This window comes from Paenibacillus aceris (assembly GCF_017874035.1).
GTDB classification, from domain to species: domain Bacteria; phylum Bacillota; class Bacilli; order Paenibacillales; family NBRC-103111; genus Paenibacillus_E; species Paenibacillus_E aceris.
The window spans coordinates 1-95817 of the sequence record NZ_JAGGKV010000026.1; the positions used below are offsets into that span (position 1 = coordinate 1).

Here is a 95817-nt window from a genome sequence, read left to right on the forward strand (position 1 = left end):
CGCGACAGACACCCTTGCCCTTGGCTACGGTAGGCGCTCGCCAGCCCCCGTTCGGGACTCACACCCTAGAGATGATGCCCATGCTGGGCGTACAATGCAAGAAACCAGCAAACTCAAGGTTTGCTGGTTTTTTCGATCCGTTACATGCGTATGCACCAAATTACTGGAACTCCCCTGGATGCCTGCGCTTAGGTTATTACGATCACTCGTATTTCTTCCGTATAATTCCCTTATCCACATAATTCAAAGGAAGGCAGCCTTTTCGTTGTGACTGTCGTGATGCGGCCTGTTATTCCCTCAGGCAGCCGGATATCAAGTTCGACGTCCTCAGGTGCAGAAACGCGAAGTAACATTTCGTTCTCTTCTAATTGCCATTCCACCTCGATTGCACCGCCGTCTGGCAATGGTACCGCTCCGCGAGCCCATCTCAAACCACATGGCACCGGTTCGATGCGCACTTTCTTCCAACCAAATGCATCCCGTTTAACCCCTAGAACGCTTCTACCCAAGAAATAGGCTGGTCCTGCCGACCATGCATGGCAATGACTGCGTGTAAGCAGGAGCGGATCTGCCTTATTTTCATGGGTGTTCGGGTACAGTTCCCAACAGGTGGTTGCTCCTTGCTGGATCATGCCTCCGAAGTTCCGTCGAATGTCCTCTAACATGAATGACTCGCGTCCTGTCGCCTCTAGTGCTTCATAGTAGAAGAAAGCCATGAACGGGCTGCCGATTTGGACGAAAGAGGCAGGAGGATCGACTAAATATCTCTCAAGTTGCTCCTTTTGGTCACTTTGCGCAACATCACACAGCAGAGCAACGACCTGTGTCTGCATACTGTAGATATTAGAACGACGGCCATCCTCGTGAATACAGTCGATATATGCCTTTCGATCTTCGTCCCACAACTTGTCTTGAATTGCCTTAGCGAGCAACGATGCAACTTGCTCAAACTCCACGATATCCCGGGAGGGGATTCCGGCCACCATGGCCAGTTCCCCTGCTTGACGAAGTGCTTTAACAAGAAACAAATTCTGATGAGTTACAACACCGTTGTCCGGTTGATCAATAGGTGCCCAATCAAGCAGGTTCCAACCTCGTATCTCCAACAGTCCGTCTTTATTGATATGCTGAAGATAATGCTCCAGAGTGTAGCGAATGCTCGGCCACATTTCTGTAGCAAACGCGCGATCTCCAGTATGCTCAACGTATTCCAAGCAGGCGATCATCCAGAAAAACGTCCAGTTCGGAATCACACTCGTCCAGCCACTTGGAACTTGATCAAGATAAAGAGGAGACAAGTCTTTCGAACCTGGTACAAGCCTCAGGCAACGTTTCACAATATCAAGTGCTCCAAAAATGTAATAATTTATGAGCGCTTCGTTACGACTGTCACCAACCCAGAAAGTCTGTTCATACGCTGGGCAATCGACAAACGTATCCTCCATGCAAAGTCGCGTCGTATGCCGGCTAATTTCCCAGATGTCGTTCAGAAGCGGATCGGAGCATTGGAATGAGCCCGCATCTACGACAGGATACGTACTTTGTATAACATACGTTTCGAACAATTTGACAGGACCAGTGGCCCCCCGTACGGTCAGTACCGCGTACCGTAAACCGCGGCGAACCGGTGATTCGTAGCTCTGCCGCCCTCCTCGGCTTATGTAGCGGAACGTGTTATCGAGGGCATACGTATGCTGCCGAAAGCCAGCCTTCATATACTCGATTCCATAAAAATCGATGATAGTTCCTTCTGGTGCTTCAATCTCAAAACCATGAAACCCAGATCGCTGTTTACCGAAATCGATGACAATCTCCGTATCACAGTCCGTGAATCGCGGTATTTCAGCGTACTCCGGCGTTGCCAGCAGACAGCGCTCTAGTTGTTGCGGAATCGAGTAAAGCTCTGCAACGGGACGCCAGACATTCGCGCCAAATACATCGTGCTCGGTGTAAAATGAGGCGGAAAGCGGTCGAATCTGATCCTGGATCCACTCTAGCTCCAGCATTGACTTTGCACCGGCGGAACGAATAAAATCCCGATCATTAACATTTACACCGCGCGTTACCTGAGTATCGATCTCAACGGTTTCATCAAACGGACCCATGAGGATGAAAGGAGTCTCCCTGTCTCCCATAGGGCAACGGAAAGAAAAAGGTATCTTGGCATCGGCTGCGATGTGGAACGGGTGGCCGTGATCCCTCCACGAGATGTCCATCTGAATGAAATGCTCCCCTGCGTCCAAATGAACGTCAAAAAAACGTTCCCGAGAGGCCCCGTACCAATCTTGGACAAGCTGCCCGTCAATCCATAACTGTTCATTACGTGCCCCGTTAGGAAAGCCTAAAGTAACCTTCCCAGCCTCCGGCATAACGAGTACCGTCGCAAGGTACCCGATGTAGTTTACTTTATTTGCATGATCGGCCGAACTCGGGCACATCGCATAGCGGAGATCGATCGTGGCTGTCCAGGCAGGCGGAATTACACGCTGTAGCGACTCTATGCGAGACGGATACAACTTCTCCTCCGTAAGGAAAGGGATGTCTCGTGGCACTAAAGCTTTCCACGGGCCGGATCCAACTGGCCCCAATTCGCGAGCTAATGACCATGTTGAATCGTCGAATTCCAACTCTCTCCAACCTTCGTCCCATCTTCTTGCATCGTAAACTTCAGAGAAAGCCTGCTGACCCGAAAGGCGCGGCGAAGACGTTAACTGTGCAGCTACCTTCTCTGTCCGCCATGAATCGTCTGTTGCGGCAAGCGTTTTATCATCCACAGTTACCTCAGCGAGCAGCCCCCCCAAGCCTCGAACATAATAAAAATTTGACACACCGAAATGCATTACAAGCACCGCAATCGTGTTAAGACCTCCAGGCTTCAACAGATGCCCGATCCGATGTGTATCGTAAAACTGCTCGGCTGGCCAGGATCGGACAGGGCCACGCCCGACTCGCACGCCATTCACATATGCCACATAACGGGAATCCGCACTTATTCGAAGCTCCGCCTCCGTGACAGTGGCGTTTGCCGTCATGTCGAATGTCTTGCGGAAACATCTCCATTCGTTGCGTGGACTTTCCTCAATTCCACCCCAAACCCATTTGGCCGTCCAAGGTATCTCGAACATAGATGTAAATTCCTTCCTATGTGTAATCATCAACTTATAGCATTTTATTAATTCCCTCACAGCGAACTGTCCAAGTCCCATCCTGTGGGAATCCGGGAGCAGCTGTATCGGGGCATTCTAACCAACCGCCTGCCATCATGGCAACGGCCGTCAATAGGCCTCCATTGCCTGGCAGATAGATCGGCAACCTCGGAGTCTGGAAGTTATGGCCGTTCGGTAAATATGTATTCTTAGTCCGATCAATCAAGAGCAGGTCAACGGCAAGATGCCCCTCACCCAGCCTGGCAGCTGTCATTGCCATCATCGGATAGTCCCAGCCCCATGTGTCCCTCCACTCCCACACACGCATGATTTCGTGAAGCGTTCGTCGCATCGTTTCCGAATCTGTCTTTAAGCCGGGCAAGATACCTAACGGTGCTAGCATCGTCGGATGGTCATCAATGCCAGTGCGACCGCTGAATGTATCGAGTACCGTTTCGGCGGCCACATACAGACCGTCCGTAACAGGCAGTGGAGACAAGTGTTCTAGGACATGATCCCACTTTTCAACGCGTGCCAACCCCAGACGTTCTCTCCATTGGATCGCCACAGATAAGCCGAATGCCCAGTAAGCAAGCTCGAAGGTTGGATTCATCGTAACGGCATGGTCAAAAAGTTCCTGTGCTGGAGCAAGCGGTGGCCCCAAAACATAACGTTTACCGATCTTATCCCACTCTGCAAAGGAAGCCATGAACTCCGCACTTTGGAAGACGATGTCGCTATACCGTTCAAGCGTTTTACGATCCTTACCTACCGAGTAAAGCAGTTCAGCGAAGTAGATCGGGTGCGGCTGCTGCCAAATGAGGAACGGCTCGATAAAACAGGGTGCATTAACGCCCTCCTCCGTGACGCACTTTGGCCAGCGAGCGCCCTCATATCCCTGAGAAAGTGCTAGCTCCTGCGCTTTGGGGAGAATCTCTCGATACCAGCCCAAGCTATTCTCTAATAGCTCAGGACGGTTCCATAGCGCAAAATGCACCGAATGCCACCAATGCATCTCGAGATGGAACTTGCCGGCCCAACTATTCATCGTTAGGCCCGTTTCCTGAGGTGGGAGGAATCCGGACGATTGAACGGCAGTCAAATATTGTGAAAGCACGATCCGCCGTTCCAGCTCATGGGCACGAGCATCTTGGCTTCCAGCGAGTTCCACGGCAGCACCTCTGGCCCAAAAACGGGGCCAATGATTCTTTGAAAGTGATAAGACATCCTCGAAATCAGGAAGTGTAGCGGTCAGTGCCTCTTTAGAGTAACGAATCACAAACTCAACTTCATCTATCTCTGAACGTAGTGAAAATAGATGAGGGTCAGACGCATCGCTTTCGAGTGCCCCCTGCGACCATCCCGCCGTGACCGTATAGCTATCTTGATCCAATGTTCGTCTGAATCGTACAGAGCGTTCCGTTGACTCCATGATTTCAGTACGGTGTGCTTCAAAACGATCCCACACCGCACCTGACCCGCCAAAGGCTGCTGAGCCGTATGGAAACCGCAAAGCCAATTTAAGCTGACCTGACATAAGGAGATTGGATTTCACCCGGATCGCAAGAATGTCTTCTTCCGGATGACAGCAGGTCAGAACCGTGGCCGTTTCGCCGGATAGAGAAAAGCTACTGGAGATCACGCCTGTCCACAGGTCCAGCGTTTGTTCGATCTCCTGTAAATTCTCTGGGATTGCCGGTTCACCAGAAGGAAGAGTCAGGAGCAATTTGACTGCCCCCAAATGAAGGCGGTGAGGGTTCATTCGCAGCCATTTGTATTCCTCGCTGGTTTCTTCACGCGGCATATAGGGAAATCCGATCGATCTCCCATTAAACGTGTTATAGTAGGTTTTTTGAAATTCTTTTACCTCGTAACCCATAGGATTTGGAGAGGTATGCCAGCCCCAATTCGCCAGGTGACCAAGCGCAACGCCGCCATTTTCGTATATCTCGGGAAACGTCTGCAAACCCGTTGCGTCAACGGTGAAGGCATAATTGCCGTTTCCGACCGTTAGTGAGGAAAATTTATCAAACCCCCGAACGACTGGGTTGTGTCGACGTACCAGCGCTTCACGATCAATCTTTTGCATGTTTTCTCCACTCCTTCCCTCTATTTGTTAAATACCTTATCCAGCCAGATCGTAGCCAGACTCGGCTATTCACTCCCCACAGTTAGATTTCAATTACGTACACCTCGAAAGGCTTCATCGTGACTATGCCGTGAAGGACAGTGTCTGTGAGCAGATCTCGTTTCCGAGAAAAGAAGGTAACTCCTCGCTCTTCGTGTGCATAGTTCATCAGAATCGCAAAACACTTTTGCATACCATCATGTGAGCGTATCGCAAGCTCTACATCTTCAGGCAGCTCAGCCCAGTTCGCAGCCGGGGACACTAAGCCGTTCTCGGCAATGAGTGCACCTGCTGCCTCTTCGGTAAAGGCGCTGCCGTAGTAATAAGCGGTCCCTTTACCGCGTGTACTCCGTACAAGTGCGGGTTTGCCCGCATAATAATCGGAAGCATACGAGGCCAAGACCTCAGCGTTGTCCGACGTGACACGCAGAATGTCTACGAAGGCATCCCCTTGAAGGAGATTGCCGCCTTCCCACTGGATATCGGGCGCCTGCTGCAGCGGCCCGATCAGCGTAAAGTCCTCCACCTCGATACCGCATAAGTCGGCAAGCGGTCCTGGGAACGGCTGCATATAGCACTGACCCGTCGTATCCTTATAACCGCTCCTGCAACCGAGAATGAGCGTCCCTCCGTTTTCGACGTAGCTTTTCAGCAGCTCAGCCGTTGATTCCGGCATAATCGCCGGATGCGGATAAACGAGCAATTGGTACTTGGTTAAATCCTCCAAGGTCGTTGAGGAACGGAGGTACTTCGTGTCCGCTGGGATATGGTGGCGCTGTAGTGCCTTGAACCATCCACTGATGCTTTTACCAGTCAGCGGCCCGTGCCAAACATCCAACTCCCCGTCCCATTCATTGTCGTAGTCCTTCAGTATCGCGACCTCGGCTTGATACGTGGTGCCCAGCAACTGCCCGCCGATCCGCTTCAGCTCGCCGCCAATGCGGCCGGCCTCCTCGATGCGGCGATTCGGCCGATTATGGTAATCGTTTAGGCCATGCCAATAAATTTCCGTTCCCATGGTCGCCGTCCTCCAGCGAAAATAAAGCACCATATCAGCGCCGTGCGCGATAGACTGATATGTCCATAGCCGCATCTGGCCCGGCTTCGGCGAAGGCATTTCGATCCGATTTACCCAACCACCCGGCCCAGCCTGCTGTTCCATGACGATGAAATTCGGAGAAACATCGCGGGCTGCGCTGAGATTCAGGCTCCACTTGCGGTCCAGCAGCGGCCGATCACCTTTATCAGGTAAGATAGTGCTGAAGTTCGGATAGGAGTCGTAAGCGAACACATCCAACGTATCGTCCATCATTTGATGGCTGTCTAAGTGGCCGAACATGCCGTTTGTCGTGACCCATTGGTTAGCCGCTTTCTCCCTCAGAATTTCCGATTGAAACTTCGCGTAGGAGATGGCACTATCCGAGAAAAATCGCTTCTCATCGAGCGCTTGGTGCGGGTTCGGCGAATTGGTAGGCGTAGGCCTTGTCAAATGAACCTGTGACCAATCGGAATAGGTCTGATTCCAAAAGACAGCGCCCCATGCTTGATTCAAGGCTTGCAAGCTTCCGTATTTATCCTGCAGCCAGACTCGGAATGCAGCGTGATCAGCCTTTGAGTAAAAGGTATTGACCTCACAGTTCAGTTCATTGTCGATCTGCCAACCGACCACGCCCGGATGGTCTTTGTAATGCTCCGCCAACTGCGTCACGATCCGCGCACACAGCTCAAGATAGATCGGCGAATTATAGTTGAAATGACGGCGTTGACCATGCTGGTATACGGTTCCGTCCTGTTTGGCGTTCAATACCTCCGGGTATTTGGCTGTCAGCCAGGCTGGCGGGGTTGTAGTCGGCGTGCTCATGATGACAAGCATGCCGCATTGGTGTGCGAGATCGATCGCCCTATCGAACAAGTCAAACTCGAAGCGCCCCTCCTCTGGTTCGAAAATCGACCATGCGAACTCGGCCACACGGACGACCGAGAACCCAAGCTCCTTCATGCGGCAAAAATCGTCTTTCCACAAGTGGTCCGGCCATTGTTCCGGGTAGTAGCATACACCAAGTCGAAATTGCTCTGTTCTCCAGTCCTTCCCCTTATGCGTCACCATCTTCATCCTCCCTTACAATGACGTCCACCTCATACGGATCCAATTTCAGAGTGGTCGTATACGTGCGTCCCGATATCTTGCTTTCTCTAGGTGCGGAGAGGGAGATATGCTGTCCGAAGATGTCGTATTTACATATAGGACACTGTCTCCGATCTGCCGAGCGGTTACGCCTGGCGGTGTTTCCGGTCCTTTTTTAATATCAAGTTGTGTGTAAAAATGGTTCAATAACGCTTGCATAAGGTCAATTTGGGCAGGCACGGCGACATAAACCGCTTTCCCTTTTCCGTAGGCATTCACACTAACCGCGGGAAGCTCACTCTCCAGGTTCGTGAATGTTGCCAAAACTTCCGCAGTAGAAGGCTCCACGATTTCGTAATAATCAATCGGAAAGTCTAAAATACGATCATGTATCTTAATTTTCGGTGTTTCACGCCGAATATTCATTTTCTGCTTTTGAAGTCCACCTTCATTCGCATCCGAATAATGATAGACTGGACGCTCGAACGCGTTAGCGCGAATACCGAACACATCGCTAAGTCTGCCAGGCATCGTCGTGCCAAATACTGTATTGTGCTCATCCACTTTCGCTGAATAAGCTGTCATGATGACAGTTCCGCCTTCCTGAACGAACTGCCTGATCGTCTGAGCAGAGGTCTCATCCATGATACAGTGACCAGGAACTAGCAGCAGCTTGTAGTCCTTCTCAATCTGACGAAGGTTTACCACATTACAGTCGACATTATCCTCGCCAAGCGCTAGAAACGTCTGCATCATTTGCTCGAGATACGTCGTTTTGTAGTATCCTTTTTGATTCTCGGACACTTTAAACGATTCGAAGGAATAGGCAAGCGCAATCTCCGGCTTAGGAAGATATGGCAGCCCGATCGCTTTCAGCTTCTCCATCTCCTGTGCGAATTGACGGAATTCGTCCAATTTTCTTCCAGGCAGACCGTCATGATCCAGCAGCCCGAATAGGTACTGTTCTTCTCCGCCAAGCATCGATCTCCACGTCCAGGCGCAGATGGCTTCCGAGCGGAATAACAAGGATAAATACGCATACATGCGAAGGACACCTCTTGGAGGGGCATAAGCACCAAAGGAGCCTGTCTGGAATTCCAGACACCAAATGGGCTCATCCTTCTCGCTAATTCGGTGATTCATCGTAAGGCAAGCCCCGAACAACGCATTTCGGTCTTCCGGATTGACGCCTGGATAAAACCCAATGCCTGGCAAATCGAAAATTTGATTATAGCCTTTCAAATAGTCGAAGCCGAGCACAGGATTTTCTCCCCAATGATTCGTCGTTTCACGTGCCTGTGGAGCATTCTTCCGTACGACTTCGCTTAAACCGCGAAGATAGGAAAGCTGCTCATCCGAAAAGAACCTCCGCATGTCCAACATTCTTTCTGGTGCTCCGTTTATATCCCCAGCAACCGGAAACTCCGCATCCTCGAAGCTGTTAAGCTTACGTGACCATCTTTGTGCAGCCCAGGCAATATTCAATTCCTCCACGCTGCCGTACTTGTCTCTCAGCCACTGAACGTACCGATTGCGTGCTTCATCCGAGAATGTCGGCATCCCGCTTCCTACCTCATTACACAAACCAAACGCATACAATGCTGGATGCCCGGCATATCGTTTGGTCAGCGTCTCTGCGAACCGGTAAGCGTATTCCTGGAATACCGGATTACCTACATCCTCCATATAACGATGCACCGCCAGGAGCGGATTCCGATTCCGGTCGGCGAGCTGGATAGCCGGGTATTTCTTGTGAAGCCAAGTCGGGGCTGGGCGGGTTGCAATGTCGAGAACGACTTGGAACCCTGCCTCCGCAAATAGGTCCATGACCTCATCGAACCATCCGAAGTAGTAATTGCCCTCTGATGGCTCAAAGCTGTCCCAGCACAGATGGCCAAGTCGCACCAGATTGAATCCCGACTCCTTCATCATCCGGATATCCTCCGGCCATCGTTCGCGTGGCCAATCGTGGGGGTGGTAATTTGTTCCTACATAAATCATGTTTATTCACCTCTATCAAATTGATAAATCTCTAGTTGCATAAGAAAAGGGGGCTGCTTGGTAAACCAGCCGCCCCCTTCCTTTCCACTGTAAGTACCGACTAATTACTTCTTCACCTTCGCATACCAATCTCTGGCACGCTTCGTGACTTCTTCACCGCCTGATTTGTTCCACTTGTCTACGAACTCATCGAATTTGCTGATCGGATACTGTCCAAGGATAATCTTGGTTGCATATTCCACGTATAGCGTACGATTATTGATATCAGCGAAGCCATCATAGACACTAGCCGGCATACCGTCACCCGCAATGACTTTAACGTATTTCTGGGCTTCCTGAATATTCCGGATACCTTGATCCACGGCCCATTTTCTATCTTCCGACGTCGTGCTTTTGTATAGTTCAGCTGAGAAGTCTGCGGTAGCTACATAAAGATACGGGTTAATAGCCAGATTCTCTTGTGTACTTTTATCTTCCGGAAGCTTAGTCGCTTTGCCGTCCTTCATCGTATAATGCATGCCCTCTACGCCAAGGAAAAGCGTATTCCAATTCTTTTTGTCATACATGTTATTCAGCAATTTCAGCGACGCCATGAGCTTCGTCTGATCCTTGGTGTTCTTCACAACCCAGGCAGGTGGCTGCATTTTCTTCAACGTATAGAAGCCCTTGTAGCCTGAAAGCTCTGGGATCGGGAGGACGGAGTAGTCGCCTTTCACGCCTTTATTTTTATTAATATTCTCTAAACGTTCGAAGACCGACTCTTCCCAGTGGAAGTAATTCCCGACAAGATTAGAGTCATTCTTGCCTTCCCATTTCGCTTTATTGTTCAAGAGCGACTCTTTATCCATTAAACCTTCTTTATACAGCTTGGCAGCGAACTCTAGTGCAGCTTTCATATTTGGCGTCACGGCGGAATACGTCAGCTTACCGTCGTACACGTCCCAATCCGGCTTGCCTTCGAACATCGCTACACCGTACATCGCGAATAAATGATCCATCCAAGCCGCTTGCTCCCGGCCACCGGTTGGGAGTTCATCCTTTACTCCATTTCCATTCGGATCCTTATCCCGGAAAGCCTCAAGCACCTTCACGTAATCATCTTGCGTCTTCGGCATTTGCAGCCCCAGCTTGTCAAGCCAATCTTTACGAATCAAGCCGGTTTCTCTGCCATAGTCCAATATACCCGGGATATAATAAATTCTTCCTTGTCCGGTAGGATCATTGGCTTTGACCACGTCCCACACTTCCTTTGGAATAACTTGCATGACATTCGGTGCGTACTTCGGCAGAAGATCTGTTAAATCAGCGATGGCGCCGTTTTTAGCCAAGCTGTCTTCGATGCCCTGCACAGGCTGGAACATATCCGGCATTTCGTTCGCAGCAATCTTCAGATTCAATTGATTCAAGTAGTTAGTGCCGCCGTTCCATTCCACATACGGTTGAATAACGCCAACGCCTAGCTTTTCTTTATAAAATTCATATAGCTTACTTCCTTTGGTAATGGGTTTAAAGCCATTATTTCCATCCCATACTTCAAGATCGACGATTTCCTCTGCCTTTGGCGCAGCGCTTTGTCCTGCAACAGGTGATGAAGAAGCCGTGGAAGTGTCCTTATTACTGCTGCAACCGGTAATGACGGAAGCGGCAAGGGCCCCTGTTAGTGCGAGCAGGCCAAGTTTTTTAATAGCCATTTCTAGTTCCCCCTTGAAATCGACATGATATGTTTTAGGCTCATTATGCCTTAAAACCTAGGTGAATTATCCTTTGACGGAGCCGATCATGGCCCCTTTAACGAAATACCTTTGCAAGAACGGATAAACCGCAATGATCGGAATGATTGCGAAGATTACTGTCGCTGATCTTAACGTTCTTTCGTTAAAATTAAAGTCAACCATGGAAGCGGCACCCGGAATAATAATGTTATCATCCGTGATAAACTGACGGATCTTCATCTGTAATGGGAACCAGTCTGTATTCTGGAGAAATAACAAAGGTGTCTGGAACTGGTTCCAAATGACCACCGCGTAGAATAAGGCTAGTGTAGCGAGTACGGCCTTGGACAAAGGAAGGACGAATTGGAATAACATTCGAAAGTAACCACAGCCCTCCATGAATGCCGCTTCCTCGAGCTCCTTAGGAAACTCCTTGAAGAAGCTCCTCATGATGATCAGATTAAAAGGGTTCAGGATATGAGGAACGACCAGAATTAACGGATTATTATACAATCCTATCCCGCGTACAGTAAGGAAATAAGGAATGATCGGTGCCTTGAAAATCATCGCGATAACCACGCCGACCATGATGACGGAACCCCACTTGAATTCTGACTTCGAAAGCGGATAAGCAAGCAAAGCTGTAATTAACAGCGCCAAACCCGTACCAATCACCGTTGAGCCTAATGTGAGGAAGAAGGACTTCCATAAATCAGGACGGTCAATGATATAGCTCCAGGAATCGAATGTGAATTGCTTCGGCCATATCGTCACCAAATTTTGCACCACAGCACTTTTCGAACTAAATGAAATAGAAAGGACAGACAGCAGCGGCACGATCGCAATGAACGATAACAGCAGAAGAAGGGTCGTGATGCCTGCTGCGAAAGCTTTTTCTCCCCTGGATTCAAACATAACTACCACAATCCCCCATCCGAAACTTTTTTCGACAACCGATTGAAGAGAAACACTAGAATAAATCCAATAACCGACTGGAACAAACCAACCGCTGTTGCGAAACTGTACTGCGCTTGCTGAATACCCGTCCGGAACACGTACGTATCAAGAATATCTCCTACACTATAAGTCATCGGCGTCAAGAGATTGAACACTTGATCAAAGCCCAGGTCCAGGAAGTTTCCGATTTCCAAAAGGAATAGAACCAGCACCGTAGGCAGAAGCAGCGGAAACGTAATATGACGAATCTGTCTGAATCTGGATGCCCCATCCATCATCGCCGATTCATATAATTGCGGATCGATGGCGCTGATTGCGGCCATATACACGACGGTTCCCCATCCCGCATCTCGCCAAATGGAAGTCAGCACATAGACCGGTCGGAAATAAGCACTGTCTTGCATGGCCAAAATCGGATCTTGTCCGAACCATCCCAAGACCACATTGAACAACCCGCTTAATGAAAAGATGTCAAACACAATGCCTGACACGATGACCCACGATAAAAAATGAGGGATGTAAAGTGCAGTCTGAATCCCTTTCTTCAGCGCAGACTTTCGAATTTCATTAATCATGAGCGCCAGCAGAATCGGAATCGGAAAGACCAACACGATTTTCAAAAAGCCCAGTACCAATGTGTTTCCAAACACACGGATGAAATCCGGATAATCAAAAAGTTTTTGGAAGTGTTTCATGCCTACCCAAGGACTATCGATAAACCCTTTGAACACCGAATAATCCTTAAAGGCGATCACAGAGCCTACTAACGGAATGTACTTGAAAATGATGAGAAACAGGATGCCTGGAATGGCCATCACATAGAGCGGCCAAAAAACCTTCATTCCTTGAAAATTGATTCTTCCCAATTTAACTCCCCCCGCGTCTAGTTGTTGTATTCGCTTACACAACTATACCCCGAGGGTTACATTCCCTCAATTAGGCGTTTTTAAGTTTCTACAAGGGCATTTTTAAGTTAAAATATTATGTTTAGCTTTTGATCTACGCCTCCTCTGGCGGATATACAGCACACAAAAAACCACTCCGTCTTGGAGTGGAAGTTTTCCGATTATGCACGTGGGAGGTACTTGCGGTATTCGCTAGGCTTAAAGCCAGTCAGTTTCTCGAACAGACGTGCAAAATGCTGCGTATCCGAGTATCCAACCTTCCGGCAGATTTCATACACCTTTAAATCCGTTCTTTCCAACAGTTCCTTCGCTTTACCGATTCGGCATTGCGCCAAAAAGTTTATATAGGTATCCCCCGTCTTTTGCTTGAACAACTGACTTAAATAATAAGGACTAATGAAAAAACGGGAGGCTAAATCAGCAAGGCTAATCGGCTCATCGTAATGCTTCGATACATAGTCCTTTATCTCAGCAATGATATCCTTCTTCTTCGGAATATTATGCTCCAGTTTGAATGTAATAATTTCCCGGATAATTTGAACCATCCATTCTTCCAGACGCTCTAGCGTTCGAAATCGTGAGATACCCTCCAGAGATAGGATATTGCGGCCGAGGAAGTCATTCTGCTCCAACTGCTGAAAGGACATCTTCCTCACACTAGATAAAAGAATATTTAGGCACTGCAACTGGAGATCCGCTGGACTCATCCTGCTTTCTGGCTCCATCCACCGGAAGATCTCGCGGATGGTAAACACACATCCCTCCTCATCCATGTTGTCGATGCCTGCTTCCAGCTTGGCAATCATCTCTTCTGGAACCGGATGGCGATGTTTCGTTAGACTTATGATCTCAGGAAAGGGAATCACAGCGTCCACCCCCTTGATGACCTTATAGCTTAATGCATATCGAGCTTCCTCAAAAGACTTGCAGATCCCCGCAGCTCGCTCCTGCACCGTACCAATTCCGACCGTCATAGACAGCTTCAGTTCCCGGAACACCGCTTCTTTTAGACGATGTACGGCAAGTACCAGTTCCCCATACTCAATGTCCTCACCATGGGCAACCACAACAGCGACCTGCGATCCGGAATATCGGAATCGATACACGGCCCCGTACCTTCCCAGAGCCCGTTCAACTTGTCGAAATACTGGATCAAGACCGAATTCCTTCAAGGGGCCGAGGTGGTTGTCGAATTCTAGTTGGGCACATACGAAACAATAGCCCTCTGTCGGAATTCCAGCGCCTCGAAGCAGCTCTTCCACTTGAACCGTATTATCGTTACCGACATCAAGGATATCCCACAGAGCACTCTCCTGTATACGGCTGTGAGCTTCCATCTTCAAATCATCGACTTCTTGAAGCTTGGCTTTCTCCGCACGAATCGCCTCCATGAGCTGGCAAACGCAGTCGCGCAATTCCAATTCCTCAACCGGCTTGTTGATGTAGAATTGCACCCCCAGCTGCATGCCTCTACGAGCGTATTCAAAATCAGCATATCCACTTAAGAGAATAAATTTAGTCTGACAGCCCGCCTCCTTCAGCATTTTGATCATTTCCAGACCGTCTGCCTGCGGCATTCGAATATCGGTAATGACAATATCCGGCTGTCGTTTTTGAATTAATTTGAACCCTTCCAAGCCATTATAGGCAACGCCGATTACCTCGCACTCTGGAATATAGCGGCTTATCATTTTTTGAAGACCGTCCGCAATTACTCTCTCATCGTCCACCAAAATCAGCTTCATCCCAAGCACCTATCCTCTCTTTTCGCACCAACCTATCTTCTCAGGTCTTGGGAATTAAAATCTCAACCGTTGTTCCGTTCTCGAATCCAGGAAGAATCGTCAGATAGTACTGATCTCCATAATGGAGCTTGATGCGTTCTGCAATATTTTTCAAGCCTAATCCTTTACCCACCTGTTCATCCATCTTTTCAAGTTTGTATTTATCCGACTCCACCATCTCCAAGAGAGCACGAAGCTCCTCATATTTATCCAAAGACATCCCGGCCCCGCCGTCCCTAATTCGGATCAGAATTTCCCCCTCGTCCGTCCAAACACCTACAATCTCGATATTCATGGTCTGGCTATAATCTTGGAACCCATGGTTGATGCTGTTCTCTACAATAGGTTGGAATACTAGAGGAATGATGCTACAACTCAGCATCTCCTCGGGAATCCTAATATCCAACCTGAACATATTATTAAACCGGATATTTTGAAGCTGCAAAAAATTAGCAGTATACTCCAATTCGTGCTTCACTGAATGATGTCTGCCTTCCTTACCTAAGACTAGCCTAAACATCCGTGCCAAAATCTTAATCATACTGGCGGTTTCCTCGTCATCTTTCATAAGCGCCTTCATACGAATGGATTCCAAGGTATTGTATAACATGTGAGGGTTGATCTGGTTCTGCAGCGCAAGGAATTTGGCTTTTCGATGTTTGATCTCTGCGATGTACACGTCCTCAATCAAGGTTCGAATCGTAACAATCATCTTGTTGTAACTGTGAACCAGACTCCCGATCTCGTCGTTTGCCTGTTCTTTCTCAATAGGCAAATATTGCCCTGTTTCTGCCTGCTTCATGCTCCTGCGTAGAGCTTTGATAGGTTTGGTTATTGTATAACTTAAACCTAGTGAGATGAGAGTGATGATTAGACAGCTCGTCAGGATTACGATTACCGTCACGCCCTTGATCTTATTGATCTCCAGCAATAATCTATCACGTGGAATCTCCGTTTTGATAAACAGTTTACCCGATTGGGTGTTCCCCAATAAAGTAATCCGGTCATTACTGGTATCACCTTTCAAGTATTCCGCACCTGATTCCAGCACCTGCGTCCAAGACAGACGGCCGCTGGCTGCATCGGAATGGTAGACGATTTCCCCTTGGCGATTGCTCAAAATGACACGCATGCCATACTTGTCCCTGGCTAAGACGAAGGCATTATCGAGCTGAAGCAAAGTGAATGGGTCCAGGTCGATGAGAAGCATCCCCGAATAAGCCCCGTCAGAGCTGAACAGCACTCTTCCGACCGTCACAATCGCTCCTTTCCCTTTATCATCATAATAGGAACGATCATGTAACCCGGTAATAAAAAATGTATCGTCTGTGCTGCGGATCCGCTTATACCACTGTTGAGACAATAGCGCGTTCTCGTCCACCGTATTGGTCGCAGTCGTATACTGATATACGCTGTTATCACGACTGATCAGCATCACAGTGTTAATTTCCGGTTTCAGCAGGGTAACCCTCATTAGTAACCTCTGGATAGCAACCTTCTGAGAAACCAATTCATCCATGGACCGCTTCCGATCATCCCCGATCTTATAAATCAACTCGTTTTCGACAAGCACCGACTTCGTGACGGTGTCATATTCCTTCACAAATTCATTCAAAGAAGTCCTTATCTGTGATGTGTAAAGATTAGCAAAATCTTCAGATGAATTCTCCAGCCCTGCTGTTGATCGTTGAAAAATGACCACGCTTACAATCAGAAGTGGAATAATACAGGCAAGAAGGTATCCAGCCATTAATTTGTTTTGCAACTTCATATTTCTTATCATTTGAAATACCCTTCTTTGCTTCATACCCGGCTCTTCCTCGTTTCAACGTCTTTTCTATCCATTGTACATGCCGTATTGCATCGACGCTACCGAAGTCATTTAGGAATAAGTTGGGTTTGGGTACCTACGTACAATGAAAATCATTTTAGTATTGGATCCGCTTTCAATCACTATACGTTAAGTACATTATTAACAAAAAGGGTCATTTTTAAGATTATACTAGGGTATTTTTAAGTAGTTTAATAAAATCAACAAAAAACCAGCAGGATGGTCACTTAGAGTGCCTATCCTGCTGGTTACTATTCAAACACACGGAAAATACTTTTATAATTATTCGTTTATGAACTTGACTGCGTTCAGGAATCGTTTCAAAATTGTAGCCGTTTGAGCACGAGTTGCTTGTCCATCAGCGCCGAGCATTTCATCGTTTATACCGTTAATCAACTTAGCATGAATTGCCGCTGCGATTTCCTTTTGTGCCCAAACGATCTTGCTGGAATCCTTAAATTGAATTAGCAGATTAGCTTCTTCTGCAGATGCAACATTGGGGTTGACACCTGCGAAGCTCATTGCACGAACGACCATAGCGGCTAATTCTTCACGATTAATAGGAGCATCCGGACGGAACATGTTGTTCTCGTAGCCGTTGATTATGCCAGCGGCAGAGGCAGTGGAAACGGCGTCCGCATACCAGGCATCATCCTTTACATCTAGGAACGAAGAAGCGGACTTAGCGGAACTTAGCCCAAGAGAGCGAACAATGAGTGCAGCAAACTCTGCTCTGCTAATGTTGCGGTCCGCATCAAATTTCTTCTCGGATACCCCATTAACCACCAGTTTGTTAGCTAGTAGCTCAATATCCGCTTGAGCCCAGTGGTTGGAGATATCGTCGAAGCTCTTATCCAATTCAACAACTGTATAAATACTGTTCCCGTTACGCTGCAGGGTAGCCACAGTATGGCCATCCTTCGTTTCGAAAGTGGAAGGTACGAAGGTTAATTCCTTCGTGGACTCATTGTAAAGTGCGCCTGTCGCTTTGTTCGGGTCTACCGGTTTCTTAACGTCTATAGAACGAGAAATGTAAGTGGAACCGAATTTTATTTCAATGGACTTACCGTCATTATTTTGGGCTGTCACACTGAAATCAACAGCCTCGCTAAGAACAGTTGCACCCATACTGGATGCCTTCTCAGCTATCGATTTAGCGTAATCGGCGGATACATTTTTAATCGTTACCTTGATGAACAGGTCGCTTATGTTTACTCCCAGCGTTTCGGCTAATTCATCGAGTTTCAAGACTGACAATGGCATCACGTAAGAACCATTCGCCGAAGTAACCGTAACGGAAGTGCCATCCTGCTGTGAAGCCTCGACAAGACCTGATGCCGGCAAGTTCACGTTGTCGCCATTCGTCTTTACGTTGACATTCTTCAAAGAAGAAAGAGCAGACTTAAGCGAGTTAGCGTCTACCTTACCATCCGTGCCAGCAATTAAACCTGTGCCGGAATTTGATCCATTAACTGGTACAGTGCCACCACCAGAACTGCTACCAGAACTGCTGCCGGATGATGTCGTGGATACAGTAAGCGAAGGACCGTTCGTGCTCATATTTCCAAAAGTATCAACCGCTTGAACACTAAAAGTATAATTCATACCGGAACTAAGGCCACTTATGGTAGTGTAAGTAGCACCTACGACAGTGCTAGCTAATGTGGATCCATTATACACATTATAAGACACGGTCGTATTGTCTGCCCCGCTCCACGACAGGCTGATGGAGTTTTGGCTACGCCCCGTATAGGTTAGTGATTTGTTACTCGGCCATGCCGGCGGAGTCTTATCATATACGGCTACATCATCGATATATAATGCGTTCTTATTGGCTTCCCCCGTTCGGAAACTAATCGTATTCAAGCTCGTTACCGAAGTTGAAAATGGAAGGCCAGATGCCTTTAAAGCATCATTAACGTATATGTCATACTTTTGCGTAGATGGATCGGCTACCTGTTTTACCGTATACCAAGTACTTAGGCTTACATTCTGAATAACAGTACCATTCGCCACCAAACTACCGGAATCGTTAACGTATACATCTGTCGCCACGGTAGTTCCATCCCTTAGCTGGAACCTATCGTTCTTTAAGTCCGTTTCCCCTTTAAAGCGCCATTCGGCATTTAGCGATGAGGAATAACTTGCAAACGCTTTAGAGATCTCAGCGTAGTCAGATGTTGAGTTATCGTACAAATAAACACTTCTATTGACCGTATTCGGTACATTGGCAATTGAAACAGCTGTATTCAGTGGCTCATTTACCGTCCAACTAGGATTTGCTCCTGTAACCTCCTCATCAAACGAATTGCTTAAAAATACATTTTTAAAGACTGGCTCCAACACAATTAGCTGCAAACTGTTCGGTTCAAGGGATACGGACGTGTTATATGCCCCATTATGAGGAACAGTCTTATCATCAACCATTTGCAGATTGCTGTTCTCTAGACTTGAGTAATAATTGCTTGTTGTCGCGTTAATTTTATACGTTTTTACCCTTACATTTTTACCGTTGAAAATAGAAGGCAGGTTGGATGCATGAATTACGGTTTGATAATCCGTGGTGCCTACCCCCTGATAGTTCCAAACCATAATAGAAGCGCCCGAATTATCTTTGGATGCCAGCGCATATACACCTTTACCATTGGTAATTGCGTCAGAGGTCGCCAATACCCTAGTTTTCTTCATCATCGACTTCATCTTGACCATATTTCCATACGGTGTGAATTTATCAGTATATGGCATACTTTGACCACTTGCATTTCGAGAAACTAATTGATCTTTCCGTCCATTCGTCTGGTGGCGCACTACCCAGTTAAACGGAATGTTATTGGCACTGTTCAAAAACCAATACTGCAGAGACGCCACACCTGCCGCTTGCCTTAATTGATCAGTTTGAATGCTGGTAAAGTCGTCTGCTAGAGGTCCAGGGTACAAACCAGATTCTGTTATATATGACGGTATACTGGTGTCGAGGCCCCTTTCACTTAATAGTGCTTCTATCTGAGACCGTTGGTTAGCCACTACACTCGGATTATCCTTATACAATACAAAACCAGTGCTGGTTGGACCTAGATAGGCATGATAGGAGATGAAATCAAGTCTCTTTCCTGGAGAAGGATCATTCTTATATCCGTCCAGGAAAGCCCCTAGCCAGTTTGTATCGAGATAATACAAGGCAGGGCCTCCTATGAGAAGTGGAGTTGCCGGATTCAATTCCGCATTGATCTCATTTATGGCCTCATTGTATACCTTATAATAGCTGTAATTATTATTTTTATTAACGCCATTAGCATTCCATGTAGGGTCATTAGGCTCGTTTAGAACCTCTATGTACTTTATTTTCGGATACATTTGTTTTAGGTCTTTAATCATTCGCTTAATAACAGGCTTAACTTGGTCAGGCGAATATCCCCATCCCGTTCTCCCCGTTATCGGTACACCTAAATTGTGTGTCATTACCTCTCCCGGGATATTAAGCATCAGAGAATCTGAAATATTGCTCAAATCCGACAAGTAATCCGTATATTTACTGTAATCAAATGTACCGGTATCTTTATCGTAAACATCATATTCATGGACCCACGCTCTGAATACTTTTGCATGAAGACCCTGTTCATTGTAGAACTGTACATCTTCCTTCCTTTGATCCGGATAGATAGAATAGTCGGATATATTGTTATACTGTTCAGTTCTAACGAGTTCACCTTGTGAAGCGCCTAAATCCACGGATACCGTTGCGTTTGAAGCTGCATGGGCCTCTTGCGGATTTATTGGATAGATACCTAGTAAAGAGAAACAGAGAATAAAGCTAAGCGCCTTAACTATTAAACCTCTTTTTTTTGTAAACACCTGTTGTTTACCTCCTTCTTTTATATCTGGAATGACTACTTCGTTCAATCTCTCCCCCTGCGTATCCGCAGCAAGTTTGTTGCTGACCGTATTGCCGATGATGTACATCCCCCCAAATCGACGGCACTCCCATTTGTAATCGTTTTCAATTTTTGATTATATCTCTTGCCATAAATTACTTATAGAGGGGGATTTTAAGTTTTAGCAAGGTCATTTTTAAGATTTAACAACGAAACACGATACAACCGTTTCACCTAGCTTCGAATTCTGGTTACGGGTATCCCATAGCGGAAGACCTTTTTATCCACCTTAAAAATGACCCTGACGAAACTTAAATTAGACCCATTGAGCAATAATTTTTAACGTTATATATTTTTCCAGAGAATACAAACTTAGATATTCACAACATCTCAAACCTATTAAGTAGAGCATAGGTGGTGATATTTAATAAGTTAAGTTTGAAAACGTTAACGTATTCCACTGTATTTAGAAAGCGGTTACAAAATGGTTCTGACATTATGATGAATAAGGGAGGTTTGGTGAGTATGAGGAATAAAAGAATAATTTCAGTCCTAATTATGGTAAGCCTATTCTTGTCAATAGTAACGCCGACATTAGCTGCTAACGTATCTTCAGGCAAGAACAGCGACAAGCACGGTGATGGAATTGGGAGAGTAAGCGTAAGTACCGTTCCATTGCCAGAATACGTCATCTTACAAGATGCTACCTACACCTACGGCGGTAAAGTATTTGTTTCGTATAAAACAGCGGAGGATCTTAATACGACCGATTTTTTTAATTTCGCAATGCTCAATGATGATGGAACGGATTTCAAAGTCATCTTCTCTGGTGTAATTCCGTTAAAAGAAAATACAGGCGGCATCCGGTATATGCCTTTTCAGGACAACAAACGCATCTTGCTGGGGGATTATGTGCTTGAGTGCATGCCCAATCTGGATAAATGCAATAGCACAAACTTAGTTCCAATCGTATATCCTAAAAGCCTAGATCAAGATCCAGGTATCTCCCGTGTATGGTCAGAAATCATTATTGCACCTGACAATAAGCATATGGCTTGGACAATACTCCTCTCCAATTACACGGCAGGTCAAGCGATCGGTGTGTTGTCACGCAAAACAGATAGCTATGAACTCGAGAATGTACAGCTTCTTAGTACTCCAGAACCTTTTGTCAATGATCCAAATAAGCCGGGCTTTATTATTCCGCCGACCTCGTCTCGTGGAGGAGAAGTGAAGCAGTTTATTAAAGGAGGAAACGCCCTCTCCGTCGTTGGAGTCAAGGATAACGTTACCGCCGATTCTGTTGTACAGGATTTGACTTCTGACAAGGTTACCCAAATCACGCGTACACCCGGATACGATGAAACAACCATCTTTTCTCCGGATGAGCGCCTAGGAATGGTCATGAGCACAAGGTTTTCCAAACAAACAGATCCGGCCATATTCGGAATCTTGCCTAGGCCTGCATATGCCGGTTCAGGGATTAATGGCATTTTGTATTTTTATTCTGTAGCTGGCGTACGCACTTTCCGAAGCGGTGACATCGGGCCGGCATTAGTGGACATTGATCGTTCTATGAACGAACCCGGATATCAAGGCATACAACTTTCGACAGATGAAAATTGGGTTTTCCACTCACCGATGTCCTGGCATCCTGATGGAAAAAGTGCCATGTGGATTGAGGGACGCAGAGGCTTAGATGATGATTTACATAAGCGGCTTCAGAAAGTAAACCTACTTGATTATAAGCCACATAAAACGATCCCTATTAAACCGACTACGGATAATATCCCGTATGCGACAAATGATTTAACAAAGTTAACTTCCAGTTCTAATGGAAATGTTCAGGGGAAGATTGCCGGAAAAAAATCGGGCTACATCGATTATGTCAATACAACATCCCCTTATCTATCGGGCAAATCGGAAGCGCAATACGTCAACTTTAGTGATGACGGTGTAAATGTCTATAATGGCTATGAGAAGTATAATTACAATTATCTCGGTGAATCCGTTTATGAAGCGAACCTTCAATTAACCGGTAAGCAGCCGGGTGAAATGAATTTAAGAGCAACCTTCTCATCCATTCTAGGGGACACTCCTGCTAGGCTGTTGTTCGACACAGCTGCAGACGGTAAACCTAAGAGCTACGGATATGCGACATTTAAAGGAACCACGCTGCATATCGAAGACCTTTTGGAGTAAGCGTTAGTTTGGGATTACGCATATGTAACAAAACGCCAGGTTACGGGCTCTTCCGTAAACTGGCGTTTGTTTTGAATTTATTGATATTAAGGTATCAAATTAAACACCCTATAAATAATTACAGCAGCCTTAACTCACCATAATTTAGGTGACATGGGTATGGTGCTTGCAGTGTCCTTCATAGAAAATAGGGAGCAGATGTCGCATAATCTGCTCCCTTGTTTTTCCACTATTGTTCTGCGTATGTTCAATAAGCTCTTACACGATACAACTCATCGAAACCCTCAAAGAGTTCTGGCACTTGAAGTTCTTCACAACACTTTTAAGTCCAATTTCTGGGACTTTATCTTTTCCTGTACGAACATCATTTCTCTTCGCAGATACAGCATAGTCTGGTTCAAAAAAGTACCCTATAACCTCAAAATTATGTTCTTGGTTTCGTGGCATATTGCTGCCGCCAAAGAAAATAATTCATTACCTCATCATGTGGTAATACCCACTCTCTTGAGTCGAAGGTTGCTCTCCATCGGAAATGGGATAAGGTTCTTGTCACCTATAATTATTTATTGAGCTCTCGGGATATACTAACAATACTTCCCACATTAGCTATCGAGTGGAATAAATATTTTATTTTGACAATTAAGGAGTTGTTACCATTGGTCGGTTCTCATGTTATTGGACTGTCTTCAACGGAAATATCCGCATTGTGGTCATCTTACATTAGTGACAGTTTAGCGATATGTATCTCCAAGTATTTACTAAAAATAACTGAAGACGACGAAGTAAAGCCACTTGTTGAATTATCGTTGACCTTAGCGCAATCACACATAGAAACCATTCAGCATCTTTTTGACAAGGAAAAATTCCCTATCCCCATTGGATTTACTGATACAGATGTCAATATTACAGCCCCCCCGCTATTTTTCGATACATTCCCTCTGAGTTATGTGTATTCTGTGGGCCGAATTGGCCTGACGAAGTATGCCTTGTTTTTATCTAACACAGCTCGAGAGGATGTAAGAAACTATTTTACTCAGTGTCTACAGTCCACAACTGATTTGTACAACAGATCCATCACACTTATGTTAAGCAAAGGAGTCTACGATCGACCTCCAATGATCCCTTATCCGGAGCATGCTACCTTTATTAAAAAGAAAGAAAACTTTCTGTCCAAATGGTTTTGGCCGCAGAGAACGCTGAATGTAATGGAAATATCCGAAATGTTCTTCAACATAGAACGGAATTATTTCGGACTAATCCTTCTTACAGCTTTTATGCAAGTAGTTAAGGACGAACATATTAAGCGTTTACTGGCAAGGGGAAAACAACTGTCTATGGATCAAATCAAATTCATCAATGATAAGTTGGTTCAAGATGATTTGCTCGGGACAATCATGGTCAATACAGAAGTCACTACATCAACGGTATCCCCTTTTTCTGATAAATTGATCCTAAATCTACTTAACATACTTAATTCATCAGCTCTCACTTATCTTGGAAATGCGCTATCCGTGACGACGCGACTTGATTTGGCTGGTGAGTATTCCAAGCTTATGGTTGAAGTAATGAGTTTCGGTAAAGATGTAACTGATCTGCTGATTGAAAGGGAATGGCTAGAAGAGCCTCCGTTTACCCCTGACCGGAAGAAACTTGCAGGCGTCTAAATTAGTCGATTGTTTAAACTTCATACTAAGAGTGCCTCCTTGATGGTGTTGGGTAATTACCCGTCGACAAACCCATCATACCGGGGCGCTCCTTCCACAAGGTAGGCGCAAACTGTGGCAGCAAATCATCCAAGGCAAGTAAAGCACCTTGCTTTAGCAACGTATCTTCGCCCCCGTGAGGTAAGATCAGATCAGGCAGTTCATTAGCAGCAATTTTAACATTTAAGCCCATTGTAAAGTCAGTGCCACCATTCCAAGGGAGCGTTGATGTTTTAACTGCGATACCTGTTTGCTCCGTAACATATTTCATCTGCTTATCGTCTGGCCCGGGCATACTTCCCCGAATTCCGTTGCGCCGTTGGCAGCAAAATCTTGTCTCACCATCCCCTCCACCTGATCTTGAATCAGATTGAAAGGTTGCCTTGAAGATTCCTTTTCTTCAGTTAACTTGAGTTACATTACATTCCTGGATAACGTCCACCGAAAGCTTTTGGGCTAACGGCATCAATGTGTGCCAGATCCTCGGAGGTAAGTTCAATATCGGCTGCTGCAATATTTTCTTCAAGATACTTGCGGTGTTTTGTTCCCGGAATCGGCAACGCGTCTTTTACTATTGTCCAAGCTATCGCCAGTTGAACAATGGAGCAGTTCTTTTCTTTGGCGATTTCGTTTAGTTTGTCGACGATGTCAACGTTTTTCTGAAAGTTCTCCCCATGGAAACGCGGCAGATTTCTGCGAATGTTATCAGCTTTCAAATCCTCGAATTTACGAAGTTCATCGGTAATAAAGCCTCTGCTTAGAGAACGCGGCTGCCGATCCATGTCGGCAGCCGCGTCTAAGTTGCTTATTAAGCTAAAGTTTACTGATCGAGTAATGTGTTGCCACGCACCAGCTAAATAAGATTACCTTCCCAATCAACAAAAATCAGTTGGTCTTTGGAAGTAGGCACCATTCGATAATTGTCCTAACAAGCCCATGTGTGATAATACGATCATCCCAAATTGGAGTTTGTACTCTAATCCAACCCTTGATGATAATGATTTTCTAAGCCCCCAAACTCCTTACCCTGTATTACAATATGTGGTGTTTTATCATGGTCTGACTGCGCTACATGATATGAAACAATTAATATCTTATACGCTCCGAGATTCCTCAATCTTTCTTTTTAAGTATTTTAGCAATCCCTACATCAGTTATTCCTATATTTACATCGATCTCCCCTAAAGACTCCGGCGTTAAAGGCAAAGCCCCATTTTTCTCAAGTCGGTGCCATTCCTTCGGATTGGATCGGTAGAGTGAATTAGAAAGGCCTAGAAGGTCTGCATCTGATTTAAGGCCGACCAAATAGGTTTTTTGAATCTGCTTCCTTATTTCCTTTTCAGCGAGCTCTTTCAGATCACTCTCCCTAGCTGGCTTTTCTTGCTCCGTTACCGAGCCTTGCATTTTGACTTTAATGTGAAATGTTAGCTTGCCGTTCGATAGCTTGGGTTCGATGGAGGGTTTAATCTTTGTAACAACCATCATCGCAATTGGTTTGTTGTCAATCTGAAGCATCAAAGGGGTGCGTACAGTTTCTTTCTCCATCCATCGTAGACCCATAGTATCGTCAAGCTTAAAGCACCCTAGCAATTGTTTATTTTGTATGGCGCATACCCCATCTTGTTGAAGCTGTGGCGACGGCTTTTTGTTCTCTACCCAGTTAGTTTCATTGACGGTTAATTCGGGAAGCAACAGGATTTGACTATTTTCATCCCATTTCCAAATAAATTTGTACAAATATAATGGAGCAACAAGTGAACTTTGGGAATAACGGTCACGCGGGTTATTTAATTGTGAATAAAGCGTTGACATGTTTTGGGTAGGGCTTGTGTTAAATATATCCTCTATCGAGCCATGAGTTGCCATAGTCCAAATGGTATACCGAAACTCATAATACCTGTCCATTTGGTCCAAAACTCCATGAACGACATCCTCCCTCAACGCCGCTTCCGTAAATGCTAAAGTTTTCACATGACTCCAGGACAATCTTTGCTGTGACGTCTTGTAAAGATCAAAAATAGCTTCATCCACGGTTCTACCTTCACCCTTGCCAATGGAAACCACCTCCTTGCTCATCCCGGCTCCTGCTTCTTTCTTGGCAATATTATTTAAACTGATCATCTGGGTATAGAACACCACTTTGCCTTTTACATAATCAATACCAATCGAATTGACATAGGCTAGATGCTCAATCTCCCTTAACCCCCAGCAACCGGTAAGCAGTAGAGGGAGAATTCCAATCACCAATAAAAGTGGTATTAACCTCACGTTTGATCATCTCCGGATTTTCTTATGAAGCCAGGTACACCTTCCTTCTTCCCCCAAGGCATTCGGAATAAAATTTTCAATAGATCGCGGAAATTAATTGGTGCCACCGGACTTAGATATTTGATTCCAAACGATTGCAGATTAACCATATAGATAGCAATAGCTAACATACAAATTAATAATCCAAACAAACCAAGTACACCGCTAACAATCAGTATGATTAATCTTATCAGACTCACGAAGCCAACCATATTTTGATTCACCATGGTAAACGAAGCTAATACGGAGATGGCTACGACAACCAGAATCCCCGGTGCCGTCATACCTGCGCTGATGGCCGCCTGTCCGACAATTAATCCGCCAACAACAGAGATGGTCTGTCCGAATGAAGATGGCAAGCGCATTCCCGCTTCACGAAATAATTCAAATAGAAGAATCATCACAACGGCTTCGAGAGGAGCCGGCAGCGGAACACCTTGTCTGGAAATGAGAAGAGTACCCAGCAAAGTAAACGGGAGCTGATCCTGATGATAAGTAAGCAATGCGATCCAAAATCCAGGAAGAAACACGGAAAAAAATATTCCACACAACCTTAACAATCGGGTAAACATGACAAACCAATTAAGTGTATAAGCATCTTCCGAAGTATTGAGCAAAAAGGTAAAGTTAACAGGCCCAATGATCGCTGTTGGGGAACCATCGACCACAATGACAAACCTGCCGTGCATGAGGGAGTTCACCGCAAAATCCGGCCTCCCGGTATAGACAAACTTCGAAAAATACTTATTACTTTCTAGTCCCTCCTCCAGTTGAGAACTGCTGATCATCCCTTTGAGTTTCAAGCTGGCCAATCGGGATGTGACCTCCTCAACAATGGTTGGATTAATCGCATCTTTCAGATAAAGAAGTAATGTCTTGGTTTGCGTCTGCGTTCCGAGCGTATATTCTTCTACGGCTAGAGCATTTGTTTTTAATCTTTTTCTTATTAACGCGACATTGACCCTCGCATCTTCAATAAAGCCGTCACGAGGTCCTCTTACCGAAATCTCGGCACTCGATTCCTCCGTTTTTCTCTGCGGGGCATTGGCTATATCCCATGTGTACATGGTGGCAGTTTCATGGAAATATGCCAGCAGCTCCCCATTAAAAATCTTATTTATGATGTATTCGTCATCCCAATCTTGCGGGACCGGGTTCAGCTGAAAGGGTAGGTGCTGCTGTAGTTCGCTGTCGTTCGATATGGTATGTTCTTTAAACATTTCAATCAGGTGAGGAATAAAAAATTGATGAATTCGGTGTATATCGCACAGCCCATCGCAATAAACAAACAGCAACAAAAATGAGGATCCATCTTGTTGGGTGACATTCAGTTTGTTAATATGCACATCGCTGCAGTCTTTGAACAACCGCTGAAATGAACCATATGGTTCTTCCTCCGCTGATCCCAACGATTCCAACCTATTTCTCATGATTTCACTCTTCTCCATCTGTGTCCGAAATGAATTAATCCAATAATAACCAGGAAATAGCCCGACATCCCCCAAAATATACCTGGTAACAGAATATCTGTAATCAGATTAATAAATTTAGGATCACTAATTGGCAAACATATCGCTATTAACTGAATAGAACATATAAGGAATAGGGATAAGGTCTTATTCCTTTTTTTCTCAATACCCAGAATATCGTTGATCAAAAAAAGAGTCAGTGAGATTCTCAGAAAGGCCCCACTGAACCACTGATATATACTTAAAAAATCCATGTGCTCAATAAAGTGACCTATTGTCACTAGCCTCCACTCTTCATAAGCAGGGAACCTTAAATGGGAGGCTTGCTTGGGACCGAACTCGCTGATTGCGCCGACTAAAGGACCGAATGTTAGTAAGATCAGAATCAAAGTCAGTGCCACAAGGGACATGAACGAAATACGGGTACGGATATGGTGCTTTATAAATAACAGCAGCGATAATTCGAGTAATCCTGCCTCGACATATATGACCCCATGCCAGACGGGCTTCATGCCAAATTCCAGAATAGGCTTTAACAAGGAGTATTCCTTATTCGGATAATTGGCTGTCATCACATAAAAACCTAATATGACAACAAACGGTAAAAAGATAGCCGCTGTATTGGCTATCGACTCGATACCTTTATAAGCATTAATAGAACAAACGATCAGCAAGGCAGAAGCTAAAACAATGATTGGGGTATTCGTAGAGAAGGCAAGATGAATCCATGTAACAGTATCTTTTAAAGTAATCGTAGATAAAGTAAATATGTAGATGCATGCAAAACCTGCCAGCAAGTAGGATACCATTGCGCCGTATTTAAGCTTGAGCCATTGGAATAGAGGCATATCCCGATTCTTACCAATAACCGAATAAAGCAAAACAACCCAAATCATAAAAAACGAGCCCGCAAGCAGAACGGAAATCCAGCTGTCGCGTTGTGCTTTTTGTAACAACATCGGAATGATAATGACATGGTTTAACAATCCAATAGAAAGCATTAACATCATGCTTGTTTGCAAAAACGTGATTGAACCGTTTTTCATCAGCACCCTCCGATTCTTAAATTAGTAAATTGTTCCTGTAGTATGCTGCATTTTCTTGAATTTATACGATACAGGTTAAATGGTTTGGGTGCAAAGCTCTAATTCATGATAACTAAATTGATTATGAAGTCATGGGATGGAGCAACTTACTTTGGAAACCAAATTGGACTTATTTAAATGGAAGCAATATGAATCAGCAATCATTTTACTAACCGTGAGATGGTATTTAAAATATAGTTTAAGCTATCGAGACATCGTAGAAATGATGAGCGAGCGAGGATTAATGATTTCCCATACGACGTTCATGAGATGGGTCCATGAATTTGGAACCGAAATCGACAAACGAATCCGCCTCTTTTTGAAACCTACAAACGACTCGTGGAGGACTGACGAAGCCTACGTCAAAATAAAGGGTCAGTGGAAGTACTTATATAGAGCCGTTGATTCAACGGGGAAAACGATTGATTTCATGTTATCTGAAAATCGTTATATGCCGGCTGCTAAGCGTTTCTTTACAAATGCTTTGTCCTCTTCACATAATCAATTACCTCGTGTGATCACTTTGGATAAAAACCCGGCATATCCACCAGCCATACAAGAATTAATAAATGAAAAAGCCTTACCAATAGAAACCTTGATTAGACAGACAAAATATCTAAACAACATTGTGGAGCAAGATCATCGATTCATAAAAAAAATCACAAAACGATGCTTGGTTTCAAATCATTTCTAACTGCAGAAAAGACGTTAAAGGGAATTGAGGCCATGCATATGATTAGGAAAGGACAAGCCGAAAATAATTCGTCTGTCCTCTCTACTGTTGAATGGCTCAATAAAATATTTGGTATTGTGGCATAGTTAATTACAATTTTAATGGGTAATTGCTATCTCTTTTAATTCTTGCACCACTACCCCATTTTCCATACTTCAAAACTTTGTTTGTTACCCGATAGGTGGTGGTTCAAAGCAGCCCATTGACATTCCACTCTCCACGTAATAAAATATTTTTACGTAACACATTCATTGTATTGGAGGCAACCTCTCCATGCTAAACGATATTCAAGACAGGTATTACATCGAATCTCCCGAACAAGCAACAGTCTTGCTAAACCCGATTCGCGGCGAGATCATCGCGCAGCTTCTGGAACCGGGATCTGCCGCTGAAGTGGCACGAACTTTAGGCGAGACTGCGCAGCGCATCAATTATCATCTGAAGGCTTTGGAGAAAGCTGGTCTCGTTCAACGAGTCGGCACGCGTCAGGTGCGCAATCTGGTGGAAGTGCTCTACAGGGCCATTGCCAAAACCTTCGTTCTGGCGGACTCACTCAGCATGAAACCGGAAACCGTACAAAAGCTGAAAGACCAGAGCTCACTAGCGCATCTTGTCACAACTTCTGAACGAATCCGAAGAGATGCCATGCTGCTCATGGAGCAATCCGATGTGGGAGAGATCATTCCCAGCGCCACGCTTCAACTGCAGGTTCATCTAGCCGATGAGGGGCAAAGGCAAGCTTTCATCGAGGAGTATGCCGCTTTGGTTCAGCAGCTAGTAGAACGATACGCTGCACCTGCCGGCAAAGAGAAGCATGATCCCTATCACGTATTGTTAGCCGTGTACCCGAAACCCAAAGAATGAGGAGGCAACCTAGGATGAGCAATAATCATAAGCAAGAAAAGAGTACGCCGCTGAAGGACGCTGCACCTGGAGCACCTGTCATCACGTGGGAGCAAGCTTTAGAAGAAGAGCCAACTCACGATAACAGCAAGGTGATTCCCCTCGAAGCTTATCGTCGTCAAAACGAGTCCGAACTAGAAGCTACCTTCAACGTTCGCACCATTCCCGCCATTCAAGGCGAGGAGCCTATTCGTCTCATCGTCGTCTCCTCCGGATTTGGTCAAAAACTGCCTGCTAACCCTTACACAGTGCAAAGCAAGGCTGCTGCCTAAACAAAATAAGTTTTACCAAAGAAAGGATGATTCCTATGAGTTTCATACCTATGGTTGTTGAACAAACGTCGCGCGGCGAGCGCTCTTACGATATTTATTCCCGTCTGCTCAAAGACAGAATTGTGTTCCTCGGGACAGAAGTGAATGATCAGGTTGCCAATGCAATCATTGCCCAGTTGCTTTTTCTTTCCGCTGAAGATCCAGAGAAAGATATTTCGCTTTATATTAACTCACCAGGCGGTTCCACTTCGGCCGGATTGGCCATTTATGATACGATGAATTTCATTAAGCCTGACGTATCTACAATCTGTGTCGGTATGGCGGCATCTATGGGCGCCATTCTGCTGACAGCCGGAGCGCCGGGCAAGCGTTTTGCTCTTCCGAATGCCGAAGTTATGATTCACCAGCCTTGGGGCGGTGCTCAAGGGCAAGCCAGCGATATTCATATTCGCGCCCAGCACATTCTCAAAACGCGCCATACCCTTAACCGAATTCTGGCAGATACGACTAAACAACCCATCGAGAAAATCGAGTTGGATACAGACCGCGACTACTTCTTGGAAGCCAACGACGCCAAAGCTTATGGCTTGATTGATAAGGTTATTGAGAGAATTTAACGTCTCACCAAAAAGAGCCCCCAAGGGCTCTTTTTGCTGTATTGTTGAAGCAATGCATAGCAAAGAGATCTGTCTGCCTGCCTAGGCATGAACAAAACGTGGCTGTCCCATAAAGGTCAGGAATGACCTCATGGGTAGCCACGTTTTCTAAAACTGCGATACAATTCCTCAGTTATTGGAAACAAGGGTACGCTATTTCCTGCAAAACAGTCATTTGGCAAATCAGAAGGAACTATGATCCGCTATCCTTCGATTTTATGCTAAACATTGCCATCATAAGGCAAATAAGACCCTCTAGGTCCCCTTTAAACACGCAAGCGGCACATTTTGCTAAAATTGAGCCCTGTAGTTCCCTATCGCACATGGATGAATGCACAAACTAAAAAAGAAGGGCCATCCCGACAGTCGTATATTCTACGGCGGGACGGCCCTTTCGTCTAATTATTGGAGTATGGATCTTGCATATCTTATACGCGAATTATACCATCCCTCGAGATCGTCAGCTTCTCCCAACCGCTGTCGGTAATCAAGTACGTATCCTCAACCCCGACGACACCACGCCCAGGGAAGGTGAACTTAGGCTCAATCGCGATGACCATGCCGGGCGCCAACGGGTATTTGAAGCCTTTGGCGAGAACGGGCAGTTCATCGATCTCGAGCCCGATGCCGTGACCAAGGAATTTCACTTGGTCGGCGCCGTACCCCATGAAGTGGGGGCTCAGTCCCGCTTCCTGCACTTGATCCAGCGCGAGCAAATACAGATGCTCGGCAATCACCCCAGGCTGCAGCCTGGCTTCCGTCGCGCGGAGTACCTCCTCCGCCACGTCGTAGGCACGCTGCAGCTCCGGGTCCAAATCGCCGATCACAAGCGTGCGCGTCTGATCGATCAAATAGCCATCGACCATGCAGCCGATGTCGACAAGGATCGGTTCGCCGCGCCCAATCAGCGCGCGGCCTGAGCTTTGCGGGCTGGACGGGTGGAGCCCCGTGCCCCCGGCCGGCCCGTCGAAATATGTGGGCACCGCTGCCGCCGCGCCTGCCGCAACCATTCCGGTGATTAACTCGGAATTGTACGCGCGCATGCGCATCAGCCCTTGGTGCCCGCGCAGCCGGAGCTGATGCTCGATGAGCGCCATCAGCTCAAACTCCGCCATCCCCTCACGCACGTGGGGGATGACCGCCTCCAGCGCCGCGTCGACGACGCGCGCGGCCTCGCGGATCGCCGTGACTTCGTCCGGCGATTTGATCATCCTCTGCTCGCGCACGAGCAGCGAGCCGTCCTCCCAGACCGCGCCGGGCAGCGCGGCCTGGAGCTTACCATAGAGCTGGACGGGTAACACGTCCAGCTCGGTCGCGATCCGCAGCGGAGCAGCCGCTGCGGACCCACTCGCGCTGCGCGCGCGAAGACGCTCAGCCAGCGTCTTCCAGGAGCCCAGCGCTTCCACGTCCGCTGACGCTTCCTCCTCCGCGCGGGTCAAGCTGCGGCGGACGAGATACAGCGCCTCGCCCTCCGCGGGGATAAACAAATACCCCGTCTGCATCGAGCCGCAGTAATAATATATATCCACATGGTGAGTGACCAGGAAACCCGACCACCCCCGACTTAGTAATTCCCCCTGCAGCCACTGCTGCCTTTCGCGAAAAATAGTCATTCAAACCGCTCCTTACGCTGCCAAGAATGTACACCTCACCTTCTATTATACATTCAAAAAACCATTTCCGCAGAACTCTTCACCGTCCAGGTGATTGGCTGCAAAACCGTATAGGTTCGAGGATACTCCAAACGAATGAACATGATGACCCCCGGCCGATTCAGCGTAACCGAATACCCATAGGACGAATTCGTATAAGTATACGGAAACATCTCCCCGTCATTAACTATTTTAAATAACTCCACCACAATCCCCTTCTGCAGAAATGTTCCCGGCAGCGGGGCATTCGCGGCATCCAGCCTCAAATTAGCTTGCAAATACTGCTGTGCCGCATTCCTAGCCTTTGTCTCGTCAATCGCATGAATTCCCTCCGCCAGCTTCGCTTGATCACTTTGTTGAGCAGCCGCATGTACAGCACGATTCAGTGCATGCTTCCCTTGGAAAAGCGTGTGCATCGCCACCTCCTCGTCTGTTTGCAAGGCATACATTGACATCATCACCACACTCATTAGCGCCATTAAAAGCAGCTTGTACACCGCATCACCTCAATCATCCCATCCTCAAGGCACGTATTCACTCATCTTCATTCCGGTTGCACCCATACGGTCAGATTCGGAAGGCACGGTAATCCCGACCAACCGATCAATGACAAAAAGCCGGTGATACGGATACGTCAGCTTAAGCCGCAGACCCGCCCCCCGCCTAGCGGGCGTACTTGCATCAGTCCCCCCGGCTCCGGTAGTCGTTTCTACTGTATACACGAGATCACCCGGAATGAAGCCTCTTGCTTCCATACGTGTCCTCGAATCCTGGATCATCGCGCTGTCGATATACCCGTGCCTGCCGTTAGCGCCTATTTCAAGCAAATAATCGACCTCTTTTTGCAATACAGCCTGCCGGACAATCATCACATGCTTATAAACCGGTGCAAACATGAACCAACAAATCAAGGTAGCTAACAAGACGAAAACCAGAATCTGCTTCATGGATCAATCCGTTCGATCGTTCCATTGATTTTTGCACCGCTATTGTTCACCTGCTTCCGCGTACCCGTATTCCCGCCAATCGCACTGTTGTATATAACAATCACTACCATAATCAGCATTACTGTCACCAGGATCGACTTCACACTCTACCTTCCTTCCTAAGGAGTTAATGCTGTAATGTCCGAATTAGCCTTCGAACCATGTGTCGAAATATTCCGCCTTAATCCTGTCGAACCGTCATTAACAATCGATGTGAAAAGAAAAGCTACCACAATCAGCATCATCACCGTGATCAAAATATTCCTCATTATCCTGCACGCTCCTTAATTAATCGCATCAAATAATCGTCTGCCTTCTGCAATCCACGGATACATAAATACCCGAAACGTATTCAAAATAGGCAAACCCGCAAGCACAAACAACACATAAGAAACCATTTCTTTCCTGCTGTCGCGGACTAATTCCATCTTTTCTTTGTAATCCTGAATACGCTGCTTAAGCAGCTCGTAATAACTGGCGTGTTCATTCAGCCTAAGCGCATTCAAAGTCTCCCCGAAGCTGTGCGCTTCATCTGTTCCGAGCCTTGTTTTAAACTGAGCAATAGCTGCTTCAGATCCTTGATACCATTCATTCAGCAGCAGTCCGAACTGCGTTCGGATTGACCTTGTCTGAGCTGCGCATAAGGAAAGCTTGGCATGCAAGCTCATCCGAGAGTCATTGTAATAAAGCAAATGATGACTAATGACATATATTTCCCGGACAATGCGATGTGCTCTTTTAGCCTTCAATTGAACCAGTATTTTTTTATCGAAAAACAGGAAAATGAGCACACTCACCGCCCCCGCCATGACATAAGCAGGTTCCACGTACAAAGTGAACATCGGCTGCTTCAAAGAGGCATATCCAGCCCCGGCCACCAGTAATGCCGCACACATCAACAATCTTCTCGTCCCTTCATAGACGCCCGCGTTTATCAGAAATCCACAGCCCAGCAAAAGCTGCCGCTTCTCTTCCACAATCTTCAATCTCAGCCTTAAAAGCCTGAATAGCCATGGAGGAAGCTCTGCCTCCTTCAGAAGTTGTAAGACTTCAAGCGATCTCCACCTTTTCGCCCGGACAGGAAGGAGCATAAACCCGTGGTAAATAGCCAGAATCAAGAACACATAAAGCAGCAAATGAAATGCGATCTGAATCATTCCCACCCTCACATTCTTCGCATTGACAGATAAATCCCCATTATAAAGGAGACAAAAATAAGCAAAAGCGCATCCAACAGCATATTTCGCCCAATAGGATCAACCACGTAGTACAAATAAGCGTTGTCTGTATTAACTTTGAAATTAATGGTCAAAAACAAGGCAAGAAAAAGAATCGGCGTAAAATTAGCAATCCGAATCTCCAATAACCGATTTCTTTCCAACTGATCGGAACGCTGTGCTTTCCTCATATCGACAATCAGTTCCTTGAAACTATCGCCGACATAACTCCCTTCCGTCAAAGCAACACGCATAATGCCTATAAAATAATCCCCCCATGTGTGGCCCAAAGTGAGAGAGAAAATACGCAAGCTCTCCTCCGTATCTCTTTGCGTCATTAAATTGCGGTACAATTGCTCAAAAACAGGTTTAATCGGATATAAAATACGATGTTCTTCTAAGCAATACTTCAGGGCCATCTTGATGTTTTTATGAGGATCGACCATATAGTACTGATAGAATACTTCCACCGCCGGCAAAAACTCCAATCGGGTTTGCAGCCGAATACTGACCAGCTTAAGTCGAAGCAGCATATAGGGCAGCGACACGCTGATCAACGTTAAAACCAGCACTCCTTTCAAAGACTGGAACAACAATACACCTGCCAATAGTCCGGCGAAAAATAAGATCATGCTTACCGTCAGCATCGCCTGCATGCTCATGCCCAATTCGACGGATTCCATCATCTCCTTCATATGTTTAAATAACCGGCTCCTATTCCCCAAATATTCGCTGAAACGATTGCCGAACGCGGAGGTTTTGACATAATGCAGCCGAAACCTGGCTTTCCGCTGTCGGATAGCGACGTGCAAAACAGACCTTACAACCACAAAAATCAATATAAACAGTAAGAATAGAAAGACATATTTGGCGAAAATCATCCCTTTACTCGCCTTCTTTCTCGATAAAACCGAGCTTCGACAACACCGCATGCCCTTCTTGGTCAGTCTTACTGATTTTCCGCGATGCAGGTTGCGACAATTTCCCGGGAAATTTCCATCCATCTGTCGACTTGTCATAAACTGCGAGATCCGTGACGCAAACCTCCTCATTTTCGAAGCGGTATTCGACGATCCGCACGATTTTTCTTTTCCCGTGAACAACTGCCATTTCCATCCCGATTTGTGTCACAAATTCCGTGATCCTCTTCCTTAAACGGAGTGGATTCATCCCTCTGCCATCCAGCATGCACATATCTGTTATGGCATCCGGCACATCCTCCAATTCACTGACATGGACAGAAGTAACGCTGCCTTCGTGCCCTCGGGTACAAGCCCTGACATAAAGATTGGCGTCATCGTCCCGAATTTCAGCATGACAAATCCGTTTTGGCGATTGCCTTAAAGCCAGCTTAAAAGCTTGTAAACCGGAATGTCTCGGATCCTCGTCGTCGATCTCGTATTCGATAATATTTTTGTGCGGGAAATCTCGCTTTAAATTTAGTTCGAACCGCGATTCGATCGTTATCATCCTTTCATTATCATCCATTTCCGCAATGATCGCCTTAATGAGATTGGTTTTACCTGAGTTCGTCGGACCAATAATGACCATATTGAAGTACGACCGAATCAAGCACCGAATCAGCTGTTCCATTCGATCATCCATCGTGGCCAGCTCCGCAGAAGTAAGCAAGGCCAGATCGAATCGCTTCACCGTGTAAAAACGAATCGTCAACGTCGGCTCAGCCGTGAACCCAAACCCTGTCATCGTTACCCGCGATCCATCTCGCAGCACGACCTCAGCCCATTTCTTCCTAGGATTCAACGTATCGTTGTTAAAAAGCACCAAATTCTGCTGAATTCTTTCCAATTCCCGCACAGAAGGCAGCATATAAGCCGAAGGTAAGGCATAACCGCCTCTCACCTCAAAAATCTGTCTGCCCACAACCTGAATCTCTTCAAGTCCCTCCTTTTGCTTCAGCACAAGTTCAAGTACGTTCATCCCGATGATTTCTGCAAAAATCGCCTCCGGCAGTGTCGTATACCCACTTGTCATGGGAGGCTTGCCCGTTAATCTTCTCTTGGACACAATATCATGGATAATGGCAAGCAGCTTTCCGCGCTCCTCTTCATAACCAAGAATTGCCCGATTCAGCGTCTCGTTATAGAGTTGTTTCTCCTCGTCCGTTCTCCCCTTCATCACAACCAGCTCACTTCGTATTTCCTGCACCCATTGTTGAAAAATCACATCTTCGATTTCTGCACTTACTGATTTTCCTGACATGCGGCCCGTTCTCACACCCGTTTGCAAACCTAATGCGTCAGCTTGTTCCTCCGTTTTCCGTTCATGCATATAGGTAATAATAGAAAACCTTTCCTCGTTCACTCCTCTCACCTCATTCCCTGTTCGTTAGCTGGCCGTTTTTCTTCCTAGCATAAGCTTTTGCAGCCATGTGGCTTGTCGTATATTCTCTTTCCTAGGCAGCTTATAGAAATCGGCGAATTTCAACGCTATGTCTTTAACCTCCTCATACATCGGATGGCTTGGGTTTAGCATTTCGAGCAGCTTCCCTTGATTGCAGCTGGAAAGCGCATCGCCATGCCTCGATACCTGCCCAATCAAATGCAACTGCGTCTCTTTACGAATATCTTTAATCGTGAACTCATTGTGTTTGGCATGTTTCTCGGTTTGAACGGCCATTAACTCAAAGCTATTTGGCTGCAGCCCAAAAACAGAGCCTACCTGCCTGATCCACCTCGAAAAATCCTCTTGAAATTGGGCAATATCCGCAGTCGTTACGACGACCTTGCTGTCAGCCTCCAATAATCCGCAAACCGTTGCCGCATTATCCCAATAAGCATTAACCTCGATGACACAAATATCAAAGGTCCGCCGGGCAACGCGCAGCAAATGAACAATTTCCGATGGCGAGAAAAATTCCGCCTGCTCACGCAGCATATTCCCGTACAACACATGCAGTCCCTGATCTCCTCTCGGTTGATCACAAACGAGCAGGAGCCTTTCAGGCGTTAGACTTTGAGCTTTTAGCTCCGCCCGCAGACCATCGAGTGTAAAAACATGCTCATCTTTACCTAAATATCGATGAAGCTTAGAACTCTTCAGATTTAAACAAAGATAGCCAACTCTTTGACTCGTCTCCATAGCAAGCAGATACGCAACGCCAAAAGAGGCAAGTGTCGTTCCTATATTCGGGGTCGAACCGATAAAAGTAAGCAGTTTGCCCGTTGGCTTCTGAAATCCCTGCTCCCCCGTCCCACCATCCACCCAAGCCCGAATATCGTCAGCAATAACCGCCGTGCTGCGTCCTGGCTGAATGTAGTCAAGCCTCATCAGCTTGCACATCTTGACATACTTTTCATTAATTGAAGCGTCATGATAATTCGATAGCAGAACAATCATTTTCAGTTCTGGGTTCATCTGCTGTAAATGCTCCAAAAACTCCTCCAAATCGCCAAAATCAAGCTCTCGATCCGAAATAATGACATGAGAAAAAGTCTTCTCTGCCGCTAAACGGGTGTCCAGCTCTGCCGCCGAGTGTGAAACAACCCAGTTCAATGGCTGTAGATAAACGACGTGAATAATTTCATCTATTAATCGTTGATCTGATGAAAGTAATCCGACATTCACATCCCCTACCTCCTTTCAATCTTTTAATCACTTTAATCTTCCCTCAAAATGGAGGAGGAACTAAAAGCAACAACCAACTTTGCTTTCTTGGCGCTGCATAAACGATCAATCTCCAGCCACTCATTCTCCGTTAGATTCAAATTGATCTGGTCAATAGCCCCATTCGCTTCCAACCGGGAAGCATACATCTTTTCCTTGTCTCCTTCCACCTTGGATAGCAGATTGGGATTCTTCGGATTGTCCACCTCCACATTGGTGGATGACTTTACCGAAGCAACCTTTATCTCTTTTTCCCCAAAAAGCCGCCTTGAGCTCCCGTCATCAGTACCAGATACATATACTCGAACTCGATCCCCCGCACGAATGCCATTAGAAACTGATAACAAATATTCTTTAGGAATTTGAAAAGTCGCCTGCCATTCATTCGGGAGCAAATGATAACGGTTCACCTTCCATTGTAAAATCGGTTCCTCCTTTCCAAGCGGAATCAACGTCTCCAGTCCAACAATCTCATTCAAATCCGACATCATACTGCTCTTGTAGCTCCCCTTTTGAACCGGTTTCAGCTCCACCATATCCTCTTGAATCAAAACGCCGGCCCGAATAAAATCTTTCGGAACCGCCACCTGAACCGTCTGCTGCATTTCAATCTGATTAACTTGCAGCACATAAACGCCATATACGAGCATTGCCGCCATAATCGCAGACACCAAGCCAATTAGCAGGCTTCTCCTTCGATTCAACCTCTCACCTCCTTTTCAAAATAGCTATACCGCTACTTATTCAGCGAAAAAACAAAAAAACGCAGCTCTCGGACATTCATCCGAAATCTGCGTTCTTCGCAATTTAAAAATATCATAGAATCTTCCAATTTTCAACATAAAAAATAATTGATCCCATCAACTATTATTATACTAACTTATTAATAATTTCTTAATGAAAAGATGTTGTAGACATAACAATTGACTGATAGAATCAATAGAAAAAACATAACAAACAAACTAAATGTAATAAAATTTATCTGTTATTAGTTGTTTGTCAAGGAGGCGACTCAATGAGTTTTCTAAGCGATTTTCGCACCATGGTACTCGGCATTTTACTGGAGTCGTTCCCCTTTATTTTGCTTGGCGTCATAATTTCTGCTTTGCTGCAAACATTCATTAGCGACCAAACACTACAGCGGTGGATACCGAAAAAAACAATCCCAGGCATTCTTTTCGGGTGCTTGCTGGGCATCATTTTCCCGCTCTGCGAATGTGGAATCATTCCTGTCGTGCACCGGCTAATCCGCAAAGGCATGCCGCCTTATATCGGCCTCGTATTTATGATGGCCGGGCCGATCATCAATCCGGTCGTATTCACGTCCACGTTCGTGGCCTTTCGTGCTCAGCCGGAAATGGCTGTCGCCCGCATGGTGCTGGCGTTCGCTGCGGCAGCTCTGATTGGCCTGTGGGCTTCACGTGGTAATGGCAATTCTACCCTGCGCACGCAAGTAGTCAATACACATGAACATGCCGCTCCGAACAAAAAAAGCCCCAAACGTCCACTCCTGAGCAAAGCTCCAAAAGCAGCAGCCTGGAAAAACAAATGGCATGAAACACTGGAACACGCCGCCATCGAAATGTTTGAAGTAGGCAAATTTTTAGTATTAGGCGCTACCGTTACCGCATTGATGCAGACAGCCGTAAGCAAGAATTGGCTTCTTACATTAAGCCATGGGGACTTTACTCCGCATTTGTTTATGATGGGTCTTTCCTATGTCCTTTCCATCTGTTCCACTGCAGACGCTTTTGTCGGCGCTACGTTCATTCCCGGTTTCAGCCTTGGTTCTGTGCTCGCTTTTCTCGTTTTTGGCGCCATGCTCGACATCAAAAGCACTTTAATGCTGTTGAAAGTGTTCCGAGTCAAAACCATCGTGACGGTTATGCTCATTTCAGCCGTTGTCGTTCTGTTGGGGTCGGTCGCATTCGATCAGCTGTATTCCTACTTATAGAATGGAGGCAGGATAACTATGCAAAAATGGTCCACGTTCGCGCATCGAACGATTCGAGCTGCAGTCTTAATCACATTCGTTATTTTTATCGTTCAGATAAGCCGATCAGATGCTTTAATTTATTATGTGGCTCCGAGAATGGCTCTCTGGGTAAAAAGTCTTGCCGTCGGCATGTATGTGCTGGCCATGCACCAGCTTTATTTGGCAGTTCGGGATATCCGCTCCAAGGAGAAAACGTCGTCGATTGCTTGTTCATGTTCGGCGCACAGCCATGATCAATGGAAACCCAGCGTTATTATCATGTACACGGTTTTGATCATTCCCCTTATTCTTGCCTTTTCATTCCCCAATGCGGTATTAGGAAGTCAAATGGCAGCCAAAAAAGGGTTAAATTTGACCCCTTCGGGCATATTGGTCAATAACAATTACGGCGATGCAGGCCCAAACCTCGTTCCGAATGATAAGCTGCAATTAGTTACGGGACCGACTTTTCCGTTTAATGAATACACCAAGCCTTACGCCAAGCGGGCTGCGGATATGTATAACCAGCCGCTCGTGTTGATCAACGATGATTTTTATATAGAATCGCTAACGTCGTTGGATTTGTATCAGGATCAATTCATTGGCAAAAAGGTGCAAATATCAGGCTATGTTTACCGCCTCGATAACATGAACAAAAATCAATTCGCCCTGGGAAGGTTCTCCATGAGGTGCTGTGTCGCAGACTCTGTGCCGCTTGCCATCCTGGTTGAGACCGATAATCCTGAGCAATGGAAAAACGATATGTATGTTGTTGCTCTCGGCACCATCGAAAAACGAAATTTGGACGGTAAAGACGTAGTAACGATCGTTGCAAAAACCATCGATACACAAAAAGAACCGACAAGTCCATATGTGTATCAAAATGCTTACTTTGGAAGCTAGTTGCATCAAATTTAAGGGATCCCCAAACTACAAAAAAAGATCGCCAACCCCCTCATTCAGGGCGTGGCGATCTTTTCTGCGTTTTCTAGTTCAGCAAGTTGTAGATCGCTTGTGCTGCTTCCACACGGATTGTATGCTCATCCGGTACGAAGAGCCCTTCTAGACGACCTGTCAAAAGCTTCGTTTTTAGCGCGCTATTTACATAAGGCAAGGCCCAGTCGCTGATCTTGGATGCATCCGAGCTTGCTTCTGAGGACTACATTTTGTAGATAAAACAGAATCTGCAAATTCAGAAGATATCGGTCCCTAACAAGTAAGCGTTTTCCATTCTAATAATCCAACCTAATCCTCGCCCTCACTCCGCAGCGTATTACTGAGTTGATTAACGCAGTTAACGAATGGAAACTGTGCATCGTGCATACATTCAGCCAGAAACAAACTGTTAGTGAAGAAACATCCGCATCAAGTAAAGTAAAAAAGCTCTATCCATCCCCCCTTCCCGTTGTAAATGTAGATACAACAGAAAAAGTACAGAGAAATGGAATAGAGCTTACCTTCATTTTCTACAGGAGTCGTTTATTGCACTTCCGCAAGCGTCGGAAGCGCAGGAATCGCACCGCGGCGCGTCGTGGTGATAGCACCCACGCGATTGGCAAAGCCAAATACGCGCTCGGCGACACCAGCTTCAGCAAGCGCGTACACGATGTTTGCAGGCGTCACGCCCAGCGACGCCAGCTGAAAGAGCATGCCGCCGACGAAGCTGTCGCCGGCGCCTGTCGTATCCACGGCTGCCACAGGCGTGCCGGGGATGACGACATCCTGCCGCGCACTCACAACGCGGCAGCCATCAGGACCTAAAGTGATGATAATCACTTTAGGTCCTCGCTGCAGCAGCTGCTGCGCCCCAGTGGTCGCGTCTACGCCGAGGAGGAATTCGATTTCCTCCTCGCTGACTTTGACCACATCCGCAAGCCCAAGCTGCGCAAGGATTTCCGCCCGAGCGCTATCTGCACTCGGCCACAGCGCAAGGCGCACATTGGGGTCGTAGGACACCAATGCCCCAAAATCTTTCGCTCGGCGCGCTGCATCCAGTGTCGCGGTGCGGCAAGGCTCGGCAATCAAGGATACCGAGCCGAAATGATAAACCGCGGCGTCTTCCAGCCACTGCGCTTGGACTTCGTCTGTGCGCAGCAGCATGTCCGCCGCCGGGTCGCGGAAAAACAAGAAATCGCGCTCGCCATCCGCGCGCAGCGAAACAAACGCCAGCCCCGTCTTCGCCTCTTCGGTCTGGATGACAGCCGTCTGCACACCGACTTCGTCAAGCGTGCGCACGAGGAAATCGCCGAATGGGTCTCGGCCGATTTTGCCAATAAACCTTGCGTCGCCTCCGAGTTTAGCGACCGCCGCAGCGACATTGGCCGGCGCTCCGCCCGCCGCCCGCTGGAAGCTCGCGACGTCAGCCAAAGCCTGTCCGTTTACTTCGGGCACGAAGTCAATCAAAAGCTCACCTAAACAAACAATATAGGTTTTACTCATAAGTCCTTATTCCCCCTTACTTTGATAGCCCAGCGCATTCATGATATAGGCTGTTGTTTGATGGATAAGCGTTTCTATATCCGGTCGCTGGTCCGTAAAAAGCGGCTCAAAAAAATCTCTTTGCTTATAGAAGAATATTGAACCTAATACAAACATCAACGTGCTATCCAAAGACTCGAAATGAAAAAAACCTTGCTGTCTGCCCGTATCCAACAAGGATCTTACTTTCTCCCATACCGGAAAAACGAGTTCTCTCATCTTCTCGACACGAGGGGATAGCGTAATAATCTCCATTTGAATCAGGCTGATCATTTGAGGATCTTTAGTCCGGATTAAAATGACTTCTTTAATTATTGTCTTCATCCCTATGACAGGATCCTTAATATCAAAAAATCCGGATAGCTTATGCGTTGGAAAAAACTGACGAAAGATCTCGTAGAAAACGCTCTCTTTTCCGCCAAAATAATAGGAAACCAGAGCCACATTGGCCCCGGCCTCCTCACATATTTGACGAACGCTAGTGGCATCATAACCATGCTGGGCGAACAACTTTTTAGCAGCCAGAACAATTTTCATCTTCATGTCTGATTCTTGATGTGTCATCGTTTAGCGTCCTCCTTGCATACTATATTAAGCGACTTGTGAGCGATGTCCAGCAGCGTTCGCTGCTTTTCCTTTTTTCAAAGACACAACCACAATATCAATAACTAATGCAATTGCCGCAATTAGAACCAGGAACCCAGCCTCTTTGCCCACGCCAGGACCGCCGAACAAAATATTCATTAAACCGTTCACAGCATAAGTAGCCGGGAAAGCATTGCTCAAAGAATGATAGAAGCTCGACAAAAGTTCCCTTGGCACTATAGCTCCAGATGACACCAATTGCAAGGACAACATCGCGATGTTAAATAGCATACCTGCGTTCCCAAACAATGTCAAAAACATTTGAGCCACGAAAGCAAAAGTAAGCAGGAATAGGGACTCGAATGACCACAATGCCATAAATCCTTTCTCCACATGCCCGCCCAAAGCAACAACCATCGTCGCGCTTATGAGTCCGACAACCACTGCGGCGATAACGGTTAACACTAGACGTGCAGCCATTTTGCTCATTTTATTTACCGAAGCACCAAGGATGGTCGTAGAAACGCTAAAATTCATACCCATGATCATCGTTCCTACAATAGAAGCAAGCACAAGCATCATCGGAAGCATCTGATTCGGCATATCTTTCACTTTATTTGTACTTTGAATATCTGAGGTTACTTTGTTCGCAAGTCCTTGCGCGATTTGCCCTGCTTGCTCAGCCGGCAGATTCGGATTCATTTGGATGAGGACAGCAGATGCCCCTGCGGCCACAGCTTCCTTGTTCACTGTTGCCGTTACATTGCCTGCTACCGCCTGCATCACGGACTTCGTCATCGACGGATTGGACTCATTGATTGTATACGAAATTGGAGTTGTTTGCCCCGGCGTTTGCAGCTTTTTGGAGAAGTCCGCCGAAATGTGCATAACCATCTGCACTTCACGATTATTGAGCATTTCTTGCGCCTTCTCAATGGCGTCTACTTGTTCCGTCTGAAAAGGCAGATTCGCTTTCAAATTGCTTACCACTGTCTTCCCTAAGCCTTGATCCTCATTCACAATGGCGATCTTCAAATTCTTCGTGTTATCCGATACGCCTGAATAACCTGTCATCCAAATCAAACTAAATAATAGTTGAAATGTAATGGCTGTAATAATTCCGACCTTCGTCGTGCCTTGCTTTAGAAATGCCCCAAGTGCCTGCTTCAAAATGTACCACTCCCCAAAGATTTAAACGATCATTTAAATTAAACGTTTGTTTAAATTATATTTCGGAGCTTTCCTGCTGTCAATCTAAAAATGAGGCTGTCCCAGAAGTAACAATTATAGAATCTGCAAGACAGTCTCAAGCGGGATAAGATAAATAGTTAGATAAAAAAAGGAGCTAAGTCGCTTGTATGTGCCTAGCTCCTTTGCTTTTTGCGTCAACTGCTGCTTTTTTCAGATTGTGGGCAAGGGAAAGCCCCCTGACCTCCAGACATACTTTGCATAAGCCTCGAAGCAGGTCTCCAGCACTTCTTTCATTCGCTCAGAACGAAAACGGTCGATGGTTCGGAAGTCCGGCCGCTGTCTACCTTCGATCCACATGAACATTACGTTCTCACGAACAGCCTTAGCAATTTGACGGGAGGAGTAAATTCGCTGAGTGTAGGCGTAAATGATAACTTTGGCGAGCATTTTTGGGTGATAGCTGTTTCGCCCGCCTCCGGGATATGCCCTTTCAAAAACAGCATGAGGGCACTTATAGAAATTCGTGTGAATAGCGTTGTTGCTGTCTCGTTTGATAACGATTTCTTTGGTCCAAGTATTTTCCGAAATATTGTAAGTGTGTCTGCTATTCTTCAATTGCAAGCCGGTGATCTAGTTGAGATCTTCGCTACAGTTAGCACTAGCGGAAATATTGTAGCTACTACAGCTACGAGTTTTCAAGCAGCTAGATTTCCATCATAACACTCACTTGTCGGTTCCATAAACCGTTGAACTAATTCAACTACCGGTAACGTTAGTCGAAAGACACCTTAGAGCAGTTTGCGATCAGCAGCTGCTCTATTTTCATTAAGCAAAAGGGCAGATTAACGCAATAACATCAACTTTTAGCTCGAATTTCCTACCTGTTCTTTGTCATGATAATATGTTAGCAGGACATTCGCGGACAAGGTAGTAAGCACAGCTGGTAAAAAATAATCAATTAAGGGCAGAGTCTCGCCTAGAGGTTTAGAGGTTACATATAAGAACGCTAGGTACATTGATAAAACAAGAAAAACCGTCAGTTTCTCACTGACGGTTTTTACATGGTATTAATCTTGTTTGCTACCTTTGTTTTTCTCGTGCCCGTTGCCGTTACCGTTCCCTTTTTCGCCGCCGTTGTGGTGGCTATGGTTCTTTTTCTCTTTTTCTATACCAAATTTATCTAAATCCTGTTTATCTTCGCCCTTCTTCGTTTGATCTGTTTTTTCCGTTACGAAGTGTTCCTGTTTCTTTTGATCCGAGACGGACTCATTTGTAACTGGCGCTGGAACTGGTGTTGGAGATGGAACCAGCGGAGCAATGGACTGCTCTTCCTTAGCTGTAACGCTCTCATTCTCCTGCCCCAGTTTCTCTTTACGTTCGATTTTGGCCAATTTTTTATCTAGATGAGTAAACGACTTCTCTATATTTTTCATTAAAGCTAGCTGGGCTTTCGGATTTCCCACCTTTTCCAAGGCCGAGGCTAAGGCAAGAATGTTATGCTGCAAATCGGTCTTTACCTTCAGGACCTGCTCCGGATTTTTCACTTCCTTTACAGGGGTGTTCACATCTTCGGTTTCTGTTTGCTCAGGATCTGCTGTCTGCTCACTGCTCGGTATAGCTGCGATAGTTGTTGCAGTTTCTTTTTGTGTTGAAGCCTCTGCTTCAGTAGCCGGCGCTTGTGTCGTATTTTCTGCTAGCGTAGTCTTAACAGTTATCGAAATACCAGTAGCCTGGTCTGTTTTTTGAACAGCACTTTGCTGAGTTTCCAGTGACTTCTGAAGAGATAGACTCGCCTCATTCGATTTACCTTGAGCCAATAAGGCGTTCGCTTCTTTTAGTCGCTCTTGGGCAAGTGCGGTAAGAAGTCGTGCCTCCTTTACGTCATTGACAGTTAGGGCCATTCGAATATTTTCGTACATTGTTTTCACAAAATAGAAGAAGTCTCCTGGCAAAAGATCTGGAGTCTCCGTTTCGGATTCGTTCAAAGTCGTGCCTGCTTGCGAGACAGACGTATTCTGGGTGACGCTCACAGATGTGGGAGTAGAAGACGGTAATGTTGTTGTTGTAATCTCCGAAGCCAATACACTACCGGTACCCACGCTAAAAATGAGTATGCTGAGTATGGCGCTCTTGGCGAGAAGGTTGTTTCTTTTGGTCTCTTTCGTTAACTTCAATAACATGAGTGTTACCGCCTTATTAATTTATTTTAGCTGCAGCTGATACTTAGGTATACGAGATCCAAAAGTATTTTTAGGGGGCAGGTAGGATTAGGCACGCAAAGGTAACAATAGCTAAACAAACAAATAGACTGTCACAAGGCAGCTTAGGAGTACTGTGAAATAATATTAATAGAGAAAGTATACCCTCACAAAAATAGAAGAAGAATCCGAATATATTATCGTAGACAACTTAGGAGGCGTAAAAAGATGAAAAAAAGATGGATGGTTATCGCGTCATGTGTACTGGCAACGAGCCTTATGGCAGGATCGGCATTTGCAAAATCCGAAACAAACAATGCTAATGAGGGCAAGTCGGATAAAGTGAAAGTTAACGTTGATCTCAAGGTGAATGCTAAATTGGATGTGACTGTTACATCCGATACTTATGGCAATCAAGGTCATAATGGATACAAGGGGCTGCTCAACGCGATCAACAATGTGAAGGACAAGCCTGCAGGGGCTGTTATTGCCGATCTTCTTTTGACAAAATACGAGACTCAGCTTACTGCTGAAATGAAAGCTGAGCTTGAGGCCATCAAAGAGAAGGACGCAGCCTTATCGGAGTTTGCTGATCTGTTGGATAGAACCGGGAGCGTAACCGACGCGGTTTACGTTCAAAAGGAAGCTATTATTGCAAACGTTACAAATCTTGATTCTTACAAAAAACTTGGTAAATTGTACGATAAACTAGGGAAAAAAGGTGTGAAATTATACGTAAACGGTGAAGAGCCAACTTTCGAGGTAGCTCCATTTATCCGCGAAGGCAACACTTTAGTTCCATTCCGTGCTATCTCCGAGGCGTTGAAAGCAACGGTTACCTGGAATGAAGAAGAGCGTTCAGTTACTGTTACACGTGGTGGTATCACAGTGAAACTCTTTATTGATAGTAAGACAGCAACTGTCAATGGGAATGAAGTCACTCTTGAAGTTCCAGCGGCTATTGAAAACGGCAGCACGGTTGTGCCGGTTCGTTTTGTAAGCGAAGCCTTAAAAGCGGCAGTTAAATGGGAATCAGAGACCCAGTCTGTCGTTATCTACGAAGATTAATCCAGGATCAAATTCTAGGAGCCATCCAGTCGCGGATGGTTCTTTTCTCATCCGTTTGAACGAGTGGCTGGGGAGAGTTTGATACCCTCATATATTTTTCGATCTATAGTTTTCTCACAGCACCCCCAGCCGCTAGAACGTAGGATTGTTGATGCTCGAGAATTACACATAGCATGAGATAACGATTTAATGATGCAAATAAAGAAAATTTCGCTGATTTATCGATCTCCAACATTAATCTTTTGACGCTTTCTTACCCAACAAAAATGTCTTCCTGGCGGCTGCATTCACGACGCGAATGAGGTGATTTGGCGGGAATGTCGTCCTCCAAACAAGGAACGGTTTCTTTTTGTTTTACAAATTTGCAAAGAGGGTGTCCCTCAGTCATTTTTATGACTTTTGGGACACCCTCTTTGCAATCTGTTATTTACGTACAGCCGGCTGATATTCTCCAGGTACCATACCCGTTGAAATCGCTATTCGATTCCAACAGTTGATCGCATTAATCGCCATAATTAAATTGACAAATTGGCCCTCGTCGAAATGTTTGCGGACTTGCTCATACAATTCCTGTGGCACGCCGGCATCCGAAATTTTGGTTACAGCTTCCGTTAACGCTAATGCAGCGCGCTCCGCTTCCGTATAAAACGGAGCTTCCCGCCACGCGTTGAGCATATACAATCGCTGCTCTGTCTCCCCCATCGCACGCGCATCTTTCGTATGCATATCAAGACAGAAGGCACAGCCATTCATTTGTGAAGCACGAATTTTAATGAGCTCCAACAGTTGGTGATCAAGACCGCTCTTCTTCACATACCCTTCCAATTTCAAAAGTGTTTGTAAAGCTTCAGGTTGCACTTTAGTATAATCCAGTCTGATTTCCATGTGTCACTACACTCCTTAAATTTTTTTGTGTAAAACAAAAGCACTTCGTTCAAAAATTCATCTAAATGTCGACAACATTAATCGACGATTAACCTTATCTATAATATAGCCCTTTATTTTATGACTGTCAACCAAAAATACCAAATGCCCTTATTTGACAAGGTTCTTAAATCCACCTAAGATGTTTAATAATAACCTTGATATCTGAAAGCAGGTGTTTGCATGCAGTATAGTATTGGCGTTGAATATGGACTGCATTGCTTGGTATATTTAATTGATATTCCTCCTGATTCGACCATAGGAATTAAAGAACTTTCCTCTTTTCAAGGTGTTTCGGAGACCTATCTTTCGAAGATTTTTAGTAAATTAGCAAAAGCAGGTATCGTAAGCTCTGTCCCTGGTGTAAAAGGAGGCTATCGATTAGCCAAGTCTCCTGATGACATTTCTTTTTGGGATGTAGTGGAGGCTGTTGAAGGCGCTACCCCCATTTTCCAATGTAAAAACATCAAAAATAATAGCTATCTATGTAATGATAAAGACTATGCAGCATGTGCTCTAGAGTCTCCCTGTGTGATTAACCTAGCTATGCTCGAAGCTGAAGATAGTATGCGCAATGTTCTTCGCAACAAGTCACTTACTTGGTTGAATGAAGAGCTTGACCGCGTATTAACCCCTCAATCGCGCAAAGATACTCGTGAATATTTCGCTAATAGCAACAATGGTTAATAGTAAATTACGTATGCCAAGCTCACGGAAAACAAAGAATAACCCTACAAAAAAAACCTTGATTTAGCCAAGGTTTTTTTGTAGGGTATTTGCATGTTGGATTAAACCGCTATTTCAGCGACAATCTCTTCATCCAGAGATAAATGGATTTGATCCCAAAAAACTTGCATCTGAAACTGCGTGTACATATATTGCGCAATGGCTTCAAACAGGTTCCCTTGTGTGAGGATTTGACTGCGTCCTCCTGCGAATATTTCGGCCGAGAATCCCAGATCCTCGTCCCACATCAGCTCAACATCAATATCATTTGGCTTGAGCTGTTTGCGTTCCGCCATGCTAAGACAAATCGCATTAACGATGTCTTGTTCCGCTAATCGCATGCTTATTACCTCTCATGATTTCGATTCAACTTCCTTCTTTGTCTGAAGAAAGATACGATCTTCATAATCATAACAACCAAGACAACTATGGCAAGCACGTTCACTAATAACCCAAGTATATTACCGAGTGCTCCCAAGCCCCCAAATAAGCCTCCGAATAACAGGCCAGCAACGCCCCCAATTAACAACCCTTTCATTAAACCACCACTGAAAAATCCAGGCTTTGCGGCTGATGTTGCAGCGCCGGGCGTTTTTGTTGTTGAACTGTTCGGTTCATTTTTTGAAACGTTATTGGCAGGGGATTTTTGTTGATCTGTTGGTGTGTAACTTTTGCGTGGCGCTTTGTAAGAAGTCTTCGCTTCTACCAGCGTTGGGACGGTAAAGGAGAACACCAACATACTTGCCATAATCAGCATGATAAATTTCTTGAACATTATGTCACGGCCCTCCTAGTGAATGCTTAATATGAAAGTTTGATCACTTTCGTCCTATTCTATACGTTTTACTTGAGAATTGGTTTCAAAAGTGCAATCATCTAGGAGACACCGCGGGTTGCGAGTAACTTTTTATTCCAAAAGCCCACTTAATTCCGATGTTTTTTCTGCATTCGTTTTACTCCCGGGCATTAAGCCCAGCCGCTGTGTCATTTGCTGGCTAATGTCCCCAAGACGTTTGGTATGTTCCGTAGCTGATTGTATAATGGTCCGATTGGACTGTTCAAACATATCCAATGCACTAAAAAGATCGTTCATTCCTCGTTCAATGGAATCCATTTGTAACCCTGGCTTTCCAAGCAATTCGTTCGTTTTCTGAGTCGTTTCTTTCAGCAAGCGCGAGTTGTCCTCAAACATTTTATTCAGAGTCGCGTTTGCGGAATTTACAGCATCAATTGTCTGTACTTGGTCCTCGATAGCCATAGAAATCATCGCCGATACGGTAAGAAGATTCTGTGTCTTATCGATTGTCGCATTAACAGCATCTATTAATTTATCGTTATTGTCGTTTATGATATCTGTACCGGCAATCGCCTGTTGATAGAGGATGACCATTTCCTGAAATGACTGTATACGCGTGACGACTTTACGAAGCCCTCGCTCCAGATGCGTTTTACGGTTTTCATTTTCGGGCTTGGCAATCTCAAGCTCAAAAAGCTGCTTCAAATTCTCCCCCATCGCTATCCGCATTTGAAGATTGTAGACAGATTCCAATGAATTTTTCTTCAGTGTTTTCATATAGGCCATATTTTCCTCGAGTGTTTCCTTACCATTTCGAAGGGATTGAACAATGGCATTAACGTTGGTCTTCACGGATTGATACTTGTATATATAATTTTTTAAAGGCGTCTTTTTCATCATCTTTTCGAAAAAACCAAGTTGCTTGCTCTTGCTCAAAGAATCAATTTCATTACGAAGCTTCAAAATATTGTTTTGAACCTCTGATCGTTTACCAGACATCAATTCATTCACTGGACGTTCGAGCATGGCCAACGATTGCCCGGCCTGCTCCATCGTTTTGGAACCCATACGTCCTATGGAATCCATTAATGTTTCCAATTCCATATTATCGGTAGTGGACACTTTTTGGAGCAGTTCTTTCGCTTCCTGCTCTACTTTCTGCAAATCCGTAGACTTCAATTGCACCAGTTGGGTTGTCATTATCCGTTCCTCCTTTAGTCTGTTGAACGATAGCGTTGTTGGATGAGTTCCATTCGTGTTTGCAATTCGATTAAATCCTTTTGCTCAATTGTCTCAACGTATGTGGAGATTTGAGAGTTGATATCCTTGATCCCCGTAAGAAGAAGTCGACGATTTAATCGTTTCGCTTCCCCTCCCAATTTTAAAAATGGGTTAATTGCGCCATTAAGGTCCTTGAAAATCAAACGTTGTATATTATGATTCATGTTTGCATCGTTAAGTTCTTTTAGCTGCGGGATTAACCTGCCTACTCTTGAAAGTAAGCTTAGCGTTTTTTCAACGATTTCGTCATCCAATGTGCTCTTTTGCCCCTCAGAGATGATCGTCTCTTCGATAACATGAATATACTCTGTTATTGGCTCCCAGAATGGATCACTTTCTATTTTCGGTACGATTTCATTATCCGTATTGGTTCTGCTTGCAGGCTCTATCTTTGGTGAAGAACCACTAGTAGAACCTGAGATATTTGGCCTTTTTAATGCGGCATCATGTCGACCAAATACGATAATACTTCCTATCGAAAAAGTAGTTGGCACTAATAAGTTAAGTGCGCCAGGTAGAAACCGGGCAGTTAAAAGACTTACTATATATCCAACAACTGAAATGCCGATAGCGACTTTTAATTTCGAGTGCAAGATACTCCCCCCCTTGAATAACTCTATTATACATTCAAAAGACAAATCCATACAAAACCAAAGCGAAAAAGAAGAAGACCTCCGCATCCGCAGAAGCCTTTTTCACCGTTGTCCATAGGTCACAAAAAAATAACCCATACAGGTCTCTCCCTGCCATGGGTCAATTTTAGTGTTTTTTTGGTTACTGATTAGTATTTACAGATGCAGCGAGTAATGATAACAAGCAAAATAAACAGAACCAGAATACTTCCTATACTATTGTTGTTGTACGAGCAAACTTTGGCTACCGGGGCTACCGCAACTGGTTTAGGGAATACGAACGAAGTTTGTTGGTACGATGCGTGCAGGTGAATATCGTTGTGCACCGGTTTATGCATAATTGGAGCTGGCTGTTGTGCGATCGGCATCGGCATCGGCATTGGCATCGGGGCCGGGGCAGGCATTGGCATTGGGGCAGGCATCGGAGCAATTGGATAATTTGGAGCTTTAACAAATTCCATGGTGGAGCACCTCCTTAGAATAATGAAGCTTTTAAACTCATGTTGTTATCGTTAAGGTTGGGTGAATAGCTTACAACATCAGTCTATGGGGGAGCACCTACCACGAACACGGTAAACACCCAGATTACCCAAAAATGGTTACGTATCATGGGCGAACAAGCCTCAGGCAGATGCCCGCTTGTACATGTGGAGTCTTGCGATGGTGGAACCCTCGTATTGCATTGAAAAACAGCTCAGGGCGTAACGTTGCAACAAAAAAACGGCGGTCAGGAACAAGTTCCTGACACACCGTCTTGTCTTACACATATGGATTGTTGTCTCTTTCGAAACCAATCGTAGTTTTAGCGCCATGTCCCGAATAGACGACAACATCATCTTCGAGAATGAACAATTTATCTTGAATGGAGTCCAACAGCTCATTGTTATTCCCGCCAGGCAGATCCGTCCGGCCTACCGACAGTTTAAACAGGACATCCCCGCTGAACAAATGTTTGTCATATAGGAAGCTGACGCTCCCCGGAGAGTGACCGGGAGTATGGAATACTTTGAGCTTGATGCCCAAAAACTCTAAAATTTGTCCCTCATCCAGCGCGTATTCCGCGGGTTCCGTTTCAATCAGGACCCCCAGCTCCGGCCAGCGGGCGGAACCGTTCTTCTTCGGATTCGTCAGCCAGTCGGCTTCCAAATCGTGAACGTACACAGGGCAATTTTTGAGCTTGCGGATTTCATCAACGCCGCCGATATGATCAAAATGAGCATGCGTCAGAAGAATCGCTTCAATATCCAAATCGGCAATCTTTTTGATTAACGACTTCGGATTCATACCAGGATCGATGATAATGCCTTTTTTTGTTTCCGGATCTGATAGTAAGTATGCGTTCGTGCTTACGGGTCCTAGAACAAATGTATCTATGTTAATCATATGCCCTCACTTTAGAATTCACTTAGAACGACTCGATTAAGTCACGAAGTTCCTTCACGATAACAGCATGGTATCCGTTACCTTCACCATATTGACGGCCCATTTCGGCTCTGGCTACTTGAATTTTTTCGTTATAATCCGGCGCTTCGCGATCTGGATTTTCTTTTTTGAACTGCGTCATGACCGCCTGTACGTTTTTCGGACGAGGGCCCCAGTGTCCAAGCACGAAACCGCCTGTATCTGTAAACACAACGATCGGAATTGCACGGCCGCCACCTGTCAGGAATTGGTCGATTACATCGTAGTTTTGCTCAATAATCAACACTTCTACAGGCACACCGCTGTTCTCCAGCGCTTTGAATACGACAGGTACGTTGCGAACAACGTCACCGCACCAATCCGCAGCAATAATGACACAGCGCAGATCATCACGGTTGTTTAGAGAATCGAAATATTCCTTATCCTCTTCATTGTCCCATGCAAATCCGTTGTAGTAATCCAAAAATTTCTCTTTATTTTTCTCCATGCCGTCAATGAATTGCTGTGGCTTTAAGCCTGTGCGCAATTTGCTTGCAAGATTCGTACTCATCGCTACCCATCCTCCTAATAAGGGATCTTTGAACGTAGATCAAAGTCTCTCCTTTTTCATGATTCTTCCTTATTATTGTAACAAATTGAATCGAAAGCGCCAAATCTAGGAAGCTAATTTTTCGCTTTTCTTTTCAAATAGATTTGATATCCCACGTATAAAAGCGTTAGAACAATTGCTGCAATTATTAATGGCTTAATATAAGGTCCTGCAATTTGATCAATTGTTTCCCAGTTATCTTTGAGTTTCATGCCTAAGTAAACATAGAGAAATGAATACGGAATTAAGGCTAAACCGGTGTACAGCGTAAATTTGCCAAGCGGCATTTTGGCCATGCCACCAGGTAGGGATATGGCGTGACGAACAATAGGAATGAATCTGGCTGTAAAAATCATGCCCGTACCGTAGCGGTTGAACCACGCTTCAGCAACATCGATATGATGCTTGCTAATCAGCAAGTATTTGCCGTACTTCTCCAGGAAAGGTCTGCCTCCATAGCGTCCGATCCAATAAAGCACGATTTGTGCTAATGTTCCGCCGATAACCGCGCAAACAATGGCACCGAGAAAATGAATTTCGCCTTTGGATACCAAATAGCCGGCATAGGCAAGAAGCAGCTCGTTCGGAATTACTTCCAGCATCAATCCGAGGAAAATCCCCCAATACCCAAGCCCTTCCAAGTAAAGCAAAACATTGTGAATCAACTCACTCATTCATGAACCCTCTCTCCCTCAATTATCCATTCCAAATCTACCTTTCATTCTAACACAGGCGAGCTCTGATCAACCAGTTTCCCCGTTGTCACCCTCTGTCTGCGCTGCAAAATAGGAGAGTATATGATCTTTGCAGGCTTTCACCGGCGGACTTAATTCTTTGCTTGCGCGATGAATGAGACCGTGTTCGAGCGGGATCGCCTCCTCCCCTTCCAGCTGCAGCAGCTTGCCTGACCGCAGTTCTTCCTGAACCGTGCTTCGCGGCATCAAGGAAAGTCCCATCCCGTACATCAGTGTTTGTTTGATCATCTCAGAGCTGTCGAACTCAAGCGCTGACAAGGCTGGTTGCCCCTTGTCGGTGAGGAACTGATGGGCAAGCGTCTGGTAAATGCAGCGCCCGCCAAAGCCGATGACCGGAACATGCGACGCCGCTTCCCAGCCATCCCGCCCGACTTGACGGACTAGGGCCGGAGCCCCCACCCAGATTAATTCATCCTGCATAAGCGGGATAAAAGTTAACTGGCGAACCTCCGGATCACGCGGAACGATCCCCAAATCTACGCGGTACGCAGACACCTCTTGGGTAATGTCGCGGTGAAACCCAGTCTCCAGCTGCAGCTGGATCTGTGGATATTGCCTGAACAGGGACGGCAGCAGCTGCGGGAGATGCGGCACGCAGAACGATTCCAGTGCGCGGAGACGAACCGTCCCCTTCGGTTCATCCATCCCGTTTAATTTATCCTGAAGCGACTCGCCAAGCTGCAGGTAACGATAGGCATAGGGAGCAACCTCTCGGCCTGCAGCCGTCAGTTCCACGCCCCGCGGCAAACGCTCGAACAACGTTTGACCGAGGGTTTGTTCCAGCTGATGGATATGCGTCGTAACCGTCGATTGTACATAACCGAGCTTAAGAGCTGCCTTGCTGAAGCTCTTTTCCTCCATCACCGTGATGAACGTCTTCATACTCCGTCCGTCCAGATGTTCAATCATTCCCACTTCACCTACCCATCGAATTATCAAATATGTCTGATTGATATTATTCATTTTTCAAATACCTATTCTCATGATAGCATCAGAACAACGACAAGAAAAGAGGAGGAGTACCGCTGCATGCAACTCAGATCGATTATAAAATCCAAACCAGCCGCCAAGCAGCTGGCCAGGTTCATCCCCGGCATCGGCGGCTTTCTCGCCATCCTGCTCTGCAGTACCGCCGGTGAGCTCGTCCACGCCCCGCTGCTCATGGCGCCGCTTGGCGCCTCCTGCGTCATCGCCTTCGTGCTCCCGCAGAGCCCGCTCGCGCAGCCCCGCAGCCTCATCGGCGGCCACCTGCTCAGCACGCTCATCGGGCTGTGCGCCCTCGCCGCCTTCGGCGTCCATGCGTGGAGCCTCGCCCTCGCGGTCGGCGCCGCCATCACGCTCATGCAGCTTACGCGCACGCTGCATCCACCGGCCGGCGCCGATCCGCTGCTCGTGATGCTCACCGGCGCGAGCTGGGGCTTCCTGCTCACGCCGGTGCTGCTCGGCGCTGCGCTGCTCGTGCTGGTTGCCCTTGGCTACCACCGGGCAACCGGCACCCGTTACCCCACCGCCTGGTGGTAACGCCAATAAACAGATTCATGCGATGACAAGCCCCTGCATAAAATGTACAAGTATGTTTGTACAGGAGGCGGGTCCCTATGTCCCAAGTATGGATTGTAAAACGCAAGCATTTCTATTTGACAGCCCTTGTGCTGCTGCTGCTTCTCTCCGGCGTGCTCTATTTGAGCCGCGGGAAAATTGTCCCTACACTGGCCGAGCCCGGGTCCGAAAGAACCATTCACATGGTTGTGGGCGAGTTTAAATCAACGACCAAAGACGGGAAAACGATTGAAGCGTACCGCTGGGATCCCGGCACCATTCTCATTCAAAAAGGCGAAAGAATCAAACTGAGCATTTACGGCGTCAACGGTGAAAGCCATCCTTTTCTTATCGAAGGACTTAACATTAGCGGTGAAGTCAAAAAAGGAAAAGAAACGATCGTTCATTTCACCGCCGAGCAGGAAGGTACGTACCGCATCATTTGTCTGACACATACCGATTTCGCTCACAGCGGCCCAATGATCGGTTACCTGGTAGTGGATTAGCGTCTAGCGATTCTTCAATCGGCGCTATTTTTTCAATGAATACCTTATGGCCTTCTGCTTATCCGACGCTTCTTAAAGGCGCTTGGCATACAGAAGTAGCAATAAGGTTTCTTTTCGTTTACACTGTTGCCAAGTTCAATGATTTTTCGTGAAGAAGGTGCTTAATTTGAAAACCCAGATCCTTGTTGCCGATGATGATGCTCACATTAGGGAATTGCTTCGTTTCGTATTTTCCAAAGAAGGCTTTGCGGTATTTGAAGCAGCAGACGGAAAGCAAGCATCGGAGCTGATGGAGCGCGAGCAGATTCATTTGGCGGTTGTCGATGTGATGATGCCGCTGCGTGACGGACTCGCCTTATGCGCTGAAATTCGCGAGCATTACGATATTCCAGTTCTTCTTTTGACCGCCAAGGGAGGGCTTGAGGATAAGGAGCGAGGCTTTGCGTCCGGAACTGATGACTACATGGTGAAACCGTTCGAGCCTAAGGAATTATTGTTTCGCGTGCGCGCCTTATTGCGTCGCTACCAGCTTGTCTCCTCGGAAAAGATTACGTTAAACCAGACCATGATCAATCTCAAAAGCTATGAAGTGATCTCCCGAGGGCAAACTCTGCTTCTCCCGCTCAAAGAATTTCAGCTGCTCGCGCAATTAGCCAGCCATCCTGGACGTATTTTTACGCGGGAACAGTTGATTCAAATGCTCTGGGGAAGCGACTACCAAGGCGACAGCCGGACCATCGATGTGCATATTAAGCGGCTAAGGGAGCGATTTCAGGACATGGCTGACGACTTCGTTCTTACAACCGTTCGGGGGCTTGGCTACAAGCTTGAGGTGACTGCAGGGTGAAGACGCTATATTTCCGGATCGTTATAACCTTCATCGGGATCGCAATGGTCAGCAGTATGCTGGCCCTGCTGTTTTCAAACAGCTATTACTCGGCCAAACTGCGGGACGAAAACGAAGAACAAATTTGGCGTGTTACGAACGAAATCCGGTCCTTATATGAGCAAACGCCTGAGCTTGATCCGGCCATCTTTTTCACACATATCGCGGGCATGGGCTTTCAGCTGTATGCCGTTAATGATCGGATGGAAGGCACATTTTACGGGACGCCTTTCCGGCACACCCAACTCGATCCCGAACAAATCCGCCAGGTGTTGGCTGGACAAACCTACCGCGGCATTCTCGTAGAGCGTCATTTCCTGATGGTGACCGGCTTCTTTGAAAATAGTCTGAGAAACAGCATAGGCGTTCCTATTCAGGTGCAGGGAAAGCCATTCGCCCTATTCGTCCGGCCTAATTTGGAGCAGCAGATCGGTGGAGTGCGTGTTCTTATGGCCTTCCTGTTAGGACTTACTTTCTTATTCAGCATTCTCTTCATCGTTATTTTCTCTCAGTATATTGTGAAGCCCGTCAAAAGGCTGCGCGAAGCTACGAAACGGATCATTGGAGGCGATTTTAATATCGCGATGGATGTCTCCCGGCAGGATGAGATCGGCGAGTTAGCCAGAGACTTCACCTACATGGCACAATCGCTCAAACAGCTGGATGAGATGCGGCAAGAATTCGTCGGCAATGTTTCCCACGAGATCCAGTCCCCTCTGACGTCCATACAAGGTTTCGCGCAGTCAATTCTGGACAAAGACACCTCCGAGGAAGAGAAGGAAAGGTATCTGCATGTCATTTTAGATGAAAGCAAGCGCCTCTCCTCCCTTAGCAAACAGCTCCTGACGCTAGCTTCTCTGGACAAAGAAAGTCATGTCGTCAAGCGGAGCGTCTTCCGGCTAGACGAGCAAATCCGTCAGATTCTAATCCTCACCGAGTGGCAGTGGACCGAGAAAGAAATTGCGATAGAGCTCGATCTGCCGGAAGTGACGATTTCCGCGGATGCCCAACTGCTTCATCAAGTGTGGCAAAACTTTATTACAAACAGCATTAAATTTTGCCGGCGAGGTGATACCCTGCAGATCGGAATTCAGCTGCTGGAGAAGGACATTCTCGTGGAATTTAGCGATACCGGCATCGGGATTCCTGCGGATGAATTGCCGCAAATTTTCGACCGCTTCTACAAAGCCGACAAAGCGAGAAACCGCGCCAACACCGGAAGCGGCCTTGGACTCGCGATCGCGCAGAAAATTATTGCGCTCCATCATGGGCGCATCGACGTGCAAAGCGATTTGGGCAAAGGCACCTCTTTCAAGGTGCGCCTTCCTCAAATCTAATTGAACATTGGGCTCCTTAGGTTCCCGTCCCTAGTGGCTCGAAGCCCACTCTATGCATACAAATAGTATAGAGGGAGTGTGGATGCAGTCATGATCAACAACAATCAAAGTGAAAAACATAAACAGCAGCTGCCCAATGCCCGCAGCATTCGGAGGGCTTGCAGCAAGGAATTATACCGGACCGTGAAACGGTTGAAAATATGGCTAACCCCGGAGCAAGTCAAAGAGGCCGAGGAGCTGTATGTGAAAAAGGTAATGCTCAACCTCCCCTTCATCGTGGAGAACGGGTCTAACCGTAAAGCACTGTCCGACTGGTTTGACGTCAACGTAGGACCTGAGCTTGCTCCGATTTGGAATGTTGAGCCTGCAGCCTTAAACAGCGCTTTTCGCGATGCATTTGGCGGTTAACTAAAGTGAAAAAAGGCCATGCGTATGTCAACCATACGTCATGACCTTTTTTTATTGGTAATTAAGAGAACTCAGGCAGCCAACTGCCGTGTGCTTCAATCAACTCGTCGCACATCGCCACGATGTCATCCATCGACAGCTCAGCTGATGTATGCGGATCAAGCATCGCCGCGTGATAAATATGCTCGCGTTTGCGTGTAATAGCCGCTTCAATCGTCAACAGCTGCGTATTGATGTTCGTGCGGTTGAGCGCTGCAAGCTGTGGTGGCAGATCGCCAACGTAGGTAGGCGTAACTCCGTTGCGGTCAACCAGACAAGGAACTTCCACGCACGCTTCGCGCGGTAAATTCGTAATTAAGCCGGTATTCATCACGTTGCCGCCGATTTTGAACGGAACATCCGTCTCAATCGCTTCAAAAATGTAGGAAGCATACTCGTGTGAACGCTTGTGCGTCAAATTCGTATCGTTCACGAGATCCTCGCGCATTTTCTTCCAACGGCTGATTTGCTCGACACAGCGGCGCGGGTATTCGTCAAGCGGAATGTTAAAGCGGTCAATCAACTCCGGATAATTCCGTTTGATGAAGTACGGATGATATTCCGCATTGTGCTCGGAGGACTCCGTAATATAATGACCGAATTTCAGCATCATTTCGAAACGGACCATATCGTTATGCTTTTCTTTTTGCTTCTCGATTGCACGCTTCTTGATTTCCGGGTACAAATCGACGCCGTCTTTCGTTACCTCAAGCAGCCAAGCCATATGGTTGATGCCCGCGATTTTAGCTTTTACGCCTTCTTTGTCCATGCCAAGGCTCTTGAACAGCTCAGGAATACACGCTTGTACGCTGTGGCAGAGGCCGACGGTGCGAACGCCGCCATGCGTGTTCATCACATTGGTTAATACAGCCATTGGATTCGTATAGTTTAAGAACAAGGCTTCCGGACAAACCTCGCGAATATCCGCTGCAAAATCAAGCATGACAGGAATCGTACGCAGATTTCGGAAAATACCGCCGATACCAACCGTATCCGCGATCGTTTGTCGCAAGCCGTACTTCTTGGGAATTTCAAAATCCGTAATCGTACATGGATCATAACCACCTACTTGAATGGCGTTCACCACATACTTCGCTCCTCGCAAAGCTTCCTTGCGGTCTGTGTACGTTTTGATAATCGACGTGCTTTCGGACGTTTTTTTGATATTATTCAACATGTTGGCCGAGTCCTGCAGCCGTTCATGGTCAATATCAAAGAGAGCGATTTCAAAGCCTTGCAATGCGGGAGTTTGTAAGCAATCCCCCAGCACGTTTTTGGCGAAAACCGTACTTCCTGCGCCTAGAAAAGTGATTTTGGACATGTGTAAGTTACCCTCCAATATGTATTCGTTCTCATACCCTTACTATATCGCAGGCTTGCTGGAAAACATATGGATTGAACGAACTCCAATATGGACATTTGTAGTTTATTGGAGTACGCTAAAATCAAAAACCAAAGAGGCCACTATGACTACGGATCATTCCTATTTTAACGTCAGCATTAATCCGCATGAAAGCAATAGCGAGCTCTCCGTGCTTTTTAGCGGAGAAGGCAAGCCTCTCCCTCTGCACAAAATGGGGCCGGCTGTTCATGATTATTATTTGATCCACACCATACATTCAGGCAAAGGGACGTTCGAGATGCATAACCGCACCTACCCATGCAGCTCTGGTGACAGCTTCATCATCTATCCTGGAGAGTTATTTAGCTACGTTGCGGATGCCGAGCAGCCTTGGCACTATACTTGGGTCGCCTTTACAGGACGGAGCGCGGGCTTGACGCTAACACAAATAGGCGCCTCCCCGCAAAATGCGGTCATTTCGGGGAGCTCCCCCCGCTCCATCCGTCACTATTACCGCCGAATCCGCTCCTGCTTTCAGCAGTCGATGCACCCGGCGTTGGAGGATATCGAAGCTGCCGGCTGGCTTAGGCTGCTGCTCCGTGAGCTTAGCCGGGCTGACGATCCTCAGGTGAGGACGAAGCCTGCCACCGAAACGGAGATCCAGCGGCAAGTCAGTCAAGCGGTCCGCTACTTGGAGCTGCAGTACACGCAAGCGGTCTCCATCGAGCAGCTAGCCCGCACACTAGGCTACCACCGAACCTATTTGTGCAAAATGTTCAAACAAGCCACAGGCCTCGCCCCCATGCAGTACTTATTCAAAATCCGCATGGAACGCGCGAAGCAGCTATTGGAAACGTCCATGACCGTTGACCAGGTGGCTTCTTCCGTCGGCTTCAACGATGCGCTCTATTTCTCTAAGCAATTCCATAAATGGAGCGGCAGCGCACCTTCCGTGTATCGGAAGGAACGGAAAAGCAAAGGTGTCTTTAGCGGGTGAATGAGCAATGAACGTGAGCGGTTCTTCTTGCATTTTGCGAATCATAGGCGGGGCATCGCAATGCACCACCTAACAATAAAAAAAAGCTCCTCCACCCCATAAGGGGCGGGAAGCTTTCTCTCGTTAAATCTCAATATCGACAATCAAACTATCTTCACGACCCACTTCGCGAATATAGGCCGCAACCGCTTGATGCTCAGGATTTGGACCGTATGCTTCCAACGCAGCTTTATCTTCAAAACGTACCGATAAAACCACTTGGTATCCTTTATTTTTCTCTGAGAAGTTAAGCCCCGCTTGAATATCGACGATTCCCGTCAGATGAGGGCGAAGCGCTTTAAAACGGTCAACGACTTCTTGAAGCTGCTCCTGGGTTGTTGTTTCTCCGAACTTTACTAGTACAATGTGATCGATCATGATATAGAACCCACTTTCCCCAAACAATTTTGGCACGTTTATGATTAACGTCTTTAATCATAGCAGGAAGATGTATATTCGTCGATATTGGCAGCAACTGCCCCTACTTCGCAGCCAGCTCAGCTATGCGAGAGGACAATACAATGTGAGCACCCGGCTCGCCCATCTTCGCAGAGGCAATTAATCCAGCGGCAATGGTGCTCGCATGAATAGGGCGGTAAGTTCGGAGTCCGCCAATCATCAGCGGAGAAATCGCCCGGGAAACCAAGCTGCCGAGCTGCTCACCCACTCGAACCTCATCCCGGTCCCCTAGGATCAGAGATGGACGAAGCAAGTAGAGCGAACGAAGGTTCAACGAACGAAGTCCATGCTCGACATCACCTTTTACACGATTATAGAAGATAGACGAGGCACTGTTAGCTCCCATCGCCGTCACGATGACAAAGGCCCTCGCCTTCCCCCTGCTCGCAATTTCCCCCAGCTTCATCGGATATTCAAAGTCAACTTTGCGAAACTGCTCTTGAGAGCCGGCCTTTTTGATGGTCGTTCCCAGAGTGCAAAATACGTGCGCATCCGCCATAACCGCAGGTTCAAGCTCAGAATCCAACCGGTTGTAATCAGTTATAAATTGGACAAGCTTTTCATTTCCCCGAAGATGACTGACTTGCATGTCCTTACGAACGAGCGCAATGACTTTATCGTACGCAGGATCTTCCAACAGCAGCCGGATAAGCTCACGTCCTACTAACCCTGTACCCCCAGCTACGATAGCTGACGTCCCCATACTTTCCCTCCTCTGAGCAGCCCTATCTATGAGCTAATCGCATTTACACTTCCCAATCTTCCCGCAGAGTCTCATGAACCTTGACTAAGAACGCAGGAGCATCGTGGGTAATTTCGGCGTTTTGATTTAATTTATTGGCAAAATGGTGCGCAATAGGCGCTGCCAGCTCCGCCAATTTCACGTCAGGCATCGTAGGTACTCTCTCTATCCATGCCTGCAAAAGCTGCCAATCCTTTGCTGTGATCCCTTGTCTTACAGAATCCTCGATGTTCAGTGCGATATCAGGATAATTCTTTCGGGTAAGCGCCCTTACCAGCTGTTTCCGGCGTTTCATCCGTTCGAAACGAGCCTCAATCACGACAATCGTTCCAGCCACCATATCACCGATCCGTTTATCCTTCGAGCTTAAGAAGATACTGACTACTCCAATAAAATAGAAAGCTGGCATAATATCCAGCAATCGAAACAGATTTCTTATCAATACGGATAAAAACGTAGCCGACTGGCCGTTGTTTTGAATGACGCGCAGCCCCAGCATTTTCTTTCCTAACGTTTGCCCGCCCATAAAAGCTTCCGTGCCGATGAAATAACCAAGGTTCAATACGATCCATAACACAATGGTAATCGCGAGGATGTAATCCGCAAGAGCAGGCAGCCAGTTACCTGAATATAACCGACTCATCAGAATAGCGAATAAAAACAATATGGCATTTATCCCTGTCAAAATAAGGACATCCATGAGATGCGCTGCCGCCCTGCTGCCAATCCCGGCAGTTTGGAATTGCAGCTGCACCTGCTCAGGGGTAATGACGGTTACTTCTTTATCCAGAGACTCGTTCATAGCATCTCCTTATCATTGCAAAATTATGGTAATTCAAGACGTAAATATGATAGAATAAACAGGTTAAACGCAAAACGAGCCTTCTTACGAAGTACGTTTCGCCAAGATGAACGGTTAGGAGGCTTTCATGTTCATGGACATCTCGCGCTTTATCCGGGAACACAAATCGCAATGGACAGAGCTCGAACAATTGCTGATTCAGCTTAGCAAGAGAAAACGCGGACTGCATGCCAGTCACATCAACAGATTTACGGAATTATACAAAACCGTTTCCGCCCATTTGGCGACGATGCAAACTCACTCACCCGCTGATGAAACAACGGTTTATTTGAATCATCTTGTCTCTCAAGCGCACAATGCGATGTATAGAGAAAGCCATTCAAGCAGCACTCAGATGAAGGAGTTCTTCCTCCATTACTTTCCTTCACTGATCCGGGCAAGAAGCTTGTTCGTCGCCCTCGCCTTCCTTCTTTTTGTGCTTGGAGGTCTGCTAGGCTTCCTATCGGTTTGGAAAGATCCGCTCAATCTATCGCTGATTATGCCGGGGGCAATGGCAGACAGCATTGATCCATCCAAAACAGCAGATCCCCGCGGGGACTTGCATTCCCCTCTTGTTTCTACCGCCATCATGACGAATAACATCCGAGTCGCCGTACTTGCCTTCATAAGCGGTGTGACGCTTGGCATCGGAACCGTCTATCTCATGATCAGCAACGGCCTTCTCGTCGGTGCGCTAGCCGCTGTTTTCATGCAATCCGGTAAAGGTTATGTATTCTGGGCATATATTTTGCCCCATGGCATCATTGAACTTACCGCTATTTTTATCGCAGGCGGAGCCGGTTTGTACATGGGCTATCGCTTTTTCGTGCCAGGACCCTATCCGCGCAAGCTGCGCTTCTTGGAGTCAGCCAAGGAATCCGCCCAGCTCCTGATCGGCACAATTCCACTGTTCATCATCGCAGGGATCATTGAAGGCTACATTACACCTTCCACATTGTCTCTTGAAATGAAATACATCATAGCGGGCATTACGCTGCTGCTCCTTGCTCTGTATTACATATATGGCATTCGCAAGAAAGCCAACGGGCAGCAGCCATTAGCATTATAGCCGATCGCGTGCTTTCAATTGCAAATACGCATTAACCGCGCTCAGCGTCAGTTGGTCGGCGGGGACATCCATCACGGGGATGCCTCTGCCGGCCATTTCGTTTACATAGGCGTAGCGATCTGTCGCGAATTTGTGGGCCACGCTCTGCCGGTAAGCCTCCCGGCTGTCCTCAGCGCGTATGCGCACCCACTGATGAATAAGCGGGTCCTGCAAAGAAAGAAGCAGCACATGATGACTTCTGCGGAGCCGCTGCACATAAGGCAGCATTTCTTGATTGTACAGATAGCTTTCCATATCGGAAAACAAGACGATGAGCGAGCGTTTTTTCAGAAAACGCAGCACATGAGAGAAAGCGATCTGCGGGCTGGACTCCACGAAGTCCGTGCTCAGATCATACACAGCCTTCGTCAGTACCTGCAAATGGGGAAGCCCTTTTGCCGCCGGCACATACACTTTGACTTGGCTCGAGTAGGCGATAAGCGCTACTTGATCGCCCTGCTTAAGTGCTACGGCCGCCAACGTTAACGCAGCTTCCAGCGTCCTGTCCAGCTTCACTTGTCCACCCTGCTCAATCCCCATTTGCCTTCCGCAGTCCAGTATGATCGTGACAATCTTCCCTTTTTCCGGTTGAAAAAGGTTCGTCATCAGCTTCGTCGTACGCGCCGACGCTTTCCAGTTAATATGCCGAATGTCATCACCCTGCACATAGTCCCTAATGTAGTGAAATTCGGAACCGCTCCTTTGTTTTTTAAACAAACGGTGGCCTTCCAGAATCAAGGTGTCCTGAGTGGCACCAAGCACTCCGCGCACCTGAGACAAGTCCGGATAAATTTCGATCACATCGTTGGTACTTATTCGCACCTGCTTCTGCCAAAGCCGCATGCCTCCGGAATATCTCAGGTAAACGTGCTCAAATGCGTACCTACCTCTTTCAAGAGCCGTCGCTGCGTAGCCAAAAGCTGTTGTTGTCCCCCGAAAAGCTCCGCTTAATTGACTGCTCTCCAGACGGAACGTGTAAGGCAAATGATCCATAAGTTCAACGTAAACTGTAGAAGGCTCCAAATTTTCAAGAACCAGACTTACGTCAAACGTGCTTCTCAAATCCGCTTGCTCAGGAAGTGTACGGCGCAACCTCCAACTGTCTCGTTTGGGAAGCATAAGGAGATCCACCGTGCTCAATACAAGCAGCAGCGCATTGAAGCTCCAGAAGACAGGCAAGACCGCGTCCAAAGGAGCTGCGATTAACATGAGGGCGGAGCCGATTAGCGCTATTCCCATACATCTTCGCGTAGGAAGGATAAAATCCTGAAAGATGGCTTTATCTAGGAACCGGAATAGAGCCGAGCGTTTCTTGGATGATGTGGTCACTTGTTCCGCCCTCCAGTTCCGCCTGCGGCGTCAGCAGCAGTCTGTGCCGCAGCGCAGGCCGCGCCACAAGCTTGATATCGTCTGGCGTGACATAGGTCCGGCCGTCGAGCAAAGCCCATGCTTTGCTCGCCATCAGCACCGCGATGCCTGCCCTTGGGCTAGCGCCCAGCTGGACCCTTTTGGACTCGCGGGTTTTGCGAATGATTGTTGCTATGTAAGTGTATAGGGAATCCTCCACCACCACATCCGAAAGCTTTCGCTTCAGTTCAGTTACCCGTTCAGGAGTCAGCACAGCCTGAAGCGGCTCCTCTTGATGCTGGTGAAACGGCACATGCCCCCGAAGAATGGCGATCTCGGCTTCTTCGCCGGGGTAGTCCAGTACCAGTTTAAACATGAACCGGTCGAGCTGTGCTTCCGGCAGCGGATAAGTGCCTTCGTACTCGACGGGATTTTGGGTCGCTACGACAAAAAACGGGTTTGGCAGCTTATACGTATTCCCCTGAATCGTTACCTGCCGCTCTTCCATCGCTTCGAGCAAGGCCGCTTGGGTCTTTGGCCCGGAACGGTTTATTTCATCGGCAAGCAGCACATTGGTAAAAATCGGACCCTGAATCGTCTTAAACGAGTGATCCTGCATCTGATAAATAACACTGCCTGTAATATCTCCAGGCATCAAATCAGGCGTAAACTGGATACGGCGGTACTCGCCGCCTGATAATTCCGCAAGAGTTCGCGCCATTTTCGTTTTACCCAGACCCGGTACCCCTTCCAGCAGAACATGTCCGCCTGCTAACAGGGCTGTGATGAGCAGCCTGGTGTTCAGCTTCTGACCGAACACACGCTGCTCCATCGCTTGTATGAGTTCATTCATTATGCTCACTCCTTCTCCAAGTAGGCGATCATTTCGCCCATCTCCCGCGTTCGCTGCACGAACGCTTGGGCACTCACGCCGCCGCGATCGGACGGCGGCTCCGCCAGCAGGCGCGCAAGCTGCGCCGCCTGCGCCTCAGGCATACGGCCGCGCGCAGTCTCCGCGGCCTGCAAAGGGCTGGCGCTGGGGCTGAGCCCCCAGCGCTGATGCAGCAGCTGCCGCAGGAACAGCTGCTGCTGGACCAGCGCCTCGTGCCGATAGCCGAGGCGCTCGTACCAAGCGGCGACGGCGTGCACGCCTTCGTCGCCACGGCGAACCGTCCACGCCCGCGGCGTGTGGACGGGGCCGAAGCGCTTGCCGCGCAGCCAGAGCCACAGCAGCAGCGCAAGGCCAAGCTGCACGCTGACGAGCACGAGCCACGCGGGGTAGACGGCCAGCAGCCCGGGCTTCGTCCCGAAACCGTGATGGGTCTCATCGATCCACACGGCGTCCCAGGACTTCGCGAACAGCGGCCAGATTAATTCAAAATGGGACGCTTCATCAATCGTCCCATTCTGCACCCAATTCGGGGTCAGCACCACGGTGAGGCTGCCAGCCCCTTCCTGCACACGGCTGGCGAGCACGCCGCGATCATCCTCTAGCAGCACCTGTCCGCTGCCGCCGGGCTTGATCCGGTAGGTGGTATCCACCTGTCCGGTCAGCGTCCCCTCCGCCGACGTATAGCCTGGCGAGACCTGAATGGTCGAGGCGCTGGCGCTAGGATTCTTCGCCCCGCCATCCACCTGAATGAGCCCCCAAGAAGCCCAACCTTCAGGATGGTTATCGAACAGAATCGCATCATTGCCTGCTTGAACCCATTTGAGCAGATGCTCTCGATCCGCCTTCGTCACAACTGTTGGCTGTATGGCAACCAGCAGCATTGAACTTCCATTAGGCAAATGTTTCCAATCCAGCCGCCATTCCTTAACGGCAGTCTGCTTCGTGACAAGCAGCTCTTTCCATGCTTTCGTGCCGTCTACATCCGCAGAGAACGACAAGTTAGGGGGCTGATCCGGAAGCTTCGGTTTCACTAGCCAGTAGCCTAGTCCGAGAAACAACACAATGCTGAGAGCTAGTCCCGCATACAGTTTATTCAGCCCATTTGTCATTCGCGGATTCCCCCTTCCTGCCAATAACCCGGGCAACCTGTTCATACAACCAAGTAAACTGCTGCTCGGTCACAGCTTCCTTCCCGTACCAGATGCGTTCAAACAGCAGCGAGCTATCTTGAAACAAAGGAACAAGCGAAGAAGCTGTACCTGTCAGCTCCTCTGCATATTCCCAGTTTGTTTTCCATTTTTCCACGCGAATCAGACGCGCATCTTCCATATAAAACAGGAGCGACAGAAAGACGGAGCGCACTCCCTCTCTCCAATCGCCTGCTCCCCTTAGATCGGCTGCTTGCTGCCAATAATAGCGGTAAGATCGGCTTACTTGGCCTTGCGTCAAATAAGCTTCCGAACGAACCCGTTTTTGCCATATGATTTGTTTCACGAACCAATAGATCGCAAAAGCCGCAATGCCCAACAGCAGAATGGCCAACCCTACAGTCAGCCAGTCCGTAACTGAATCTGACACCTCAAAATGGGGCAACCAGCTCTTGATTTTACGAAATACAGGCTCCAGCCACGACCAGAGTGAGCCGTTTTTTTGGGCTTCATAAGCGGTGTATTCGTCCTGCTTCAATATGTCCAACAATTGTTCTTTATCGTCTTGCAAAGAAGTTATGAAAGCATTAATCATTCTTTTTATCCAAATCAATAGGGAAATGCTCGCTCGTTGCTTCAGGAATCGTGTTATCGATCATGGCTTGGAGCCCTAATCCTTCATTCCGCACGCTCAAATCGAAGAAGCTAACCGCATAGGGCAGGAACCAGAGCGACATAACCAGAATAGAAATCAAGCTTTGCAGCAGCTGTGCGCCTAGTCCTACACCAAATACGGCGGCAACGACCAGCTGAACAACGATCAGAAATAGATACAGAATAAGCGTGAGTACGATGTACATTCCAAATAAACGCCAAAAACTTTTGCGCGTTAACCCCCAGCTGCGGCCAATGCCTAAGGATTCCTCCCCCAGAGCAACAAAAGGCAAATAGTAACCCCAACGGATAACAAAATAAGCAAACGTGAATAGTGCTCCCAAACCAAGAACTGCAAAAAATACAATTGTAAAAGCTACACCCCCGCCGCCAAATCCGCCTACAGCACCCGATAAACTTCCTCCTACAGCAAAAATGATCGCAAAAATAGCCAGTATAATAGCCATCCCCAAGTAAATTCCTAACACAATAAGCCCAACTAAGAACGTACTACCGGCCAACGGCCAGAATCGCGCGAACGACTTCTTTAATAATTGCCCGACGCCGGGCGTTTCTTCCCCATACAAACTGGCTTTCACAAGATGAACGACTGAGGCGATCGAAGCTGGCATAAGACCCAAAATCATGATCGGGGAAAGTACCAGTACCAAAATGAGCGTTTTCCATATGTATCCTTCACTATGCAAGGTAGGGTCCTTTTGAAGAAAAGAAGAGTTCGGCCCAAACATATCCTGAATCGAACCGCCATTTCGAATTTGCTCCAAAATCGACCCTGATGTCATCGCGGTTTCTTGATAGGTCAATAAGTGCTGCAGGAGATAAAAAGGACCGTATAAAATCAGCATGATGAGTGTTAATACTACGAAGTGTTTTCGATACAATTGGAAGCTGCGGTCTAAGATTCTTCCAATTCCCATCGGTCTAAATGATACGTTTTGCATGGATAACCCCCTAAATGTTGGTAATTCTTTAACTCCTTGACTATTATACACTAATCCAATAGAATTCTGACCACTAAATTGCATGAAACCAAAATGTTCCCAACCCAATCTTTGCAGGTCTTTGCCGGGGGTTGCGGGAGGCTTTGTTATCCGTCAACTTTCGTACATGAATAACAGGCCTGCCTGAAACGCTCACCCCGTACCTGCTCCTAGCACGTGTGTATGACCCGCCCTAAATAAGGGAACTCCATTCCCTTATTTAGCCGAAAAATAGAATTTCTAGGATTAAACTGGAACTACAGGGTCTTATTTCACCGCATCGTCCCAATTTCTGTCCATCATAGTGAAATAGCGGACCCTAGTTCCCGTTCCCTCGCTCAATGTGCTGTTTTCGGCAAAATAGCGCCCCGTAGTTCCCCTACCTCCCCCCGTTGCCTTGAAACCATTCTCCGCACACAAAAAGAAGGGGTAAGATTCATTCGCATCACCCCAACAACATACAAAAAAAAAGCCAGATCCATGATTGCTCATCGATCTAGCTCTACCCGATTCCGTCCAGCTGTTTTCGCACGATACAGCGCATGATCCGCTCTGGAAATCATATCTTCAAGCACCATAGTGCCGAACTCCAGTTTAGGCGAGAATTCAGCAGCGCCGATGCTGACTGTTAACTGTACCGTAACCTTGTCGTCCTTGTATGGTTCCATCTCGACACGTGCTCGGATCTCCTCTGCCAAGCGTGCGCTTTCCTCTGCATTTTTCCGTAGGCACAATAAAATAAACTCTTCCCCGCCGTAACGAGCCACGACGGTATGGTTTCCCGCCAGCTGTTTCAGCAGAGTGGCCACTTGTTGCAGAACGCGGTCTCCCACCAAATGGCCGTAAGTATCATTCACTTTCTTAAAATGGTCGATATCCATCATCATGACAGAACACGTATAGCCCGCAGCTATACACGCCTTCAGTTGCTCATTCCCTTCGGACATCATATAGCGGCGATTGGGAATGTCGGTCAATTGATCGACCAAAGCGGAAACTTCTAATAAAGAAATCGTCGTCTTCAGCTTTTCAGACATCAGATTAAACGTATTGACCAGCAGTCTCAGCTCTACCGGAGCGCTTCTGATTTCATCGGCATCTATCTGGTAATGGTAGTTTCCTTTGCGGATATGTTGCGTGGCTCGAAGCAAATAGCGTATCGGTCGCTCGATCCTTGAAGCAATCGTAATAGCCGCAAGGATACTGACAATTAATGCAATGAAAGAAATGACAATAATCGTGATGCTCAATTGATTTAATTTCTGAAAAACTTCCTTTTGCGTAATTTCGCCTACGACAATCCAGTTCTTCCCTGTCGACCATTGGTATTGGCCGAATACTTTTTCGCCATGAAAGCCGGTATACACCGCGCTCGACGTGCTGCCGGTTTTCGCTCTTTGGATAATTTCAGATGTCATAGGGGGATTTGGGGACGTGCTGCTTACATTCGTATTACCTGAAGCCGTCACAATTTGCCCTTTCGCATCCAAGACGTAAACCTCTCCTGTTTCACCGAAGCTGAGCTGCTTCATGAGCATATTCAGCCTGTCCAGCGTTATTACGCCCATCACAACACCTTTGAATTCATTTTGATCGCCAAGCACAGGGGCTGAAAACGTAATAATCGGCTTGCCTGTCTCTCTGGAAATGTCGACACCCGAGATAAAGCTTCTCTTTTCGAGCGCATATTTAAAAAACGGCCGGTCTCCTACATAAATAAAGGAGTCATCGCCCGCGTTGATGACCCCGTCCTTCTCGACGAAATTAAGGGTATCAAATTCCGAATTGACGCCTGCATAGTTCTGGAACTCTCGTTTTAAATCGCCGATCCGGTGAAATTTGGCATTATCCGAAAGAGCGAACCGCTTGATCGCGTCCAGCTTTTCCTGATTCCATCTTTCAATATATAAGCTTTGCAGCACTATCATTTGTTTAAGCTGACTTTCCGCTTCATTTATCCGGTTCTTCTTCTCTATCCAATAAAAAGGGACAATAATCGAAAAGGCCAATGCCGCAATGGCGACGCCAATCCACAACTGAAACCTCATTTTCATCGATTGACTGGAGAAATAAGCAAATTTGCGTCCCATTCCGGTGTCAGCTCCTTTCTTATCTCATACGTTTATTATACCTTGAAATTAGGACAAAAAAAGACAATTTTTATTATTTTTCGACATCATTCCGCAGGAATATTTACACATCTCCAGACCGTATTTGAAAAGAATTCGCCTTTCGCTTATGCTAAATTGTAATAAGAAATGAGGTCATTATTCCTATGAAAATTCTTGTGCTCACGGAAAAACCGAGCGTCGCGAAAGAAATCGCCCGCGTCCTCGGCTGCAATCAGAAGCAAAAACACCATTACGAAGGCGCCAAATACGTCGTCACCTGGGCGCTAGGCCACCTAGTTACTCTTGCCGAGCCCGATGATTACGATGCCAAGTACAAAACCTGGAATCTGGAGGATCTCCCTATCCTCCCTGAGCGCATGAAGCTCAAAGTCATGAAGGAAACGTCGCATCAGTTCCGCGGGATCGAGCAGCTGAGCCGCCGCGGCGATATCGCCGAGCTGGTTATTGCGACGGACGCCGGACGGGAGGGCGAGCTCGTCGCCCGTTGGATTATGGAGCTGATCCGCTGGAAGAAGCCGTTCAAACGGCTTTGGATCTCGTCGCAGACGGATCAGGCGATTCGCGAAGGCTTCGCGCAGCTGAAGCCCGGCACGGACTACAACCGGCTGTATCAAGCAGCCGTCTGCCGTTCTGAGGCCGATTGGCTGATCGGCCTGAATGTGACGCGCGCGCTGACCAGCAAATTCGGCGCGTCCTTGTCCGCCGGGCGTGTGCAGACGCCGACGCTGGCCATGATGATCAACCGCGAGACGGAAATCCGGGATTTCCGGTCCGTCGACTATTGGTTGATCGAAGCCGATTTGGGCTCTTTCCGCGCCGCGTGGCGAGACCCCAAAACAGGCGACGCGCGCATTTTTGACCGCGAGCGCGCAGATAGCCTGAAAGCGAAGCTGCAGGGCCAGAACGGCCGCATCGTTCAGATTCAACAAACAGAGAAGCAAATTCCCCATCCGCTTGCTTATGATTTGACTGAGCTTCAGCGCGACGCCAACCGCAAATTTGGCTTTTCGGCGAAACAGACGTCGAACGTGCTGCAAAGATTGTATGAACAGTATAAAATCGTTACCTATCCTCGAACGGATTCGCGTTATTTGACTTCGGATATGGCACCGACCTTGGCAGGCAGGATCAAGGGCGCAGCGATTGGTCCCTATGCACCGCTCGCCGCTCCGTTACTGCGTAAGCCGTTAACGATCACTAAGCGTATAGTCGACGATACCAAAGTATCCGACCATCATGCGATTATACCGACCGGAGAAGCGGTTTCGCTTGCCGCCCTAAGTGCGGATGAACGCCGGCTCTACGATCTGATCGTACGTAGATTCTTATCCCTGTTCTATGGCCCCTGCCGCTACGACGAAACGAAGCTGACCGTTGACATTGCCGGTGAGAAGCTGTACGCCTCTGGCAAAGTGGTGAAACAAGCCGGCTGGAAAGAAGTTTACGGCGCTAATGATTTCACCGATCCTGATCGGGAAGAATCAGACACGGATGACGATGCGTCTCAGCTGCTGCCTCAGGCCAAAGAGAAAGATCCCGTTACCGTCAAGCAGGCTCGTCAATTGAGCCGCCAGACCAAACCGCCTGGCAGATACACGGAAGCCTCTTTGCTATCGCAGATGGAAAAATGGGGTCTGGGCACGCCGGCAACACGTGCAGATATTATTGAAAAGCTGGTGTCTTCCGACACCATCGAACGTCAAGGCTCCCAGCTCATTCCGACAGGCAAAGGCAAGCAGCTCATTGAGCTCGCCTCGGAGGAGCTGCGTTCTCCGGAACTGACGGCACGCTGGGAGCTGGAGCTCGAACGCATTGCCAAGGGCAAAGGAAGCATGGAGCAATTTCTAAGTGGCATTCGCGCAAAAGCCGTGGAGTTAGTTAACGAGGTTAAGAAAAGCGGCGCTGCATATAAACCGCATAACTTGACGGGCAGCAAATGTCCGGATTGCGGAGAATTTCTTCAGGAAGTAAAGGGAAAAAGAGGCCGCTATCTCGTATGCTCCAGCCGCGAATGCTCCTACAAGCGGGAAGCGGACGGACAGTTGACGAATCACCGTTGTCCGCAGTGTCATAAAAAGATGGAGATCCACACAGGCAAATCCGGCAAGTATTTTCAATGCCGTCCCTGCAACGTGGTTGAAAAGGTGGACAATGAAGCTTCCGGCGGCGGCCGCCGTGCTTCAGCCAAAGCGAATCGCCAATTAATCGAGAAATATTCCGATCAAACAGGGCTCGGGAACTCGCTCGCCGACAAGCTCCGTGCAGCGATGCAGCAGAACAAGGAAGAGTAGCCTCTTCCGCAACAAATAAGGGCCCTTGTGGTTCCTTCCCAGCACGCCATGCATCACCCTCCGTATTGAAAAAAACCAAGCAGGGACTGTTCGTCCTTGCTTGGTTTTTTATTCTTCTCTGGCCCTTTCCGTTACTTTGCCTTTTACCGCCATTTCCAGCTGCTCCAAGCTTGTAATCCCCAGACTTATCAGCGCTTCTCCCGCTTCCATGTGGACATTTGCCAAAATGTTCATACTTGTATTAGGGACGAGCGATTTGCGGAATTCATGAAATAAGACGGCGTTATACGTTTTGAGGACCGTCATAAATTCTACGTTTGGAGGAACAAAGCCGCGCATTTCGGAAGATTTCCAGAAAAAATCCCTTACATGTATAATATCAGCACCTGTCCGATTCAATTTACGAATCATAGCAAAAAATTCATCGACCAATGCCTGTCTCCCCAGACTCACACTACCATCTCCCAATCTAACATCAACCCTATCTATACTAGCGTATAAAAGGATAATTATAGTTCTTTAGATCTATAATTATAGTATATTAGACCTACATTTACGAGAGGATTTTTTCTCTGCGAAAACCTTTCCGCCGCAATGAGAAAAACATGTCCAAAGCAAAACAGACAACACCCAAATTTATGGCCAAATCCGCCACATTCATGATACCGTCCCCCGAACGGAAAACGATAAAATCCGTCACCTTCCCGAAAAGCAAGCGCTCAATGCCATTACCTATTGCCCCGCCTGCGAACAATGCCGCTCCAGACTGCAAGAGATAGCCTTGTAAACGTCCACTTTTCCGGAAGTAGAGAATGACAGCGACAATGACAACTGCGAAAATCCCGAGATAACGGGCCCATCCCTGCAGTGAACTGCCGGCTGCCCCCGTATTTTGATAATACGTAAACGAAATAATGTCCTTATAAAATGGCATCGATTCCCCCACTTTCAACATGGAGCGAATCCAAACCTTCGATATTTGATCAACAGCCGTAACCACAAACAAGATAATATAAAATAACATGACACTCCCCCTCATTAAGAAATAACCTCTATACCATTTTACATGATGAATGGTTGGTACTGCGAATAATGCGCATCCCGGCGGCCTGCATCCCTCAGTTGGAAACTCAAATAGCCGCCTCAGGCATGCTTAGGCAGCTACACGGAACTTTATGCGTTTAGTACGTTCTCCCATCCTCATCTTCGTCATACTAACGTCTGGAGGGTTTTCAAAAGTTCCCCAGGAGTATTAACAAAATAATCGGGCTGCCCCCTAAGAAGCAGACGCGGGGCGTCATATCCCCATGTGACGGCCACAATCGGCACGCCTAATTTTTTACAAGCTTCAATATCTCTTAACTCATCGCCGACATAAATCATCCGCGAAGCCGTTGTGCCCCACTGCTTCATGACTTTGCGAATGGAATGATGCTTACCAAAAAGGAGCTTAGCTGAAATAATCTCCTTAAAGACGCCTTCCATCTTGTTATTTTTCAAGAACAACCGAATATTCGCCTCCGAATTGGAAGAGAGAATGGAACTCTTCACCCCCTGGGAGGAAAGCTTCGCTATGACCTCTTTCATACCCGGCACGACATGAAGCGTGCGAATATTATCTTGATACAGCTGCCTTCCGGCGATAATGAGTTTAGGAATCTGCAGGGCCGGCACACCCAGCCGATCAACCCGCTCCGCAATCGAGAGCGATCTGAGAAGCGCAAGGTCCTGTTCGCGTATCTTGCGAAATTGATGCACTCCCGCCATTTCATTATACAACTTAACAAGCAAAGCTCTGGAGTCGACAAGTGTCCCATCGAAGTCAAATAGGATATGTTTTACCATTCCGTTGTATATAGAAATAGGACCGGCCCCTCAGTCGGCACTTCTTTGATTTGATTTTGAGCAAATTCTTCGAGCGGATCTTTGACGATATGCGGATTGCTGACGACTCGCAGATCTTCCCAAGCACAAGCTACGCCTCGCCCATAGGCGTCTGCATTGCCGGCAAACATTTTACAGCCTTGACAGAAATGTTTTTGCTGTTGGTCATCCAACTTTACAATTTTATTCCGAAGACAGCAGTAAATTTCATTGTCTGCATTACATACATTAACGTGAGTGATTAGAGCCATTTGCATGTCATCTCCTTGCGGCACATTTTGTGTGTAATAGTAAGTTTATATCACTACTATTAAGTGTATGACAGTTTTTTGTAAACGGAATAAGATTTCTCATGACAAGCTGCCTAAATTTGCTACAATAAGTAAAATGCTGCAAACCGACTGGAGGAAAACCTATGCAAGATTGGATGCATTACGCTATCCCGATTGTTTTCATTGGCTTTTTTATGTACCGTAGAACCAAACGAACCATAGGCTTTCAAAAGCTTTCCAAAGGCCGGCTGCGGTTCCGTCTCACGCTCTTCAGTGTCCTCGGTATCGCCATTTTCCTGCTGGGCTTCATTCATCTGATCCATTTCATCGGCTATTTGATCGGCCTTGCTGCCGGCGCGGGACTTGGGCTCACTGCGATTCGCCATACTCGATTTGAGCATCGATCTGACGGCTGGTACTACCGCACTCACCTGTGGATTGAAATTGCTGTCCTCGTGCTGTTTCTTGGCCGTATTGCCTACCGGGTAGCTTTCATCGCACTCTCCGCTGACCCAACCAGCATGAATCCGGCTGATCCCGCACAATTTACCAAAGACCCGGTAACAGCGGGCGTCTTCTTCATCATCGTATCCTACTACATCCTGTTTTTCAGCTATCTGCTTCGGGAAGAAACTAAACTGGATCCGACTACGACGGTTTCAAATGCCTCCGGCAGTGAAGGCTCCAGCCCTCAGACTGTCAAATAATAAGTCAGGGCAGCTCTCAAGGTCTGAAATCACTTAGACTTCTTGAGGGCTGTCTCTATTTTTATGCGATACCGCGTTGTTTGGAGCCTCGTGTTTTTCCGACAGCAACAGAAATTTTATCTTGAGAGACATCTATACCGACAAATTTTGTGGTATCCTTCATAGATACACTGCTCCTTATTTGCTTTGTAGTTTTGAATTGCTTGTTTTTATAAAGCGCTTACACAAAAAATATTTGGCACAAAAAAAATAAGTGACGGAGGCGAATGAACGGCGATGAGTAACGATCAAGAGCATGAATCGAAAGCAAGCCGAAATGAGCAGCCCAACATCGTAGTCATCCTATCGGACGACCACGGGGCGTGGGCTATGGGATGTGCAGGCAATCACGAGATCCGCACACCCAATCTGGACCGCCTTGCAGACCAAGGGATGAGGTTTTCGAGCTTTTTTTGCACCTCGCCGGTCTGCTCGCCGGCGCGTGCCTCGCTGATGACTGGGCGCATTCCATCTCAGCATGGCGTTCACGATTGGATCCGCGATGGCAATGTGGGTGATTCCGCTATCCAATATTTGCAGGGGCAGACGGCGTACACCGATGTGTTGGCTGGCGCCGGTTACGTTTGCGGGCTAAGCGGCAAATGGCATTTGGGAGACAGCGTCACACCGCAAAAAGGATTCACGCATTGGTATGCGCACCAAAGCGGCGGCAGCAATTATTACAATGCACCAATGATTCGCGATGGCGAACTGGTGAATGAGCCTGGCTATTTGACCGACGTCATCACGGACGATGCGCTCTCATTCTTAGACCGGCAGGACGGCAGCAAGCCGTTCTATTTAAGTGTTCACTACACAGCGCCTCACAGCCCATGGATTGATAATCATCCTCAGGAGATTGTGGATTCTTACGATAGCTGCAAGTTTGAAACCTGTCCGCAGGAGCCCAAGCATCCATGGTCGATTAAAACGGCGCCATGGTCGGACGATCAGCGGGAGAATTTAAAAGGTTATTTTGCCGCTGTAACCGCGATGGATACGAATATCGGCCGGATCGTCGATAAGCTGGACAGCATGGACATCCGCAAGGATACCCTGCTTATTTATATGGGTGACAACGGCTTCAACTGCGGCCATCACGGCATATGGGGAAAAGGAAACGGTACGTTCCCGCAGAACATGTACGATACTTCAGTCAAAGTGCCAGCCATCTTCAGCCAGCCGGGCATCATTCCCCAAGGACAAGTTTGCGATAATCTCGTTAGCGGGTACGATTTCTTGCCTACGCTGCTTGCTTATGTGGGTTGTGATCAACCGAATACCACTAGGCTTCCTGGCTCCAGCTTCCACTCCCTCCTCCTGGGCGAGTCAGCTCCTATGCGTGAGCAGGTTGTCATTTATGACGAGTACGGTCCCGTGCGGATGATCCGGACGACCGACTGGAAATATGTGCACCGATACCCTTACGGCCCGCATGAGCTGTACAATTTGAACGAGGATCCCGATGAAAAGCATAATCTGATCGACCTTCCCGGGACGCAAGAGCAGTGCATCGCGCTGAGAGGAGAACTGGAAGCCTGGTTTGCCCGTTACGTCGATCCGATGATCGACGGCGCCCGTGAAGGCGTAACCGGGTTTGGGCAAATAGGATTGGCCGGAGTTCGAGGACAAGGGAAGAAGGCATATTTTGAGTAAGGCACAGGGCAATCTATCCTTGTCGTTAAAATAAGCTAGAATACGACAACGGCATTCGAGCGACATTTTACCCAGAGTACGTTAACCTATGAAAAAAGATTCATAGGAGGACAACCATGATGCGAGATTTGGAATTCATTATAATGGGTGTGTTCGTTGTAGGTATCATGTTGTGCATGTTTGTAGATGTGATCATAAAGAACAAATCGATGATGCTCTCCTATCAGAGTCAACATGGGAATGAAAGTAGTGAAAGATCCGCGAAGGTCATTGAAGTATTCGAGGGGCTTGAGGATTTTGGAGCCTCAGAGGAGCTATTGACTGCTCAGAAAAGAGAAGTTGTTTACCCGATGTATATCGATTGCAGCCGCAGCGCCTATCAAGTGCAGCCTCCTGCGTGCTAACGGCGAATATAGAGCTCAACCTGGGGCTGAGGCTGTAGGAAAGCTAAAAAGGGAATGGACATGGGGTTTAACCCCCTGCCCATTCCCTTTTTTCCACGTCATCGATTCCGATTCCGATACAGCAAAAAAATAAAAAACGGAGCGCCAATCCCTGCGGTAAACACTCCTGCCGGAATATCCAGCGGAGGAAAAGCCGCTCTCGCCACTGTATCGGAGATCAAGACCAACAGGCTGCCAATCAGCGCCGACACCGGGATTAGTCCCCCATAAGCGGGAGCAACCAGCTTTCTGGCAATATGCGGAGAAATTAAACCAACGAAGCCAATCGCACCAGCGACGGCTACCGCAGAACCGGCCAACGCTACACTGATAAACAGCAGGATGAAGCGATGAAGCTGAACGGTAGCTCCCAGCCCTGTAGCCAGATCATCCCCCAGCTCCTGCAGGTTAATATGTCTGGCAAAATAGAGAGCCATTGGAATAAACACAATGACCCACGGCAGCAAAGTGTACACGTTGTCCCAAGAAGCACCGTAGACGCTCCCAGTCAGCCACGTATAAGCTTTGTTCGCGGAATTCATAGGGCTGAGCACGATCATTAACATCGTTAATGAACTGGTCGCCGCCGATATCCCGATCCCGATCAAGACAAGTCTCGTTGGCGTAACACCTTTATGCCATGCCAATAAATAAATGATAAGGGACACTAAAGCAGCACCCGCAAAAGCAGCCAGCGGCATCCAATGAATACTGACAGTGCCTGCAAAATAAGTAATGAACGTAACAGCCGCTAGGGTCCCTCCTCCGGTAATGCCAATAATATCAGGTGAGGCTAGTGGATTACGGATCATCCCTTGAAGAATTGACCCTGCGACACCCAGCGAAGCTCCCACGAGAACTGACACAATAATCCGAGGAAGCCTTAGCGTTCCGATAACCAGTTCTTGCTGAGGGGTACCTTTTCCAAAGATTGTTGTCAACACAGCCTGCGGTGAAGTGAAATTGCTGCCAAGCCCAGTACTTATGAAAAACATCAAAATGGTAAGCAGTATCAGACCAGAAATAACGAGAAGTGTCCTCCCGTGAAAAAGAAAGGAGAATGTTCCAGCCTTGCTTCGGTAAACGATTAATCGGCTCATGACTTTCCTCCTTTCGAGCGCAGCCCTTTTCTAGCTGTATAGATGAAGAAAGGTACACCGATCAAAGCGGTCATAACACCAATCGGCAGCTCTCCGGGCATGATGACGAACCGGGCAACAAGATCGGCCAATAGAAGCAAAACAGCCCCCAAAACAGCGCAATAAGGAATTACCCAACGATAATCGATGCCGACAATAGATCGCGTGATATGCGGGATGACGAGTCCAACGAACCCGATCGATCCGGCCACAGCTACAGAGCTTCCCGCTAAAAGAATCACAGTAATGGCAACGGAAACTTTCACCAACCCAAGCTTCTGCCCCAAGCCTCTAGCTACATCGTCGCCAGAAGATAGAATGTTCACAGGGTGCGCCAACACCAGAGCTGCGCCCCCGGCAACGAGCATGTACGGCAGCACTGGAATCAGCGTATCCACGTTTTTGCCCGCTACCGATCCTGCCAACCAGAAAATCACATTCTGCAAGGTGGCCTCGCGAACGACCAGCATCCCTTGCGTAAACGAGCTGAACAGTGCGGTCATGGCGGAGCCGGCCAGTACAATTTTAACAGGCGTCAATCCCTCTCTCCCCAAAGAACCGAGGAAATATACGGCGAACGCAGCAATGCCGGCCCCTGCAAAAGCCACCCAAATCAATTGGTTGATTGACGTAAGAGGAAGAAACGTAATCGCGATGACGACACAAGAAATGGCACCCGCATTAATGCCAAAAATACTTGGGGATGCTAAAGGATTTCTTGTTAGCGCCTGCATAAGCGCTCCCGCAACAGCCAAGTTCGCTCCAACCAGCATTGCGAACAGGGCTCGCGGAAGCCGGGTCGTTCGGATGATCACTTGTTCGTTCGAACTCACATCATAATGAGTCAGCGACTGAATAACCGACGCAAAACTCGTATGCGACGAACCAAGCATAACGCTTAGTGAAAACGATGCTAGCATAATAAGAATACCAAACACCAAACCTAACGCTTTATAGGGTGTCTGGCCCAGAAATGGTCTCACAGGGATCCTCCTTTTCGTCCTAGACTGCCAAATTGAGGTAAAGGCCATTGACATGGAGAGTCAACAGCCTCAGCGTATAAACTATTTAGTTAAACCGAAGAATCCATACAGATCATTAACCATTTCGACTGCAGCAAGCGGACCGGAACCGTTGTTCCATGTCGCCGCATTGACCTCGAATACTTTGCCGGCTTTCACGGCTCTCAAATTTTTCCACAGTGGAGAGTCGCTCCATGACTTTCTTAACTCCAAGCGGCCGTCTGTTCTAGATGCCGTTTGGTCGAAAATGATGTCTGCATCCATTTGCGTAATATTTTCTTTGGATTGAAGCTGAATGCCCCATTCTTTACCCCTTTGGTTTACCGGACGGGTGATGCCGAGCTCCTCCATAACAGACGCCGAGAAGCCTGTGTACACAATACGGGCATGATCCACACGGAAGTCGACGATACCAACTTCCAGTTTCGATTTATCCCCCAATTTCGCTTTGAAATCCGATACTTTCTTGTTCCAGTCCTCCAAAAATTTGCTCTCAGCCTCTTTCGTATTCGTCGCTTCTGCTGTCACCTTCAAAGAATCCTTCCAGAAATAGATATCTTCCGTCATGACTGTAGGCGCGATAGCCGATAATTGAGCATAAATTTTCTCATCGCGGAATTTGGAACCAATAATCAGATCCGGTTGAAGAGCAACCAGTTTCTCCAAGTTCGGCTGGTTCTCCGACCCCAGGTTCGTAACGCCATTCATTTTGTCCTTCATATAGTTGTACCAAGGCTGCTCGATCCAAGCCTCAACCGCTCCAACCGGCTTCACGCCTAAAGCCAGAGCTGCATCCGTCGCCCCTTGGAACAAAGTAACGACTTTCTTCGGCGTCCCTTTGATTTCCGTCGTGCCCATGGCGTGCTTTATAACTCTCACGCTATTCGCGTCCGAAGTCGCCTGTGCCGGCGCTTGCGTTTGCGCTGCTGCCGGGGCCGCTTCCTGCTTAGGCTGACATCCGGTGAAGATGGCTGCCACCATCAGCATTGCAGCGAGTACTATTGTTACTTTTTTTTGCCGTACCATTTCTGTTAATCCCCCTACATATATATTCGATCAATGATATTGATTCTCATTATTATTATACGGAAGCGCTCCGTAATGAAAATGGACATTTGCGACAGCTTTTTTGTACGATTCTGACAATCATACTCTCAAGACAATCTAACTGCGTACCGCAAGCGTTCGATCAAGCGTTAATCCCAAATGCTCTCTCAACGTTGAACCCGTGTATTCCGTCCGATAAATGCCCCTGTTCTGAAGTTCAGGAACAACCTTGTTCACAAAGTCATCCAAACCACATGGCAGCAAAGCAGGCATTAAATTAAACCCGTCAGCCGCCCCGTCTCCTATCACCTCGGTACCTAAATTTATCTAAGACGGCAGCACAAAGCCGTACTCCTTTCTTTTCTGCTCTTCTTTCTGCTGCTTTTCCAAAGCCTTTAAACCGATTTCCGCCGCTTCACTCGAATTGATAACGAAAACACCGTCATCATCCCCCACGATCAAATCGCCGGGCTGAATGCTTACCCCAAATACGCTAACCGGCGTGTTGACCTCGCCTTCAAGCTTCAGTGTCCGCGTCGTGAGTGCACTAATCCCCTTGGAGTAGACGGGAAAGCCGAGCCCTGTGATCGTACGAACGTCCGCAGCGCAGCCTGATACGATCACACCGGCAACCTTTTTAGCTATTGCTGCATAGGTTCTGAATTCTCCCCAGCAAGCGCGCTGCTCATCACCGGACATGTCAATGACGAGCACATCCCCGGGCTGCACCAACTCCATCGCCTTAGTGATGGCGCTGGAGTCAATATGGGGAGTACGTACCGTAACGGCGTTCCCCAGCAGCCTGATCGGCCGGAATAGCGGCTTGGCACCGTGCAGAAATCCGAAATCCGTCAAGTGACCGATGGTAGACGGACTGATCTCTTGATATAGCTCCAGCAGCTCAGGTGTTACGCCTTGTACTCTTGGTTGAATACGAAACATAAGCGATCTCTCCTATCCTTAAAGTTATTATTTATCCAAGGCCCGTTAGCTGCGCTTCTTTACTCAAGCCCTGCGCCTCAGCCAAGATGTGAAATGGATTCGCCACTTCACCTTGCCCATAAGGCATGCTGCCCGGTACGCGCATCGTCTGCTTCTTAAGAAGCGGACGCACAACCTGTTTCCATGGCCAAACAGCCTTAACGAACAGAGCCTCATGCAAGACGCTTGCAACCTCATCCGGCAATTCCGCCTTCTGCATAGCCTCTTTCAAGCAAGTCTGCAGCTCTTTCCACAAGGATGCCTCGCTCAATCCGTAATACTGGGAAACGCTTCGTAGAATCGCATAACTGTTCACTTGAATGCCGAGCATTTGGAAAAAGGTCAACAGTTTCTGCGGCTGTTCGTGATACAGAGAGTTCGGATAGCCCGCGCGCAGCGTGTAAGCAGGGTCCTCCAGACCATTTGCGTTCAGCCAAGGCACATGCACACGCAGCGCATCGTGATCGCGGAGCAGCAGTCCTTCGATTTTGCTTTGCTTCCAGACCAGCACACAGTTTTGACCGTGTACTTCCGGCATCATGCCGAGTCGGAATAAGCGGAAACAGATCTCGAAGTAGGACACCAGAACTTCATGAAATAGTTGCACTACTGCGGCTGATTCCCTTCCATCCGATCCAATCAGCTTTAGCCACTCATCGAAAATATGACCGTTTTCCGATGAATCATAAACCGATAGCGCTGACATCGGCAGCAGACGAATGTCGGCGTCCTGCACGAGCTCGGCCGGATACTCCCGAACCATCGTTGACAGATGACGGGGATAGTCGGCGAACAAATCGCGATCTTCCGGTAAATACGCCCACCATTTCGTTTCATCGCATAAAAACAGCTTTTGCTTTAGCACGGCATCCCGCTCCACTGCATGCCTCATCAACCGCTCTGCCTGTTGACCATTCATCAGCTTGATTGCCGACAAATAGCGGAGCCCGCCTAACGAATAAATACCTAGTGGCAGTTTGACATGATAGGGACTCTCCGTTTCAGGCATTAACGACCGCACGGATGACGTCGCGTAGAAAGTTCCCGTTTCTGTCTCCAAGGGAATGCAAATCCCTTCTTCAAGCTCTTTCTTGATCTGCTCGGGCAAAATCGAAGTCATCTGCCACGGATGCACAGGAATGGCCGTATAGGCCCCTTCACCCAGACCGCGTCTGTTCAGTTCATCGCTGATCTGGCTCCGCTCTTCATCTGAGAGCAGCAAGTCGACAGGAAACAATTCTTTCCCTTCCTCAAGCCCGGTTACGACATAATCTTGCTTCACCGCCATCCAATTCAGTTTGATCGGACGGCCGAACTCCGCCGTATAGCTGTTGCATTCGTCATAGGCCCAGCCTTGCTTCACCTTCGACACCGGGTGGAACGGCCTGTCGCGGTAGCCTGCTTTTCGTTCCGCTGCCAAGAGAGATTCACGCTGCGGCAGCCCCAGAATGTGCGCAGTCGGCTGCTCATTTTCAAGCGAGAATGCGGTCTGCAGCAGTGTTTGCTCGATCATATGCATGAACTTTACCGCACCGTACGGATCGACCGCCACCGGGTCGTTCGCGTACAGCGTCACGACATGTCCCATCAGTTCCAGCGGGCCTAGCTTGGACAGCTGTGCGGCCTTGCCCGTATGAAGGTTTACTTTATACACGCCGTAGGAAGCCTCAAACCAATAAGGCTGCGCAATGGACACACGCACGGGGAATACAATGACTGCATCCTCCAGCTGCCATCGATACACATTCGTAGCCTGCGCCGCCCCAGCGCCAAACTGCTCCTGAACCGCCTTCATCTGCGCATCTTGCGTAACAAGTGCATCCCATTCCGCTTTGGATAGCAGCTCTACAGACGCATGACTGTCGAGAAATTGCTCCGCCAACAGCGCATTCACCAGATCTTCCATTACACGTTGCTCGGCCTTATAGCCGGTAAGTTTGTTCTGCATTACGCACGGCCTCCTTGTGAGAAACGATAGTGAGATAAAGGGTTCGAAACATGCTTCGGATCGACTTCCATGTCCTTCCACAGCCTTCTCCGCGCCAACTGTTCGATCCGAATTGTATCGGAAAAGAGATCATATTTTTCAAAGTTAGCCCCATGCTCAGGATGCTCTTGCTGATACTGCTTAATCACGTCAGCGACCATTTGCCAAAATTCCGACTCTGCAAACCCATACCGTTCATGTAAAAATATCCCGATATCACCTAAGCACACAAAGAAAAAGGCGCTGTGCAGAAAATCTTTTACCGCATCCAAATCGTCGGTTTGCATATAGGAATGGCGGTTGATCGCCCGATGCGCCGCAGGCTCCAAGTTCAGATCCGGGCAAGCCTCGGGCTGCGGAAGCTGCGCTTTAGAGAATCGCAAGCCATCGTGGAAATCCTTCAGCGCCAGTCGAGCGGGCAGGCCGTCCTTATGAAGGAGGACGATATTTTGAGCATGCGACTCCATCGCCAGTCCATGCGCATACAGCATGTGGATAAGCGGGGTGATGGCTACATCAAGCAGCTGGCGCGTCCATGCTTGGATGCCGTATTTTTGCACCCAGGGTTCAATGAATGGCTGCTGGCCGTCTACATACGTAACCGAGCTTAACGGAATGGCGTCTTCGCCCTCTTTCAAAAAGCGGTGTACACTTTGTCTCCACACAACTCCTAAGTTCCCGTATGCCTGCGGTTGCAAATCTTCCGGAAGCTTCTCGTACTGATAGGTGATCCCTGCGAATTCAGCCAGAAAAACCAAACCAAGCTCCTTCGCCACTGCATCGTTCTCCGTCAGCGACAGCAGCCAACGTGAAACAAGCGGTGCGTTCAGAACGGTATGCTTCGCTAGCATACGTCTCGTTGAAGTGTTGGTGATATTCAGCGCCATTTTCAAATAAGCCTTCTCTTGGTTCGATTGATTCGCCCAACTGCGGATGGATTGCTGTGCATGGTACACATCTGAGCCATGGCCAAGTCTTACAATTGTAGAATCCGCTAACTGCCGCTCAAAAGCCGCTGCAATCACGTGCTCCCACTGCCATGGATGTACAGGCATGAACAGGTAATTCTCCGCATCCAGCCCTCTTTCAGTCAAAATAGACACGAACTGCTCATAAGTTTCGTTCCCAAGCTCGTACTGGATGATTGTCCGGTAATCTTCCCCTTCCAGAAGAGAAAGCTGACTTTGAGCTTTAGAAACAGCCAGCCATACAGGCTGCAGATCCTAATTGAACTCAGGACCGTATCTGGCATTTTCCTCCATGCTAAAGCCGATTCGAGATTTATAGCAGGGGTGATACGGATGTCCGTCCAGCAAGCTTTCCAGCTCATCATAACTGCGCAGCTGCCCCGATTGAGGCACGGATGCTCTGTAAGTCTGAGCCTGCACGTCTTTTGCGAATGTGCTCTGCAGCTCTTCAAGCAGCATCCCCAGCCGCTCTTTATCTGGCTGAGCTTGGCCGAGCACTTCTTCTACGAACTGGGACAACTGCGCAGACGTCCATTCTCCATTCCCTTTCTGGCGCTGGATCGTGTCCTTGGCTAACCGTATGCGGTCAAAGGTGAATTTCCGTTTCGCACTAAAACGGTAAGCAACCGTCTCTCCGTCCATCGTTTTCCCTTGCAAAACGAGCTCTCCATCAAATCCGGAAGCTGGTACTCCGCTCAAGGGTACGGCTATTTCTTCATACAGAACGGCTTCAATGAGCTGTCCGAGCACTCGCTCCTCTACTTTTAAATCCATATCAGACTGGCTTGCTGTTACTCCTTGTGTCGTATACATTCTTTACACCTCATTTGTATATTTCCTGACCGCCTGCCAGCACGGCCGATTCCTTGCGCTGCATAATATGGGGGAACACTTTCACTTTCATCCAAATGTTGCTGATAATCAGCAGGGCCGCCGCACAAATAAAGATCATCGGCAAGCCAAAACTCGACGCTACAGCGCCCATGCCGAGCGAGCCTGCCAAACCGCCCAGCAGCACGGCACAGTTCACATAGCTGTATGTCCGGCTCTCCATGCCAGCGGGCGCATACTGCCGAATGAGCACATTCATCGATGGCATCATGCCGCCGATGCAAGCTCCGGTGCAAAACCTTAACACAATTAACTGCCACAATTGGTGGACGAACGCTTGCGGAATCGAAAAAACGATGGCGCCAAATACCGCATAGATGAAAATCCGGTGCGAACCGAATTTATCGCCCAGCTTACCCAAATGCGGGGCCGTGATCATATTGGCAATGCCCATGGCTGCCGAGGTAATGCCTGCAAGGACGACCAGATTGTCAGATCCGGCCGATAATTGCTGAACGTACAGCGGAATGAGCGGCAGGGTGCCGATCATTGCCGCCCTTAATATCGCAGAGGAGACGAACAGCGAGGCGATTGGCTTTTTAGACACAATCATTTTAAAATCCTGTATCATATCGGTTTTCTTCTCGGTTCTTTCTTTCTTTTCAAATGTTTCCTTGACGCCGAAAATTACGACCAATGCCGCTACGAAAATGCTGATGCCGGTATAGAAGAATACCTCTCTCAGTCCGAAATGGTCGGCCATCAAACCGCCAAGCAGCGGCCCGCATATCGTACCGGCTACTGCGCCGGAGTGTAAGATGCCAAGCGCGTAACCGCTGCGCTCTTTGGGCGTATTCGTTGCTGTAAGGGCGATAGCAGCCGGTCCAAACCCGGAAAGCACACCGTTGACGAGGCGCAGCAGCAGCAAATGCACAGGGCTGGTGGCAACGCCCATCAGGGTGATCGTAACGGCCATGCCGATGCCAGAACGAACCAGCATAACTTTCCGGCCATACTTGTCGGCCAGCTTCCCCCAGAGCGGCGAGAATAGAAAGGCCGTTAACAGATTAGCTCCGTAGATCATGCCTGACCAGAAAAGCACTTTTTTCGGATCGGTAAGCCCAAGATCTTGTAAATACAGCGGTAAAAAAGGGGTAATGCTGCTCGTGGAGGCCATAGCCAGAAATTGACCGACATATAAAATGAACAGGTTGCGTTTCCAATTTTCCACGGCTATACCTTCATCGGATTGGGGATATCAACAAACAACGGTCTTTCTCCCCTGGCTAAAAAACAGCTTGTGAAGTTGGCTTTCGCCGGCAAGCTTTCGCTATACAGTAAATCATCGATATACGGAAGCAACCGGTCGTCTGCTCCTGAAAGCTCTTGCCGGAGCACGGATTGGACGATGCGCCAGTAATGTTCTTCGCCTTCGCCGCCATAGGCCGCGATCGTATGAATGAGTGAACCCAAATGGTTCACGAAGAAATAATATTTGGTCCTCATCCAAGCTTCGGACTCTTCGTACAGCACAGGACTGTCTTCTGCAAGCAGCGTATTTAGCCAGCCCGCTTCAACAGCCTTGCGGCGGTCGATGCTGACGCCTTCCAGGTCGCGGACATAGAAACAGTCGGGCATGCCATTCTTCAGAGACACCAGCGAATTTTGCAGATGCGCCTCGAAGGAGATGCCCCGATCAGCAAACAAGCGCAGCAGCGATACCATGGAAATTCGCAAATACGCAGCTAGCCAATCACGCATGTCAGGCAGCGTTCCTTGCCCGCTCCGTCTGATCGCCTGGATCAGCTTGGGTTCCGATTGTTCCGGTAAGCATTCTAACAACGAAGCCAGCACATACGTGAATGGGTTAGAAAGCTCCATGGGACGGTAGATGACTGTGAAACTCGATGACCATTCCTCCGGCATCTCTTCCAGTCTTACGCGGCTGTAGCCCGTCTCCGACAAAATTCGGAAGTGAGTCGTATGGCATTCCTTCTTTAGATGGTGCAGCACTCGTGCCGCATCCATCGTCCTCTCTGCTTGCTCCTTCGTATTCTCGCGCAGCAGGTTCGTGATGCGAACATGCAGCGGCAACTTGAAACCGTAGCCTCCTGCCGGTTCCCATACTGTTCTTACCGAAGAAGTCGGATATACGACAGGACCGCACAAACCAAGACTGATGATGTCCGATTGTTTCATCCTTTGCTGGACCTGGGGCTGGCGCATCACATAAACGGCTTGCCACGGATGCATAGGCAGCAGCCGGTAGTCACTTGCTGCATCTCCCAACTGCTGACGGGCGTGCAAAATAGCTGAGGGAGGAATAGCCTCGGCCTCTTTTCCGGCCAGCCATTCTTCCTGTACGAATTCCCTGCGGACTGCGAAGTAATGCAGCTGAAAGGAGGCGCCCATCTCGGGGCTGTATGCCGCAAGCTCACCAAAGTCAAAGCCTTCGGTGCTTTTCGGATAGGGATGAAACGGATGGCCCATATAGAGCGATTGCTCCGAACGGACACATTCCGGCTTCCAACCTTGCTCCGATTGCCCCTGGCTTAGGTAATGCTCCATGTACAGGCTCATTCTGCGGTAGCTGTTCTCGATTCGCGTTCGAATGCTCGCCTCGTAAGCTTCGCCATTGTCAGCCTTTTCACGGCTTCTCAGCTCTGTAAGCAGCAGCGTCAGCAATCGTGCCATGGACAGCTCACGAAAAACTCCGCCGGATATCGCTTCATAAAAGAACGTTCCGTATGTATGCTGACCGATAGCCGAATAGTAAATCATGGCCCCGGTGATCGTTTTGCCGATCATCTGAAGATGTAGCATAAACGGATCGCCCTGCTTAGGGAAGGAATCGATGAAGTATCGCAATCCGGGGATCGCGGCCCTTGGATCTCTTTCCCCGGTCTCTCTCAAATAGCTGTTTAATAATGCGCGTATGGTCGCCTTTTCCGCCAGCTCTGTGCTTTTCGCGGCTGCGTCCGTTTGCTGTTGTAACATCCGTGGTCGGTCTCTCCTTTCTCTATCGGCTCCGATCATGCATCCAATGCTGCGCAAGCCGCATGAACTGCCTCACTGAACAGGCATGCAATTTCATCCAATTGCTGCTGCGTGACGATGAGCGGGGGCAAGAAACGCATGACGGAAGAATGTCTGCCGCCTACCTCCAGGATTAATCCTCTTTGGAAGCATTCCTGCTGTATCCGTCTGGCCAGCTCAGGATATTGCGGATAATGGCCTAATCCGTCCAACGTCTCTTTCGCGTTGACGATTTCTACACCGACCATTAATCCTCGTCCCCGCACATCTCCGATACAATTCACATCCAGCTTCAACTCATTCAAGCGAGTGCGGAGATGTACGCCAAGCTGCTCTACCTTGCCAGGGATATCGTGCTCTTTGATGTATTTCAATGTTGCGAGCCCGGCTGCCATCCCCATTTGATTGCCCCTGAACGTGCCGATATGCGCACCTGGCTTCCATACATCCAGTTTTTGATTGTAAATGACGACCGATAGCGGCAGGCTGCCGCCAATGGCTTTTGACAATACCAGGACATCCGGGGTGATGCCGGCGTGCTCGAAAGCAAACAGCTTGCCGGTTCGCCCAAGTCCCGTTTGCACCTCATCAATAATGAGCGGAATGTTCCGTTCCTGCGTGATCCTGCGCATTTCGCGCAGCCATTCCACAGGTGCAGGAATAGATCCGCCTTCGCCTTGCACAACTTCAAAAATCATGCCGGCCGGAGAAACAATGCCGCTTTCGGGATCGTCGAGCAAGTTCTCGATATAACGGGAGGAAATCTGATGTGTCTGCTCTCCACCAACGCCAAACGGGCAGCGGTAAGCGTAAGGATATGGCATGAAGTGTACGTCTGGAATAAGCCCGTTCACTTTCTCCTTCTGCCCGAGCGTTCCGCTGAGACTCATAGCCGCATGCGTTGACCCGTGGTATCCGCCTTGGAAGGACAGGATGCTGCGGTTGCCCGTTGCCGTTTTGACAAGCTTAATCGCCGCTTCAATGGCATCTCCGCCTGTCGGACCGCAAAACTGAATGCGCGCGTTCTTGGCAAACTCCTCCGGCAGACTGGCAAACAGTTCATCGACGAACTGTTCCTTCAGCGGAGTCGTCAAATCGAGCGTGTGCAGCGGCCGTTTGCTATCCAGCATCGTCTTGATTGCTTCAACGACGACAGGATGATTATGACCGAGCGCAAGGGTCCCGGCACCGGCAAGACAGTCGTAGTACACCTTGTCGTCCATATCTTTTACGTAAATTCCCTCCGCTTCTTTTATCGCAATCGGGAGCCTTCTAGGATACGATCTCGCATTGGATTCCCTCTGTGATTGGCTTTCGAGATAGCGCGTATTTCGGGACTGCTCCGTGACAGTAAGATTGACCATGTTACTTCACTCCTTCAGATCTTGTTTTCATATCAATTGATACTGATAATCATTATCAATTTATATGAATTAAGAATACCAAACAAATCCGAACAGAGTAAATTCTCCAATCAGATAATCTCAGTACTCCGATTGAAGCATGACTTTTTCATCATAGCCCCCCTTTTGCAGCATTTGTTTCACGGTATATATAAAATCTGCGCCCGAAACATCAATATTGAGCGCCTTTTTCATGTTCTGAATATGTTTCTTGACCGTATTTACGCTCACATAAAGCTCTTCCGCTATTCGTTTAATCGAATAATGGTCGCACAGCATCTCGGCGATTTGCCGCTGCCTATCGCTCAAGCTGTCCATTTTCCCGGATTGCGGGGTGTCTCCGTCGTTTTCAACGCCAGCTACTGCTTGCGAAGAAAGCCGATCATCCAGATCGGCTCCCCCATACTCGATAGTCACTTTCACCGATTCATTCATTTTCAGCCGCATCACCTGATCAACTACAATTTGATGCAGATCGACCAGTTTAGCGCGTGCCAGTTCGTCCCCGGCACTGGAATCGATGGTCAGTCGCACTTTAGTTATGGTCATGTTCTCTCACTCCATCCCATATGTAGTCGGCATCTCTTATCCTTTTTGTCTCTATACCGTCAGCGGATTTTCTGGCAGCAAGGATTCCGCTAATTCATCCACGATGAGATCGATGGCGATAGGGCCGTAGTATCCGATCCACATTGTTGTGTTAAACGTATATACATGATTGGCTTGTACGGCTCGCAGACCTTTCCAAAGCTCGGATTTTTGGAACTCACCGGTTAATTCCTTATTCGAATCGTCCGTTAGAACAAATAAACGGTCTACCTGCTGCAGAGCTTCAAGCGAAATCCACTTACTGGACCTCTCTGTATCCATTGCGCATTCCGGAGCTTGTATCCCTAAATCACTGTACAGGATATCCGCTGTGCGATGCGAAGTCGTGTGAAGCCGAATTTGATTGTCGCGCGGCCTGATTAGGGCAACAGTCTCGCCCGCCATTCTTCCAGCCAACTCAGCCTGCAGTTTTGCAATTTTATTCTGATACGATGCCATAACGCCCGGCACCTCTTGCTCCTTACCCAGAATCTGTCCAAACGTTTGAAGCGTCTTCTGCCAATCTGCATTCCGATCCAGCAGCAGCGTTGGCGCAACACGGACAAGCTCATCATACATATGCGCTTGAAACTCCGTACAAACGATAAGCTCCGGCTCAGCCCTCCTAATGGCCTCGAGATCTGGCTCCTCCTTTGTCCCCATCACTTTGATGTCACCCAGTTGGTCAGAGACATAATTAGGGAATTCCGAAGCATCCGATGTCGCAATCACACTGCCGACAGGCTGTCTGCCGAGCACCAGCAACTGATCGATGTATTGCGTATCCAGTACGACGATTTTCTCAGGTGTCGTGCTCAGCGTAAGCTCACCCTTAAGGTGCTTTATCGTTCTGACTTTATGGGACGATTCTTGTGCCTCTATCATAACAGCAGGTGTTTGCATCAAAGCTTTCGCATGAGTCGTGCTTCCGCCCACCTGAGCGCTTGCAACAGTTGGACCTGAGCATACACTTAGGAGCAACGCAAACGTCAGCATGAAACCGACGGCTATAGAAGATTTTGGGCTGGGGTAAGCATACATAGCCATACCCTCGCTCATCTCCTGATAATGATATTCATCCTCACTTAACCCACTATACGTTTGCAATTTAATGGGAACAATAGGGAATTGCGACAGAATCCATGGATTTTGGCGACGGAAATCAAGCTGCCCCGACTGCTCTCTAAAGCGGCCGGGAGAAACGCCAACATGCTTTTTAAATACTCGACCAAAATAGTAACTATCCGTATACCCGATGTCCTCAGCGATTTCGGCAAGCGGTACATCCGTATGCTGCAAAAGCGATTTCGCCTTCCTTACCCGTACTTGAGTCAAATACTCCATCGGCCCCATACTCAACTTCGCCTTGAATAGCCGCTGCAGCTGTCGCGCATTACAATCCAACAGTTCTGCCAATCCCTGCAGTGTAATCTGCTCAGCATATCGCTCCTGCATATAGCGGATCGCTTGGCCAACGGGCTCCGGACCTATCATCTCGCTGCCCTGATCCTGTATTTGCTGCAGCATTTCATAAACAAACTGATGAAATAACGCTTTGACATGAAACTTTTCCAGCGTACTAGTCTGCATCCATTGCCGATGCATCTCTTCCATCTTCAAAAACAACGAAATCGAATGCTGCGGCATAAGTCCGAATTGCAGTTTAAAAGGATTGCTTTTCTCCTGCAGTCGCAGCAGCTCTTTCCTTACCGGCAGCGCCAAAGCCGCTTTATAAAATACCATAAAATACTCAAGAGTCTCCAAGACATTGACAATATCAAGAAAAGTGCCTTTGCCCGCATGGCAGACTTGGCATTTATCCGCCGTATACACGATGTCATCAAGCATGATCTGAGCCCGTCCCCGCGTTACATACAGAAATACACTAGCCGGAAGCTGATAAGCATGGACGTTTTCACCCGGCTGCATAATCGTACGGCGAATGTCCAGTACTCTCAGTGCGGCATGATTCCATAGCAATATTTGTTCCTGAAAAGACAATCTTCGTCACCTCCTGGTATATGTTGGATGATCACCTGTTGAATTCATTATATTGATACTGAGAATCAATATCAATTGTTTTGTCTGCGAAATCTCTTGCCTACGATCTTCCCCCAAAATAAAGTAGGGGAACCACTCTCATGGCTCCCCCCTTATCGAACCGCACGTGCCCTACTAAGGCATACGGCTCACCAACGTGATTCAACTTGAGC

At 47.5% G+C, this 95817-nt stretch carries 84 protein-coding genes and 6 pseudogenes; 21 read left to right on the top strand and 69 right to left on the bottom strand.

Features of this window, described 5'->3' with window-relative positions; translation table 11 throughout:
• Positions 1-230: 230 nt before the first annotated feature.
• The 10 genes from J2Z65_RS29650 to J2Z65_RS29695 all read right to left on the bottom strand — a co-directional run bounded on the left by J2Z65_RS29650 (position 231) and on the right by J2Z65_RS29695 (position 20549).
• Positions 231-3125 carry a family 78 glycoside hydrolase catalytic domain gene (locus tag J2Z65_RS29650; protein ID WP_167066924.1) on the bottom strand — a complete coding sequence of 965 codons (2895 nt, stop codon included), beginning with the start codon at positions 3123-3125 and terminating at the stop codon, positions 231-233.
• 34 nt (positions 3126-3159) lie between these two features.
• Positions 3160-5235 (bottom strand): glycoside hydrolase family 65 protein, encoded by a 2076-nt coding sequence (locus J2Z65_RS29655; RefSeq protein ID WP_167066927.1) that lies wholly within the window; start codon positions 5233-5235, stop codon positions 3160-3162.
• 82 nt (positions 5236-5317) lie between these two features.
• Positions 5318-7381, bottom strand: a complete 2064-nt coding sequence (locus tag J2Z65_RS29660; RefSeq protein WP_167066930.1) for a beta-galactosidase — start codon at positions 7379-7381, stop codon at positions 5318-5320.
• 45 nt (positions 7382-7426) lie between these two features.
• The gene (locus tag J2Z65_RS29665) at positions 7427-9400 is read right to left on the bottom strand and encodes a beta-galactosidase (RefSeq protein ID WP_167066933.1); all 1974 of its coding nucleotides are present in this window, start codon (positions 9398-9400) and stop codon (positions 7427-7429) included.
• 104 nt (positions 9401-9504) lie between these two features.
• The gene (locus J2Z65_RS29670; RefSeq protein ID WP_167066936.1) at positions 9505-11091 is read right to left on the bottom strand and encodes a type 2 periplasmic-binding domain-containing protein; all 1587 of its coding nucleotides are present in this window, start codon (positions 11089-11091) and stop codon (positions 9505-9507) included.
• A gap of 66 nt (positions 11092-11157) precedes the next feature.
• The gene (locus J2Z65_RS29675) at positions 11158-12027 is read right to left on the bottom strand and encodes a carbohydrate ABC transporter permease (protein ID WP_167066939.1); all 870 of its coding nucleotides are present in this window, start codon (positions 12025-12027) and stop codon (positions 11158-11160) included.
• Positions 12028-12029: 2 nt separating this feature from the next.
• A complete protein-coding gene (locus J2Z65_RS29680; protein ID WP_167067164.1) occupies positions 12030-12911 on the bottom strand; it encodes an ABC transporter permease in 882 nt (293 codons plus the stop codon).
• Positions 12912-13135: 224 nt separating this feature from the next.
• On the bottom strand, positions 13136-14719 hold the full coding sequence (locus J2Z65_RS29685) for a response regulator (protein ID WP_167066942.1): 1584 nt from the start codon (positions 14717-14719) through the stop codon (positions 13136-13138).
• A 40-nt stretch (positions 14720-14759) separates the two neighbouring features.
• A complete protein-coding gene (locus tag J2Z65_RS29690) occupies positions 14760-16565 on the bottom strand; it encodes a cache domain-containing sensor histidine kinase (RefSeq protein WP_240160031.1) in 1806 nt (601 codons plus the stop codon).
• 306 nt (positions 16566-16871) lie between these two features.
• Positions 16872-20549 carry an S-layer homology domain-containing protein gene (locus tag J2Z65_RS29695; RefSeq protein ID WP_167066945.1) on the bottom strand — a complete coding sequence of 1226 codons (3678 nt, stop codon included), beginning with the start codon at positions 20547-20549 and terminating at the stop codon, positions 16872-16874.
• Between the two features lie 437 nt (positions 20550-20986).
• On the opposite strand from J2Z65_RS29695, the gene J2Z65_RS29700 reads away from it, so the two are divergent.
• Positions 20987-22663, top strand: coding sequence for a hypothetical protein (locus J2Z65_RS29700; RefSeq protein WP_167066948.1), 1677 nt, complete (start codon positions 20987-20989; stop codon positions 22661-22663).
• Positions 22664-23099: 436 nt separating this feature from the next.
• On the opposite strand, the pseudogene J2Z65_RS36205 reads toward J2Z65_RS29700, so the two are convergent.
• Positions 23100-23183, bottom strand: a pseudogene (locus J2Z65_RS36205) (tRNA(His) guanylyltransferase Thg1 family protein); the annotation flags it as partial.
• A 136-nt stretch (positions 23184-23319) separates the two neighbouring features.
• Between J2Z65_RS36205 and J2Z65_RS29705 the strand changes: the two are divergent.
• Positions 23320-24327, top strand: a complete 1008-nt coding sequence (locus tag J2Z65_RS29705; protein ID WP_167066951.1) for a DUF3231 family protein — start codon at positions 23320-23322, stop codon at positions 24325-24327.
• A gap of 25 nt (positions 24328-24352) precedes the next feature.
• On the opposite strand, the gene J2Z65_RS29710 is transcribed toward J2Z65_RS29705, so the two are convergent.
• The 5 genes from J2Z65_RS29710 to J2Z65_RS29730 form a co-directional block, all read right to left on the bottom strand.
• Positions 24353-24637 carry a hypothetical protein gene (locus J2Z65_RS29710; protein ID WP_167066954.1) on the bottom strand — a complete coding sequence of 95 codons (285 nt, stop codon included), beginning with the start codon at positions 24635-24637 and terminating at the stop codon, positions 24353-24355.
• Between the two features lie 148 nt (positions 24638-24785).
• Positions 24786-25148: an aldo/keto reductase gene (locus J2Z65_RS29715; RefSeq protein WP_167066957.1), complete on the bottom strand. Its 363-nt coding sequence runs from the start codon at positions 25146-25148 to the stop codon at positions 24786-24788.
• A gap of 331 nt (positions 25149-25479) precedes the next feature.
• Positions 25480-26634 (bottom strand): Ger(x)C family spore germination protein, encoded by a 1155-nt coding sequence (locus tag J2Z65_RS29720; RefSeq protein ID WP_167066960.1) that lies wholly within the window; start codon positions 26632-26634, stop codon positions 25480-25482.
• Positions 26631-28103 carry a spore germination protein gene (locus J2Z65_RS29725; RefSeq protein WP_167066963.1) on the bottom strand — a complete coding sequence of 491 codons (1473 nt, stop codon included), beginning with the start codon at positions 28101-28103 and terminating at the stop codon, positions 26631-26633. Before J2Z65_RS29725 ends, J2Z65_RS29720 begins: the two co-directional genes overlap by 4 nt.
• Entirely contained in the window at positions 28100-29188 is a 1089-nt protein-coding gene (locus tag J2Z65_RS29730; RefSeq protein WP_167066966.1) for an endospore germination permease, read from the bottom strand. The genes J2Z65_RS29725 and J2Z65_RS29730 overlap by 4 nt, the downstream gene beginning before the upstream one ends.
• Positions 29189-29324: 136 nt before the next feature.
• On the opposite strand from J2Z65_RS29730, the pseudogene J2Z65_RS29735 reads away from it, so the two are divergent.
• The 4 genes and pseudogenes from J2Z65_RS29735 to clpP all read left to right on the top strand — a co-directional run bounded on the left by J2Z65_RS29735 (position 29325) and on the right by clpP (position 31752).
• Positions 29325-30046: pseudogene (locus J2Z65_RS29735) on the top strand (IS6 family transposase).
• Between the two features lie 187 nt (positions 30047-30233).
• Positions 30234-30824, top strand: a complete 591-nt coding sequence (locus J2Z65_RS29740; protein ID WP_167066968.1) for an ArsR/SmtB family transcription factor — start codon at positions 30234-30236, stop codon at positions 30822-30824.
• Positions 30825-30838: 14 nt separating this feature from the next.
• Positions 30839-31135 carry a hypothetical protein gene (locus tag J2Z65_RS29745; protein WP_167066971.1) on the top strand — a complete coding sequence of 99 codons (297 nt, stop codon included), beginning with the start codon at positions 30839-30841 and terminating at the stop codon, positions 31133-31135.
• Positions 31136-31170: 35 nt separating this feature from the next.
• Complete coding sequence (clpP, locus tag J2Z65_RS29750) at positions 31171-31752, top strand: ATP-dependent Clp endopeptidase proteolytic subunit ClpP (RefSeq protein ID WP_167066974.1); 582 nt, start codon at positions 31171-31173, stop codon at positions 31750-31752.
• 467 nt (positions 31753-32219) lie between these two features.
• On the opposite strand, the gene J2Z65_RS29755 is transcribed toward clpP, so the two are convergent.
• The 10 genes from J2Z65_RS29755 to J2Z65_RS29800 are packed head-to-tail and all read right to left on the bottom strand — an operon-like array spanning position 32220 to position 39977.
• Positions 32220-33404 carry a M24 family metallopeptidase gene (locus tag J2Z65_RS29755; protein WP_167066976.1) on the bottom strand — a complete coding sequence of 395 codons (1185 nt, stop codon included), beginning with the start codon at positions 33402-33404 and terminating at the stop codon, positions 32220-32222.
• 53 nt (positions 33405-33457) lie between these two features.
• Positions 33458-33940, bottom strand: a complete 483-nt coding sequence (locus J2Z65_RS29760; protein WP_167066979.1) for a hypothetical protein — start codon at positions 33938-33940, stop codon at positions 33458-33460.
• A gap of 24 nt (positions 33941-33964) precedes the next feature.
• Positions 33965-34390: a hypothetical protein gene (locus tag J2Z65_RS29765; RefSeq protein ID WP_167066982.1), complete on the bottom strand. Its 426-nt coding sequence runs from the start codon at positions 34388-34390 to the stop codon at positions 33965-33967.
• Complete coding sequence (locus J2Z65_RS29770) at positions 34387-34533, bottom strand: hypothetical protein (protein ID WP_167066985.1); 147 nt, start codon at positions 34531-34533, stop codon at positions 34387-34389. Before J2Z65_RS29770 ends, J2Z65_RS29765 begins: the two co-directional genes overlap by 4 nt.
• Positions 34534-34548: 15 nt before the next feature.
• A complete protein-coding gene (locus J2Z65_RS29775; RefSeq protein WP_167066988.1) occupies positions 34549-34698 on the bottom strand; it encodes a hypothetical protein in 150 nt (49 codons plus the stop codon).
• A gap of 15 nt (positions 34699-34713) precedes the next feature.
• Entirely contained in the window at positions 34714-35586 is an 873-nt protein-coding gene (locus J2Z65_RS29780) for a hypothetical protein (protein ID WP_167066991.1), read from the bottom strand.
• A gap of 8 nt (positions 35587-35594) precedes the next feature.
• On the bottom strand, positions 35595-36527 hold the full coding sequence (locus J2Z65_RS29785) for a type II secretion system F family protein (RefSeq protein ID WP_167066994.1): 933 nt from the start codon (positions 36525-36527) through the stop codon (positions 35595-35597).
• Between the two features lie 4 nt (positions 36528-36531).
• A complete protein-coding gene (locus tag J2Z65_RS29790) occupies positions 36532-37971 on the bottom strand; it encodes an ATPase, T2SS/T4P/T4SS family (RefSeq protein WP_338111800.1) in 1440 nt (479 codons plus the stop codon).
• Between the two features lie 24 nt (positions 37972-37995).
• Positions 37996-39234, bottom strand: coding sequence for a CpaE/TadZ family protein (locus J2Z65_RS29795; protein ID WP_167066996.1), 1239 nt, complete (start codon positions 39232-39234; stop codon positions 37996-37998).
• 32 nt (positions 39235-39266) lie between these two features.
• Positions 39267-39977 carry a CpaB family protein gene (locus tag J2Z65_RS29800; RefSeq protein ID WP_167066999.1) on the bottom strand — a complete coding sequence of 237 codons (711 nt, stop codon included), beginning with the start codon at positions 39975-39977 and terminating at the stop codon, positions 39267-39269.
• A gap of 311 nt (positions 39978-40288) precedes the next feature.
• On the opposite strand from J2Z65_RS29800, the gene J2Z65_RS29805 reads away from it, so the two are divergent.
• On the top strand, positions 40289-41227 hold the full coding sequence (locus tag J2Z65_RS29805) for a permease (protein ID WP_167067001.1): 939 nt from the start codon (positions 40289-40291) through the stop codon (positions 41225-41227).
• Between the two features lie 18 nt (positions 41228-41245).
• Entirely contained in the window at positions 41246-42151 is a 906-nt protein-coding gene (locus J2Z65_RS29810; RefSeq protein ID WP_167067004.1) for a TIGR03943 family putative permease subunit, read from the top strand.
• 85 nt (positions 42152-42236) lie between these two features.
• Here the strand turns inward: J2Z65_RS29810 and J2Z65_RS36210 are convergent.
• The 6 genes and pseudogenes from J2Z65_RS36210 to J2Z65_RS29840 all read right to left on the bottom strand — a co-directional run.
• Positions 42237-42380: pseudogene (locus J2Z65_RS36210) on the bottom strand (hypothetical protein); the annotation flags it as partial.
• A 347-nt stretch (positions 42381-42727) separates the two neighbouring features.
• A complete protein-coding gene (locus J2Z65_RS29820) occupies positions 42728-43687 on the bottom strand; it encodes a PfkB family carbohydrate kinase (protein WP_167067010.1) in 960 nt (319 codons plus the stop codon).
• A gap of 6 nt (positions 43688-43693) precedes the next feature.
• On the bottom strand, positions 43694-44290 hold the full coding sequence (locus tag J2Z65_RS29825; protein WP_167067013.1) for a TetR family transcriptional regulator: 597 nt from the start codon (positions 44288-44290) through the stop codon (positions 43694-43696).
• A gap of 27 nt (positions 44291-44317) precedes the next feature.
• Positions 44318-45481 (bottom strand): YhgE/Pip domain-containing protein, encoded by a 1164-nt coding sequence (locus J2Z65_RS29830; protein WP_167067016.1) that lies wholly within the window; start codon positions 45479-45481, stop codon positions 44318-44320.
• Between the two features lie 267 nt (positions 45482-45748).
• A pseudogene (locus J2Z65_RS29835) lies at positions 45749-46000 on the bottom strand (transposase); the annotation flags it as partial.
• A gap of 569 nt (positions 46001-46569) precedes the next feature.
• Entirely contained in the window at positions 46570-47682 is a 1113-nt protein-coding gene (locus J2Z65_RS29840; RefSeq protein ID WP_167067019.1) for a DUF5667 domain-containing protein, read from the bottom strand.
• A gap of 246 nt (positions 47683-47928) precedes the next feature.
• On the opposite strand from J2Z65_RS29840, the gene J2Z65_RS29845 reads away from it, so the two are divergent.
• Positions 47929-48768, top strand: coding sequence for a copper amine oxidase N-terminal domain-containing protein (locus J2Z65_RS29845; protein ID WP_167067022.1), 840 nt, complete (start codon positions 47929-47931; stop codon positions 48766-48768).
• Positions 48769-49191: 423 nt separating this feature from the next.
• On the opposite strand, the gene J2Z65_RS29850 is transcribed toward J2Z65_RS29845, so the two are convergent.
• Entirely contained in the window at positions 49192-49653 is a 462-nt protein-coding gene (locus tag J2Z65_RS29850; RefSeq protein WP_167067025.1) for a carboxymuconolactone decarboxylase family protein, read from the bottom strand.
• Positions 49654-49875: 222 nt separating this feature from the next.
• On the opposite strand from J2Z65_RS29850, the gene J2Z65_RS29855 reads away from it, so the two are divergent.
• Positions 49876-50379 carry an Rrf2 family transcriptional regulator gene (locus tag J2Z65_RS29855; RefSeq protein WP_167067028.1) on the top strand — a complete coding sequence of 168 codons (504 nt, stop codon included), beginning with the start codon at positions 49876-49878 and terminating at the stop codon, positions 50377-50379.
• Positions 50380-50480: 101 nt separating this feature from the next.
• Here J2Z65_RS29855 and J2Z65_RS29860 read toward each other — a convergent pair whose 3' ends face one another.
• The 9 genes from J2Z65_RS29860 to J2Z65_RS29900 form a co-directional block, all read right to left on the bottom strand.
• Entirely contained in the window at positions 50481-50759 is a 279-nt protein-coding gene (locus tag J2Z65_RS29860) for a DUF2653 family protein (protein ID WP_167067031.1), read from the bottom strand.
• Between the two features lie 5 nt (positions 50760-50764).
• Complete coding sequence (locus J2Z65_RS29865) at positions 50765-51193, bottom strand: hypothetical protein (RefSeq protein WP_167067034.1); 429 nt, start codon at positions 51191-51193, stop codon at positions 50765-50767.
• A 132-nt stretch (positions 51194-51325) separates the two neighbouring features.
• A complete protein-coding gene (locus tag J2Z65_RS29870; protein WP_167067037.1) occupies positions 51326-52414 on the bottom strand; it encodes a toxic anion resistance protein in 1089 nt (362 codons plus the stop codon).
• Between the two features lie 14 nt (positions 52415-52428).
• A complete protein-coding gene (locus J2Z65_RS29875; protein ID WP_167067039.1) occupies positions 52429-53088 on the bottom strand; it encodes a hypothetical protein in 660 nt (219 codons plus the stop codon).
• Between the two features lie 188 nt (positions 53089-53276).
• Positions 53277-53588, bottom strand: coding sequence for a hypothetical protein (locus J2Z65_RS29880; protein ID WP_167067042.1), 312 nt, complete (start codon positions 53586-53588; stop codon positions 53277-53279).
• Positions 53589-53886: 298 nt separating this feature from the next.
• The gene (locus J2Z65_RS29885; protein WP_167067045.1) at positions 53887-54510 is read right to left on the bottom strand and encodes an MBL fold metallo-hydrolase; all 624 of its coding nucleotides are present in this window, start codon (positions 54508-54510) and stop codon (positions 53887-53889) included.
• Between the two features lie 22 nt (positions 54511-54532).
• On the bottom strand, positions 54533-55099 hold the full coding sequence (locus J2Z65_RS29890; RefSeq protein WP_167067048.1) for a thioredoxin family protein: 567 nt from the start codon (positions 55097-55099) through the stop codon (positions 54533-54535).
• A 113-nt stretch (positions 55100-55212) separates the two neighbouring features.
• Positions 55213-55812: an undecaprenyl phosphate transporter UptA gene (gene uptA, locus J2Z65_RS29895; protein WP_167067051.1), complete on the bottom strand. Its 600-nt coding sequence runs from the start codon at positions 55810-55812 to the stop codon at positions 55213-55215.
• A 69-nt stretch (positions 55813-55881) separates the two neighbouring features.
• Positions 55882-56802, bottom strand: coding sequence for a LysR family transcriptional regulator (locus tag J2Z65_RS29900; protein ID WP_167067054.1), 921 nt, complete (start codon positions 56800-56802; stop codon positions 55882-55884).
• A 120-nt stretch (positions 56803-56922) separates the two neighbouring features.
• Here J2Z65_RS29900 and J2Z65_RS29905 point away from each other — a divergent pair, with 120 nt between their 5' ends.
• The 5 genes from J2Z65_RS29905 (at position 56923) to J2Z65_RS29925 (ending at position 60569) form a co-directional block, all read left to right on the top strand.
• A complete protein-coding gene (locus tag J2Z65_RS29905) occupies positions 56923-57414 on the top strand; it encodes an HPP family protein (RefSeq protein ID WP_167067057.1) in 492 nt (163 codons plus the stop codon).
• A gap of 77 nt (positions 57415-57491) precedes the next feature.
• A complete protein-coding gene (locus J2Z65_RS29910; RefSeq protein ID WP_167067060.1) occupies positions 57492-57938 on the top strand; it encodes a cupredoxin domain-containing protein in 447 nt (148 codons plus the stop codon).
• A gap of 166 nt (positions 57939-58104) precedes the next feature.
• Entirely contained in the window at positions 58105-58785 is a 681-nt protein-coding gene (locus tag J2Z65_RS29915; protein WP_167067063.1) for a response regulator transcription factor, read from the top strand.
• A complete protein-coding gene (locus J2Z65_RS29920; RefSeq protein WP_167067066.1) occupies positions 58782-60161 on the top strand; it encodes an ATP-binding protein in 1380 nt (459 codons plus the stop codon). Before J2Z65_RS29915 ends, J2Z65_RS29920 begins: the two co-directional genes overlap by 4 nt.
• A 90-nt stretch (positions 60162-60251) precedes the next feature.
• On the top strand, positions 60252-60569 hold the full coding sequence (locus J2Z65_RS29925) for a dehydrogenase (RefSeq protein ID WP_167067069.1): 318 nt from the start codon (positions 60252-60254) through the stop codon (positions 60567-60569).
• A gap of 61 nt (positions 60570-60630) precedes the next feature.
• On the opposite strand, the gene melA is transcribed toward J2Z65_RS29925, so the two are convergent.
• Positions 60631-61929, bottom strand: coding sequence for an alpha-glucosidase/alpha-galactosidase (gene melA, locus J2Z65_RS29930; RefSeq protein ID WP_167067071.1), 1299 nt, complete (start codon positions 61927-61929; stop codon positions 60631-60633).
• 145 nt (positions 61930-62074) lie between these two features.
• Between melA and J2Z65_RS29935 the strand changes: the two genes are divergently transcribed.
• Positions 62075-62947: an AraC family transcriptional regulator gene (locus tag J2Z65_RS29935; RefSeq protein ID WP_167067074.1), complete on the top strand. Its 873-nt coding sequence runs from the start codon at positions 62075-62077 to the stop codon at positions 62945-62947.
• A 123-nt stretch (positions 62948-63070) separates the two neighbouring features.
• Here the strand turns inward: J2Z65_RS29935 and J2Z65_RS29940 are convergent, their stop codons facing one another.
• The 3 genes from J2Z65_RS29940 to J2Z65_RS29950 all read right to left on the bottom strand — a co-directional run bounded on the left by J2Z65_RS29940 (position 63071) and on the right by J2Z65_RS29950 (position 64989).
• Positions 63071-63364, bottom strand: a complete 294-nt coding sequence (locus J2Z65_RS29940) for a Dabb family protein (RefSeq protein WP_167067077.1) — start codon at positions 63362-63364, stop codon at positions 63071-63073.
• A 103-nt stretch (positions 63365-63467) separates the two neighbouring features.
• Positions 63468-64148: an NAD(P)H-binding protein gene (locus J2Z65_RS29945; RefSeq protein WP_167067080.1), complete on the bottom strand. Its 681-nt coding sequence runs from the start codon at positions 64146-64148 to the stop codon at positions 63468-63470.
• Between the two features lie 43 nt (positions 64149-64191).
• A complete protein-coding gene (locus J2Z65_RS29950) occupies positions 64192-64989 on the bottom strand; it encodes an RDD family protein (protein ID WP_167067083.1) in 798 nt (265 codons plus the stop codon).
• 133 nt (positions 64990-65122) lie between these two features.
• Between J2Z65_RS29950 and J2Z65_RS29955 the strand changes: the two genes are divergently transcribed.
• Entirely contained in the window at positions 65123-66097 is a 975-nt protein-coding gene (locus tag J2Z65_RS29955; protein WP_167067086.1) for a stage II sporulation protein M, read from the top strand.
• Here J2Z65_RS29955 and J2Z65_RS35985 read toward each other — a convergent pair.
• The 6 genes from J2Z65_RS35985 to J2Z65_RS29985 all read right to left on the bottom strand — a co-directional run bounded on the left by J2Z65_RS35985 (position 66092) and on the right by J2Z65_RS29985 (position 73268).
• Positions 66092-67465, bottom strand: a complete 1374-nt coding sequence (locus tag J2Z65_RS35985; protein WP_167067089.1) for a DUF58 domain-containing protein — start codon at positions 67463-67465, stop codon at positions 66092-66094. The two genes, J2Z65_RS29955 and J2Z65_RS35985, sit on opposite strands and share 6 nt — an antisense overlap.
• Positions 67416-68336: an AAA family ATPase gene (locus tag J2Z65_RS29965; RefSeq protein ID WP_167067092.1), complete on the bottom strand. Its 921-nt coding sequence runs from the start codon at positions 68334-68336 to the stop codon at positions 67416-67418. Before J2Z65_RS29965 ends, J2Z65_RS35985 begins: the two co-directional genes overlap by 50 nt.
• A gap of 5 nt (positions 68337-68341) precedes the next feature.
• The gene (locus J2Z65_RS29970; RefSeq protein WP_167067095.1) at positions 68342-69484 is read right to left on the bottom strand and encodes a DUF4350 domain-containing protein; all 1143 of its coding nucleotides are present in this window, start codon (positions 69482-69484) and stop codon (positions 68342-68344) included.
• Complete coding sequence (locus J2Z65_RS29975; RefSeq protein WP_167067098.1) at positions 69465-70118, bottom strand: DUF4129 domain-containing protein; 654 nt, start codon at positions 70116-70118, stop codon at positions 69465-69467. The genes J2Z65_RS29970 and J2Z65_RS29975 overlap by 20 nt, the downstream gene beginning before the upstream one ends.
• Positions 70111-71139 (bottom strand): hypothetical protein, encoded by a 1029-nt coding sequence (locus J2Z65_RS29980; RefSeq protein ID WP_167067101.1) that lies wholly within the window; start codon positions 71137-71139, stop codon positions 70111-70113. The genes J2Z65_RS29975 and J2Z65_RS29980 overlap by 8 nt, the downstream gene beginning before the upstream one ends.
• 527 nt (positions 71140-71666) lie before the next feature.
• Positions 71667-73268, bottom strand: a complete 1602-nt coding sequence (locus J2Z65_RS29985; protein ID WP_167067104.1) for a sensor domain-containing diguanylate cyclase — start codon at positions 73266-73268, stop codon at positions 71667-71669.
• Positions 73269-73453: 185 nt separating this feature from the next.
• On the opposite strand from J2Z65_RS29985, the gene J2Z65_RS29990 reads away from it, so the two are divergent.
• A complete protein-coding gene (locus tag J2Z65_RS29990; RefSeq protein WP_167067107.1) occupies positions 73454-75601 on the top strand; it encodes a DNA topoisomerase III in 2148 nt (715 codons plus the stop codon).
• Positions 75602-75709: 108 nt separating this feature from the next.
• Here J2Z65_RS29990 and J2Z65_RS29995 read toward each other — a convergent pair whose 3' ends face one another.
• The 4 genes from J2Z65_RS29995 to J2Z65_RS30010 form a co-directional block, all read right to left on the bottom strand.
• Entirely contained in the window at positions 75710-76054 is a 345-nt protein-coding gene (locus tag J2Z65_RS29995) for a hypothetical protein (RefSeq protein WP_167067110.1), read from the bottom strand.
• A 100-nt stretch (positions 76055-76154) separates the two neighbouring features.
• Positions 76155-76625: a signal peptidase II gene (gene lspA, locus J2Z65_RS30000; RefSeq protein ID WP_167067113.1), complete on the bottom strand. Its 471-nt coding sequence runs from the start codon at positions 76623-76625 to the stop codon at positions 76155-76157.
• 185 nt (positions 76626-76810) lie between these two features.
• Positions 76811-77446, bottom strand: coding sequence for an HAD hydrolase-like protein (locus tag J2Z65_RS30005; protein ID WP_167067116.1), 636 nt, complete (start codon positions 77444-77446; stop codon positions 76811-76813).
• Complete coding sequence (locus J2Z65_RS30010) at positions 77440-77736, bottom strand: hypothetical protein (protein ID WP_167067119.1); 297 nt, start codon at positions 77734-77736, stop codon at positions 77440-77442. The genes J2Z65_RS30005 and J2Z65_RS30010 overlap by 7 nt, the downstream gene beginning before the upstream one ends.
• A gap of 164 nt (positions 77737-77900) precedes the next feature.
• Between J2Z65_RS30010 and J2Z65_RS30015 the strand changes: the two genes are divergently transcribed.
• The 3 genes from J2Z65_RS30015 to J2Z65_RS30025 all read left to right on the top strand — a co-directional run bounded on the left by J2Z65_RS30015 (position 77901) and on the right by J2Z65_RS30025 (position 80563).
• The gene (locus tag J2Z65_RS30015) at positions 77901-78464 is read left to right on the top strand and encodes a CcdC protein domain-containing protein (RefSeq protein WP_167067122.1); all 564 of its coding nucleotides are present in this window, start codon (positions 77901-77903) and stop codon (positions 78462-78464) included.
• 276 nt (positions 78465-78740) lie between these two features.
• Entirely contained in the window at positions 78741-80159 is a 1419-nt protein-coding gene (locus tag J2Z65_RS30020; protein ID WP_167067124.1) for a sulfatase family protein, read from the top strand.
• Between the two features lie 116 nt (positions 80160-80275).
• Entirely contained in the window at positions 80276-80563 is a 288-nt protein-coding gene (locus J2Z65_RS30025; RefSeq protein ID WP_167067127.1) for a hypothetical protein, read from the top strand.
• A 98-nt stretch (positions 80564-80661) separates the two neighbouring features.
• Here J2Z65_RS30025 and J2Z65_RS30030 read toward each other — a convergent pair whose 3' ends face one another.
• From J2Z65_RS30030 to J2Z65_RS30090, 13 genes and pseudogenes are all read right to left on the bottom strand, one after another.
• Complete coding sequence (locus J2Z65_RS30030; RefSeq protein ID WP_167067130.1) at positions 80662-81702, bottom strand: FecCD family ABC transporter permease; 1041 nt, start codon at positions 81700-81702, stop codon at positions 80662-80664.
• The gene (locus J2Z65_RS30035; protein WP_338111803.1) at positions 81699-82724 is read right to left on the bottom strand and encodes a FecCD family ABC transporter permease; all 1026 of its coding nucleotides are present in this window, start codon (positions 82722-82724) and stop codon (positions 81699-81701) included. Before J2Z65_RS30035 ends, J2Z65_RS30030 begins: the two co-directional genes overlap by 4 nt.
• Before the next feature lie 81 nt (positions 82725-82805).
• Complete coding sequence (locus J2Z65_RS30040; protein ID WP_167067133.1) at positions 82806-83789, bottom strand: ABC transporter substrate-binding protein; 984 nt, start codon at positions 83787-83789, stop codon at positions 82806-82808.
• A gap of 138 nt (positions 83790-83927) precedes the next feature.
• Positions 83928-84107, bottom strand: a pseudogene (locus J2Z65_RS30045) (nitrilotriacetate monooxygenase); the annotation flags it as partial.
• A 30-nt stretch (positions 84108-84137) separates the two neighbouring features.
• Positions 84138-84752 (bottom strand): RraA family protein, encoded by a 615-nt coding sequence (locus tag J2Z65_RS30050; RefSeq protein WP_167067135.1) that lies wholly within the window; start codon positions 84750-84752, stop codon positions 84138-84140.
• 31 nt (positions 84753-84783) lie between these two features.
• Positions 84784-86739 carry an IucA/IucC family protein gene (locus J2Z65_RS30055; protein ID WP_167067139.1) on the bottom strand — a complete coding sequence of 652 codons (1956 nt, stop codon included), beginning with the start codon at positions 86737-86739 and terminating at the stop codon, positions 84784-84786.
• Positions 86739-87338 (bottom strand): IucA/IucC family C-terminal-domain containing protein, encoded by a 600-nt coding sequence (locus J2Z65_RS35480; RefSeq protein ID WP_338111804.1) that lies wholly within the window; start codon positions 87336-87338, stop codon positions 86739-86741. Before J2Z65_RS35480 ends, J2Z65_RS30055 begins: the two co-directional genes overlap by 1 nt.
• A 51-nt stretch (positions 87339-87389) precedes the next feature.
• Positions 87390-88559 (bottom strand): annotated as a pseudogene (locus J2Z65_RS35485) (IucA/IucC family protein); the annotation flags it as partial.
• Between the two features lie 10 nt (positions 88560-88569).
• The gene (locus J2Z65_RS30070) at positions 88570-89808 is read right to left on the bottom strand and encodes an MFS transporter (protein WP_167067147.1); all 1239 of its coding nucleotides are present in this window, start codon (positions 89806-89808) and stop codon (positions 88570-88572) included.
• Positions 89809-89810: 2 nt separating this feature from the next.
• Positions 89811-91574, bottom strand: a complete 1764-nt coding sequence (locus J2Z65_RS30075) for an IucA/IucC family protein (protein ID WP_167067150.1) — start codon at positions 91572-91574, stop codon at positions 89811-89813.
• A gap of 35 nt (positions 91575-91609) precedes the next feature.
• Entirely contained in the window at positions 91610-92977 is a 1368-nt protein-coding gene (locus J2Z65_RS30080; RefSeq protein WP_167067153.1) for an aspartate aminotransferase family protein, read from the bottom strand.
• 120 nt (positions 92978-93097) lie between these two features.
• The gene (locus J2Z65_RS30085; RefSeq protein ID WP_167067158.1) at positions 93098-93565 is read right to left on the bottom strand and encodes a helix-turn-helix transcriptional regulator; all 468 of its coding nucleotides are present in this window, start codon (positions 93563-93565) and stop codon (positions 93098-93100) included.
• Positions 93566-93616: 51 nt separating this feature from the next.
• Positions 93617-95605 (bottom strand): AraC family transcriptional regulator, encoded by a 1989-nt coding sequence (locus J2Z65_RS30090; protein ID WP_167067161.1) that lies wholly within the window; start codon positions 95603-95605, stop codon positions 93617-93619.
• Positions 95606-95817: the final 212 nt, after the last annotated feature.

Bases quoted from the DNA above. Each gene is read 5' to 3' on its own strand.
- J2Z65_RS29970 (WP_167067095.1), bottom strand. From the start codon at position 69,484: ATGACAAATGGGCTGAATAAACTGTATGCGGGACTAGCTCTCAGCATT.
- J2Z65_RS29775 (WP_167066988.1), bottom strand. From the start codon at position 34,698: ATGAGGAATATTTTGATCACGGTGATGATGCTGATTGTGGTAGCTTTT.
- J2Z65_RS29710 (WP_167066954.1), bottom strand. From the start codon at position 24,637: ATGAAATATGTTACGGAGCAAACAGGTATCGCAGTTAAAACATCAACG.
- J2Z65_RS29880 (WP_167067042.1), bottom strand. From the start codon at position 53,588: ATGGAATTTGTTAAAGCTCCAAATTATCCAATTGCTCCGATGCCTGCC.
- J2Z65_RS29765 (WP_167066982.1), bottom strand. From the start codon at position 34,390: ATGAAGCAGATTCTGGTTTTCGTCTTGTTAGCTACCTTGATTTGTTGG.
- J2Z65_RS29755 (WP_167066976.1), bottom strand. From the start codon at position 33,404: ATGACTATTTTTCGCGAAAGGCAGCAGTGGCTGCAGGGGGAATTACTA.
- J2Z65_RS29695 (WP_167066945.1), bottom strand. From the start codon at position 20,549: ATGTACATCATCGGCAATACGGTCAGCAACAAACTTGCTGCGGATACG.
- J2Z65_RS29715 (WP_167066957.1), bottom strand. From the start codon at position 25,148: ATGGATCGGCAGCCGCGTTCTCTAAGCAGAGGCTTTATTACCGATGAA.
- J2Z65_RS29700 (WP_167066948.1), top strand. From the start codon at position 20,987: ATGAGGAATAAAAGAATAATTTCAGTCCTAATTATGGTAAGCCTATTC.
- J2Z65_RS29980 (WP_167067101.1), bottom strand. From the start codon at position 71,139: ATGCAAAACGTATCATTTAGACCGATGGGAATTGGAAGAATCTTAGAC.
- clpP (WP_167066974.1), top strand. From the start codon at position 31,171: ATGAGTTTCATACCTATGGTTGTTGAACAAACGTCGCGCGGCGAGCGC.
- J2Z65_RS29730 (WP_167066966.1), bottom strand. From the start codon at position 29,188: ATGAAAAACGGTTCAATCACGTTTTTGCAAACAAGCATGATGTTAATG.
- J2Z65_RS29965 (WP_167067092.1), bottom strand. From the start codon at position 68,336: ATGAATGAACTCATACAAGCGATGGAGCAGCGTGTGTTCGGTCAGAAG.
- J2Z65_RS29805 (WP_167067001.1), top strand. From the start codon at position 40,289: ATGAGTTTTCTAAGCGATTTTCGCACCATGGTACTCGGCATTTTACTG.
- J2Z65_RS29845 (WP_167067022.1), top strand. From the start codon at position 47,929: ATGAAAAAAAGATGGATGGTTATCGCGTCATGTGTACTGGCAACGAGC.
- J2Z65_RS29990 (WP_167067107.1), top strand. From the start codon at position 73,454: ATGAAAATTCTTGTGCTCACGGAAAAACCGAGCGTCGCGAAAGAAATC.
- J2Z65_RS29945 (WP_167067080.1), bottom strand. From the start codon at position 64,148: ATGGGGACGTCAGCTATCGTAGCTGGGGGTACAGGGTTAGTAGGACGT.
- J2Z65_RS30025 (WP_167067127.1), top strand. From the start codon at position 80,276: ATGATGCGAGATTTGGAATTCATTATAATGGGTGTGTTCGTTGTAGGT.
- J2Z65_RS29650 (WP_167066924.1), bottom strand. From the start codon at position 3,125: ATGTTCGAGATACCTTGGACGGCCAAATGGGTTTGGGGTGGAATTGAG.
- J2Z65_RS29810 (WP_167067004.1), top strand. From the start codon at position 41,246: ATGCAAAAATGGTCCACGTTCGCGCATCGAACGATTCGAGCTGCAGTC.
- J2Z65_RS30075 (WP_167067150.1), bottom strand. From the start codon at position 91,574: ATGTTACAACAGCAAACGGACGCAGCCGCGAAAAGCACAGAGCTGGCG.
- J2Z65_RS29890 (WP_167067048.1), bottom strand. From the start codon at position 55,099: ATGAGTACGAATCTTGCAAGCAAATTGCGCACAGGCTTAAAGCCACAG.
- J2Z65_RS29850 (WP_167067025.1), bottom strand. From the start codon at position 49,653: ATGGAAATCAGACTGGATTATACTAAAGTGCAACCTGAAGCTTTACAA.
- J2Z65_RS29665 (WP_167066933.1), bottom strand. From the start codon at position 9,400: ATGATTTATGTAGGAACAAATTACCACCCCCACGATTGGCCACGCGAA.
- J2Z65_RS29940 (WP_167067077.1), bottom strand. From the start codon at position 63,364: ATGATCGATCACATTGTACTAGTAAAGTTCGGAGAAACAACAACCCAG.
- lspA (WP_167067113.1), bottom strand. From the start codon at position 76,625: ATGTTATTTTATATTATCTTGTTTGTGGTTACGGCTGTTGATCAAATA.
- J2Z65_RS29910 (WP_167067060.1), top strand. From the start codon at position 57,492: ATGTCCCAAGTATGGATTGTAAAACGCAAGCATTTCTATTTGACAGCC.
- J2Z65_RS29950 (WP_167067083.1), bottom strand. From the start codon at position 64,989: ATGAACGAGTCTCTGGATAAAGAAGTAACCGTCATTACCCCTGAGCAG.
- melA (WP_167067071.1), bottom strand. From the start codon at position 61,929: ATGTCCAAAATCACTTTTCTAGGCGCAGGAAGTACGGTTTTCGCCAAA.
- J2Z65_RS30015 (WP_167067122.1), top strand. From the start codon at position 77,901: ATGCAAGATTGGATGCATTACGCTATCCCGATTGTTTTCATTGGCTTT.
- J2Z65_RS30020 (WP_167067124.1), top strand. From the start codon at position 78,741: ATGAGTAACGATCAAGAGCATGAATCGAAAGCAAGCCGAAATGAGCAG.
- J2Z65_RS29655 (WP_167066927.1), bottom strand. From the start codon at position 5,235: ATGCAAAAGATTGATCGTGAAGCGCTGGTACGTCGACACAACCCAGTC.
- J2Z65_RS29925 (WP_167067069.1), top strand. From the start codon at position 60,252: ATGATCAACAACAATCAAAGTGAAAAACATAAACAGCAGCTGCCCAAT.
- J2Z65_RS30040 (WP_167067133.1), bottom strand. From the start codon at position 83,789: ATGGTACGGCAAAAAAAAGTAACAATAGTACTCGCTGCAATGCTGATG.
- J2Z65_RS29825 (WP_167067013.1), bottom strand. From the start codon at position 44,290: ATGACACATCAAGAATCAGACATGAAGATGAAAATTGTTCTGGCTGCT.
- J2Z65_RS30085 (WP_167067158.1), bottom strand. From the start codon at position 93,565: ATGACCATAACTAAAGTGCGACTGACCATCGATTCCAGTGCCGGGGAC.
- J2Z65_RS30010 (WP_167067119.1), bottom strand. From the start codon at position 77,736: ATGGCTCTAATCACTCACGTTAATGTATGTAATGCAGACAATGAAATT.
- J2Z65_RS30050 (WP_167067135.1), bottom strand. From the start codon at position 84,752: ATGTTTCGTATTCAACCAAGAGTACAAGGCGTAACACCTGAGCTGCTG.
- J2Z65_RS29670 (WP_167066936.1), bottom strand. From the start codon at position 11,091: ATGGCTATTAAAAAACTTGGCCTGCTCGCACTAACAGGGGCCCTTGCC.
- J2Z65_RS29685 (WP_167066942.1), bottom strand. From the start codon at position 14,719: ATGAAGCTGATTTTGGTGGACGATGAGAGAGTAATTGCGGACGGTCTT.
- J2Z65_RS29660 (WP_167066930.1), bottom strand. From the start codon at position 7,381: ATGGTGACGCATAAGGGGAAGGACTGGAGAACAGAGCAATTTCGACTT.
- J2Z65_RS29745 (WP_167066971.1), top strand. From the start codon at position 30,839: ATGAGCAATAATCATAAGCAAGAAAAGAGTACGCCGCTGAAGGACGCT.
- J2Z65_RS29885 (WP_167067045.1), bottom strand. From the start codon at position 54,510: ATGATTAACATAGATACATTTGTTCTAGGACCCGTAAGCACGAACGCA.
- J2Z65_RS29985 (WP_167067104.1), bottom strand. From the start codon at position 73,268: ATGGGACGCAAATTTGCTTATTTCTCCAGTCAATCGATGAAAATGAGG.
- J2Z65_RS29955 (WP_167067086.1), top strand. From the start codon at position 65,123: ATGGACATCTCGCGCTTTATCCGGGAACACAAATCGCAATGGACAGAG.
- J2Z65_RS29820 (WP_167067010.1), bottom strand. From the start codon at position 43,687: ATGAGTAAAACCTATATTGTTTGTTTAGGTGAGCTTTTGATTGACTTC.
- J2Z65_RS29905 (WP_167067057.1), top strand. From the start codon at position 56,923: ATGCAACTCAGATCGATTATAAAATCCAAACCAGCCGCCAAGCAGCTG.
- J2Z65_RS29675 (WP_167066939.1), bottom strand. From the start codon at position 12,027: ATGTTTGAATCCAGGGGAGAAAAAGCTTTCGCAGCAGGCATCACGACC.
- J2Z65_RS29855 (WP_167067028.1), top strand. From the start codon at position 49,876: ATGCAGTATAGTATTGGCGTTGAATATGGACTGCATTGCTTGGTATAT.
- J2Z65_RS30055 (WP_167067139.1), bottom strand. From the start codon at position 86,739: ATGCAGAACAAACTTACCGGCTATAAGGCCGAGCAACGTGTAATGGAA.
- J2Z65_RS30005 (WP_167067116.1), bottom strand. From the start codon at position 77,446: ATGGTAAAACATATCCTATTTGACTTCGATGGGACACTTGTCGACTCC.
- J2Z65_RS29690 (WP_240160031.1), bottom strand. From the start codon at position 16,565: ATGAAGCAAAGAAGGGTATTTCAAATGATAAGAAATATGAAGTTGCAA.
- J2Z65_RS29975 (WP_167067098.1), bottom strand. From the start codon at position 70,118: ATGATTAATGCTTTCATAACTTCTTTGCAAGACGATAAAGAACAATTG.
- J2Z65_RS29725 (WP_167066963.1), bottom strand. From the start codon at position 28,103: ATGAGAAATAGGTTGGAATCGTTGGGATCAGCGGAGGAAGAACCATAT.
- J2Z65_RS29840 (WP_167067019.1), bottom strand. From the start codon at position 47,682: ATGTTATTGAAGTTAACGAAAGAGACCAAAAGAAACAACCTTCTCGCC.
- J2Z65_RS29935 (WP_167067074.1), top strand. From the start codon at position 62,075: ATGACTACGGATCATTCCTATTTTAACGTCAGCATTAATCCGCATGAA.
- J2Z65_RS29870 (WP_167067037.1), bottom strand. From the start codon at position 52,414: ATGACAACCCAACTGGTGCAATTGAAGTCTACGGATTTGCAGAAAGTA.
- J2Z65_RS30030 (WP_167067130.1), bottom strand. From the start codon at position 81,702: ATGAGCCGATTAATCGTTTACCGAAGCAAGGCTGGAACATTCTCCTTT.
- J2Z65_RS29865 (WP_167067034.1), bottom strand. From the start codon at position 51,193: ATGTTCAAGAAATTTATCATGCTGATTATGGCAAGTATGTTGGTGTTC.
- J2Z65_RS29740 (WP_167066968.1), top strand. From the start codon at position 30,234: ATGCTAAACGATATTCAAGACAGGTATTACATCGAATCTCCCGAACAA.
- J2Z65_RS29780 (WP_167066991.1), bottom strand. From the start codon at position 35,586: ATGATTCAGATCGCATTTCATTTGCTGCTTTATGTGTTCTTGATTCTG.
- J2Z65_RS29680 (WP_167067164.1), bottom strand. From the start codon at position 12,911: ATGAAGGTTTTTTGGCCGCTCTATGTGATGGCCATTCCAGGCATCCTG.
- uptA (WP_167067051.1), bottom strand. From the start codon at position 55,812: ATGAGTGAGTTGATTCACAATGTTTTGCTTTACTTGGAAGGGCTTGGG.
- J2Z65_RS29900 (WP_167067054.1), bottom strand. From the start codon at position 56,802: ATGATTGAACATCTGGACGGACGGAGTATGAAGACGTTCATCACGGTG.
- J2Z65_RS29785 (WP_167066994.1), bottom strand. From the start codon at position 36,527: ATGATTTTCGCCAAATATGTCTTTCTATTCTTACTGTTTATATTGATT.
- J2Z65_RS30080 (WP_167067153.1), bottom strand. From the start codon at position 92,977: ATGGTCAATCTTACTGTCACGGAGCAGTCCCGAAATACGCGCTATCTC.
- J2Z65_RS29860 (WP_167067031.1), bottom strand. From the start codon at position 50,759: ATGCGATTAGCGGAACAAGACATCGTTAATGCGATTTGTCTTAGCATG.